Source organism: Halomonas chromatireducens, from assembly GCF_001545155.1.
GTDB lineage: Bacteria > Pseudomonadota > Gammaproteobacteria > Pseudomonadales > Halomonadaceae > Halomonas > Halomonas chromatireducens.
In genome coordinates this window covers 451,970-567,312 of the sequence record NZ_CP014226.1, presented here as the reverse complement: position 1 = coordinate 567,312, position 115,343 = coordinate 451,970, and the positions used below count along the sequence as shown (strand labels likewise).

Genomic DNA, 115,343 nt, shown 5'->3' with positions numbered 1-115,343 from the left:
CCGTACATCACCGGTTACCCAGGAAAAGCCGACCTCTCTGCCCCCGGCGATGACGTTATGGGCCAGCAGGTAGGCCATGTGCAGCAGCAGGATGAGAGCGACTAAACGAGACAGCAAGGACCAGCGCATCATGAGTGCCAGGAAGCCGACGCCCACCAGCAGAACGGCCAGCGCATTATCGGGCAACACCACGCTGCGCAGGGGGTAGTCGATGCCCAGCCAGAAGGTGAGCAGCCCCGTCCCCCCCATCAGGATGAAGACGGCGGTGGCCATGTAGAGCATGGTATCTCTGGCGATAGCTAGCGTCTTGTGAGGCATAAGGGGCCATGCACTCCTCTGGACTATCCGGATGCGAGACGACCCATCCACACTACTCGCGTATCACCATCAATTATCGGCAGGCGTGGCAAAAGCTTGAGCTGGTGCGCCAGCTCACATTCCGTCAGGACTCGCTGACTTTCGAGAGCCCCGCCTGGACCTCGACTCGGTTGCGCCCCTGGTGCTTGGCGCGGTAGCTGGCCCGGTCGGCACGCTTGACCAGCGGGCCACCGTCCCGATCATCGACACTCAGGTTCGACACGCCGATGCTCGCGGTCACACGGAACGTGTGGCCATCCACCTGAAATTCGAGCGTTTCAATACCCCGACGAATCCGCTCGGCGATTTCGGTGGCCCGCTCCAGCGGGCAGGAGGGCAGCAACAGGGCGAATTCGTCACCACCCAGCCTGGCCACGGCATCCTGCTGACGCACCGACTCCTCGAGCAGCTGTCCGATGAGGCGCAGCAGTTCGTCGCCGGCGGCGTGCCCTGCCGTATCGTTGACTGGCTTGAAATGGTCCAGATCCATCATGATCAGCGACAGCACTTTGTCGCTTTCCCGGCGGTGCAGGGCACAGGCCTCTTCCAGGCGGTTCTCGAAGCCACGCCGATTGAGACAGCCGGTCAGCGGGTCGTGCTCCGCCTCCCAGAGCTGGCGAGTCTCCCGCTCATGACGCTCGGTGATGTCCTGGATCATGCCGACGAACCCCAGCGCCGTGTCTCCCAGCTCCACCCGGCTCACCTGGGCTTCCAGCCAGAGCTGTTCGTCGTCACGCTGGAAGCGATACTGAAGGTGGTGATCATCGCCTCTCTCCAGCGTGGCACGCCACTGCTCGATGAAGGCCGGCCGGTCCTCGGGATGTATCCGGCGCACCCACTCGGAGGTGCGGGAAGCCGCTACGTTGAAGCCGGAGATGGCTTCGAGCGCCGGATTGACGTAGTTGATCCGCCCCTTCATATCGGCAAGGAACATGCCCACCGGGGACGAGGCAAGTACCGCCTGCAGGAAGGCCTCGCGCGCCTCCCGCGAGGCGAGCGCATCGCGCCGCTGATCCTCCAGGCGGTTGAAGGCATCGGCGACCTGATGCAGTTCACGCATGCTGGTGTGAAGCCTGAGCCGCCTGGCGTCGCCACGCCCTACCCGCTCTATCTGGCGTTCCAGCCGATGCAGCGGGGCCAGCCCCAGGCCGAGCAGCCACCAGAGCAGCGGCAGCATCAGGGCCACCGTGGCCAGGCCCACCCAGCGCAACTCGGTGGCATAGCGATTGACCGGCGCCTCGGCCTGGCTCAAGGGCAGAAAGACCCCGACCACCCAATCGGCCGACCAGACCTGGCGAAAGGCCATCAGCGCGGGCTGGCCATCCAGCTGCTCACCCATGCCGCTGCCCTCCCATCCATAGAGGGCCCGATCCAGCAGCGGCAGCCGATCGGCAGCAGGAACCGCCTGCATCAGATAGGCAGGGTCGGGATGGCTGATGATCTGCCCCTGTGCGGTCGTCAAGACAACGTGGCCATCTTCGCCGATCCGCTGCGAGCGCAGGTTGACGAAGGAGGTTCCATCGTGAAGGCTGGCGTTGCCGCCGAGGATTCCCAGGAAGCGCCCCTCGTCATCGAGCAGTGGCTCTATCACCATCACCTGAGGGATGCCGGTCTCGCCCCCCACGTAGGGCTCGCTGACATGGGGACGGCGAAATCCGCGGACATGATGGAAATAGTCGCGGGCGGCGATATTGGGTCCGCCATGCTCGAAGGGGGGCCAGGCGGCCACCGGCTCACCCTGGGCATCGAACACCATCAGCCGGTCGAAGAGTGCCAGCAGTCCTTCCTGACGCTGCAGCTGGGTGAAGAGGTCCTCATCCAATACCAGGGAGGGACGAAGGCGAGCGAGGGCCTGTTGCCGCACATGGATGGAGCGATCGAGCTGCTTGGCAATCAGCTGTGCCTCGTACTCCAGATGCGTGAGGTTCTCGCGCTGGGCCAACGCGCCCCCACTGAGATGGCTATAGGCCAACAGAGCGGCGACCAGCACCAGCCAGCCCAGGCTGACACCGAGCAGCAGGCGCGAACGCAGGGTCGACAACAGCCATCCGGTCAAGGGCGAACCACCGATTTTTGTACGAGCATGAGGCCATCATGGCATCCTGAGCCCATAAGCAAAAGCGGGAATACCCGTCACCCCCCCGAGTGGCGCCCCACCCCCTCTTCCGCCAGCGCCACCAGCGCCTCCATGTCATGGATGGTCAGCTCACGCCCCGCCACCGTGACCATGGCCTGCTGCTGGAAACGAGCGAGCACCCGGCTGACGGTTTCCAGCGCCAGCCCCAGGTAGCTGCCGATATCGGATCGTGACATGGAGAGATGAAAGCGATAGGGCGAGAAACCCCGCGCGCGGAATCGTTCGGAAAGCCCCAGCATGAAGCTTGCCAGGCGCTGGTCGGCGGTGCGTCCCGAAAGCAGGCACATCATGCGCTGGTCGTTGCGCAGCTCCCGACTCATGCAGCGATAGAGCTGGCCACGCAGCTCCGGCAACTGCTCGGCGAGATCCTCCAGGCGGTCGAAGGGCAGCTCGCAGACGAAGGTCGACTCCATGGCCACCACGCTGCCATAGCAGCTGGTCTCACCGATGCCGTCCAGCCCCACCACTTCACCGGGCAGATAGAAGTGGGTCACCTGGTCGCGCTGCCCCTCCTGGGCCACCGACTGCTTGAGGCTGCCCGAGCGCACCACGAACAGGCTCTCGAAGGTGCCCCCCTGTCGCACCAGCGCCTCGCCCCGCTTCAAAGGGCGTGGGTTCTGGACGATGGCCTCGAAGGATTCCAGCGCATCGAGCTCAAGGCCCAGGGGCAGGCAGCGCGCGTGCAGGGTGCAGCGCTCGCAGCGTGTCGCATTGGCCGGCTGGCGTCGTGAGGGCACGAGCGTCATGGGCACTCCTTGGTTGCATCTGTAACCGGAATTCTGAACTGCCTCACCTACGGTGTCCCGCGTGGATGGCGGGCCTTGCCCTAAAATGGACGCTTCCTTGATACGAATCAAGCCCAGTTCAGTTACACAAAGGTGCAGCGCACGGAAAGTCAGTGACACCGCGCAGTGGAAAAGCACAGTGAAAGGGTCCGGCGAAAAAGCGAAAAAAGACCGGTGCAACAAGAGGGGAAAAGCACAGCATAAAAAAACCGGCCCCTAAGGGCCGGTTCTGTCGTCGAGCGAGTCGACGTATCTTGCAATCAGCTTGGGCTCGACTTAGAAGTCGTAGCGCAGACCGACGGTGAACTCGAGGTCGTCGTTGACATCAGCGATAGCCTGGTCGGTATCGAAGTCGAAATCGACCACTTCGAAGTAGGCGAACATCGGCGTGCTGAAGCGGTAGGTCGCACCCAGCACCCAGTGGTTGCGGCTGCTCTGGTCTTCATCAACCATGCGAACGCGGTAGTAGTCAGCGTAGATGTTGCCCATACCGTAGTCGAAGGTGCCGCCCAGGCCCCAGAGGTTGTCGACGCGGCCATCAACTACGCCTTCTGGCAGATCCAAGTCTGCGTTAGTAGACCAGTCTTCGTACTTGATGCGGGCAGCAAATTCAGGGGTGAACTGGTAGGACGCAGTGGCACCCCACAGGTCTTCCTGGTTTAAGCGCTCACCGAAGTCAGCGCTGGCACCACGCTCGGACAGATCCTTGGACTGAACGTAGCCCAGGCCCAGGTAGAGGTTTTCCCAAGTGTAGTTGACCGCACCGATCCACGAGGTGGTGGAGGAGTTATCTTCTACACCGATCGGCGCATTATTTCCGCTGTAGTGCTGAGCCTGCACGTGCGCCTGGAAGCCTTCCAGGTTCGGCGTGGAGTATGCAATGGAGTCGGCCTGGGAGTTGACCGCACCGAAGCCGTCCATCATGACAGCGGCATTCGGGCCCTGGGGCACGTCGAACACGGAGCCAACGGCGGTGTAGTAGACGCTCAGGAAGTTACCCACGGTGACGCGACCCATGCTGTCGCTGTCCAGGCCAACGAAGGTGGAGCGGGTCTGCAGGGTCTGGTCCGCGCGGGTGTCGGCGGCGAAGCGGAACTCGGCGTTGGCGAACACGCTCAGGTCGCTGGAGACCTCGTTGCGGGCACGGAAGCCGAAGCGCGAACCGTTGTTGATGATCTCGGAGCCGCTCGCCTTGCTGCCGCCAGTCTCGGGACCGCCAGTCTGGGCAGCAATGTTGATACGGCCGTAGACGTCAACCTGGGTGCCGTCCTGGTCATAAACGGTGGCGGCCTGAGCGGCAGTAGCGCCGTAGACCATGGCACCGGCAATGGCAGTCGCTAACAGTGTCTTTTTCATCTCTATAGTTCCTTTCACTAGCTTACTGTTTCGATCGTTACTGCACGAATCCGAATGACACGTGCAGGTAGCTTGCCGGGCATGGCCCCCGCCGCACTTGGCTCGGTTCCTTCTCAGGAAGTGGCCAGGGCCGGGCATGTCCGCAGCGAAGCCTTGTTATAGTCCAATGCTCGCAGGTAGAACTCTATACCGGGAGATGAGGGAACGCAATAAGAAAAAACACTGTTTTCCTACGCTGTGCCCCTTCACCTTGGAACTTTCTCCTGAAATTGCGGTCCGCGCGCCTCCCGCCCGTGGGCCGCAGCCGCAGGCCTGTCGAAACAGTTGCCTGGCAGCGATGAGCCTGCACATGATGCCCCGCTGATACAAGGCTGGCAAGGGGAGACCATCAACCCTTCCAGTGACGCACCTTTCTACCCCTTCTGTCAGCGCCCCTCATCCCGGCCATTATGCTTGGCCAGCAGGGCCGAGAGCTTGGCTTCCAGGCGTGCCTCGGGGTCGGCCCGGGTAACGGAATCAGAGGGAGCGTTAGAAGCCTGTGACGGCGGCTGCGCTGCCGCAGCGGGCCGACCACTGGGAGCCTCGCCCCCGGGAGTGCCGCGCTTGCTAGTACGGTTTCCCTTCGCGGTTCTGGCGACTTTCTCACCGCGGCGGTGACCAGGCCCAGGAGCCTGGCCGCGCTTGCGCCGTTCGGCCTGGAGCCGCTCGAGCTTGCGGTGGGCGTGCTCGGCGGCCTGGGCATCGACGCTGCCATCCGGCTGGCCGGCCAGGTCGATGCGCTGCGCGCCTTCACGCACCGCTTTCAGATAGCGCGGCAGATTGACGTAGCCGGCCAGGGCGCGCCGCACCAGTTTCTCCGGCCAGGGCTCCCGGGCGGCCAGGTCCTGATGGATGCCCACTTTCAACGGTCGCGTGTGCCCCTTGAAGAAGGTATCTGGGTAGCGGCGGTACCACTCGGTCAGCAGCGCCTCCGCGGAGGGTGCCTGTTCGATGGGCAGCTGCGCCTGGCGCTCATCCGATACGTTCTTGGGCTGCTCCTCTTTGTTGGCCCGCACGTCGTCCCGCGTGCGCTCAGCCTGTTCCACCGCTCTCTTTTCTTCCTGCTGTTCTTCTTGCTGTTCTTCCTGCTTTTCTGCTCGCTTGTCTTGCTCCCCCAGCCGTGGTTCGCCTTGCCATTGCCGATCACCGTCCTGCGGTGCGGCCGACCCGCCAGGCGATTCAGGCTCATGCTGATGCACCGGGGCGCCCTGCTCGTCTGGGTTGGCGTCGCGTGGACGGTGCCCGATCAACGCGGCGAGCCCCTGGGCGCGACGGGACGGTCCCGGGAACATGGGTGAGGGTTCGCCCTTCCTCAGCCGTTCACGCAGGCGGACATTGTCCTCCTCCAGCTCACGATTCTGCTCGTCGAGCTCGCGATTTTCCTCTTCAAGCTCAAGGCGCGCCGCCTCGAGTTCGGATACACGCTCCTGCAGCTGGCGGATTTTCACGCGGCAGCCGTGCAGCTCGCCGAGGGTGGCATCGGCGCTGACTTCCAGGTCATTCAGCAGGCGGAGTGAACGCTCATCGATCAAACCGGTATCCTCCAGGCAGGCTCGTTATAGACTCGCCCTCTCTACACATTCACTATCGCGACAGGGTCGTGTATCAACTACAGAGGCATGTGGGTGGCACAGGGCTTCCCGCAAGTTTGTGCCAGAAGCCGGGCGCTGACAAATGTCGCCTGTCGGCGACTCGTGCCGTCAGCGGCGGCGATACTCCACGAAGCTGTAGTCGGGCTGGCCATCGGCGGGCTCACCGGGCACACGCTGCACCTCCTCCCACTGGCTGTCGTCCAGCTCGGGAAAGCGGGCATCACCCTCCACCTCGACATCCACTTCGGTGAGATAGAGCCGACTGGCAAAAGGCAGCGCCTGGGCATATATCTCGCCACCGCCCATCACCATGATCTCCTCGCTGCCGTCGATGGTCGCCTGCTGGTCTGCCAGCGCCAGGGCCGATGCCAGGTCATGGCAGACCCGTACGCCATCGTGGCGAAAGGTGCTGTCCCGGGTCACCACGATATTTATCCGACCCGGCAGGGGGCGCCCGATCGACTCGAAGGTCTTGCGCCCCATGACCAGGGGCTTGGCCTGGGTCATGCGCTTGAAGAAGCGAAGATCCTCCGGCAGGTACCAGGGCAGTTGGTTCTCCACGCCGATCACCCGGTTGCGGGAAAGCCCGGCGATCATCGCCACCGGCACCAGCGTCTCGTCGTTCATACCGCCACCTCGGCCTTGATATGGGGATGGGGGTCGTAGCCTTCGATGGCGATGTGCTCGAAGCGGAAGTCGAACAGGTCGTCGACGCCCGGCGACAGCACCAGCCGCGGGGCCGGGCGCGGTGTGCGCGAAAGCTGCAGTTCGGCCTGCTCCAGGTGATTGCGGTAGAGATGGGCGTCGCCCAGGGTGTGGACGAAGTCACCAGGTTCCAGGCCCGTGACCCGGGCGATCATCTGAGTCAGCAGCGCGTAGCTGGCGATATTGAAGGGCACCCCCAGGAAGATGTCCGCACTGCGCTGATAGAGCTGGCAGGAGAGGCGCCCGTTGGCCACATAGAACTGGAACAGGCAGTGGCACGGCGGCAGCGCCATCTCGTCGACCAGTGCCGGATTCCAGGCCGATACGATCAGCCGCCGGGAACCCGGGTTGGTGCGAATCTGGTTGAGCAGCGTGACGATCTGATCCACATGACCGCCACGCGGGTCGGGCCAGCTACGCCACTGATAGCCATAGACCGGGCCAAGGTCGCCGTTCTCGTCGGCCCACTCGTCCCAGATACGCACCCCGTTATCCCGCAGATAGGCGATGTTGGTGTCGCCGCGCAGGAACCACAGCAGCTCATGAATGATCGAGCGCAGGTGCAACTTCTTGGTAGTCACCAGGGGAAAGCCCCGCCCTGGCTCACTTCCTCAAGGTCGGCGTGTTGTGCAATNACCTGGGCAAGGGCAACGCGCTGGTTGTGTTGCAGCAGATTGTAATCGAGCAGCTGTTCGATAAGCCGCTGCAGCTCACGGCCACTGCTGTCGATGAGCGAGAGGATCTCGCGCTGGCGCGGGCTAAGCTCGCCCGCCACGCCATCGGAGAGAAGAGCGGATCCTTCGCGGACGCTGGCCAGAGGGGTCTTGAGTTCGTGGGACATATGGCGCAGGAACTGCTGCTTCTGTGCCTCCAGGTCGCTCAACCGGGTTGACAGCCAGTCGAGCCGATCACCCAGCTGGACCAGCTCTGCAGGCCCCTGTATATCCTCTACCAGAGGCCCCTCGACGCCGCTGCCGATGCTCAGGATACGCCGCTCGAGCTGGCGAACCGGACGAATGATCAGCCAGCTGAACAGCATCATCAGCAGCAGGCTGGCCGACACCAGCGCACCGGTCTGAAGCCAGAGCCGGGACTGAACGGCCTCGGCTTGATAACGAATCATCTCGATACGGTCATCGATGTGCTGGTTGGTTGCCTGGCGCATGGCGTTGGTGTGCTCGGCGAAAGGCACAAACAGGGAAAGCCAGACGTCCAGCGCCTCCGGCTCAAGAACCGGCAGCTGGGAAAGCAGCAGCATCTGCTCTTCCAGCGCCAGCACATCGCTGTTGCCGGGCAGCAGGCGGCGCTGCTGGGTCAACAGCTCAGCGAACTCGGCGTGACGTTCGGCATAGATGTCGAGCAGGCTCTCCTGCTCCACCACAGCGTACTGGCGCGCGCTGCGCTCCATCTCCAGGGCAAGGCTGCTGAGCTGGCGCGCGCGGCGCGATTCTTCGATGGCCTGCCGAGCGCTGACATCGGCCAGGCGAGACAGCTCTGAGAGTGCCTGACCGGCCTGAAACATCAGGATACCCAGCGGCAGCATCACTACAAGAAATGCCAACATCACCAACTGAGGCAAGGAGCGCGGGCGCCAACGGCGCGAGACCCGTTTGGTCATGACCAGTGTTCTATTCAGTAGAGAGGGGACCGTCATTGGTTCATGCCTGCAGGATAACAGATTCCACGCTCCAACCGCGCCTGGCCAGTCCTCAGTACGTATCAGGTCAAAGAAAAAAAGAGGCCGGCATAGCCGGCCCAAGTACGCAGGGAACTGAAGGTTTTGAAAAATATAGGCATCGATCGCCTGGTCGAACCATGTCCATACTTTCCATGGGCCTGGGGGCCCCGAAGCACCGTACCGACCCTTGGCTACCAGGAGCGTTTGGCACGGGTGGGCGGCGAACCGTCCGACTTCGTTTACCGTGTCGTCACCGCCGTGATTCGTACCGCTGGCGATGCCGTTCTGTTCGATCCCCCGAAGGGGATGAGGCTTCCTTGCCGGGGCATCCTTGCCCTTTTGGTACCCTTCCTTGCCTGCTGGCGGTACCCGTCTCATCGCAACCTAAGTTACACATCGCGGAGCAGACGCCGATCATCGTTGGCCCGGATGCACAGGGCATGGGGGGGGGTACCCGAGCTTCCCGATGATCAAAAGTGGTTCGAGCCGTTTGAACCACTTCCGTTGCTCACCCTGTAAATTGCCAGAGTCGTGCCAGAAATCTTGCTAGTCATGCAAAAACAATTGCTTGCAATGAAGAAAGAGCGTGCGAATGCCCAGCGAATCGAAATATCGGTCGAAAAACGAGGTCTTCACCCGCAAAGGTGTCACCATTTGACGACACCAAAACTGGATCCATATAGAATATTTATAGAAATCAATTACTTGCTTCGTACCCTTTTTGAGACAACTTTTACCGCGACGTAGCTACGCAGCGACAGGCCGCTACCGACAGGAAATGCCGGCGCGGCTATAGGGGCAATCAAGGGAGGGATTTGACGAGAATCTTGGACTTGCGGGCGTGATTGTAAGTATCGCGCTTCAGCGGGGGCAGCGCCTCAATATCCGAGGGGCGGAACCCATGCTCGACGAACCAGTGGGCGGTGTGGGTGGTAAGTACGAACAGCGATGTGAGCCCTAGCCTGCGCGCACGACGCTCCAGGCCGGACAGCAGCAGCGCGCCGCGGGCACCGCCACGGTAGTCCACATGGATTGCCACGCAGGCCAGTTCGCCCATCTCGGCCTCGCCGAAGCAGTGCAGTGCGGCACAGCCGATGACCATGCCGTCGCGTTCGATCACCAGATAGTCGTCGATTTCGTGCTCCAGGCGCTCGCGGGAGCGAGGCACCAGCATGCCACGGTGCTCCAGCGGCTCGAGCAGTTCCAGCAGGCCGCCGATATCGCTCAGTTCAGCGGGCCGCAGCTGCTCGTAGCGATGCTGGGTGATCATGGTGCCTACGCCATCCCGGGTGAATAGCTCTCCCAGCAGGGCATCGTGGTTATGCCATGACAGCAGGTGGGTGCGTGCCACGCCGTGGCGGGCTGCAGCACAGGCTGCCGCCAGGTGGCGTGCCGATTCGCTGCCGGGCACGGCCTGCGCCAGTAAGGGCTCGGCTTCCCCGGGGGTAAGCTGGCGCTGAAGCGCGCCGCTCTCGTCGTAGAGGCCGTCGGCTTCGCCCAGCAGGATCAGCTTGTCGGCGCCCAGCGCCATGGCCGCATGCTGCGCCACTTCGGAGGCATCCAGGTCGAATACCTCCCCGGTGCTGGAGAAGCCCAGCGGCGGCAATAGCACCAGGGAGTTGCGATCCAGCAACCCCTGGACGGCGGAGGTACGCACCCGGCGCACCTCGCCACTGTGGTCGAAGTCGATGCCTTCCCGAACGCCCAGCGGCTTGGCCATGACGAGATTGCCCGACACCACGGTCAGCTCGACACCGTGCAGCGGCGTATTGGGCAGCCCCAACGAGAGCCGCGCCTCCAGCCACAGCCGCTGCTCGGCGGCGACACGCTGGACGCACTGCATGATGTCTGCATCCGCCACCCAGCGGCCGTCGTGCCGCAGCGGTTCGATGCCGGCCTCATCCAGGGCCAGCTGTACCTGGGGGCGAATGCCGAAGACAACGACCAGACGAACGCCGAGCGTATGCAGTAGCGCCAGGTCCTGGATCAGCTGCTCGCCTCGCCCGCGCGCCATGGCTTCGCCCTCGATGAGAATCACGAAGGTTCGCCCACGGTGTGCGTTGATATAGGGCGATGAGTTGCGGAACCAGTCGACGAACGGGAAACGAGTATCCAAGGCCGCTCTCCGGCAGCAGGTGAAAGGGAGGGTGTATTCGCCTTCGACTATATCAGAGGCGTGAAAACGGCGGCCCTCTGCCGCCGTCTTGCCGGGCCGTTGTCCGGGGTCAACCGCCGAAGATCGCCTTGAACAGGAAGAAGAACATGATCGCAAGGCCGGCGCCGGCCGGCAGCGTGATNTCGCCTCGAGCCCCGCCTGTTCGGCAACCGAGCCCTCGAGAATGGCATGAATTTCGACACCGGATTCATGGGGCGTGGTGTAGACGCCCAGCTGCATAGGAGGGCTTGCCTCATGGCGGCTCTCGTCGAGAGTGAAGACAGCCCGGGCCAGGCCGTCCGGCGGTGGTCCACACGCCTCCCCGCCCACGGCCCAGGGCAATAGCGTCGCTTGGTTTTCAATGCCAAGGGCCGTCAACTGATGGGGCACACCATGTTCGAACTGCAGATGGCCCTGGCCAATCAGACCGACGACCATCTCCGCACCCTCTACGGCTTCTGCCAGGCCGTAAGCCATGGCCCGATCCCAAACCAGCTGTGCATTGATGAAGCGCTCGAGCCCCGCCTCGTCGCCACGAGACGGATGCTGCGCATATACCTCCGCCAGGCGCTCGCGATAGGCAGCCGGCGGCTCGGCCGGTGCGGTGATACCGAAGCGCTCGGCTTCCGGCACCGCCTCCCAGCCCTCCTCGACCAGCCGTCCACGCAGCTCCGGGGTCACATTGACCGCCTTGAGTGGCACCCGATGCAGACGGGCAAAATGCAGGATGGGCAGGTAGAGGGCCGGATCAAAGCCCCAGGCGGTGTTCCAGCGACTCTCATCAATAAACGCCTGTTCACTGAGTTCGCCCGCTACCCAGGCATCGAGCGCCGGCTGTGCCTCTCGCGGCAGCATCTCCAGGGCGATGACCATATTGGGCCGACGCCCATGCAAGCCCGCCAGGGTATGCAGCTGCCAGCGATGATGATCCATGTTGTCGTGCTGCTCACCAAGCAGCACAACATCGCGCTCGGCCAGCTCGGCAAAGAGGTCATTCGCCGCCAGGCCCGCCCCCTCGGGTTGCAACCACTGCCCGGGCGCGGGACAGGAGCCGGCCTGAACGGCAATGGGGTTCGACAGGAGTGCGCAAACCAGACACACAAGCGTCAGGCGCCCCTTGAGTAAGAAAGGTGGAAATGGCATCGGTGGCTCCTGCACGGTTACACTCACACCATCATGGCGCATTCAGTGCGTCTTGGCAGCCATCACATATCGACCGCAGGCCATCGCCGTTGAAGTCAGGCGCCCTCTGGGCGACCGAGCCAGACCTTGTCGTTCGTCACGTGTCGAGAAGGAGGGCTATTTTTTCAGGTTGTTCGGGAACTGAGGTTTGGATATTCTTCAGAATTGCGGCGATTCCAACTGCGAATGCGTGGTGCCCTGCCGCTGTTTATTCGAGTCCAGGCGAACGACTCATAACCTGGGTTATTGAACAGGCCAGACTATCAAGCAAGATTCACTGCAGCAGCACCCAAGCAGGCAACAGAGGGCTCACTCTAAGGGCGACGAGAGATAGCAGCGCAACGTCGACCTTGGTTCGCCAGATCCCTGCCACTTCGAGACTTACCTCGCCACTTTGCCCTGGTCTGGCCGGGACATTACTGGATGACACTGCGGCCCAACCGCTATATGTGATGCAACACAATTACCAACTTCGATTAGTGAAACTGATACTCACTAACGCCACCTTGAGCTTGATTACCTTACCGACGTTAAAGAGAGCCAATGAAGACAGAGCTACAGGAATTTGAAGAGTCAATGCGGCGTGAAATCAACGCCTTTCAAAATCCCAAGCAGGAGAGCAAGCGACAGCCCCGCCCAGCGCCCGACAAGGAAGCCAGGTCACCAGGGCAATCGGCCAGCTCCTACAAGACGGGACATCTTGTCAGGCTAGCGGTACGCACGCGGTCTCTCGAGCAGGACAGCGTCTTCGAACACCACTCCACCAGCATTTCCAAGCTCGAGGCACAGCTCGAAGCCGAAAAGGCCGCCAAGAAAGCCGGCTACCCCATTATCGGTCACCTTATCGAAATCAAGAGCCTGTAAAACCTGTCAACGGCTCAAAACGCGACTTGATAGTTGACGACCACCGCCGTGTCAGAGCGGGCAGAACGATCATGTTCCGGCTCCAGTGTGTGGCTCAGGTTCAACTACAGGAGACCGTGCCGGCTCGATCGGAAACGGTAGCCCAGCTCGATATCCTGCTGCCGCCCGGAGGGGGCCAGGTCGGCTGTGCGCTCATTGTGTATCACCCGGCCGTCCAGCGTGCGAGACGGGAAGGGCGCATGGCTGTCGCAGCGAGTGCTGCAACTCCTCCTTGCCTCTCGGCATGGCAGTGTGACTGGCCGGTATCAGCCTGATCACGCCAAGCTTGCCCGCTGCACCTGCCGCCCGATCAGTCGATAAACGGGGAATAAACGGTATATCCCGCTATCCCAGCATCAGCTTCACTGCCGTAAGCAGCTGTCTTCCTACCGCATTCTGGTTACACTTGGTGAGCCATCTATCCCACTGGGGGCACTATGCCCAACCGTTCCGGCAGATGCCTCCTGACTGTGTGTGTCACGCTACTGCTGGCACTTGGCCTGCTCGCCTCACCGCGGCCACTGCTTGCCAACGAAGCGCCTCTGACACCGGTCAGCCTGCAGCTGCTTTGGTATCACCAGTTCCAGTATGCCGGCTACTACGCGGCCAAGGCGCAGGGGTACTTCCAGGAAGCCGGCCTGGACGTCGAAATTCGCGATGGTGGGTACCATACCGCTGGCCGGGCGGCGGATCCTGTGCGGGAGGTGGTCACCGGACGGGCTGACTTCGGCGTGTCCCGCTCGGACCTGCTCCTGCATCGTGCCCGCGGTGAGCCGGTCATGGTGGTGGCCAATATCATGCAGCGCTCGCCGCTGGTGTTCCTGACCCTGGAGCGCTTCGGCTTTTCTCGACTTGAGGAGGTCGGTGATCGTCCGATCAGCGTCACGCTGCCGGGAGTGGATGAGCGAATCAGTGCCGAAACGCTGGCTACCTTTCTCGCCGCCGGGGTCAATCTCGAGTCGCTGAACAACGCCGCACCGAGCTGGAACCTGCAGGACCTTTACGCGGGCCGGACACAGCTGGTGCCGGCCTACTCGACCGATGGCCTCTATGCCGTCAGACGGCATGGCGAGGTGCCGGTGATCATCCGACCCGCCGACTACGGGATCGATTTCTATGGGGACCTGCTGTTCACGCGCCAGGCCCTGGTGGAACAGCACCCAGAACGCGTCGCGGCCTTCCGCAAAGCCACCATCAGAGGCTGGGTGTATGCCTTTGAAAATCTCGAGGAGACCGTCGACCTGATCCTGGAGGCCTACCCCAGGCGCCATGGCGATATCGATCGCGACCTGCTGCTGCATGAGGCCGAACAGGTTCGCGAGCTGATGCAACCGAGTCTCATCGAGATCGGTTACAGCAACCCACAGCGCTGGAAGAGTATCGGTGACCAGTACCTGGCCATGGGCATGATCGACGGCTATGAGCTGGAGGGCTTCCTGTTCCAGCCTGCTCCTCCGCCCCTCACCACCCTGCTGCTCACCCTCTGGCGCTGGTTACTGCCCTTCATGAGCGTAGTTGTCGTGGCGGCAGGACTTGCCGGGTATCTGTTGTTCACCAACCGACGCCTCAAGGAGGAGATCCAGCGGCGTCGCGAGGCCGAGGCGGCCCTGCAGCAATTGGCCGACCGGGATGGGCTGACCGGGGCGGGGAATCGACGACTCTTCGAGCAGCAGCTCCAGCAGGAGTTTCAGCGCTCACGGCGCTCGCGCCATGCGCTGTCCATCATCCTGATGGATGTGGATAACTTCAAGCGGATCAATGATGAATACGGCCACCTGGTCGGCGACCAGGTGCTCAAGGAGATCGTCCAGGTGACCCGCAGCATGCTTCGCATCCAGGACCATCTTGCCCGCTATGGCGGTGAGGAGTTCGTGGTGGTGCTGCCCGAAACAGGTCCGGAAGAGGCCTGCCTGGTGGCAAAACGCATCCTGGAGGTCAACCGTACGCATCCCGTGCAGACAGAGGCCGGCGTGATCCGCTATACGCTGAGCCTGGGGCTCAGCGAGCTCCGCGACAGTGACCGTGACCCGTGGCAGATCATCCAGCGTGCCGACGCCAGCCTCTATGAAGCCAAGCATCAGGGCCGTGATCGCCTTTGCATCGATGCTGCGCCAACCCTCCCTTAATCGGATTAACCCCGGATCACGACCCGGGTACCGATGTTGAGCCAGGGATCCAGCGCGCGGATCTGATAGTTATCGACGGCGACACACCCTTCCGTCCAGTCGAAGCTTCGATGCACATCGGGATCGCCTCTGCCCAACCCATGCAGGCCGATCAGCCCCCCGAGGGCCGTGGTATGCGGTGCCCTGCCATGGCGCGCCCGGTAGGAGGCGATATAGTGGTACTCCTCGGGAGTGATCTTGCCGACCCTAAGCGCTTCGGAGGCCACCTGGGCATTGGGGTAATCGATACCGAAGAAGAGACCGAAGCGCGAGGCTCGATTGATCCGATCCACACGGAACTCGCCCAGCGGCGTCATGGAGCTACCCTTTGCTCGCAGCGGAGCCGCCCCTCCCGCCCCATAGGCCAGGTGCTCGATCCGCTTCATCACGTATTCACCGCGATAGACCATGACCAGGCGGCTCTTCAGGTCCACGCTGATCCAGATCTCATCCGGCGTCAGGCCGGCCGGCATCGCCATGGCATCGAGCGCGTGAAGGAACCCGGCCTGGGAAAAGGCCGGCTCGATGCGATCGTCGAGTGTCGTGGAAAAGTCGAAATTGGCCTGTGCCGCACCACTGCTCATCATGACCAGCGACGCAGCGAAAGCGGTCAACCAGTGTGTTGTCCTGTTCATGCTCCCCCTGCCCAGAGCGGTATCGTTTTTTTGATTACCGGCAGAGATTTTACCCATCTTTAATGTGTAACGTCTCGAACTTATTTCAAGTCTTTTCGCGCTTCTAATAATTTAAATATCCTGGCTAACAAGGAGCCACCGTGACGTTGTGCAACCCACAGGGCTCCCACCAAGTTCCAATCCTCGGACGGCTACCGGTCGAAGACCACGGTACGGCTGGCGTGCAGGAAAACGCGACGCTCCACGTGCAGGGCCACCGCACGAGCCAGGGTCAGACACTCGATGTCACGCCCCTTGGCGACAAGGTCTTCCGGGTAATCGGCGTGTCCGACCGGCTCCACCCCCTGGGTGATGATCGGCCCCTCGTCCAGGTCGTCGTTGATGTAGTGGGCGGTGGCGCCAACCAGCTTTACTCCCTTCTCATACGCCTGGTGGTAGGGCTTGGCACCCTTGAAGCCGGGCAGCAGGGAGTGGTGGATGTTGATCGCCCGGCCCGAGAGCCTGGTACACATCTCGCTGGAGAGCACCTGCATGTAGCGGGCCAGGATCACCAGTTCCGCACCGCTCGCCTCGATCTCCTCCCGAACCTGCGCCTCCTGTTCGGGCTTGGTTTCCGGCGTGATCGGGAAGTGGCGGTAGGGTATCCCGTGCCACTCCGCCAGAGATGCCAGGTCGGGGTGGTTCGAGACAATAGAGCGAATATCGATCGGCAACTGACCGGTGCGATAGCGATAGAGCAGGTCGTTGAGGCAATGATCGGCCTTGGAGACCATGATTACCACCGGCATTCGCGTGCCCGGTGCGGTCAGCTCGAAAGTCATTTCGAACTCGGCGGCACGTTCGGCAAAACCAGCCTGGAACGCCTCTGCACCAAACCCCTCCGCCTCCGGTCTGAACTCCGTGCGGATAAAGAAGTGGCCGCTCAGGTGATCGTCGAAGGATTGCTGCTCGGTGATGTAGCAGCGCTGCTCCTTGAGAAACCTTGTCACCACGTCCACCGTACCAAGCCGACTCGGGCACTGGGCGGTCAGGATCCAGCGGTTGTTCTTGTCTTGCATTTTCCGTTTCTCCGAATGGGGCCGGTGACGCACCGGCCCCAGCATCTCAAGCCTCGACGCCGATAGCGTACTCCTCGCCAGCATCCAGCAGCCAGCGATAGCAGTAGTCGGCGAAGCTGCGGCGCAATACCAGCTCCCAGCGATCCTCCGTCGGCCGGCGCAGGATCAGGCTGCTCTTGGCGAACACCGTGGTGACGCCCTTGCCCACCGGGAAGGCGTCGGGGTGGACGTCGTAGGGTGTCGACTTCATCAGCAGTTCGCAGGCTTTTTCGCCTGTCAGTTCAAGCAGCGTCTGGCCACCGCTGACATTGACGATAGCGTAGTGGGCGTCGCCCAGAGCCTGGCGCAGCTTGCCCTCCAGGACAAACTCCTCGCCACCGGGAACGATCAGCAGCCACTCGTCCGGCGAGAGCCACTGGACCGAACGCTCCCCGCTCTCATCATGGCTCAAGGTGTTGGGTCGCCCCGGCAGGCCGAAGCCGAGTACCCGACGGACGGCCTCATCCAGCACGATGGCGCCGCCACGCAGGATCAAATGGCCCAGCATGGCCCGCTCATGCAGCACTGCACGGCTTTTCTCACTGGCCTTCGGGCGGCCAGTATTGTGGTAGGACCAGGCCAGCGGGGACTCCGCCGGGACCTCGACCGAAGGCCGAGCGTCATAGAGGTTGAACCAGTTTGCGGTTTGTTCAGACATGCTGGCGCTCTCCCTTGGGGTCGTAGAAGACCGGACCGACGATTTCTGCGGCGTGAGCCTTGCCGTCGGCCGTGGGCAGGTAGACGGTCTCGCCCATTCGTTGATGACCACCCTTGACCACCGCCAGGGCGAAGCCGCTTTCGAGTGTCGGGCTGTAATAGCTCGACGTCACGTGACCTACCATAGGCATGGGGATGGCATGATCCGGGTCGAAGACGATCTGCGCGCCCTCTTCCAGCACCACCTTCGGATCCTTCGGCTTCAGACCCACCAGCTGCTTGCGGTCGGTGCGGCGGGTATCGGAGCGCGACAGGGCCCGCTTGCCCACCCAGGAGAAAGGCTTGTCGTAGCCGACGGCCCACTGCATGCCCAGGTCCTCCGGGGTCACCGAACCATCGCTGTCCTGGCCGGCGATGATAAAGCCTTTCTCCGCCCGCAGGACGTGCATGGTCTCGGTACCGTAGGGCGTCAGGCCGTACTTCTCGCCGTGCTGGAAGAGGGTCTGCCAGACGTGCAAAGCGTAGTTGGCCTGGACGTTGATCTCGTAGGCGAGCTCCCCGGTGAAGGAGATGCGGAAGACCCGCGCCGGCACCTCGGCCACCTTGCCTTCACGCCAGTCCATGAACTTGAACCGCTCGCGGTCGAGATCGATGTCGGTGATCTCGGCCAGCAGGTGGCGCGCCTCCGGCCCGGTGATGGTCATGGTCGCCCAGTGGTCGGTCACCGAAGTGAAGGTGACGTTCAGCTCCGGCCACTCGGTCTGGTGCCACAGCTCCAGCCACTCCATGACCCCGGCGGCACCGCCGGTGGTGGTGGTCATCAGGAAATGATTCTCGCCCAGGCAACTGGTGGTGCCATCGTCCATCAGCATGCCGTCGTCCCGGCACATCAGGCCGTAGCGGGCACGTCCGACCTCAAGCTTGGCCCACTTGTTGGTGTAGATGCGGTTGAGGAACTCGCGGGCGTCCGGCCCCTGGATATCGATCTTGCCCAGGGTCGAAGCGTCGAGTATGCCGACCTTCTCACGCACCGCCAGGCACTCGCGGGCCACCGCTTCCGCCATGCTCTCGCGTTCGCCGTTGGCGGCGTCAGGGCGTACTTGTGGAAAGTACCAGGGACGCTTCCACTGGCCGACGTCCTCGAACTCGGCGCCATTTTCCACATGCCACTGGTGCATGGCGGTATAGCGCTCGGGATCGAACAGCTCACGGCAATGGCGCCCGGCGATGGCACCAAAGGTCACCGGCGTATAGTTGGGCCGGAAGACCGTGGTGCCGACCTCGGGGATCGTCTTGTTCAGGCAACGCGCCGCGATGGCCATGCCGTTGATGTTGCCAAGCTTACCCTGATCGGTGCCGAAGCCCATGGCGGTGTAGCGCTTGACGTGCTCGATGGACTCGAAGCCCTCGCGGGTGGCAATCTCGATGGCCCCCGCGGTGACATCGTTCTGCAGGTCGACGAACTGCTTGGGCGCACGCAGGGTCGGCTTCTCATGGGGTACCTGGTAGAGCGCACAGGCAGCGCCTTCGCGGATGGCATCGACCTGGGGCAACTCGATATTGCCGGCCGAGTGGCCAAGCGTCTCGAGGGCCTGCGTAGCCATGGCGACGCCGTCGGCCAGCCCTCCCGCCAGGTTGTGGATCCCACGGGCGCTGCCGGCGGCATATACGCCTTTCACCAGGCCGGGCACGAAGCCCAGTACGTCGTCACTCCAGGACGGCCGCGCGCCGGTGTGGGAAGCCAGGTGGATCACCGGGCTGTAGCCGCCGGAGCTGGCGATGGTGTCGCAGGCCAGGGTCTCGGCCTGGCCGGAGACCTTGAAGGCCTCGGCGTCGATGGCGGCAACACGCACACCGCTGACCCGGGTGCTACCCTTGGCCTCCAGTACGGCCGAGCCCGTGATGACGCGAATACCACGAGCGCGGGCCTGTTCCACCAGCTCGCCGTCCGGCGCCGGGCGCGCATCGACGATGGCCACCACCTCACGGCCTGCCCCTTTTCCAAAGTCATGCCAGTCCAGGGCGGCGCGGTAGGCGTGGTCGTTAGTGGTTGAGAGCACCAGCTTGGTGCCCGGCACCACGCCATAGCGCCGAATGTAGGTAGAGACGGCACCGGCAACCAGGTTGCCCGGCACGTCATTGTTGGCGTAAACCAGCGGGCGCTCGTGGGCGCCGGTGGCCAGCAGCACCTGGCCGGCGCGCACGCGATGCATCCGCGAGCGCGAGGAACGAACGCCGTCGACAACCGGGGAGGTCTCGCCGAGATGCTCGGTGCGCCGCTCATGCAGCGTCACGAAATGGTGATCGTGGTAGCCATTGGCGGTGGTACGTGGCAAGAGGGTGACGTTAGCCCGCCCGGCAAGCTCAGCCAGCACTTGCTCCGCCCACTGAGCGGCGGGCTGGCTATCCAGCAGCTCACGGCTTTCGAGCAGCGAGCCGCCCATCTCCTCCTGCTCGTCGCAGAGGATCACCCGGGCGCCGCTGCGGGCTGCGGTCAGTGCCGCGGCCAGGCCGGCAGGGCCGGCGCCAACCACCAACAGGTCGCAGTGCTGGTTCAGATGATCGTAGACATCGGGGTCCGGCACCATGGGGCTCCGGCCCAGGCCCGCGCCCTTGCGGATGTATTTTTCATAGGTCATCCACATGGAAGCCGGGGCCATGAAGGTCTTGTAGTAGAAGCCCGGCGGCATGAAGCTCCCGCCCAGCTTGCCCACCAGACCCATGACATCGCGCTGGACGTTGGGCCAGCCGTTGGTGCTCTGTGCCGTAAGCCCATCGAACAACGCCTGCTGGGTGGCCCGCACATTGGGCACCTGGGCTGCCTCGGTGCTGCCCAGCTGGATCAGGGCATTGGGCTCCTCGGGGCCGGCGGCAACGATGCCGCGGGGGCGCGAATACTTGAAGCTGCGGTTGACGATATCCACGCCGTTGGCCAGCAGTGCCGAGGCCAGGGTGTCACCGGCATGGCCCTGGTAGCGCTTGCCGTTGAAGGTAAAGCTCAACGTGCGGGCTCGATCGATACGCCCGCCTTCACGAAGACGGTTCGGCTGTTTCAAGGACTTGCTCATGCCTTCTCTCCCTTGGCCGATGCCACTGCGGCGTTACTGGCGCCCACGGTCTGTAGGCCGCCATCGGCGACCTGGACGTTGCCCTGCATTTCCCGGCTAGCCAGACTTTCGGCAGTGATCGTCGGCTGTTCACCCATCTTGTAGGTCTCGAGGATCTCGTAGGACACGGTGTTGCNGGTCGGTCAACAGCCGATGATTGGCCCAGGGCAGACCTTTCGCTATACCAGTCGCGCTATCCTGGATGGGCCGGTAGGCGTCATGGAGGGGGCCTATACCTGTGTCGATACTGCCAGCCAGCGGCCCTTCGAGGTGGAAATCCCCCCCTTCCGACTGGCCACTCCCAACCAGATACACTGAAGCGACGAGAACGGCAGGGGGGGGCATATGACGACCGGACGACGGTGCGTATGCTCGCCCAGGAGATGGGCATCAAGTCCGGCAGTCTGTTCCACCACTTTCGCGACAAGCAGGAGATCCTCGCCGCAGTGATCGAGGAGGGGACCCAGAACGCCCTCTCGTTGGCGCGACATGCGCTCGAGCAGTGTGGCGCCTCGCCCGAGGAGCGGCTGCATGCCATGGCGCGAGCACATCTGGAAACCCTCTTGACCGATCGCAACGCCCATGTAGTGGCGCTCTACGAGTGGCGTCGCCTGGATAGCCAGGCCCGGGCACATCTCAGCCATCTTCGCGACGCCTATGAGGCGCTGTGGGAAGCGGTCATCGATGAGGCGCTGAATGCCGGCTTGATTCATGGTGATCGCTTTCTGGTTTCGCGGTTCGTCATGGGGGCGCTGAACTGGACGGTACGCTGGTACGATCCCGAGGGCCCCCGCAAGCCCGAGGACCTGGCCCATGAATTGATCGCCATGATCGCTCCTTCCACCCACGCCGTCCCGGCGGGGTCGACCAAGGTATAGGCTCACAGAACCGTCACGGGGGTTGCCCTGCGCGCGCTTTGCTTCTAGCTTGTACCTAGCGCTTGCTAGGTTGACGCTTACGTTAACTGAATCTATCAAGAAGTAGTCAGTCTTCTACAGCGCAGGTGTCCTCGAGGTCACCTGTACAGCAGCGAAACGTTTCGCCATTGCCAACAACAAGCACAAAGGAGCAGACGGTTCACGTCGCACGTCATACGGTCACTTCCGGCCAGTGTGAGAGTGCCGCGCCGAATCGGGTTCCGAGCACAAGAGGGCAGTAAATGAGCACCCATTCCCTTCCCGAGTATTCCACCTTTCTCGAGCGCTTTTCTATCGAGGAGGTCATTGCCCGGCTCGACGACCATCGGGACGGCAAGTTCAACGCCTTTGAATCCTGCTGTGGCACGCATCTGCGTACGGGGCGTGGTGATGTGCTCGCCCTGGTGCATGAGGATGCCAGCGGTAACGTGAACCAGATGACCTATGCCGAGCTGGAGGCAGAAAGTGCCAAGCTGGCCGGCTGGCTGTCTGAGCGGGGCCTGGGGGTGGGCGACCGGATCGCCTGCATGTTGCCGCGCTCGCCGCAACTCCTGGTGGCGGTGCTGGCGACCTGGCGCATCGGTGCCGTCTACCAGCCGCTATTTACGGCCTTCGGTCCGGATGCCGTGGATTACCGCCTGGGGCGTGCCGACACCAAGCTGGTGATTACCGATCATGCCAATCGATTCAAGTTCGAGGGGCTCACCCTGTGCCCGCCGGTACTCGCCGTGGGCGGGCCGAGCGCCGGGCATGGTGATGACCTGGACTGGAGCGATGCCCTCGCGCATTCACCCATCGAGACTCAGCCGCCACGTCTGTCACCGGAGGCCCCGTTCCTGCAGATGTTCACCTCCGGTACCGTGGGCAAGCCCAAGGGAGTGGCGGTGCCTCTCTCCGGCATGCCGGCCTTCGCGCTTTACATGGAGCTGGCCATTGACCTGCGCGAGGACGACCGCTTCTGGAACATGGCCGACCCAGGCTGGGCCTATGGCCTCTATTACGCCATTGCCGGGCCGCTGCTGTTGGGCGTCACCACCCATTTCTGCGAGGCTGGCTTCAGTGCCGAGGGCGCCATGGCCTTCATGAAACGCCATCGCATCACCAACTTTGCCGCCGCCCCCACCGCCTACCGGCTGATGAAAGCCTCGGGGCTGTTCGATAGTGCCCATGAGGTACTCGATCTTCGGGTGGCCAGCTCCGCCGGTGAGCCGCTCAACACCGAGGTGGTCACCTGGGTCGAGCGTTCACTGGGCTGTCCGGTCATGGACCACTACGGCCAGACCGAAACCGGCATGACCTGCTGCAACCACCACGCCCTGGCGCATCCCAAGCATATCGGCGCCATGGGTGTGCCGATGCCCGGCTACCGGCTGGCGATACTGGATGCCGAGTACAACGAGTTGCCGCCAGGCGAGCCGGGCGTACTGGCGGTGGATGTCGAGGGTTCTCCCGCTCACTTCTTTGCCGGCTACACCTGGCAGGAGAAGCACCCTTTCGCCAAGGGCTACTACCTGACCGGCGACGTTGTGATCCGCAACGAAGACGGCACCTTCCAGTTTGCCGGCCGCGATGACGACATCATCACCACCGCCGGGTACCGGGTCGGGCCTACCGATGTAGAGAACACGGTAATGACCCATCCAGCGGTGGCGGAGTCCGCGGCCGTGGGGCAGCCTGACGAGATTCGAGGCGAGATCATCAAGTCCTATGTCGTGCTGCGCGACGGCTACGAGGCAAGCGATGCGCTGGCCGACGAGATCCGTCAGCAGGTGCGTGAGCGACTCTCCACCCACGCGTTTCCCCGGGTGATCGAATTTGTCGATACACTGCCCAAGACGCCCAGCGGCAAGATACAGCGCTTCAAGCTGCGCGCCGATGCCGCTGAGAAGGCCGAGACAGAAGCCGCCAAATGAACACTGTGGAGACACGCTAGATGCAACTGAAGGACAACACCTTTCTGATTACCGGCGCCGCCTCCGGCCTGGGGGCGGCCACCGCGGAGCGCATCGTCGCCGCCGGCGGGCGCGTGATGGTGTGCGATCTCAATGACAGCGTGGTGGCGCATGCGGAAAGCCTGGGGGAGAGCGCCCGGGCCTGTCGTGGCGATGTGACATCGGCTGTGGACATGCAGGCCGCGGTCGATGCTGCCGTGGCGCTGGGCGGCGAGAAGGGCATGGCGGGCGTGGTGCACTGTGCCGGCGTCGTCAGCGTTGCCAAGCTGGTCGACCGTGAGGGCAACCCCGCGGACCTCGACGCCTATGCCCGTACCGTGCAGATCAACCTGGTGGGCACCTTCAACGTCATGCGGCTGGCGGCTGCCGCCATGGCTGGCAACGCGCCGGGCGAGGACGGAGAGCGTGGGGTGATCATCAATACCGCCTCCGTTGCTGCCTTCGACGGCCAGGTGGGGCAGTGTGCCTACAGTGCTTCCAAGGCCGGAGTGGTGGGTATGAGCCTGCCGGCGGCCCGTGAGCTCTCGCGGCATGGCATTCGCGTCATGGCCATCGCTCCCGGGGTCTTCCAGACCCCGATGATGAGCGAGATCCCCGACGAAGCCGCCAAGGCCTTGGCTGCCTCGGTGCCGTTCCCCAAGCGACTCGGCAAGCCCGATGAGTTCGCTCGCCTGGCCGAACAGATCATCGGCAATCCGATGCTCAACGGTGAGGTGATCCGCCTCGACGGCGGGATTCGAATGCAGTAGTACCGTTTGAAAAGCGCTGAGGAGTGAGGGCTTGGCATCAATTGGCTGGCGCGCTAGATTGTGGTGCAAACCGTAATCCGGAGCGCCAGCCATGGCCCAGAATGACACCTGTTCTACATTACAGCTCGACGATCAGCTCTGCTTTGCCCTCTATTCTACCTCGCTCCTGATGACCAAGTTCTACAAGCCCCTGCTCCAGGCTCTGGGCCTCACCTATCCACAGTACCTGGTCATGATGACGCTGTGGGAAGAGGATGGTCTTACTGCGGGTACCATCAGTCGCCGACTAATGACCGATACCGGTTCTTTGACGCCCATTTTCAAGCGCCTGCAAGCCGACGGCTTGCTCAAGCGAGTACGTAGCACCACCGATGAGCGAGTCGTCGAACTTTTCCTGACCGGCGCCGGGCGGGAGCTACGCGAACGTGCCGAGGAGATCCCGGACTGCGTGGTGATGGCCAGCGGCGCGTCCTTCGACGATCTCAACTCCCTCAAGGCAAGGCTTGAAACACTGCGCGCGCGTCTACAGGAAGCCATGCCCTGAACCTGGGCCTGAACCTGGCCCAAGGCCGACGTCACCCGACATGCACACCGATAGAATTCCGCGTGCTTCGTTTGGCAAAAGGTTCAAACAAGCGCTTGACTCTCGATCTTTTGCAGGCTAGTTTCAAACACATGTTTGAAAGCGGCTGCTGCCGCCTTCACGCGCCCAACTTCAGGCGACCCTCAGCGGTGAGCCTTGGCAGCGACCCTTTGTGGCGACCTTTGTGGAGAGTAAGATGCCCGACTATCAGGCCCCCCTGCGCGATCTGCGCTTCGTAATGGACGAGATGCTGGAATTCCCCGCTCACTACGCTCGCCTGCCGGGCGGTGAGGAAGCCTCTCCCGATGTGGTAGCCGCTATCCTCGAGGAGGGCGCACGCTTCGCCCGCGAGGTATTGCTGCCGCTGAACCAGACGGGGGACCAGGAGGGTTGTCTGCTCGAGGGTGGCGAGGTCAAGGCCCCCAAGGGCTTCAAGGCTGCCTACGAGCAGTACGTGGAGGGTGGTTGGCCCAGCCTGGCTGCCTCGCCGGAACATGGGGGTCAAGGCCTGCCTCATTCGTTGGCCATGGTGCTCAACGAGATGGTGTGTTCCACCAACCTGGCCTGGGGCATGTACCCGGGGCTTTCCCATGGCGCCGCCGATGCCCTCCGTCATCACGGCACCGAAGAGCAGCAGTCCACCTACCTGACCAAGCTGGTGGAAGGTGTGTGGACCGGAACCATGTGTCTGACCGAGCCTCACTGCGGTACCGACCTGGGGCTGATCAAGACCCGTGCCGTGCCCACCGCAGACGGCGCCTTTGATATTACCGGCACCAAGATTTTCATCTCGGCCGGTGATCATGACATGGCCGAGAATATCGTCCATCTGGTGCTGGCGAAGTTGCCGGACGCCCCCGAGGGCTCCAAGGGCATCTCGCTGTTCGTGGTGCCAAAGTATCTGCCCGACGCTGAAGGCAATCCCGGTGAGCGCAACGGCGTCTCCTGTGGCTCCCTTGAGCACAAGATGGGCATCCACGGCAACGCCACGTGTGTGATGAACTTCGATGGTTCCCGTGGCTACCTGGTGGGTCCGCCCAACAAGGGACTGGCCTGCATGTTCACCATGATGAACGCGGCCCGGCTGGGCGTGGGCATCCAGGGTCTGGGTCTGGCCGAGGCGAGCTTCCAGAACGCCCTGGCCTATGCCCGTGACCGCCTGCAGATGCGGGCGCTCTCCGGCCCCCAGGCGCCAGATAAGCCTGCCGATCCCATCATCGTCCATCCGGACGTGCGCCGTATGCTACTCACCCAGAAGGCCTTCGCCGAAGGCGGGCGTATGCTGGTGCTCTATACCGCCCAGATGCTGGATATCGTCGAGCATGGGCAGGATGCCGCCGAGCGAGAGCAGGCGGAGGTGTTGCTGGGTCTGCTCACACCCATCGTCAAGGCGTTCCTTACCGAGGTGGGCTTCGAGGCCACCAATGAGGGCGTCCAGGTCTTCGGCGGCCACGGCTTCATCCAGGAATGGGGCATGGAGCAGCTGGTTCGTGATGCACGCATCACCCGGCTTTATGAGGGCACGACGGGGATCCAGGCTCTCGACCTGCTTGGCCGTAAGGTGCTGATGAGTCAGGGCGAGACGCTCAAGGTCTTCACCAAGCAGATCCACAAGTTCTGCCAGGCCGAAGCCGATAATGCCGAGCTGGCGCCATTCGACCGCCCACCGTACCGCAAGGCCAGGCGCGCCTGCGTATTACCCTCAGTGCGCGACATACCCACGACACCCTCGATGCCCTGCTGGAAGCCCTGGCCGGCCTTCAACAGACGGAGCGTGCTGCATGACGAAACTGGTACTGCTCTCCGGCTGGGGCATCGATGCCCGGATCTGGCAGCCTCTTGCCCCCTACTGGCCCGATGATGTCGAGGTGACGACACCCGACTGGCCGGGCTATGCCGGTCAGGCGCTCGATGAAATGCTGGCCCCCGATGACCTGGCCGGCCTTGGTCGCCGGATGGCGGCGGCGCTTCCTGCCGATGCAATCTGGGTCGGCTGGTCGCTGGGCGGGTTGCTTGCCTGCGCTCTGCTTGCGCACCTGTCTGCACCACGCACCCTGGTCATGCTGGGAACCGGCCCCCGATTCTGCAACATGGAGGGTGTCACTCCGCAGGAACTGGGCACCTTCCGAAGAGCCTTCGCACGCAGCCCGGAAGCGACCTGGCAGCACTTCCTGCGCTGGCAGCTTCAGGGCGAACCCGACCCACGCACAGCCCGCCGACGGCTGCTGGACCTGATCGGCAGAAAGCCCAGCGCATCCCACTCGACGCTGGCCACGGGACTCACCCAACTGGCCACGCTCGATGTTGCCCCTATACTGGCCGCCCCCCCCTGCAGCGTACTGCGCATGGCAGGTCAGCAGGACCCCCTGCTCTCGCCCGCTTCGCGACACGCCGCCGACGTCACACTCAGCGCAACAGGACACTGTCCGATGCTCACCCGTCCAGACCTGCTGGCAGACCATCTGGTAGATATCGCCCAGCACGCTGGCGATGGCCGGAACGAAACCGCCGGCAGCAGGGAGGAAATGTCATGACGGTGGCCGCTCACGTCGTCATCACCCCTGTCGAAGCCGACACTTGGCGCAGCCGGGTGGCTCACGCATTCTCCCGCGCCGCTTCCCGCTATGCCATCCTGGCCGGAGCGCAGCTATCCATGGGCGAGACGCTCTGGCGCCATCTGCCCTCGCGTGCTGCAGCCATCCTCGACCTCGGCTGCGGCCCAGGGCACTGGAGCGCGCGCCTGGCCTCTCGCTACGGGCAGAATGCCCGGGTAACCGGCCTCGACCTGGCCCCCGGCATGCTCGCAAAGGCTCGCGACGACCATGGCGAGTGCATTCGGTGGCTCCAGGCCGATGCCGGCGCGCTGCCGCTGGACAATGCGACGCAGGACCTCGTCTTCTCCAACCTGGCCATTCAGTGGTGCCCCGACCTGGATGTCGTGCTGTCGGAAATTCAACGCGTACTGCGCCCAGGCGGCCGGGCTCTGATCAACACCCTGGGGCCGGGCACCCTGGGCGAAGTGGCCCATGCCTGGTCCTCCTCCGCCCTGCTCGGCTTCCGCTCCCGCGAGCACCACCTGATCGCTGCGCAACTGGCGGGCTTCGACGGCGTCCGGCTGGAGGAGAAAGTCGAGCGTTTCTTCTATCCGGACCTGGCCGCGGTGACGGCATCCATCAAGGGCGTCGGGGCTCAGACTGCTCGCCCCGACGCCTGCCTCACCCGAGCCGACCTGGCCCGAGCCCAGCGCCGCTACGAGTCCCTGCGCGAGCCCCGGGGCCTGCCGGTGAGCTACACGCGCCTGACGCTGATTCTCGACAGGAAATGAGCACAATGCCTGCCTATTTCGTCACCGGAACCGACACCGACGCCGGCAAGACGCTGGCCACCGCCGGCCTGCTGGCCCTGGCTCGTCGCCAGGGCCTCACCACCCTGGGGCTGAAGCCCGTCGCCTCGGGCTGCCGGCGCACCTCAGCAGGGCTGCGCAACGACGATGCCCTTGCCCTGCAGTCGCGCAGCGAGCCAGCCGTGCCCTATGCCGTCGTCAACCCCTTCGCCTTCGCGCCCGCCATCGCCCCTCACCTGGCGGCAAGGCGGGACGGCCGCGTCGTCACCCTGACGGCCCTGGAAAGCCATGTCGAGCCGCTGCTGGAGGGCCTCCAGGAGCTGATCCTGATCGAAGGTGCCGGTGGGTGGCGGGTTCCGCTCAATGACAGCGAGGACCTCTCGGGACTGGCCCTGCGCCTCGAGCTACCGGTGATCCTCGTCGTCGGCCTGAAGCTTGGCTGCATCAGCCATGCGCGACTGACGGCGGAGGCGATCCAAGCCGATGGCCTGCGCCTCGCCGGCTGGATAGGCAACCTGCTCGACGCCGGCTTTGCCACCGATACGACCCTCTATGAAGAGAATCTGGACACCCTCGAGCGCACCCTCCCCGGGCCCTGTCTCGGCATACTGCCACGCCTGGACGCCGTCGATGAGCAGATACGCCCCGAGTCCGCCGCCACCTGCCTCGTGCTGCCCGATGACGATTGACTTGCCGGCGGGCGTCCGTACAATGTGGACGCCTGCCCAACCCTGCGGATGTGGTGGAATTGGTAGACACGCCAGATTTAGGTTCTGGTGCCTTCGGGCGTGGGAGTTCAAGTCTCCCCATCCGCACCATTTCAATACATTGATTTCCTTCATTTCTTTTTGCTTTGCAATGCGAGGCAAGCATTTCGCGTGCCTGGTAGCCTGGCACCGTACCGTCCTGAACCCGCGCCCCTGCCCTCACTCCCTTCCTGTCCGTCGCCACCCAACGGAGGCTATTTGATGTCCCACGTCTGGCACCCCTATGCCCATCTAAAGACACAGTCGCCGGCGCCAAGGGTAATCGGCGGCGAAGGACCTCGTTTCACTCTGGAGAGCGGGGAACGGCTGCTCGACGCCACCTGCTCCTGGTGGTGCATGATCCATGGCTACGGTCACCCCCGCCTGGTGGCGGCGATACGCGAACAGGCGGGCGAGCTGTGCCATGTCATGCTCGGCGGGCTGAGCCATGAGCCAGCCGATCGGCTGGCCGGGGAGCTCGTTCGCGTCACCCCCGAGGGTCTCAACCATGTCTTCTTCTCGGACAGCGGCTCGGTGGGCATGGAAGTGGCCATGAAGATGGCGGTGCAGTATCACCAGTTGAGAGGCAAGCCCGGCAAGCACCGGCTGCTCTCCCTGATGAAGGCCTATCACGGCGACACGGCGGGCTGCATGGCGGTCTGCGACCCCGAGGAGGGCATGCACTCACTGTTCGCCGGCTACCTGCCCCGGCACCACTTCGCCCCTGCCCCCACGGCACCCTTCGACGCCGATCCGGCCTCGGTCCAGGCCGATCTCGACCGCCTCGAAGCGGTGCTGGAGCGTCATCATCAGGAGATTGCGGCCCTGCTGATGGAGCCGCTGCTGCAGGCGGCGGGTGGCCTCAACATGACCTCCCCCCACTATCTCGTTGGCGCGCAGGCGCTATGCGAGGCGTACGACGTGCTGCTGGTCTTCGACGAGGTGGCGACCGGCTTCGGCCGCACGGGCACGCTGTTCGCCGCCGACCACGCCGGTATTACGCCGGACATCATGGTGCTCTCCAAGGGGCTGACCGGCGGCTACCTCGGCCATGCGGCGACGCTGGCCACGGACCGGGTGCATGACGCCTTCATCGGCGACAGCCCCGATCATGCTTTCATGCACGGCCCCACCTTCATGGGCAATCCGCTGGCCTGCCGGGTTGCGCTGGAGAGTCTCGCCATCTTCGAGGAGGAGCGCTACCTGGACCGGATCGCCGTCCTTCATCGGATCCTGCGCGAGGAGCTGGTGCTGGACACCCGCCTGCGCGCGCACCCCCTGGTTGCCGATGTCCGCGCCCTGGGTGCCACCGCCGTGATCGAAGTCCGGGATCCCGCCTCGTTGAAAGGCGTCGCGGAGTACGCCCGCCGCCAGGGCGTCTGGCTGCGATCCTTCGGACGCTGGCTCTATACCATGCCGGCCTATATCACCTCGGAAGAGGACATGCGCCATATCACCGCCGTGATGAAAGCCTGGTTCGCCTGATGCACAAGCGCCGCACTCCTCACGGAGCGCGGCGCTTGTGTGATGCCGGGCCTGAAGAGACTGCCGGCTGTCAGGCCATGGCGGGCTGGGCGTAGGAGATCGGCGACAGCTCGCGCTCGTTCTCGAAGGTCACGATCTCGTAGCAGTCGGGCTGAGCGAGCAGGGCACGGCAGAGCTGGTTGTTCAGCGCATGGCCCGACTTGATGCCGCGGAACTCACCGATAAGGCTATAGCCCAGCAGGTAGAGATCACCGATGGCATCAAGCACCTTGTGCTTGACGAACTCATCCTCGTAGCGCAGGCCACCCTCGTTGACGATGCGATAGTCGTCGACCACGATAGCGTTGTCGAGGCTTCCGCCCAGCGCCAGATTGTTCGCCCGCAGGTACTCGAGATCACGCATGAAGCCAAAGGTACGTGCCCGGGATACCTCCTTGACGAAGGAGGTGGTGGAGAAATCCACCACGGCAGTCTGCTTCTGGTCTTCGAAGACCGGGTGATCGAACTCGATGGCAAACGACACCTTGAAACCCTGATGGGGCAGGAAGCGCGCTTCCTTGCCCTCCTCCTGCACCAGCACTTCACGCTTGATGCGGATAAACTGCTTCGGCGCTTCCTGCTCGGCGATGCCCGCCGACTGGATCAGGAAAACAAAGGGGCCGGCACTGCCATCCATGATCGGGACTTCGGGAGCACTGACATCCACGTAGGCATTATCAATGCCCAGACCCGCCAGGGCCGACATCAGATGCTCAACCGTGGCGACCTTGACGCCGTCCCGTGACAACGCGGTACACAGCGTCGTATCGGTAACCAGCGAGGCGCTAGCCGGAACCTGAACCTCCGGGTCGAGGTCGGTGCGCACGAAAACGATACCGGTATTCACCGGTGCCGGGCGCAGCGTCAGATAGACCTTCTTGCCGGAATGGAGTCCGACGCCGGTGGCGCGGATGCTGTTTTGCAGGGTGCGTTGTCTGATCATGGGCAGTAGCCAGGCAGTTGTTAGTTATCAAACACCGTTCACTATAACACCGAACAAGTGTTTCAACAAAAAAACATCACCTGACCCTGCCAGATCGCGAAGCAAGCCGATCTCAATCGGCCTGACGGCGCAGGAAGGCCGGGATGTCGAGATAGTCATCCAGTTCCTGTGGCGTGCGGCGCTTCTCGGGCTGCGGCTTCGGGGCCTCTTGAGGCTCTGACTTGACCGCTGCACTTTGCTGACGCATGGCCGGCTGAGCGCGCTGACGATATTCGCTGCCCTCGGAGCGCTTGCTGCTCTCGCGACCGGCCATTTTCTGCTGACGCCCTTCCAACCCCGCCGCCACGACGGTGACGCGCAGTTCGTCGGTCATGTCCATATCGATCGAGGTACCCACCACGATGGTAGCATCCTGGGAGGCGAACTCCTGGACTGTAGCACCCACATCGTTGAATTCACCGATGGAGAGATCCGGGCCGGCCGTGATGTTGACCAGGATGCCGCGAGCGCCATGCAGGTCGATATCCTCGAGCAGCGGGCTGCGAATCGCCTTCTCGGCGGCCTCGCGGGCGCGATTCTCGCCGGTGGCACCGCCCGTACCCATCATAGCCATCCCCATCTCGGACATGACGGTGCGCACGTCCGCGAAGTCGACGTTGATGATACCGGGGCTGGTGATCAGCTCGGCAATGCCCTGCACCGCCCCCAGCAGCACATCGTTGGCAGCACTGAAGGCCGTCAGCAGGCTGGCGTTCTTGCCCAGCACCGACAGCAGCTTCTCGTTGGGGATGGTGATCAGGGAGTCGACATGCTCGGAGAGCTCCTTCATGCCCTCCTCGGCAACCCGCATGCGCTTGGGGCCTTCGAACGGGAAGGGGCGCGTCACCACGGCCACGGTGAGAATCCCCAGTTCCTTTGCCACCTGAGCAACCACCGGCGCACCGCCGGTGCCGGTGCCGCCACCCATGCCGGCCGTAATGAAGACCATATCGGCACCACGGATCAAGTCGGCGATGCGCTCCCGATCCTCCATGGCGGCCTGACGGCCGACCTCGGGATTGGCACCCGCGCCCAGGCCCTTGGTGATCTCGCCACCGAGCTGGAGCACGGTTTTCGCCGACACCCGCTTGAGCGCCTGGGCGTCAGTATTGGCGCAGATGAATTCCACACCTTCGATATTGCTTTCGACCATGTGGTTGACGGCATTACCACCACCACCGCCCACGCCGACTACCTTGATGACCGCACTGCTCGAGGGTGCGCTATCTACCAGTTCGAACATAAGCCCCGTCTCCTGGACCGCGCCGCGGCCCTAATCAGAAATTTCCTTTCAACCAGCCCTTGATTCTTGCCAGCGCCGGAATCCCTTCCATTACTCCACGCCGGGAGACGTCATCACGCCCAGGCTGTGCCGCGACCAATTTGCCTTCGCGCCCCCGCCCGTTCCGCACCTCCTGAAGGGCGTAATGTAACAAACCAACGCCCGTCGAATAAATCGGGTTGCGTACTACATCCGCCAGGCCTCGCACGTTCAGGGGGCAGGCAATGCGTACCGGCATATGGAATATCTCCTCGGCCAGCTCTACCACGCCCTCCATCCGCGACGTTCCGCCCGTCAATACCACGCCAGCCGCCACCAGATCCTCGAAGCCACTGCGGCGCAGCTCGTCACGAATCAGTGTGAACAGCTCCTCGTAGCGTGGCTCGACCACCTCTGCCAACGCCTGGCGGGAAAGATCCCTTGCCGGACGGTCGCCAACACTGGGCACCTTGATCATTTCGTCGCTGGAGGCCAGCTGCGTCAAGGCACAGGCGTACTTGACCTTGATTTCCTCAGCGTACTGGGTCGGCGTTCTCAGCGCCATGGCAATGTCGTTGGTAACCTGGTCGCCGGCAATGGGTATCACCGCCGTATGGCGTATGGCGCCCTCGGTGAAGACGGCTATATCGGTGGTGCCACCGCCGATGTCCACCATGCAGACGCCCAGCTCACGCTCATCCTCGGTAAGCACCGCCATGCTGGAGGCGAGCTGTTCGAGAATGATGGCATCCACCTCGAGCCCACAGCGACGAACGCACTTGTCGATATTCTGAACCGCGTTGAGTGCCGCGGTCACCAAATGGACGCGCGCCTCGAGTCGAACACCGGACATGCCCAGCGGCTCGCGAATACCACCCTGGGTGTCGATGGAAAATTCCTGGGGCAATACGTGCAGGACTCGCTGCCCTTCCGATATTGCCCTTGCCCTTGCCGAATCAATAACGCGGTCGATATCGGTCGACATGACTTCGCGATCTTTTATCGCGACCACGCCATCGGAATTCATCGAGCTGATATGACTGCCGGCGACCCCCACATAGACCGAATGGATATCGCAGCCGGCCATCAATTCGGCCTCTTCCACGGCACGCTGAATTGACTGCACCGTAGATTCGATATTGATCACGACGCCCTTCTTCATGCCCCGAGAGGGATGAGAGCCGATGCCTGCGATCTCGATACCGCCATCATCGGTTGGCTGTCCGACAATCGCCACCACCTTGGATGTTCCGATATCCAGTCCGACTACCATGCTAGATGAATTGGAAGTGACTGCCATGCGCCGGGGTATCTCCTAAAACTTGACCCGCTGAGAATTCCACTATTCTGTTTTAAATGGTCATTGCGCCCATTATAGGAACAACTAGCGTTAAACCACCAGTCCAATACGTAAAACTGCACTCACGATACGGGTTATTTCTCGCAAAAGGAACACCGGTTTCGTTCGAATCCTGTAGCCAAGCATTCAAAAAAGGCCTCAACCTGCATCATCACTTTCCGCTGCCTCGATATCCGTTTCACCGTGCCATGCCACTGCAACACCATTGGGATAACGCAGGTCGATATAGCGTATATGCTCGGCCTGCTGACCCAACTGCCGCTGCCAGGCGGCTCCCAGACGGGCCAGGCGTGCTTCACGATCGCTGCGACCCAGCATGACCCAGACCCCATCGTCGAGCTGCAGTCGCCAGGCGCCGCGTGGCTCGAGCCTGAGCTGGCTGATGTTAAGTCCCAGCGCGTCGAAGCGCGGAACCAGCCGGTCATGATACGCCAGCACTTCAGCCCCGCTACCGACGGGACCCGCGAGGTCGGGCAGGCCGGAAGGAGGAACCACCGGCGCAAAGGCGAAGGGCTCGCCCTCCGGGTTGAGCAGGTAGTCGTCGTTCCAGCGGGCCACCGGCACCTGCTCGACCAGCTCGAAGGCCAGCGCATAGGGCCACTCTCGAGCCACACGGACCTCCGCCAGCCAATCCACCGCCCTTGCTCGCCGGCGCAGTGCCGGAAGGTCCGCCGATAGCCAGGTCTCCCCCTGAACCAGGGGCGCCAGCTGCGAGCGCAGGTAATCGGCGTTGACATGGCTGAGGTCGCCACGAATTGAAACCCGCTCGATCGGACGGTCGAGCCAGGTCCAGAGCGCGCGGCCGCCGGCCCCTAGCAGAATCAGCAACAACAGCAATCCGGTCAGCGAGCCGCGCTTGTTCATGTTCGCCCGTTCGTCAGCGTAGCAGCCAGGATCCGACACACCAGGGTATCGAAATCGATGCCAGCGTGGGCCGCCGCCTGCGGCACCAGGCTGTGGTCGGTCATGCCCGGCGAAGTGTTGACCTCGATCAGCCAGAAGCGACCGTCTGCATCGCGCATGACATCGACCCGCCCCCAGCCTTCCCCGCCTATGGCATCGAAGGCCTGGCGACAGAGCTCACCCAGCTCAGCCTCCTCATGGGCGGCCAGTCCGCAGGGCAGATGATAGAGCGTGTCGTTGGAGATGTACTTGGCGTCATAGTCGTAAAAGCCGCCGGGTACCTCGACGCGAATGGCCGGGAGTACCGTCTCATTCAGCAACGAGACCGTATACTCCTCCCCGGCGATAAAGCGCTCGGCCATTACCCGTGCGTCGTAGCGGGCGGCATCCCGATAGGCGGCCACCAGGGCCTCTCGGCTGTCAACGATTCCAATACCCAGCGTCGACCCTTCATGGACAGGCTTGACGATCAGCGGCAGGCCCAGCCGTGCGATCACATCGTCCCAGTCGGCGTCCGGCTCGAGCATCAGCGACTCCGGCGTCGGCAGGCCCACGGACTGCCAGACCTGCTTGGTCAACCGCTTGTCCAAGCCCAGGGCAGAGGCCAGCACGCCGCTGCCGGTATAGGGAATGCCCAGCAGTTCCAGCGCGCCCTGGAGCGTGCCATCCTCGCCGCCACGACCATGCAAGGCAATGAAGACGCGATCGGGAGCCAGCGCCTCGAGCCCGACCAGCCCGCCATCCGCGGGATCGTAACCGATGACATCGACGCCGCTTCGCTCCAGAGCCCCCAGCACCGCCGCGCCGCTCCTGAGCGACACTTCGCGCTCGGCGGACTCTCCACCGTAGAGCACCGCCACACGCCCAAAATCGCTTACCGAGATCATAGCGACACCTCATCGAGCTTGAGCCCACTCGTTGCCAGGCCCAGGGCGATGCCGCCCACGTCCCCGGCCCCCTGGGTGATCAGGATATCCCCGGGGCGGAGCCCCCGCGCCAGCAGCTCGGGCAGCTCCGACTTGTGCTGCACGAAGATCGGGTCGAGGCCCCCTCGCTGACGAAGCGATCCCGCCAGTGTTCGACCATCGGCCCCGGGAATCGGGGCTTCTCCAGCACTGTAGACATCCAGCAGCAGCAGCGTGTCGACACCACTGAGCACCTTGACGAAATCCTCGTACAGATCACGGGTGCGGGTATAACGGTGGGGCTGGTAGACCATTACCAGGCGGCGCTTGGGCCAACCTGCGCGAACCGCACGTATGACCATCTCCACTTCCCGCGGATGATGCCCATAGTCATCCACCAGCATGACCTCTCCCTCACCGCAGGGCGGGGCAAAGTGGCCATGAACCTGGAAGCGACGCCCCACGCCGGCAAAGCCGGCCAGCCCCCGCAGGATGGCGCCGTCGTCGACGCCGGCATCGGTGGCCACCACAATGGCAGCCAGGGCATTGAGCGCATTGTGACGACCCGGCATCGCCAGGCGAACCGCCAACGGGGCCAGTCCATCGGGGCGCAGTGCCGTGAAACGCACCTCGCCACCCTCCTGAGCGAAGTCGACGATACGGTAGTCGGCCTCCTCGCTGAAGCCATAGGTGACAAACTGGCGGTGGACCCGATCAAGCATCCCGCGCACATGCTCATCATCGATACACAGGATGGCCAGCCCATAGAAGGGCAGGTTGTGCAGGAATTCGATGAACGTGCTCTTCAGACGCTCGAAGTCGCCACCATAGGTACTCATATGGTCAGCATCGATATTGGTGACGATCGACACCATCGGCTGAAGATGAAGAAATGAGGCATCGGATTCGTCTGCCTCGGCCACCAGATAGTCCCCCTCCCCCAGTCGGGCATTGGTTCCGGCGCTGGTCAGCCGTCCGCCGATTACGAAGGTCGGGTCCAGCCCTCCTTCGCCAAGCAGCGTTGCCGTGAGGCTGGTGGTCGTGGTCTTGCCATGGGTCCCGGCAACCGCGATGCCGTGTCGAAAGCGCATCAGCTCGGCCAGCATCTCGGCACGCCGTACCACGGGAAGACGGTGCTCATGGGCCCACAGGATCTCGGGGTTGGACTCGTCCACCGCGGTGGAGACCACCACCACGTCGGCGCTCATCACGTTCTCGGCGGCGTGACCAATGGCGACCTGGATGCCCAGCTCCCGCAGCCTTTCCACCACCGGCGAGGCCTTGAGATCGCTGCCGCTGACCTGGTAGCCCTGGTTGGCAAGCACTTCGGCAATGCCGCACATGCCGGCACCACCAATGCCCACGAAATGGATGCGTCGGATACGGCGCATGCCAAGGCCTCGCCCATGGCGTGGCAGCGTTGCCTGACCGGGTACCGGCCTCAGGGTGCTATCGCTCAAGTGCTGTCTCCATGCAACCGGCCACCAGTCGCTCGACGGCATCGAGATATGCACATGCCCGGGAGCGATGCGCCATGGTGGCCAGGATATCGGGTTGCAGCAGTGTCATCAGGCGCTCGGCGAGAGACACTGCCGTCATGTCGTGTTGCGGCAACAGTTCGGCCGCCCCTGCTGCGACCAGGGCACGAGCATTGGCGGTCTGATGGTCATCGACCGCATGAGGCAATGGCACGAACAGCGCCGGCTTGGCGGCGGCCGCCAGCTCGGATACGGTCAAAGCCCCTGCACGACATACCACCAGATCGGCCCAGTCGTAGGCCGCCGCCATGTCATCGATGAAGTCGCTCACCTCGGCCTCCACTCCCTGCCTGGCATACGCCTCCCGGGTGGCCGTCACCTTGTCGCGGCCGGCCTGGTGTCGCACCACGGGTCGCTGGGCCTCAGGCAGTCGGGCCAGGCCCTCGGGTACCCGCTGGTTCAGCGCCAGCGCTCCCAGCGAACCGCCGACCACCAGCAGCCGCAGGGGCCGCCCAGTCATCGTATCGGCACCCCGTGGGGCCGCGCCCAGGGCGGCGATGTCCGCACGCACCGGGTTTCCGATTACCTCGGCACGACCGGGGAATGCCGCATCGAAGGCGGAATAAACCCGTTTCGACAACCGTGCCAAGGCTCTATTGGTCAATCCCGCCACGGCATTCTGCTCATGGATGATCAACGGTCGTCGCGTCAGCCAGGCGGCTAAACCGCCAGGGCCGCTGGCAAAACCACCGAGTCCTACCACCAGTTGCGGATCGAGCCGACTCAGGATACGGCCAGCCTGCCATATGGAACGGGTGAGGTTGAAGGGGGCCAGCAGCCAGCCGACCACACCATTGCCGCGCAGCCCGGCCACCGAAATCCGGTTCAGAGGGATATCGGCTGCAGGCACCAGACGGTTCTCGATTCCGCGAGGGCTACCCAGCCAGTGGACCTCCACGCCCTTCTCCTGCAGCCCTTTTGCCAGTGACAGGGCGGGTATGACGTGCCCTCCGGTGCCCCCTGCCATGATCAAAACTCGCCTTGGCTTCGTCATGCTCACTTGCCGACCCCCTCTGCTTCCAGCGCCCGGCGCCTGACCGTTGCCTCACGATGTACCACGGGCTGCGCCCTTCGCTGCGCCAATCGCGTCTCGATATCGGCACGCAGCAGCAGCGCCACCATCATTGCGCTGATCAGCAGGCTCGAGCCGCCGTAGCTCAACAGGGGCAATGTCAAGCCCTTGGTGGGCAGCATGCCGGTGCTGACGGCAATATTGATAAAGGCCTGGGCGCCTACCACCAGCGCTATGCCGTAGCTGAGGTAGGCCGCAAACGCCATGCCGGCGAGTTCGGCACGCCGCCCCACGGCCATGGCGCGGTAGATCAACAGGGCAAAAAGCCCAACCACGCCGAGCGCACCGAACAGCCCCAGCTCCTCGGCCAGCACGGCGAATACGAAATCGGTGTGGGCCTCGGGCAGGTAGAAGAGCTTCTGTACGCTGTTGCCCAGCCCCATACCCAGCCAGTGCCCGCGGCCGTAGGCGATGAGTGCCTGGGTCAACTGGTAACCGCTGGCGAACTGGTCCGCCCAGGGATCGGAAAAACTGGTAAGGCGAGCCAGGCGATAGGGCTCGGCGATGGCGACGTAGAAGCCCAGCACCCCGACGGCGCCGAGGATCAGCACGAAACGGACCCAAGGGGCTCCGGCCATCAGCAGCATACCCATGACGCAGGCGGTCATGACCACTACGGCACCATAGTCAGGCTCGAGAATCAGCAGCACGGCAATGATGCCCATTACCAGCAGCGGCCGCAGGAAGGCACCCCAGTAACGTCGAACCTGAGGCAGGAATCGCTCCAGGTAGCCGGCCATGTAGGCAATCAGGCACAGCTTGGCGACTTCCGACACCTGCAGGTTGAAGGGTATTCCCGGGATAGAGAGCCAGCGCCGGCTGCCGTTGACCTCGCGGCCGACGAAGAGCACCAGCACCAGCAGTACAATACTGACCAGCAGCAGAAAGGGACCGTTGGCACGCCACCAGGCCAGCGGCGAGCGCAGCGTAAAGCCGGCTGCCACCAGAGCCAGAACCACGAACAGCGCATGGCGCTGACTGAAGTACCACGGGTTTCCGGTCAACCCGGCGGCCACCTCCGTGGAGGCCGACGTCACCATCACCCAGCCAATCAGCATCAGTGCAATGGCGGCAAACGCCAGCCAGCCATCGAAGGGCTGGTCCTGAGTGGAAAGTTGCTGGCGAAGTCTGGCGAACCGGGTCACAGGGAAGCCTCCGCGGCAAGGCGACAGACCCAGCGACGAAAGACTTCTCCGCGCTCCTGATAGTTGGCGAACTGATCGAGACTGGCGCAGGCCGGCGACAGCAGTACGCAGTCTCCCGGCTCGGCGATTGCCTGCGCCCGGGCCATGGCCGCCTCAAGGTCGTCGACCAGGGTGAGACTCACGCTGCCCCGCAGCGCCTTTTCGAGACGCTCGGCATCCAGGCCGAAGAGCATCGCTTCGCGGCCGTACCGGGCAAGGGGTTCAGCCAGCGGGCCAAAGTCGGCCCCTTTCCCCATGCCTCCTGCCAGCAGGATCAGCTTGCCCTCCAGGGTCGGTCCCAGGCCCGCTATGGCAGCAAGGGCGGCACCGACATTGGTGCCCTTGGAGTCGTTGATCCAGCGCACGCCATCAACCTCGGCGATCACCTCCCCGCGGTGCGGCAGACCGGAAAAGCGGCGCAGCACTCGGCACATGGCCGCCATCGGGAACTCCAGGCGATGCCCCATGGCCAGGGCAGCCAGCGCATTGGCGTGATTGTGCCGGCCTGCCAGGCGCATCTCGCGCACCGGCATGAGCGGCGTCTCGCCGTGCATCAGCCAGTCGCCGCCCTCATGAATGGCGATGCCCCATTCACCGTCCTGGGGCGCCTGGGTGGTAAAGCTGTCCTGTGCCGGCAGACGCTCCAGCGGTCGGGTCATGGGGTCGTCGGCATTGATCACGCCGTGCCGGGCACCCCGGAAGATACCCAGCTTGGCGTCACGATAGCCCGCCATGTCGCCATGCCGGTCAAGATGATCCTCGGAGAGATTGAGAAAGGCAGCGGTCTCGGCCCCCAGGCGCGGCGTGGTCTCCAGTTGGAAGCTGGAAAGCTCCAGTACATAGCAGTCGGCATTCGGCTCGTCATCGAGCAGGTCCAGTGCCGGCGTACCCAGGTTGCCGCCCACCGCCACGCGCCGGCCCGACTCCAGGGCCATCTCGCCGAGCAGGGTGGTGACGGTGGACTTGGCATTGGAGCCGGTGATGGCGGCGATCGGCGCACGACAGGCGCGCACGAAGAGTGCAATCTCGCCGACCACCAGGGGTTCCCCGGTAGCATCGCGCACTCGGGCGGCAAGTTCGGCGAGCCCAGGCGTGCGCGGATCCACCCCCGGGCTGAGCACCACTTCTTCCACCTCACTCAGGTCCAGCGATGTCAACGGACCGCAGTGAATCTCCACCCCGGGATGGGCCGCATGAAAATCGTCGACACTCGGAGGGACGGCACGGGTGTCGGCAACCATGTAGGGCACGCCCTGCCGCGACAGGTGTCGGCATATAGCGCGACCGGACACACCGAGTCCGACCACCAGGGTCATGCCCTTCGGCACCTTCAGCATGCTCGCCTCCTGTGCGTTGCGCAGGGTTAGAAATAAAACCTGTCCTGGCGCCTCAGCGAATCTTCAGGGTGGCCAGGCCAATCAACACCAGCACTACGGTGATGATCCAGAAGCGTACGATGACACGAGGCTCCGGCCACCCCTTGAGTTCGTAGTGATGATGAAGCGGTGCCATACGGAATATTCGACGCCCAGTCAGCTTGTACGACGCCACCTGGAGGATCACCGATACCGTTTCCATGACGAAGATGCCACCCATGATGAACAGCACGATTTCCTGGCGCACGATAACTGCCACCACCCCGAGGGCCGCCCCCAGCGCCAGCGCGCCGACGTCTCCCATGAAGACCTGGGCCGGATAGGTGTTGAACCACAGGAAGCCCAGGCCGGCACCCGAAATGGTGGCGCAGAAGACCGCCAACTCGCCGGCCCCGACGATATTGGGAATCTGCAGGTAGTTGGCGAACACCGCGTTGCCGCTGGCGTAGGCAAAAACCGCCAGGCCCATGGCCACCATGACGGTGGGCATGATTGCCAGACCATCCAGGCCATCGGTGAGGTTGACCGCATTGGAGCTGCCGACGATCACCAGATAGGTCAGCACGATGTAGAAGACCCCCAGCGGGATCACGATATCCTTGAACAGCGGTACGATCAGGCTGGTTTCCACCGGATTGCCGGCGGTATAAAAGAGCACCAGTGCGGCAATCAGGCCGATGACCGACTGCCACAGATACTTCCAGCGAGCCGGCAGCCCCCTGGGATTCTTCTCGACTACCTTACGGTAATCGTCAACCCAGCCAATGGCACCGAAGCCCAGGGTCACCACCAGCACGATCCAGACATAATGCACGGTCAGGTCCGACCACAGCAGCGTACTGACGGCGATGGCCATCAGAATCATGGCGCCGCCCATGGTCGGCGTGCCGGCCTTGGACAGGTGAGACTGGGGGCCATCATCGCGCACCGCCTGTCCGATCTGACGCTCGACCAGTCGACGTATCATCCAGGGCCCCAGCCAGAGACAGAGCAGCAGGGCCGTCATGGTCCCCAGGATCATCCGTAGGGTGAGATAACTGAAAACATTGAAGGCGCTCTGGTATTGCGCCAGGAAATTAGCCAGAAAAAGCAGCATGTGTAGCGTTCACCTTGATGCGTCAGCGCGAAGTGCGGCCACGACCCGTTCCATACCGGCACTGCGCGATCCCTTGATCAGTACGCTTGCCCCGGGGGGGAGTTGACTCAGGACGTAGCGCGTCAGCGCGTCGCGGTCGTTGAAATGGCACCCACCCTCTCCGAAGGCGCTGCTGGCTGGCTGTGCCAGCGCTCCGCAGGTGCCGAGCACGTCGATTCCCAGTTCCCGCGCATAGCGGCCGACTTCGGCATGCAGTCGGTCCGACGCCGCCCCCAGCTCACCCATGGCGCCCAGCAGACACCATCGCGGCCCCGGCAACTCGGCCAGCAGCGACAGGGCTGCCTTCACCGCGCCTGGATTGGCATTATAAGTATCGTCGAGCAGCCGGCATCCGTTGATGCCGGGTTCCGCGCTCAGGCGCCCCGGCATGGGCATGACGGCCTCCAGCCTGGCCAGCAGCGGCTCGGGGTCGTGCCCCAGCGCGATGGCACCTGCCAAGGCCGCCAGTACATTGGCCACGCCATGACGCCCCAGCAGGGCGAGCTGGACCCGTCCGCATCGACGCCCATCCACGACAAGCGTGAAAGCATAGCGCCCCATGGCGTCACAGGCCAGCTCGACGGCATGCACCCGCGCCAATTGGCTGAAGCCGAAGTCCAGTATCGTCCGTGGAGCGGCAAGCCGAGACCAAAGCGGGTAGTAGCGATCATCACGGTTGAGTACCGCGATGCCCTCGTCGCCCAGACCGGCGAGAATCTCCGCCTTGGCCTGGGCGATCTGCCCCATGCCGCCGAACTCGCCCACATGGGCGCCGGTGACGTTGGTGATGATCGCCACCTGGGGCTGAGCGAGCATCGTGGTCCAGGCGATTTCGCCCAGATGATTCGCACCGAGCTCCACCACCGCTTGGCGATGCGAGGCACGCAGCGCAAGCAGCGTGAGCGGCGCACCGATATCGTTGTTGAGGTTGCCACGGGTAGCCAGGGTCTCGCCGGGGTGGCCCAGCAGCTGAGAGAGAATCTCCTTGACGCTGGTCTTGCCGCTGTTACCTGTCACTGCCACCAGCGGGCCACCCCAGGCCCGGCGCCGAGCCCGCCCCAGCAACCCCAGAGCCAGGCGGGTATCCGGCACCACCAGCTGCGGCAGCGGATCGTTCACCGACGCCTCGACCAGCGCCGCCGCCGCCCCGGCTTCCCGCGCCTGGGCGAGGAAGTCATGGGCGTCGAAGCGTTCGCCGCGAAGCGCCACGAACAGGGCACCGGGAACCGGACTGCGCGAGTCGGTCACGATGTCATCCAGCCGCCGATCCTCCCCGGGAGGGGCCACTCCGAGCGCTCCGGCCACCTCCGCCAGTGTCGCCAGACCGGGCCTAGGCATCGCTGTCGCCCCCACGCCGCCGCAGCGCCGTCTCGGCCCGCCGCGTATCGCAGAAGTCGTGGCGAATGCCGTCGATCTCCTGATACTTTTCATGGCCCTTGCCGGCTATCAATATCACATCTTCGATGCCGGCCTCGGCCAGCGCCCGGTCGATGGCTTCGCCACGCCCGGCGATGGACCAGGCCTGTCGGCGAGTATCGGCCGACAGGCCCTCCAGCACCTGGTCGCGAATGGCAGCAGAGTCCTCGCTGCGGGGGTTGTCGTCGGTTACCACCAGCCGATCCGCATGGCGCTCGGCGGCCTTTGCCATCAGCGGCCGCTTGCCACCGTCCCGATCGCCGCCACAGCCGAACAGGCACCAGAGTTGCCCCTCGCCGGGGAGGTGGTGGCGCAGGGCAATCAGAGCATTTTCCAGGGCATCCGGCGTGTGTGCGTAGTCGACGATCACCGTGGGGCAGCCGGGCCGACGCACCGCCTGCATTCGCCCCGGCACCGGCACCAGTCGTGTCGCCGCTTCGAACAGCGCTGGCAGCGACTCGCCCAGACCGTAGAGCGTGGCAATGGCCAGCAGCACGTTGTCCATGTTGAAGCGACCCATCAGCGGCAGCTCCAGGGCCATCTCCCCCTCGGGCGTGGCCACCAGCGCCAGCTGACCATGCCCGGAGGGCTTCCAGTCCAGCACCCGCAGCGTCGCTGCGGTATCGTCGCCCACGGCCAGGACCCGCACTCCCGGCGCCACGCCGGCCAGCATCAGGCGTGCCAGGGGGTCGTCGGCATTGACCACGGCAAGCGACAGCTCGGGGCGCCGGAACAGCCGTGCCTTGGCTGCCGCGTAGGCCGCCATGCTGCCGTGATAGTCGAGATGATCACGACTCAGGTTGGTAAAGACCGCCGCCGCCAGTTGGCTCCCATCCAGCCGCCCCTGCTCCAGGGCATGGGAGGAGACCTCCATGGCGATGCGGTTGATGCCGTCCCGTGCCATGCTCCCCAGCGATTCCTGCAGGTCCAGTGGCCCGGGGGTGGTCAGCTCGGCCTCTACCAGCGCGGCAGGTCGGCCGTGACCCAGAGTGCCCACGACCCCGGCATCCCGCCCCACCGCAGCACTCAGCTCGGCCAGATAGTGTGTTACCGAGCTCTTGCCGTTGGTACCAGTGACACCAATCAGCTCGAGTCCTTCCGGGACCGCGAAGAGCTCATGGCCCAGCTCGCCCAGGCGCTGCCTCAGGAAGGGCAAGGCCAGCACGCGCTGCTCCTGGGCAGAGTCGGGCAAGGCCTCTTCTGGCTCGGTATGGTAGAGCACCCAGCCGGCGCCGGCGGCCAGAGCGTCGGCAAGGAAGGCGCGTCCATCCACGCTGACGCCCGGCACGGCAACGAAGATATCTCCCTGTGACAGGCGGCGGCTGTCGAGCACCAGCCGAACCGGTTCGCCCGGTACAACGTCGGGGATCGGCAGGCCGGGCCAGCATCGCTTGAGCGCAGCCTGAAAACGGGAACCACTCACCTCCATGGAAATACCTCTGACGGGAAGCATGAAAGTCTCATCGTATGCGCTGGTCAGGCGGCACATCGAGCAGCCTCAGCGCACCGCCGGTGACACGAGAGAATACCGGAGCCGCTACGGCACCGCCAAAGAAGTCGCCGCCACGCGGGTGGTCGATCATGACGATGGTGACGATTCGCGGGTCGGAAACCGGTGCAACGCCGGCGAACAGGCTGCGGTAGGCATCCTGCTCGTACCCGCTGGCCGAGGTCTTGCGCACCGTGCCCGTCTTGCCGGCCACCCGATAGCCCGGCACTGCCGCCCGGCGCCCACCGGTGCCCGGCTGCACGGATTCCTCCATGATGCGCAACAGGTCATGAGCTATCCCCGGATCGATGGCCGGGGTGCCGGCAGGACTCTCATGCAGCTTGAGAATGGAGGGGGGCATGCGCACCCCACCATTGGCCAGTGCCGTATAAGCGCTGGCCAGCTGTAGGGCGGAGACCGACAGGCCATAGCCATAGGAGAGCGCGGCCCACTGGCTGCGAGACCAGCGCACCGGTGCCGGCATGTGGCCGACGGCCTCGCCGGGAAAGCCCGTATCGGTACTCTGGCCGAAGCCCAGGCGACGATACACTTCGGGGACAAGGGGCTCGTCGAGCTCGAGCACCAATTTCGACATGCCGATATTCGAAGACTTCTCGAGGATACCGGCCAGGTCCAATCGGCCATAATTACGAATATCGCGAATGGTGAAGCGGTCCAGCATCATCCAGCCAGGCGAGGTATCAACCTCGATGTCCAGATCGAACTGCCCACTCTCCATGATCGCCGCCATGGCCAGCGGCTTCACCACCGAGCCTGGCTCGAAGACATCGACAATGGCCTGGTTACGCAGCCCACGCGGGTCGAGGCCAGCGCGGTTGTTAGGGTTATAGGAGGGCTGATTGGCCATGGCCAGCACCTCCCCGGTGCGGGCATCCATCATGACCACGACGCCGCCATCGGCCTCGTGCTCGGCCACCGCGGCCTTGAGTTCACGATAAGCCATGTATTGCAGTCGCTGGTCGATGGAGAGCACCAGCTCGCCCCCGGGCTGTGCCTCGCGCAGGATGGCCAGGTCGCGCACCAGCCGGCCACGGCGGTCCTTGATCACCCGCCGCTGCCCCGGCGTACCGGCCAGAAATGGCTGATAGGCGAGCTCCACACCCTCCTGCCCAAAGTCGTCGACATTGGTAACGCCCAGCAGTTGAGCGGTCACCTCGCCAGCCGGGTAGTAGCGCTTGTACTCATGCTGGGCATAGACCCCGGCCATACGAAGGCCTAATACGCGCTGGGCTGCCTCCGGGGTCAGCTGTCGCCGCAGGTACATGAACTCACGCTCACTGAACCGCTCGAGACGTGCATCGAGGTCGTCCGGGGACATGTTGAGCGCCTGGGCAAGCATCAGCCGCTGGATACGATCCTCGGGCACCTCCTGAGGGTTGGCCCACAGGGTCACAACCGGCGTCGAGATGGCCAGCGGCTCGCCGTTACGGTCGCTGATCATGCCCCGATGGGCACTCAGAGATTCGGTGCGCAGCGTCCTGGCATCTCCCTGCCCTTGAAGGAAAGAACGATCAATGACGTGCAACGTCACGATACGCCCCGCCAGAAGCAGCATGCCCACCAGGATCAGGAAGAGAATCAGATAATAGCGTGCGCCACCCATGGGCGCTGAAGGCGGGCGACGACGCGGCGACACGCCGCCACGGGCATCAGCACTCATGGCCGTATGACCTCGACTTCATTGACGTGTGGCAGGCGCATGTCCAGCCTTTCGGTGGCCAGGCGCTCGATTCTTGCCGGCGACGACCAGGCACTCTCTTCCAGCAATAGCTGCCCCCACTCGGTCTGCAGCTGGTCGCGTTCACGCTCGAGCTGCTGCAGACGACCATACTGCTCCCGCGTCAGGTGGCTGACGTTGATCACTACGGTTGCGGTGATCAGACAGGCCACAACCAGCCCTGTCACCAGTAACAGTCCGGCGCTTGGCATGCCGGTCGAGGCCCAACGGGTCAGGGCCAAGCGTGAGGGTCGCAATCCTTGCTTCATGCCGTTCCTCAAACCAGCTTGCGCGCTGCCCGCATGACCGCACTGCGAGCCCGGGGATTGGAATCGACTTCTTCGCGTGTCGGTCGCCGAGCCTTGCCCAGCGGGGCCAGGCGCCTGGCAAGCTGGTCGTCACGGATCGGGACGCCACGGGGGAGGTCTGTGTCCCCACGCACGTGCTCACGAATGAAGCGCTTTATCCGACGATCCTCAAGCGAGTGAAAGCTGATCACCACCAGGTGGCCACCGGGGGCCAAGGCCTCCAGCGCGGCCTCGAGCGCCGAATCGAGCTGCTCCAGCTCACCATTGATATGGATACGCAGCGCCTGAAAGGCCCGGGTCGCGGGATGCTTGCCCTTCTCCCAGGCCGGGTGAGCGACCTTCAGCACCTCGGCCAGGTCCGCCGTACGGCTGAAGGGACGCTCGGCACGGCGCGTCACCACGGCCCTGGCCAGCCGCTTAGCAAAGCGCTCCTCGCCGTAGGTCTTGAAGACCCGGGCGATATCGGCCTCGCCGGCACGGGCCAGCCAGGCCGCCGCACTCTCGCCCCGGGTCGGATCCATGCGCATGTCCAGCGGGCCGTCGCGCAGGAAGCTGAAGCCACGTTCGGGATCATCCAGCTGTGGCGAGGAGACGCCGACGTCGAGCAACACACCGGCCAGCTTGCCATGCAGGCCATGGCGCTCGGCCAGCTCACCCAGTCGCGCAAACTCCCCCTGCTCGATGGTGAAGCGGGCATCATGGATGTCCGCCGCTTCGGCAATGGCGTGGGGGTCACGATCGATGGCCAACAGGCGCCCCTCGGGAGCCAGCCGGGCAAGAATGGCCCGGGAATGGCCGCCCCGGCCGAAAGTGCCGTCCAGGTAGGCGCCGCCGGGATCGTGAACGAGCGCCTCAACGGCGCCGTCCAGCAGTACGCTGGCATGACGAAAGCCGCGGTGGGCCGGTTCAGGTGCGGTTGACGACATGCGCTTCTCTGGATTGTCGATAGCTGAGTATACCGACCGGCCTGGGGAAACACTGCATAAATGTCTGCGCTTCCCTGGGACCGGTAACGGAAGATTGAAATCAGGGGGAGTCGGCCGATAAGCCGGGTTCTGTCGAGGACAGCCATTCATCTAGGGGCCGCGTCACCACGGCCCTCGAGCAACCTACCCGAACCCGACGCGGGCCACGCCATTGGGTTCCTATTTGGTCTTGCTCCGGGTGGGGTTTACCATGCCACGCACTGTTACCAGGCGCGCGGTGCGCTCTTACCGCACCCTTTCACCCTTACCGGCCTCCCGAAGGAGACGTAGGCGGTCTGCTCTCTGCTGCACTTTCCGTCGGCTCACGCCGCCCAGGCGTTACCTGGCACCCTGCCCTATGGAGCCCGGACTTTCCTCCCCCGGCCGACCGCGAGGGCCGGCACGGCGGCGACTGTCTGGCCGACTCCGAGCGCAAGAATAACAGCGCGCTGGAGCCCCCTCAATGTCTTTCCTCGTCATCGGACGCAGAGCCCAGTACATCAGCGCGCATCCTTGAGCGCCAGGGCCCGGCCATACCAGACCTTCTTCGCCCCCCCCAGCAGGCGTGCCGTCACGGCTGCCGCCTGCTTGACACCGACATCCTCGGCCAGCAGCGCACCCAGCAAGGCATCGGCTTCGACATCGCCAGCCTCGGGGGCGTCGCGCGGCTCGGCACCGGCTATCATGATCACGAACTCACCCCGAGCCTGGTCCGGGTCCTGCTCCATCCGCACCAGGAGCGCCTCCGCACTGCCGTCGAGAAAGGTCTCGAAGGCCTTGGTCAGCTCTCGCGCCAATACCACTCGGCGTCCGCCCAGCACATCGGCGATATCCGCCAGGGTGTCGCGGATACGGTGCGGCGATTCGTAGAAGACCAGCGTTTCCTCGCGGGGGGCAAGCCCTTCAAGACGCAGGCGGCGGGCACCGCCCTTTGCCGGCAGGAAACCCTGGAAGAGGAACCGATCCGTGGGCAGCCCGGCGGCTGAAAGCGCCGCCACCAGCGCGCAGGCGCCCGGCACCGGCACGATACGGCGACCACGGGCACGCAGCTCCCGCACCAGAACGAATCCGGGGTCACTGATCAAGGGCGTGCCGGCATCAGATACCAGGGCGATATTCTCGCCAGCGACCAACCGCACGTCGAGTTGAGCGACGCGCGCCGCCTCGTTATGCTCATGGAGAGAGAGCATCGGCAACGCAAGCCCCAGGTGGCGCAGCAGCCGTGCGGTGTGGCGTGTATCCTCGGCAGCAATTACCGCCACCTCGCTCAGCACCCTGGCAGCGCGTGGCGAGAGATCTTCCAGATTCCCAATTGGTGTGGCGACCACGTACAATGTTCCCTGATTCACGTCAGTCATGTCGGCTCCTGGCAAGCTACCCGGACAAGGAAGAATCATGCTGAAAATGCCCCGCGGCCTGCTGGCCACTGCGCTTCTGGCCATACTGCTGGTCGGCTGTGCGCCCCCCGGCATCGTCGATCGTGTTCCCGACGACGACCCCACCTACCTGCTCGAGCAGGCACGTCAGCAGGAACCCGAGCAGGCAGCAATAAGTCGCCTGGAAGCGGCCGATATCCTAGCACGCCAGGGTCAGCGCACCCAGGCGCTCGAAGTCGCTACCGATATCGATGATCAGCGGCTACCCGTCGAGTATCGCCTTCAATGGGCCATGCTGCTCTCCGAGCTCGGCGAGTCCGAGGGTGAGCCCTGGGCCGTCATCCAGGCCGCACAGCTGCTCGATGAAATCGAGGTGCCGCGAGACGCCGGCCTGATACTGCGCGAGCGGCATGGCCGGGCCCTGGCCCAGGTCGATGAGCATCGCGCTGCCGCGCTGATCCTGATCGGCGTACAGGCTGACACAGACCGTGAGGCACTGAACGACCCCATCTGGGCCTCGCTCTCGCGTCTCGAGGGACCCGAGCTTGCGTCCATGCGCGACGAGACCGATGACCTGGGTCGGGGCTGGCTGGCGCTCGCCAACCTGGTGCGAGAGAGTGGTGGCGATATAGAGCGACTCTTCATGCGCCTCGATGAGTGGCGCGAACGCAATGCCCGGCACCCCGCCGCGCGAAGCGTTCCTGAAGACCTGATAGCCCTGCGCGAGCTGCGCGGCCAGGAAGTCCGGCATATTGCCGTATTCCTGCCTGAGTCGGGCCCGCTGGCCGGCGTGGCCGAAGCGATTCGGGATGGCATCCGCGCCCACCACCAGAGTGCGGCAGAACGCAACGGCGGCGTTCAGCTGTCATTCCTGGATACCAGTCGGAGCAGTATCGATGCCCTCTACGAGGAAGCACGCAACCGTGGCGCCCAGGTCGTCATCGGCCCGCTGGACAAGGACCTGGTAACGGAACTCGAGAACCGCGACCAGTTGCCGTTGCCGACCCTGGGTCTCAATTATGGCCATGGCGAGTCCAACCGGGCCCAGGGCTTCTTCCAGTACGGCCTGTCGGCCGAGGACGAAGCTCGCCAGGTGGCGAGACGGGGCCGTGACGATGGCCATCGTCGCAGCGCCATGCTGGTTCCGGACAACGAATGGGGACGGCGGGTCGGTCGCGCCTTCGAGGAGGAGTGGCGCCGCCTGGACGGCACCATCACAAATGCGGTGGCCTACGACCCCCGCGGCTCCGCCACCGAGAGTACTCGCCGCGTCCTCTCCGGAGGCCGGCCGGACATGCTGTTCCTGCTGGCACTGCCAAGCTATGCACGTCAGGTCCCCCCGACCCTGGACTACTATAACGCCTCCACCCTGCCGATCTATGCCACCTCGCATCTCTTCGAGGGACGCCCACAGCCGTTGCTCGACCATGATCTGGATGACGTGAACTTCATCGACATCCCCTGGCAGATTCCCGATGCCGCCGTCGGCGGGGTGGAAGCCCTTCCTTACCTCAGCAGCTATCAGCAATTGCACGCAGACGCTGACCCCTCCGTCTTCCGCCTGATGGCCATGGGCGTAGACGCCTATGAGCTTGCACGCCGTCTGCCGCAGTTCCAGCTGATGCCGGAGAGTGAGCTCAACGGCGCCACGGGAAGACTGACCCGCGCCGCCGACGGACGCATTGAGCGGCACCTCCCCTGGGCACGGTTCCAGCGCGGCGTGCCGCAGCCGATCCTGGCCATCGACCTGCTCGGCACCGACCTGATGGAAAACGGGCTTCCTGACAGCGAGCCGTCCGCCAATGGCCAGCGGAACTGATGCAAGAGCACGAGGCGCTCATATCGAGCGCCTCGCTGCCGACTGGCTCGCTGGGCGCGGCCTGGCCCTGATCGCCAGCAACCACCAGGTGAAAGGCGGGGAGCTCGACCTGATCATGCGCGATGGTGAGACACTCGTCTTCGTCGAGGTCCGCCACCGTGCCGATACCCGACATGGTCATCCGCTGGAAACCATCACCGTCACCAAACAGCGCCGCCTGATACGCGCAGCGCGTTTTTATCTTGCACGCAACCGGCTATCATGTCCGTGCCGCTTTGACGCGCTGGCCGTGACTGGCACCCCTCCCGCTCTCGACTTCGAATGGGTGCAAGGCGCCTTCGAAGCGTTCTGACCGGCTTGCTCCAGCCCCCAGGACCAGGACCTCATAGAATGGATTTTCAGCAACGCATACTCGGCCACTTCAATGCCAGCATCGACACCAAGACCTATGCCAGCGAGGTATTGCCGCCTTTCATCGAGGTAGCCAGCCAGATGATGGTCCAGTGCCTGGTCAACGAGGGCAAGATTCTTGCCTGCGGCAATGGCGGCAGCGCCGGCGACAGTCAGCACTTCTCCTCGGAACTCCTCAACCGCTTCGAGCGGGAGCGCCCCAGCCTGCCGGCTCTGGCCCTGACTACCGACACCTCTACACTGACGTCCATTGCCAACGACTACAGCTACAACGAGGTATTCTCCAAGCAGATTCGCGCCCTGGGCCAGCCCGGCGACATCCTCCTCGCCATTTCCACCAGCGGCAACTCCGGCAACGTCATACAGGCAATACAGGCGGCCCATGACCGCGACATGACGGTCGTCGCCCTGACCGGCCGCGACGGCGGCGACATGGCATCCCTTCTCGGCCAGGACGACTGCGAGATTCGCGTCCCGGCCACCTCGACAGCACGCATTCAGGAGGTTCACCTGTTGGTGATCCACTGCCTGTGCGACCTCATCGATGAACAACTCTTCGGCAGCAGCGAGTAAACGACATGGCCCTTACGAGACTGATCCCCCTCTTCCTGACCGCCTTCCTGCTGACATTGGCGGGCTGCACCACGGTTACCGGTGTCGCCAACCCCGGCACCATCGACGAGAACTATGGCAAGCGCACCCTTGGCGCCCAGGTCGAGGACGAGAGCATCGAGACCAAGATCGCCCATAACCTGCGGCGCAACGATGCCCGCCTGGGCGATGCCCGCATCAATGTCGACAGCTACAACGCTATCGTACTGCTTACCGGCCAGGTACCCAGCGAGGAGCTCAAGCAGAAGGCCACCGAGATCGCTCGCGACGTACGCAACGTGCGCGACGTCCACAACGAACTCTCCGTTGCCGCCAACCTACCGGCAAGCCAGCGCATGTCGGATACCTGGATCAATACCCGCATTCGCACCAGCCTGGCCACCGACGAGACCATCGACACCAGCCGACTGCGCTTCGTTACCGAGAACGCCAGCGTCTATGTCATGGGCATCGTCACCCGAGCCGAGGCAGACCGCATCGTCAACGCCATTTCACGTATCGGCGGCGTGCAGCGCATCGTCAAGGTGTTTGATTACATGGACTGACCGTCGCGACGTGTACACGAAAACGGCAGGCCCATGGGCCTGCCGTTTTCGTGTTGGCATGCTTCAACCGCCTGAATACCTTCACCTTCAAGCAGGCGGCTTGATTCAGAGTGATAGTCGCAGGCGTATCACTACCATCTACTTGATAACCCGGAGCGACGGGCGCCCCTTGGACTTAGACTTGGCCTCTTCCTGGCCTTCCGACTCATGGCTTTCGCTGTCGACGGCAGTCAGCTCAGGCCGCTCCTTGCCCTCTCCTTCGCCATTTTCTTCGAGTGCCTGCGGGATCACCGGCTCATGACCGAATACCATGCCCACCCCATTCTCACGCGCGTAGATGGCGATCAGAGCCGGCATGGGCACGACCACTTGCATGGGCTGCCCGCCGAAGCGGGCACTGAAGGTGATCGCATCATTCTCGATATGCAGGTCGCGCACGGCGGTTGGGCCAACATTAAGGACAATCTGGCCGTTCTGCACGAACTGCCGCGGCACAATGACACCGGCCTGCTCGGCATCCACGACCACGTAGGGAGTGTGTTCGTTGTCCAGAAGCCATTCGTAGAGACCTCTGGCAAGATAGGGACGGCTCGATAGCATCTCTGCTGCCCTCCTCCGTTTGAAGACGCCGGGCTAGCCCGGCGGCATAGTCAGTTGCGCATTTCTCGCTCGGTCTCACTCAGCGAAGCGACGAAAGCATCGCGCTCGAACAACCTCTCCATGTAAGTCACCAGCGGCTGCACCTGCTTCTCCGGCAGCTCGATGCCAAGCACCGGCAGGCGCCAGAGGATCGGAGCGATACAGCAGTCGACCAGCGAGAATTCCTCGCTCATGAAGAACGGTACGTCTTCGAAGATCGGCGAGATGCCTACCAGGCTTTCGCGCAGCTCCTTGCGGGCCTTCTCGACTTCCTTCTTAGGCCCTTGCTCGATCTGCTCGACCAGCGGACACCACTCACGCTCGATACGATGCATCCAAAGTCGGCTCTGAGCTCGTGCAACCGGGTAGACCGGGAGCAGCGGAGGGTGCGGAAAACGCTCATCCAGGTACTCCATCATGACCTTGGACTCGTACAGCACCAGATCGCGATCGAGTAGCGTGGGCACACTGTTGTAGGGGTTGAGATCGGCGAGTTCTTCAGGACGCTGTTCGCCACCGACTTCGACAATATCCACCGCCACGCCCTTCTCGGCGAGTACGATGCGCACGCGATGACTGAAGTGATCATCGCTTCCGGAATAGAAGATCATCGACGACCGCTTGGCCACTACACCCATGAAACAATCCTCGCATCAATTCGAACCGGGATGATAACACGCACACGCATCGTCGTGCGTGCGCGTTGCAACACAAGACGCAGGGGGCGTATGGCACACCGCCATACGCCCCCTGCCTCATAGACTGACCCGCACGGGATCAGTGAATGTCGCGCCAGTACTCGCGCTTGAGCAGATAGGCCAGCACACCGAAGATGAAGATGAAGAGCAGCACCTTCGGGCCGAGGACCTGAGCCTGCAGCTTGGAAGGCTCACCCACATAGGCCAGGAAGTTGGTCAGGTCATAGACCGCTTCCTCGAACTCGTCCGGCTCCATGGAGCCCGGCCGGGTGACCTGCAGCACATCGCAGGACTGATACTTCCCGGTCAACGGGTCGAGTTCAGCGCCCTCGACAGGACGATCTGTTTCGGCACAGACCTTCTCCTGCACCCCTTGCAGGGGCTCGAGCACGTTGGGCATGGCCACCATGTCGAAGACCTCATTGTTCACCCCGTTAGGGCGACTCGGGTCCTTGTAGAAGGTCAGCAGATAGGAGTAGATCCAATCTGCACCACGCAGCCGACCATGGAGTGTCAGGTCCGGCGCTGGCGCTCCGAACCAGTTGGCTGCGTCTTCGCGTGTCATGGCGATATGCATCTGGTCATTGTAGGCCAGGTCGGAAGAGAAAATCAGATGCTCTTCCACCAGGTCCTGGGGCATGCCGAAATCCTCGGCGGCCCGGGCGAAACGCTGGTGCTCCAGGCTATGGCAGCCCATGCAGTAGTTGACGTAGAGCTGCATGCCCCGCTGCAACGACGCCTCGTCATTGAGATCCGGCGTCATCGAATAGGGAGTGTCAGGCATCGGCGCTGCCACTACCGCGAAGGGCACCAGCGCGAAGAGCAGTGCGAACAGTTGCTTTTTCATTAGCCAGTCACCCTTTCCGGTACGGGTTTGGTCTTCTCCAGTCGCGTATAGAACGGCATCAGCAGGAAGAAGGCGAAGTACAGCACCGTGCATAGCTGGGCCACCGCCGTACGCAGCGGTGTCGCCGGCAGCGCACCGAGGATACCAAGGATCACGAAGCTGATGGCAAAGAGCGCCAGCATCGACTTGGACATCCAACCCTTGTAACGCATCGAGTTCACCGGACTGCGGTCCAGCCAGGGCAGCACGAAGAGCACCGCGATGGCACCACCCATGAAGACCACACCCAGGAACTCGGCCTGCAGGCCCAGGAAGCCGATGTCGAAGGTGATCGCGCGCAGGATCGCGTAGAAGGGCGTGAAATACCACACCGGGGCAATATGATCCGGCGTCACCATCGGGTTGGCAGGCTCGAAGTTGGGCCGCTCGATGAAGTAACCACCCCCTTCGGGGAAGTAGAAGATCACCGTCGCAAAGACGAACAGGAACACCGAGACCCCGAAGATGTCCTTGACGGTGTAATAGGGGTGAAACGGTATGCCGTCCAGCGGCTTGCCTGTCTCATCCGTCTTGGCCTTGATGTCGATGCCGTCCGGGTTGTTGGAACCTACCTCATGCAGGGCGATGATATGCAGCACCACCAGCGCCAGGATCACGATGGGAAGCGCCACGACGTGCAGGGCGAAGAAACGGTTCAGGGTGATGCCGGAGATCAGGAAGTCGCCGCGAATCCACTGCGCCAGATCCGGTCCGATGAACGGGATGGTGGCAAACAGAGAGATGATCACCTGGGCACCCCAGTAGGACATCTGGCCCCAGGGCAGCAGGTAGCCCATGAAGGCCTCGGCCATCAGCAGCAGGTAGATGGCCATGCCGAAGATCCACACCAGCTCACGCGGCGCCTTGTAGGAGCCGTAGAGCAGAGCCCGGAACATGTGCAGGTAGATGACCACGAAGAAGGCGGAGGCGCCGGTGGAGTGCATGTAGCGGATCAGCCAGCCGTATTCCACGTCCCGCATGATGTACTCGACCGATGCAAACGCACCCTCGCCGGTGGGGTTGTAGCTCATGGTCAGCCACACCCCGGTGAGGATCTGGTTGACAAGTACCAGTAGCGCCAGCGAGCCGAAGAAGTACCAGAAGTTGAAGTTTCTCGGCGCGTAGTACTTGGACAGGTGGTCCTGCCACATCTGCGTGGCGGGGAAGCGATCATCCACCCAGCGCATGATACCGCTTTCCGCCTTGACACGATTTGGATTACCCATCACACAGCCTCCTCGTCTTCACCGACGATGATGATGTCATCGGTCTCAAAACGGTACGGCGGAACCTCCAGGTTGGACGGTGCCGGCACATTGCGGAATACGCGTCCCGAGAGATCGAAGTAGGAGCCGTGACAAGGACAGAAATAGCCGCCCGGCCAGGCGGTCATATCGACGTCGTCCGGTTCGGGGCGATAGAGCGGTGAGCAGCCAAGATGGGTACAGATCCCGATCAGCACCGAGATGTCCGGCCGGATCGAGCGCAGCGGACCGGTGATGTAGTCCGGCTGCTGGGGGGCTTGGGAATCGGGGTCGACCAGGCGAGCGGGATCGAAATTCTCGGTACGCTCGATCATGTCGTCGGTACGCTTGACGATCCAAACGGGACGCCCGCGCCACTCAACGGTCATGCGCTGCCCCGGCTCCAGCTTGGAAATATCCGCCTGAATCGGCGCCCCCGCCGCTCGTGCCCTGGCACTCGGCTGCCAGGAAGCCACAAAGGGAACCGCCACCCCCACTGCACCCACCGCACCCACTACGGTGGTGGCACCCAGGAGGAGACGGCGCCGCCCTTTGTTCACGCCGTTATCTGCCATGTTATGGTTTCTCCCATCAGCTTACCCGTCGATCCAGCACGGAAGTGGTATCCCGCGACCACGGATATAAAAATCCGTCGTATCTTAAGGAATCCTGCCGCTTGGCACAAGCCAAAGCACGCCTGACCAAGGTGGTATTTTCTATGCAAAATTCTGTTTTCACAAAAGAAAAAACCCAGGCAATTGCCTGGGTTTTTCTGTCTTGCAAGGCCGTGATCAGCGCTTGGAGAACTGCGGGCGACGACGCGCCTTGCGCAAACCGACCTTCTTCCGCTCGACCTGACGGGCGTCACGAGTGACATAGCCGGCCGCACGCAGTGCCGGACGGAAGTCCTCGTTGTACTCCATCAGGGCACGAGTGATGCCGTGGCGAATGGCATGCTCGATGGTGGCGGCGGCACCGGCACGGTTGGAGGTGTCGAGTGCTCTGTCCAGGCGCTCGCGCCAGTCGCCGCCAGGCGCTGTGCCGGTCACCTGTCGACGCGCATCGGCCTTGCTGCCCTCGAGCTTCAGCGCCTTGTACATCCCCACCATGATCGCGAAGATCACCAGCGAGAAGGGCAGGGCGGTGATCACCACCGCGCTCTGCAGCGCCGCCAGGCCACCCGCCATCAGCAGAGCCACCGTCACCAGGCCGATCATCATCGACCAGAAAATGCGCAGCTTGATCGGCGCGTCGTGGTTCACGTCGGACAGGATCGAGGTGAAGTTGGCCAGTACCAGGGCCCCGGAGTCCGCCGAGGTAATGAAGAAGACGATGCCGAGCACGGTGACCACGGCGGCGGTCAGGCCGATATAGGGGTAGTGCTCCAACAGGGTGTACATGGTGGTCTGCGGCGTGTTCAGGGCCTGCTCCCCGAGCTCGACGATTCCCTGGTTGGCCACCAGTTCGATCCCGCTGTTACCGAACACCGACATCCACACCATCATGAAGGCCAGTGGAATGCCCAGCGCGCCGGCAACGAATTCGCGAATGGTGCGCCCACGCGAGATGCGGGCCAGGAAGAGGCCGACGAAGGGCGTCCAGGCGATCCACCAGCCCCAGAAGAAGATCGTCCACCACATCTTCCACTCGTTGGCCGCGTCGCCGGCAAAGGCGTAGGTATCGAAGCTCTTGGCGATAAAGGTGGAAAAGTAGTCGCCGGCGTTGTTCACCGCCATGTCGAGCAGCTGCAGGGTGTGGCCCTGGAACAGCACGAACAGCAGCAGTGCCAACGCCAGCAGCATGTTGAACTCCGACAGACGCCGGATGCCCTTCTCCACGCCGCTGACTACCGAGATGGTGGCCAGGACCACCACCAGGGCGATCAGGATGATCTGCACCGAGAGGCTTTCGGGCACGTCGAACATGTAGGCCAGCCCGTAGTTGAGCTGCATGACGCCGATGCCAAGGCTGGTGGCGATGCCGAATACGGTGGAGATCACCGCGGTGATGTCCACGGCATTGCCGATGGGGCCATGGATGCGCTTGCCGAGCAGCGGGTAGAGCGCGCTGCGGATGGCCAGCGGTAGCCGGTGACGGTAGCTGAAATAGGCCAGTGCCATGCCCATCAGCACATAGAGTCCCCACCCGGATAGCCCCCAGTGCATGAAGGTCTGGACAACGGCGGCGCGCATCGCCTCCTGGCTCTCCGGCGTCATGTCCGGTGGCGCCAGGTAGTGGGCGACCGGTTCGGCGACGCTGAAGAACAGCAGGTCGATCCCGATGCCGGCGGCGAACAGCATCGCCGACCAGGAGAGCAGCGAGAACTCCGGCCGCGAATGGTCGGGGCCGAGCCGGATGCTGCCGAAGCGTGACAGGCCGATGGCGATCACAAAGATCAGGTAGGCGAGCACCGCCAGCATGTAGTACCAGCCGAAGGTCTGGCTGACCCAGGCCAGGCCGGCATCAAAGAAGGCGCCGGCTTCCTCGGTGAAGGTCATGGTCAAGACGAGGAAGACCAGGATGCCGGCGACGGAGCCGTGGAAGACCACGGGATTCAGTCGATCACGTCGTTCGGGAAGCGGATTATCAAGCGCCATGTGGAGCCTACTCCTGTCGGTTGGATAGTCCCCCGCCGGTTTCCGACACCGAGACGCGCTGTAGATTGTTCTTCACAATCGATAGCACGCCTGCTTTCGCCACGCTTTTATCAATGCTCATTGTCAGCGGCTGGCTCGACGACTGTATGGCGGGAGCGTTTTTTAAATGAACGTTCAAATAAAATACGCACATCCTGTCGTAGCTTCAACCCTGTGTTTATGGGAGGTCAGGAAGTATCAGTAAAGACAGTAAGGACAGTGATGCTTTCCGTCGGCTGAAGGGCCGGACGTGCTCTACAACTAGCAGGCGTTTACCCATAGCGGATGAGCGCCCATGAAAAGGCCCGACAGACAGGTCGGGCCAGGGTATACAGGCGTTGAGCCAAGAATCAGCGGTCGTGCTTCTGTCCATGCGCCTTGCCATGGCCCTTGTGGCCTTGTGGCTGCATCATGGCCTTCATCGCTTCGATCTGCTCTTCGCTCAGTACTTCGCCGAGGGCTTCCTGATGCTCGTCGCGCAGCGCCTGCCAGGCTTCACGCCGCTCTTCACGGGAATCGAACGACTGCTCGCGCAGCTCCCGCATATCAGCATAGAGGGACTGGCGAAGTTCGGTGAGTTCTTCACGCTCCTCGTCGGAGAGATCCCAGCTGTCGACCAGGGTGCTCAGGCGCTGTGGGAAACCCTGGCGGCCATAGCCCTGGCGTTCGCCATGATGCTCCTGGCGCATCTCGCGCTTGGCCTCGCGTAGCGCCTCACGTTCGTCTTCGTCGAGAATCTCATCCATGCGCTCGCGATGCTGCTGGTGCAGCTCGCGCAGGGCCTGGCGGTGCTCGTCATGTGCCTCTTCCAGGGCCGCTCGGGTCTCCTCGTCGAGGCCGGCGCGCTCGAACAGCGCCTGGCGCTGCTCGCTCCAGCCCTTGTCGCCCTGGCCGGCAGTTGCTGCCAGGGAGAGTGGTGCAATGGCGACGGCGAGCAGGGCAGGCATCAACAGCGTGCGGGACATTGAACGTTTCATATCAAGCAACTCCTCGGTGCTGGGGTGATGGTGTCAGTATCCGGAAGTGGCGTGCAGCGGGCGTGCAGGGAGTGTGCAAACCCTGTGGAGCCTACTCCTCGGGCTGATACTTGTAGCCTACCCCGTAGACCGAGCGAATGATCTCGCGTTCAGGCCAGGTGTCCGAAATCTTCTTGCGAAGCTTCTTGACGTGGCTGTCAACGGTGCGCTCGGAGACGATGCGGTGGTCGCGGTACATACGGTCCATCAGCTGGTCGCGCGAAAAGATCCGCCCAGGCGACTGCATCATCACCTTCAGTAGCTGGTATTCGACGGCGGTCAGGCCCAGGTCCTGGCCATCGGCCAGGGCGCGCCAGCCGTCGTCATCCAGCACCAGGTTGCTGCCGTCGCTGGCCGCAGGGTCACTGGCGGCCCGGCTGCGGCGCAGTACGGCCTTGACCCGGGCGACCACTTCCCGCGGGCTGAACGGCTTGCAGATGTAGTCGTCGGCGCCCAGCTCCAGGCCCAGCAGGCGGTCCACTTCCTCGACCCTGGCCGTGAGCATGATGATGGCGAGCTTCGGCCAGCGCTGGCGAATCTCACGGCACAGGGTCAGGCCGTCGGTACCCGGCAGCATCAGGTCGAGCAGCACCAGCGACGGGGCGCCCTCGCCAGCCATGTTCTCCTGCAGCCAGGGCAGTACCGCGTCGCCATGGTCGATAGGGTGCGTGGCGAAGCCGCTACCCTCAAGGTAGTCGGCCACCAGGCGGGCGATCTTGGGCTCGTCTTCGACAATCAGCAGGGTGTCTCGCGGGGCGTCGGCGTCGTGCATGGGGTCCTTTCCTTATCGGCTGGGTAAGTCGTCTTCCAGGGCGGGAAACTCGATGGTCCAGCATAACCCACCCAGCGAGGCGGCAGAGGCATGCATGGCGCCACCGTGGCTCTTGACCAGCGCGCTGGCGATGGAGAGACCCAGCCCGCTGCCGCCGCTGGCCCGGTTACGTGAGTCCTCCACCCGGTAGAGGCGCTCGGTGAGACGGCCGAGAGCGTCTTCTGGTACGCCAGGTAGGCTATCCTGCCAGGTGATCCGGACGCGATCGCCCTCGTGGCTCAGGCTAACTTCCAGCCGGCCGGGCGGCGCGGTATAGGCGCGGCTGTTATCGAGCAGGTTGCTCCAGAGCTGGCGCAGTCGGCGGGCATCGCCACGAACCCAGGCCGGTTTCTGGATGTCTGTGGCGAGTTCCAGACCGCTGTCTTCGAGCCAGCCGTCGGCCTCCTCGAGCCATGCGGCGAGGCTTTCGGCCAGGTCCAGGGGCGCGAGCTGCACCTCCAGGGCGCCGGCATCGCTCTGCGACAGTAGCCGCAGGTCGGTAACCAGACGCTCCAGCTGGCCGACCTCCTGGGAGAGAGAATAGAGGTTGTCCTCATTGAAGGGCCGGATACCATCCTGCATCGCCTCGATCTCGCCGCGCAGTATCGACAGGGGCGTACGCAGCTCGTGGGCGATGTCCGAGACCCAGCGGGCCCGGGCCTCACGGCTGGCTTCCAGGGTGGCCGCCAGCACATTGAAATCGTGGGCCAGGCGCGAGAGTTCGTCACGCCCCTGCTCAGGCAGGCGCGCGCTGTAGTCGCCCTCGGTGAGACGTCGGGTGGCCAGGGCCATGCTGCGGGTGCGGCGACCCAGCCACCAGGCGAGCCCGCCGGCCAGCAGCAGCGAGGCCACGCCCAGCGCGGCGATGATGATGCCCAGGTTGCGCTGCTGGCGGGATAGGAAGATGCGGTCCATGCGGGCCATCAGCTGCTGGGGAGGGCGGTAGCCCAAGGTGCCGACCTGCTCGCCCTCGTGCTCGATGGGCAGCCAGTGCAGCTCCGAGGCGGTTTCACTGTCATCCGGGGCAAGCCCTATCACCGGCAGGCCATCGGCATCATGCAGCACAAAGTCCCGGGCGTCGCCCAGGCGGCGCTCGATGCCGTGGGCGGGGGGGCCTTCGCCGGGCCAAAGCTGCTGGCGAACCAGGCCCTGCCAGGCCGGCGGAGAGTCGCGCAGCCACTGCCATCCGCCACGTCTTGCCCACTCCTGGCCGAGCCCTTCCGCCAGGGTCTCGGCACGGCTGGCCTGGGTGGTTTCCAGGTAATCGATGAAGCCGCGATCCAGGCTACGCGACACCGCCAGGAAGACCAGCCCGGCAATACCCACGTTGACCACCAGGATGATCACGAACAGCTTGATCCCCAAGCGTGAAATGGCGGGGCGGGGAAGACGAAGGCTCATCGGGTGGACTCCAATGACTCGGTGGTGAGTTGGCGGCCGTGGATGCGTTCGCGCAGGCGCTCCAGCATCAGGTAGAGGCAGGGTACCAGTACCAGCAGGATCACGGTGGCGAAGAGCATGCCGAAGCCGAGCGAAATGGCCATCGGGATCATGAAACGAGCCTGACGCGATGTCTCGAAGATCATCGGGGCAAGCCCGAGGAAGGTGGTCATGGTCGTCATCATGATGGGTCTCAGACGACGTGTCGCGGCGGCGACGATGGCTTCACGCGCACCCAGGCCTTCCCGGCGGCGCCGGTTGGCATAGTCGATCAGGACGAGGGCATCGTTGATGACCACGCCGGAGAGCGCCAGCATGCCCATCAGGCTGATCACCGACAGCCCGTAACCCATGATCATGTGACCGGCCACGGCCCCGATCACACCGAAGGGGATCGCGGCCAACACCAGCAGCGGCTGCAGATAGCTGCGGAAGGGAATCGCCAGCAGGGCGTAGAGGGCGATCAGCGTCAGCCAGGTGGCCTGGGAGAGCACCGAGACGTTGTCAGCGGTCTCCTGCTGGCGGCCGCCAGGAGCGATCTCGAGCCCCGGCCAGCCGACCTGGAGGGCGGGAAAGACGTCGGCCTGCAGTGTGCCCAGCACCTGATTGACCTGGGTTTCACTGGCCACCTCGGCGGTGACGTTGATGATCCGCCGGCCGTCGATACGCTGAAGCGTTGTGGCAGCACGGCCCAGGTGGATATCGGCTACCCGATGGAGCGGCGCCGTCACGCCATCGGGGGTGCGGATCGGTAGCTGGTAGAGGTCGCTCAGGCTGTTCCTTTCGCTGCTGGGTAGCCTCACCACCACGCTGATCTCGTGACGACCGATGAACTGCTCGATGGCGGTGGCGCCCTGAAGCGGGCCGCGTAGCTGCCCGGCCAGATCTGCGCCGGTCAGGCCCATCGCTCTTCCTTCGGGAGACAGCCGGATTTCCAACTGGGGCTTGCCGTCGGCCAGGCCGCTGTCGATATCGGTGAGGCCATCGAGTTGGGCCAATTCATCGGCCAGACGGGTTGCAGCGGCCTCCAGGGCCCCGCTGTCGGGGTGGGAGAGGCGCAGGGTCAGGTCGGCTCCCTGGCCGGGGCCACCGAAATCAGATTCGAAGCGCACGGCCTGGACCCCGGTGAAATCGCCGGCTTCTTCCCGCCAGGCCCGTGCCACCCGGGAGGGAGGCCAGTCGTCGAGGCTGTCACGCGCCAGGGTGAGGCGTACGTTCAGACGATCACCGTCGATCTGGGCGCGGGTGGCGGAAAAGCGCGGACCACCTTCCTGTTGGCTCAATACCAGGGCACTCTCCAGCAGCTGGTCACGGACTCGGCGATCCTCGCTGATGGGGCTGCCGACGGGCAGGGTTACCGTGGCCTGAACCCGGTCTGACTCGGCCCGCGGCATCAGCGAAAAGCCGAGTCGGCCGCTCATGGCCCAGGCGATGGCGACGACCAGCAGGGCAATGGCCAGGCAGACGGTCAGCAGCCGCTGATCCAGGGCGCGCTGCAGGAAAGGGGCGAATTGGTGCTGGGTGAAATGCGACAGTCCGCCCTGCAGGGTCCGACGCAGGCGGTCCAGAGGCTTGAGCCAGGCCGAGCCTTCTCGGCCACCGGCACGGTGGGCCAGGTGGCCGGGCAGAATGAACAGCGCTTCCAGCCAGGAGACCAGGAATACCGTGATCACCACCACCGGAACCACGGCGAAGATCATGCCCAGAAAGCCCGGCAGGAACAGTAGCGGAAGGAAGGCGACAATATTGGAGAGGATGGCGAAACTGATCGGCACGGCCATCTCCCTGGCGCCGCGTACCGCGGCCTCGCGCAGGGAGTGGCCCTGCTCGCGATAGCTGTGGATGTTCTCGCCGACCATGATGGCATCGTCGACCACGATGCCCAGCGCAATGATGAAAGCGAACATCGACATCATGTTGATGGACACGCCCAGCCAGGGCAGGAAGAGCATGGCGCCGAGGAAGGCCGTGGGGATGCCCAGGGTGACCCAGAACGCCAGGCGTGCCTCGAGGAACAGCGCCATCAGCACCAGCACCAGTGCCAGCCCCAGCCAGGCGTTCTTCAGCAGCAGAGAGAGGCGGTCGCGGTAGACCTCGGATGTGTCCCGCGACACGCTCAGACTGACTCCTTCGGGCAGTCCGGCGCGCAGCCGCTCGAGCTGTGCCGTGACGGCGTCACTGATGCCGATCGGCGTCTGGTTGCCAATCTGGTACACATCCAGGCTGATACCCGGGTCGCCGTTGAACAGTACCTCGCTATCGGTTTCGGCGAAGCCGTCCACGACCTGTGCGATATCGCCAAGCCGCAGCTGTGCACCGTCAGGGGAGCCGATGATCGGCAGGTCGGCGAAGCCCAGGAGGTCGTCGCGACGCCCCTGGTAGCGGACCAGCCACTCCCCTTCGCCGGTGGCCAGTCGGCCACCGGCGAGGTCCATGGCTTCGTCGCCGATCCGGCTTGCCAGTTGACGGTGTTCGATGCCGTGTCGCCGCATGGCCTCTTCGTCGAGGAGCACCTGGATTTCGCGGTCACGACTACCCGAGAGCTCGACCCGTGAAATGCCGGGAGCCGCCTGCAGTTCAGCACGGATGTCCTCGGCGACCTCATGCAGCAGCCGTTCATCCACCCAGCCATGCAGCTGCAGGCTCATGACGCTGCGTGAGCGACCTGCCAGGCTGAAGCGTGCCGGGTCGGCCGCGGCAGGCAGCGTGGTGATCGCATTGATGGCCTGCTGTATTTCCTGGTAGACCCGCATCACCTCGACGCCTTCGACCAGGGTGGCCGACACCCGTCCGGCCCCCTCACTGGCGGTGGCGGTCAGCTCGTCGATACCATCCACGTCGGCCAGTGCCGCCTCCATGGGCAGCAGCAGGCTGCGCTCCACCTCTCCGGGAGTGGCACCGGGATAGCCGATGGCGACATGAATGATCTCCAGCTCGAAATCGGGGAAGACCTCTTTCTTGATCGTGGTCGATGCGGCCAGGCCCCCGACGATCAGCAGCAGCATCAGCAGGTTGGGAGCGACGCCGTGATGGACCATCCAGGCGATGGGGCCGCGGCGCATCATGAGTCATGCCCCCTGTTGGCTCCGGCGGGGCGTTCGCTGTCGGCGACCCGAGCACGAAGGCGCATGCCCTCCCGGGGCTGGCCGAGCTGGGAGATCACGATGCGCTGGTCCTCCTCGAGGCCCTCTTCGATCAGTACACGCTCGTCGCCCCGGTGCAGGACCGTGACCTGGCGGCGGCGAAGGCGGTCCTCATCGTCCAGCACCCAGATCTCATCGCCGGGGCGCAGCGCCGCTACCGGCAGCACGAAGAGCCCCTCACGGGGGCGGGCGGCGAAGTCGAGCCGCGCCATGTCGCCGAGACGCAGGGCGGGGGAGCCCAGCTCGAGGCCGAGAGGATCGTCCACCGCCACCAGCAGCTGGGCCTGAAGGCCGTTCTCCTCCAGCGTCGGCAGCACGGCGATCAGTTCGCCCAGCCGTTCGTGGCCGGCGGGCCAGCTGCGGCTGCTGATGGTGACCTGGCTGCCGGGAGCGTCGTCCGTTGCGGTGTCCAGCCAGCCCAGTGCCTCGCCGGGCAGCGAGACCCGGACCCAGAAGCGCGTGACATCGACCAGATGCAGCAGCTCGGTGCCGTTGGATACCTCGCTGCCGGCGCCCAGCAGCCGAGACTGCACCATGCCGCGCCAGGGCGCGGTGAGAGTGGTGCGCTGCAGGTCGAGTCGGGCCCGGTCCCGGGCCGTCGTGGCGCGTTCGACTTCCGCTTCGGCCACGCGCAGCTGTGGCTCACGCAGCACCAGGGCTCGCCTGTCGGCGGGCAGGTCGCGACCGAAGCTTTGATACTCCGACTGGGCGCGCTGCTGTTCGCCCCGCTCCATGGCCAGTTGGGCCTGGGCCTGGGCCAATCCCGCTTCGGCGTCGCGCAGCGCCAGACGCAAGTCGGTGTCGTCCATGAGGGCCAGGGGAGTGCCGGCCTCCACCACCATGCCGGGCAGGGTGTTCGGGGCGAACTCGAGCAGCTGGCCGGCAATCCGGCTGGAAAGATGCGCCTCGCGCTCGGCCTGAACGCGACCGAAGCCATGCAGTGAGGGTGCCGCAGCGCGCTGGTGGGCGGTGACGACGTCCACCAGCGGGGGCGGTGCCTCGGCAGGGGCTCGGCGCTCCACCCTTGGGGGCTGGCTGATCAGCCACCAGGCCAGAAACAGGCCGCCCGCCAGTACCAGCAGCGCCAGCAGGGGGCCAAGCGTGAGGCGACCCCGTTGTCGAGCATGGAAACAGGAGCGATGCGGCGCGCGGGGAGCGGCGGCGTGACGAGGCATAGGGTGACTCACGACGGGGGGACGGCCCCGTCATCATCCACCCGTGCGATGCAGCCAATGGTCAGGAATCGTGCAAGCAATATGCAAGCAGAGGGCAGGTGCCGTGGTCAGGGACAGGTGTCACCGACCAGGAGTTCGGTATGCAGCATCTTGGCATGGGGTTCATCGAGCCCCAGGATCATGCGGGCTGCCAGGCGTCCCTTGGCATGGCTCTCCTGACACACGGTGGTGAGCCTTGGCGCCCGGTACTGCCCCTCGGCGATACCGTCGAAGCCGGTCAGCCGTAGATCCTCGGGAACGCGAATGCCACGCTGCTCGGCCAGGGTCAGGGCGGTCAGAGCGAGACGGTCCGACATGCAGAACAGCAGGTCCGGCCGCTCCTCGTCCGGCAGGTCGAGAATCGACTCGATCACCGGGGCGCAGACGTCGTAGGTATTCTCTTCCACGTTCCATTTCGGCACCCGGTCGGTCTCGAAGCCATGCTCGGCCAGGGCGCGGTCAAAGCCCATCAGTCGAGCACGGGTAATGGTGCGGTCGGCCGGCAGCAGGGCATGGTCGGGCGTGATATAGCCGTTGCATGGCTCGACGGTCAGGCGCAGGTTGACGATCGCGGGTCGCCTGGGCCTTCTTGCCTTCAGCGCATACTGGGCGATGGCATAGCAGGCCGGCTCGTTGTCGATATGTACCGATGGATAGCCCGTCACATCGAAATCCACTGCCACCAGCGAAGCCTGAACGGGAAGCGAGTCGAGTAGCTCCGAGGTGGGGATCAGGCCATAGACGATAAAGCCGTCCGCCATGCTTGCCGAGCCCGGGATCGGGCTCTGGGCCTGGCGCGCGGAGAGCAGCAGCAGGGTATGGCCCTGGGCGTCGAGAACCTCGGCAACCCCCGAGAGGAATTCGCTCGATACGGCGTCGTTGAGACTGTAGGTGAGGCTCTCGGCGAGCAGCACCGCAATGATGCGCGAGCGGCCGGTGCGCAGGCTGCGGGCCTTGGCGTCGGGTCCGCGATAGCCGAGCCGCTTGGCTTCGTCGAGGATGCGCTCCCGCAGCGCCGGTGAGAGCTGGTCCGGCCGATTGAAGGCATTGGAGATGGTGGCGGTGGAAACGCCCATCTCCCGTGCCAGGTCCTTCAGGGTCATGCGGCGCGACGGTTTTGACACTTTTTCTTTTCCTGCTAATGAGTGCATGCCAAGCATACCGCCCCGGTCGTGGCCGCGACAGTCCCGCTCATGCCACGGCGCTTACGGTCTTGACCGGGAGCGCCCGGCCTTCGCCGTCGAACAGATGGACATGCGCCGGGTCCGGGGCCAGAGCGACACGCTGCCCGACCGACCAGTGGGTGGGCGCCTCGCTGCGCTGGATCAGCAGGGTGTCGCCCTCCTTGGGGTCGAGGTAGACATAGACCTCGTTGCCCAGGTACTCGACGTTGACGATCTCGAAGCTGTTGACGCCCCCCTGGGCCTCGGTCAGGCGCAGGTGCTCGGGGCGTACGCCGATCGTCAGGCCGGCGCCCTTGGCCTGGCCGACAGCATTCTGGGGCAGGTCGAGTTGGGCCATGCCGCTGGCGCTGACACGACAGCCCGATGCGTCGGCTTCGAGTAGTTTTGCCGGCATGAAATTCATGGTCGGTGAGCCGATGAAGCCGGCCACGAATCGGGTCGCCGGGCGCTGGTAGAGCTCATGGGGGCTGCCTACCTGTTCGATACGGCCACCATTGAGTACCACGATCTTGTCGGCCAGGGTCATGGCTTCCACCTGATCGTGGGTGACGTAGATCATGGTGGACTCGAGACGCTGGTGCAGGCGGGCGATCTCGTTGCGCATCTGGACCCGCAGCGAAGCGTCCAGGTTCGAGAGTGGCTCGTCGAACAGCAGGATGCGGGGTTCGCGCGCCATGGCCCGGCCCATCGCGACGCGCTGGCGCTGGCCGCCGGAGAGCGCCTTGGGCTTGCGCTCCAGCAGTTCCTCCAGCTGCAGGATGCGGGCGGTGGCCATGACCCGTTCATGAACGGTTTCCTGGGATGCCTTGGCCAGCTTGAGCCCGAAGGCCATGTTCTCGTAGACCGTCATATGCGGATAGAGGGCATAGGACTGGAACACCATGCCGACACCGCGCTCCCGAGGCGGCAGATCGTTGACCACGGTGTTGCCGATGGAGAGCTCGCCGTCGCTGATCGATTCCAGCCCGGCGATCAGCCGCAGCAGGGTGGACTTGCCGCAGCCGGAGGGGCCGACGAAGACCACGAATTCGCCGTCACCGATGGCCAGGTCCACATCCTTGATGATATGGGTGCTGCCGAAGACCTTGTTGACCTTGTCGAGTTTGACGCTTGCCATGGAGTATCTCCTTGCCGGCCCGCTGATGGGTTGCCTCGTGACGGACCGGCAGTGTTGTTATGAGCACTGTTATGAGCGTTGTTATGAGCGTGTCTCAGACGGCGAAAAATGCGGCCTGATAGGGCGGCAGGCACAGTATCTCGCCGTCGCGCTCATGGGTGAAGCCATGCCCTTCCAGAGACCTGCCCACCGCAAGCGGCAGTCGAGCCTCATGGGCCTGGCCGGTGAGGTTGAAGACACAGAGGATGCGCTCGTTGCCCTTCTCGCGGATGAAGCCCAGCAGCGCTTCCTCCACATCGACCAGTGTCAGATCGCCATCGAACAGCGCCGGATGGGCGGTGCGCAGGGTGAGCAGGCGGCGGGTGGCGCTGAGTACCGACTCCGCGTCGTCCTGCTGTTCGGCGACGGCGAGCGGCAGCTGGCGAGCCTCCACCGGTAGCCAGGGCGTAACGCCCCCGGCGGTAAAGCCGCCTTCCTTGGCGTTCTCCCAGGGCATGGGGGTGCGACAGCCGTCGCGGCCCTTGAACGCCGGCCACAGCACCTTGCCGTAGGGGTCCTGGATGCGTTCGAAGGGCACCTCGGCCTCGGGCAGGCCCAGCTCCTCGCCCTGGTAGAGGCAGACGCTGCCGCGCAGCGAGAAGAGCATGGCGAGCGCCACCTTGGGGTAGGCGATGGGGTCCTCGCCGTCGCCCCAGCGGGAGGCGCTTCTCACCACGTCGTGATTGGACAGCGCCCAGCAGGGCCAGGCGTCACCGGCCAGGCGCTGGAAGCGTTCCAGCACCTCGCGGATATAGGCCGCCGAGTGGGGGGCGTTTAGCAGGTCGAAGGTATAGGCCATGTGCAGCTTGTCACCATCGGCGGTGTACTCGGCCATGCGCTCGAGGGGGTTGTCGTCGCCGATCTCGCCCACCGTGGTGGTGCCGGGGAACTCGTCCATCAGTGCACGCAGCTCCCTGAGGAAGCCGAGGTTCTCCGGGCGGCTCAGGTCATAGACGTGGCGCTGCCAGGTGTAGGGGTTGGCATCCGGCGCTCCGAGGGTCTTGGCGGCGCCTGCCGGCACCGGTGGATTGTCGCGCAGTTCGGCGTCGTGGAAATAGAAGTTGACGGTGTCCAGGCGGAAGCCGTCGACGCCAAGCTCCAGCCAGAAGCGCATATTGTCCAGCTGCGCCTGACGCACTTCCGGGTGGTGAAAGTTGAGGTCCGGCTGGCTCGACAGGAAGTTGTGCAGGTAGTACTGGCGGCGCCGCGGGTCGAAGGTCCAGGCCGGCCCGCCGAAGATCGACAGCCAGTTGTTGGGCGGGGTGCCGTCCGGCTTGGGGTCGGCCCAGACGTACCAGTCCGCCTTCGGGGTGGTGCGGTCGGCGCGGCTCTCCTGGAACCAGGGGTGCGCCTCGGCGGTGTGGCTGATGACCTGGTCGATCATCACCTTGAGGCCAAGCGTATGGGCCCGGGCCAGCAGCGCCTTGAAGTCATCCAGGGTGCCGAACATCGGGTCCACGTCGCGGTAGTCGCTGACGTCGTAGCCGAAGTCGAGCATCGGCGAGGTGAAGAAGGGCGACAGCCAGATCCCGTCCACGCCCAGCGAGGCCACGTAGTCGAGCTTCTCGGTGATGCCGGCCAGGTCACCGATGCCATCGCCATTGGCATCCATGAAGCTGCGCGGGTAGATCTGGTAGATGACGCCGCCGCGCCACCAGAGGGTGTTGTCTTGCATCGGATTTCCTTGAAACATGGCGTTGTACAGCCTTCTCGGGTAACCGTGTCGAGGCCCAGGACTACCCTGGTGACAGGCGCTCTGCGAAGACGCTGTGAACCCTTCCTTGGGCGCTCCATTCTTCATCCCTGAAGAATGAGCTTCGCGTCGACCTGTCCCCAGCGTCCCTCAGCAACTCAACTGCGATGATCTGGCATCATGGGATTAGCCCTTGACCGCACCGGCGGTAAGGCCGGAGACAATGCGCCGCTGGAAGATGATCACCAGCACCACCAGCGGCACCGTGACCACCACCGAGGCTGCCATGATCGGCCCCCAGGGCAGCTCGTAGGCGCTGCCGCCGGAGAGCAGGGCGATGGCGACCGGCACGGTGCGCTGGCTGTCGGTGAGGGTGAAGGTCAGGGCGAAGAGGAACTCGTTCCACGCAGCGATGAAGGCGAGCAGGCCTGTCGTCGCCATGGCCGGCCACATCAGCGGCAGGAACACCTTGGTGATGATGACCCAGGGGGTGGCGCCATCCATGATGGCGGCCTCCTCGAGTTCCATGGGCAGCTGGCGCATGAAGGTGGTCAGCACCCAGACGGTGAAGGGCAGGGTGAAGATGGTATAGCTGAGAATCAGCGCGCCCGGGTTGTTGTAGAGGTTGAGCGCACGGATGTCCTCGAACAGGCCGGAGAGCACTGCCACCTGGGGGAACATCGAAACACCCAGGATCACCAGCAGCACGGTGCTGCGCCCGCGAAAGCGCACTCGCCCCAGGGCATAGGAGGCCGTGATACCGAGTAGCAGGGCGATGAACACCACGCTGGTGGCAACCAGGATCGAGTTGAAGATCGCCTGCAGGAAGCTGCGCTGGCTGAAGATCTGCACGTAGTTGGTGAAATCCAGGCGAGAGGGCCATAGCTCGACCCGGAAAAGCTCGCTGGAGGGGGTGAAGGAGGTCTTTACCGCATAGTAGAACGGAAAGACCGCGATCACGACGATCAGGGCTACCAGTACCCAGAAACCGATGCGGGTGGCGTGTTTGGAGAGCTGGCGCGAGGTCATCAGTCGCCTCCCAGTTTCAGTTGATTGCGACCGAGGTAGAGGTAGGCGATGGTTGCAAGGGCGATGATCAGGAACAGCAGGGTGGAGGCGGCGCTACCGTAGCCCACGTCCTGGAACTCGACCAGCTGCTGGCGTGCGTAGATCGACATTGACATGGTGCTGGTGGAGTTGGAGGTCAGCACGTAGATGACGTCGAACACGCGCAGGGCGTCGAGCAGGCGGAAGATCACCGCCACCATCAGCGCCGGGGTGATCAGCGGCAGGGTGACCCTGAAGAAGACCTTTACCGGATGGATGCCGTCGACCTCGGCGGCCTCATAGCAGTCCTTGGGCAGCATCTGCAGGGCGGCCAGCACCAGCAGGGCGACGAAGGGGGTGGTCTTCCACACGTCGACCATGATCACCGCCCACATGGAATAGTCGGCATCCGCCGTCCAGGCGATCGGCTCGCCGATGATCCCGATCACCATCAGCAGGTGGTTGATGATCCCGAACTGGTCGTTGAGCATCCAGGCCCACATCTGCGCCGAGACGATGGTGGGGATCGCCCAGGGGATCAGCACCGCGGCACGCACCAGCGTGCGACCCTTGAACTCGGCGTTGAGCACCAGCGCCACGATGATGCCGAACACCACCTCCAGCGAGACCGAGACCACCGAGAAGTAGACGGTGTTCCAGACGGCGCGCCACCAGATGGGGTCGGCCAGCACGCCGTACCAGCGACCATCTTCATATATCAGATAGTTCTCCAGTCCAATGAACAGGGTATCGCTCAGGTCGGACAGGGAGGCATCGGTAAAACTGAAGTAGAAGGTGCGCAGCAGCGGCCAGCCCGCAACCAGGACAAGGACGACCAGCATCGGGGCCAGAAAGATCCAGGCGGCACGCACCCTCTGGCGACGCACCTTGGTGCTGCGCTTGTGCCTTGCCAGGTGGCGCGCTGCGATCGGCGCGCTTTCGGTTACGGGAGTCGACATTTCGGGCTCCAGGAGGTTACCAGTTGCGACGCTTGACGCGGGAGAGTTCACGATCGAGATCGCTGACTGCCTGCTCACCGGTCTTGTTGCCGGACAGCACGTCATGGGCGGCACTGAAGAAAGCATTGCTGACGCGGCCGTAGGCATCTCCGGTGGGAGCGGAGGGACGCGCCACGGCATTGATGAAGGTCTCGTAGAGATCGCCGAAGAAGGGCACCGCCTCGAGCACCTCCTCATCCTTGTAGAGCGACTCCAGGGTGGGGTTGTAGGCGCCGGCAATGGCACGACGCTTCTGCTCCTCTTCGCCGGCGAGGAAGGCCACCAGGTCGACGGCGAGCTCGGGATTCTCGCTGTAGCGGGAGACGGCCAGGTTCCAGCCGCCGAGGCCGGCGGCACTCTGACCGTCGCCGCTGTAGGGCAACTGGGTCACACCGACCTTGCCACGTACCTCGCTGTCCTCGCTCTGGGCCAGGGCCCAGGCGTAAGGCCAGTTGCGCATGAACACGGCGTTGCCGCCCTGGAACACGCCTCGGGCTTCTTCCTCGGTGTAGTTGAGGACGCCGTTGGGTGAGATATCACCGATCCAGGTCGCCGCGCGATCGAGTGCGGCAGCGGCCTGGGGGTTGTCGATGGTGATCTCACCTTCACTGTCGACGATGGTGCCGCCGCCGTGGCTTGCCACCCACTCCAGGGCGTTGACGGTCAGGCCTTCGTAGGCGCGGCCCTGGAAGACGAAGCCCTGCATCCGCTCGCTACCCTCGGCGCGCTCGGCATTGCGGATGTCCCGGGCGGTCTCTGTGAGCTGCTCCCAGGTTTTGGGCACCTCATGGCCGTGCTTCTCGAGCAGGTCTTGACGGTAGTAGAGCACACCGGCATCGGTGAACCAGGGCATGGCGACCAGTCGGCCGTCTATGGTGTTGTTCTCGATGATGGTCTCGAAATGACCCTCACCGGCCTCGTCGCCGAGTACCTCGCGCAGGTCCAGCAGATGGTTGGCGAGCAGGCCAGGCCAGACCACGTCGATCTGCATGATGTCGATGTCGGTGGAGTTGGCGGAGAGAATCTGCTGGTAGAGGGAGAGGCGCTCGGTGGAGGAGTTCGGCGTCGAGACCACATCGACGCTGTGGCCGGTCTTTTCCTCCCAGGCTCTGACACCCTCCTGGCAGAGGGTCAGCTCGGCGCCGACGGCGCCACAGGAGATGGTCAGGTCTGCGGCCTGGGCGTGGCTGATACCGGCGGCTCCAGCCATGATGAGCGTGGGAAACAGTGTCTTCTTGAGCATGGCAGTTTTCCTTGTCGGCTTGTTCTTATGGGGCTGGCTGTTTGAGGACTTAAACGATTAAGTTTGTCGGCGCTCAGTTAGCCGCTTATTGGCACGGAGATCAACCTAGACTTTTGGCTAAGTGTAGCGGAGGCGCGCATTCTGCCGCTGTGACAGCGTCGTCGCCTCGCGGCTCAGAGCGACAGGAAGAAGAGGATCAAGGGCGGCGACAACAGCGAAAGAATGAATCCGCTGACCACGGCGATCGGCACACAGGCCACCCCGCCGTGCTGCTGGATGACCGGCAGGGTGAAGTCCATGGAGGTCGCACCACCGTAGCCGATGGCCAGTGGCGCGTGGCGGTGGATCAGCAGCGGGATGAGGATGAAGGCCAACAGTTCACGGGCCAGGTCGTTGAAGAAGGCCACGCCGCCAAGCAGTGGCCCCAACTGGTCCCCGATGAGAATGGCGGAGAGCGAATACCAGCCGAAGCCGGACGCCAGCGCCAGTCCTTCGTTCCAGTTCAGGCCGAGGAGCGGGGCGGCGATCAGGCCGCCAACCAGGGAACTGGCGGCCAGGGTCGTGGCGATGGCCAGGCCGTGCCGGTTGAGGAATATCTGGCGCAGCGGCATGCCCGAATTGCGCAGCTGGCAGCCGATCAGTGCCAGCAGGGCATAGAGCGCCCACTCGGCCAGCCGTTCAGCGGTGGGGAAGATGGTCTGGCCGCCCAGCCAGCTCAGGGCGAGCCCGATCAGCACACCGAAGACCACCACCGCGACCAGCGCCAGGGAGCCGATCAGGGCGGCCAGCTTGGTGGTCGGTGCATTGGCGACGACCGGTGAGGTGTCGAAGCGTAGCCCGAGCCGGCGAGACAGCCACCAGAGGGCCGCCAGGTTGACGGCAGTAATGACGCTGAACAGCAGCAGTGCCTGGCCGCCCATGCGCGACAGCTCGCGCATCAGGTCCTCTAGGCCGGCCAGGCTCACCCCCATCAGCAGCAGAATGAGATAGACCGAGGCGTTGACGCCGCGGTTGATCAGGTTCATCAGGCCGGCATGGCGAACCGGCACCAGGTAGCCCAGCAGCAGCGGCAAAAGGACGATCAACAGCCCGCTCAACATCGAGACCTCTTCCCTTGTCGTGGCCGCCGGGCGGCACAAAGCGCCACACTCTAGCAGCCTTTTGCGGCGAGTGCTGCCGTCGGCTCGACCGGCCTCGATCGAGCCGACGGGGCACTCACCGGGAAGAAGCGATCATGCAGCGTGTCAGGGGGCTTGGGTGTCGAGGGGTGTATCGAGAGAGGTGAGCCGCAGCCGGCTCTTGCGCTTGCCGTCGCGGCGATAGTCCACGGCCAGCAACAAGCCGGGAAGCTCGGAGTGGAAGTGGAAGGTCATCGTCCGGTCAGGCGTTTCCGGGTCCATCACCTCGACCTTGACCGCCTCGAACTCGCCGGCCGGGAGGCTCAGCGTCTCTCGGTCGTGCACCCGGTAGTCGAGGGACTCCTCACGGCCACGATGATCCTGATAGACCAGGCGACAGCCGGCCTCCTCCTGGCAACTGCCATTCAGGGCGCTCAGGGAGAGGTCGAACAGGGCGGCCTGACGATCGGGCAGCTCGCTCAGCTCGTCGCTGCCGAGCCGGTAGTCGCCGCCGATGCCGAGCAACGAATAACCGCTGGCGTAGTTCACCGAGCGAACGCCTTCCGGGGTCAGGAAGAAGCGGCTGCGTTCATTGCCGCGAGCCACGGCGATGGAGGCATTCATTCGGCTCTGCCAGTGATGGTTGTCCCGGATCAAGCGGTGCTCGATGGAGGCGTTGGGCCAGCCGCTCACCTCCAGCCGGTATCGCGCGTCGAAGGGCTGGGGAGTGACCCGGCGTTCGGTATCGCTGACCGACGCGGGCTTGGCAGCCGTCGGGGCCGCCATGGCCTGGGCGCTGCCCAGCGACAGCAGTAGCAGCGGCAAGGCCAGCAGGGTGAGAGGGCGCAACAGTCGGTTCATGGGACTCAACATGGGGTGGTGAGGAAAGGAGTGACGAAGTGACAAGGAGTCTGAGCACGGGAAGGCACCCTGGGTTCCCCGATGCACGCTTGTTGCATGTTCTCCGGGACGCCATCACCGCTGCTGCAGGCGCTTCAACTGCTCGCTGAGCTTCACCGGGTAGTTGCTCTCGCCCGGTGCGAGCCGGGTCAGCGCCTCGGGCATCTCCGCGAGAGAGTTTCGGACCCGTTCACGGGCATCGGCGGCCATGGCCATGACCGACTCGTCCAGCTTGCCGCCCTGTACCAGGGGCACCAGCAGCGGTTCGCCATCGACGATCGCTTCGTCGCGGCTGGCGATGATGTCGCCGGCATAGCGGCCCTGGGCGTCCCGTCGCCGGTAGAGCTGCTTGCGCCCGGGCAGGTTGACCTTGCCCGTCGAGTGCTTGACCCGGGGTATGCCCGCATACTCCACCAGCTTGTAGGAGAGGTCGATGACCGGCGCGTCGGCCGAGACCCCCATCTGCGTGCCCACGCCGAAGGCGTCGATGGGCGCCCCGTCCTCGACAAGCTCCTGGATCCTGTATTCATCGAGGCCACTGCTGGCGATGATCTTGATCTCTTCGAAGCCGGCCTCGTCAAGCAGGGTGCGGGAGCGGTGAGCGAGTTCGCCCAGGTCGCCGGAGTCGAGTCGAATCGCACTGACGCGCAGGTCGGGCTCCTCCGCCATCAGCTCGATGACCATGCGGACACCCTCCAGGGTGTCGTGGGTATCCACCAGCAGGGTGGTGTCCGGATAGTGGCGGGCGAAGGCACGGAAGGCCTCGCGCTCGCTGTCATGGGCCAGGATGTAGCTGTGCGCCATGGTGCCGTTGATTTCCAGGTCGTGGCGCAGCCCGCCCAGCACGTTGCTGGTGGCGGCTAGGCCCGCGGTACGGTAGGCGCGCACCCCGCGTACCGCCGCGTCGACACCGTGCATGCGGCGCATGCCGAAGTCGACCACCGGCCGGCCCTGGGCGGCCATGACGAGGCGCACGGCCTTGGAGGCCAGCACCGTTTCCAGCTGCACCAGGTTCATGATCAGGCTCTCGAGCAGCTGTGCCTCGGCAATCGGTGCATCCACTTCCAGGAAGGGCTCGTTCGGGAACACCGGCGTCCCTTCCGGCAGGGTCCAGATATCGCCGGTGAAGCGCCAGCCGGCCAGCCAGTCGAGGAAGGCATCGTCGAGCTTCCCGGTGCCGGCCAGTCGGCTCAGGGCGGATGACGAGAAGCGCAGCCGACTGGCCAGTGCGGCGGCATGCTGCTGGCCGCAGGCGAGCATGAAGCGCCGGGTGGGCGGCAGCTTGCGAAAGTAGAGGCTGAAGGTGGCCCGCTCCTGCATCGACTCCTTCCAGTAGGCCTGGAGCATGGTCAACTGGTAGAGGTCGGTGAGCAGGGCCAGGTCGCCGTCATCCACCTGTACGGAGATGGGCTGACTCATTGGCGAACCTCGATGCCTTCGGCTTCCAGCTCACGAATGCAGCGGCCCCGGGCCTCGGGGTCGACGGGCGCCGTCAGCCCGGCCAGCAGCACGACCTCGAAGCCTTCCTGGCGTGCTTCCTTGGCGGTGGCCAGCACGCAGACGTCCATGGCCAGGCCGCACACCACCACGCGACTGATGCCTCGGTCGCGCAGGTAGCCGCCCAGGCCGGTGCCGTCGAAGGCGGAGTAGGCATCGGCATCGAAGGCCGTGGCCTTGCTGACACGGATGGTGTCGTCGGTGAAGTCGAGGTCCGGGTGGAAGGCGGCGCCGGGGGTGTCCTGTACGCAATGCACCGGCCAGGCGCCGCCGCGATGTTCGAAGCTGACATGGTCGATGGGGTGCCAGTCGCGGGAAGCGACCACCAGCGCACCGGCGGCACGGGCGGCCTCTATCTCGGCATTGATGCCTGGAACCATTGCCTTGCCACCCTCCACCGGCAGGGCGCCGTTTTCGCAGAAGTCGTTCTGCATGTCCACGACCAGCAGGGTGTCTTGCTTACGGTAGTCCAGTTGCGTCGTCATCATGCACCTCCAGGGAGGGCGATGGGTATGGCTTTCAGACTATCTCCTATCTCGCCGTACTTGTAGGGATGAGGTCGGGGCCGTGGCGATTCAATAGCCGGCGCTGGGGTTCACGGTCTCGAGCGTTTCGCCCGCTTCGAAGGCCTCGATCAGTTCAGCGACCTGTCCCACGGCTTCCTTCAGCGGGGTAGGGCCAGCCATGTGCGGCGTTATCCATACCCTCGGGTGCGACCAGAGCGGGTTTTCCCGGGGCAGCGGCTCCTCGGGAAAGGCATCGAGCAAGGCGCCGCGAATCCGGCCCTCGGTTTCACCTTCCCCCAGCGCCTCCAGCAGTGCCACTTCATCGATCAGGGTGCCGCGCCCGGGATTGATCAGGCTGGCACCTTCCGGCAGGGCGGCCAGTGTCTTGGCATCGATGATATGCCGGGTCTCTGGGGTTCCGGGTAGCAGCAGCACCAGGGTGCGTACTCGACCGAGCAGTTCGGGCAAGCCGTCGTCACCGTGGTGGCAGGTGATGCCGTCGAGCCGCTTGGGAGAGCGACTCCAGCCGTGGACCGGAAAGCCGTCGGCGGCGACCATCCTGGCTACCTTGGCGCCGATGGCGCCGAGGCCCAGCACGCCCACCGGCCAGTCACCCTTGTCGTCAACGGCATGCTCCCGCCATTCACGGTGGGCCTGCTGACGACGATAGCGGTCGAAGTCGCGCTGGAAATGCAACACGCCGTAACGCACGTAGTCACCGATCAGCTCGGCCATGCCGGCATCGCGCAGCTTGACGATGGGCACGCCCTCGGGCAGGCCAGGGTTGTTGAGCAGGGCGTCGACACCGGCGCCCAGGTTGATGATCCCCTTCAGATCGGCGTGCTCCCGCAGCAGCGACTCGGGCGGCTTCCAGGCGGCCAGGTAGTCGATATCCCGGCGTTGGTGGGCGGGTGCATCGCTGGTGACGATCTCGGCGCCAGGCAGATGCTCGGCCAGGGCGTCGCGCCAGCTGGCCGCCTCGTCGATATGGATCAAGATACGCATCAGTATGTCCTTCTCCTTGTTGAGTGAAGGTCAGTAGATAATCTGCATCATCGGTGGGGGAGACTCATCGAGCAAGATTGCCAGTCGCTTCAGACCCTCCTCCAGACGCTGCAGGTCCTGTTCTGCCCCCAGGCTCACTCGGATGCGACGCGGGGGCGGCGTCTGCTCCACCATGAACGGTACCGCGGTGGTAATGGCCAGGCCCTCCTGTTCGGCCTGCTGCTGCATCTCCTCCGCTCGCCAGGCATCGGGGAGTGTCACCCAGACATGCAGGCTGGTGGGGCGGGATGTAAAGGCGTGATGGCCCAAGAGTCGGGAGACAAGTTTCTGGCGCTCGCCCAGCAGCTCCCGCTGTTCGGCGGCCATGGTCTCGATGCTGCCGTCGGCGATCCAGCGGTCGGCTAGCTCGAAGATCAGCGGCGTGGCCATCCAGGTGGTGGCCCGCATCCGCGGCAGCACGTGGTGCAGTTGGCCGCGGGGCACGGTCAGGTAGCCAGCGCGCAGTCCCGGCACGGTGATCTTGGTCATGCTGGTGACATGAAAGCCGAGCTGGGGAATCCGGGCGGTCAGGGATGTCAGGCTAGGGGCCTCGAGCAGGGCATGCACATCGTCCTCGATCAGCCACACCCGATGACGCGCAAGTACCTCGGCCACGGCGTCACGGCGGGCCTCGCTCCTGGTCGCGCCGGTTGGATTCAACTGGGTCGGCGTCAGGTACACCGCTCTCGGCTTGAAACGATGACACGCCGATTCCAGCGCCTCAGGAATAATGCCTTCGCTGTCGATGGCCACGCCGCGGAGCTGGAAGCCCAGGGTGCGCGACAGGGCGACCAGGCCATGGTCGGTGAGGGCCTCGGTGAGGACCAGGTCGCCATGCTGCACCACGCTTGCGATGGCCAGCATCAGACCATGGGCCGCGCCGTTGCAGAGAATCCTGTCGTCCATCTCGCCGGGCACACCGAGTCGGGACTGCAGCCAGGCGCTGGCCCGCTCGCGCTGGTGAGGTAGTCCGGCGATGGGGCGACAGGCGGTGATTACGTCGGGGCTGGCATGGTCCGCCAGTTCCATCAGCGCCTGGCGAAAGCGCAGGTGGTGCCCGGGCGGACAGACCGGATGGGCGATGGAGAGGTCGATCAGGGCGCTCTCATGACGTGGCTCATGACCGCGTAGATAAGCGGACTCCCGGGCATCATCCAGGGCATTCACCCAGGTGCCGCTGCCGACTCGCGCCTGTACCAGGCCCATCTTCTCGGCCTGGGCGTAGGCCCGTGAAACGGTTTGCACGCTGACGGCGAGGTTTTCGGCCAGCTGTCGATGAGGTGGCAGGCGGGTGCCCGGGGTGAGCTCCCCCAGGCGAATTGCCTCCGACAAGGCGCGGGCAATGGCCAGGTACTTGGGACCGGTGTCGGTCAAGTAGGGAGTCAGATCAATTGTCATGATGCAATAAAGCCTTTGACCGCCAGCAGAGGTGTGGTGCTAGTATCAGCTTAGCGACATTGACCGGAAATTGTCATGATTTTCCTCGTGAATAATCATGACAATAATCGCTCTTCGACCGGTGTCGACAACCCCTGGTCCGGCCCTCTCCCCATGGAGACGGCCGGTTATTGGTGATGCTATGGCGAACGCTTCATGAATCAGGTCTCTCTGCCCTTCACTCGTCAGGAATATGCCACCCGGCTGTGGAAGGTCCGGGCCGAGATGGCCAGCCGAGGCATCGACGTGTTGATCATCAGCGACCCGTCCAACATGGCCTGGCTGACCGGCTATGATGGCTGGTCCTTCTATGTGCACCAGTGCGTGCTGGTGGGGCTGGAAGGAGAGCCGGTATGGTATGGCCGCCGCATGGACGCCAATGGCGCATTGCGGACCTGCTGGATCGATCCGGACAACATCACCTACTACCCCGATTACTATGTCCAGAATCCCGACATGCATCCCATGGATTACCTGGCCCAGTCGATCATGCCCGATCGCGGCTGGCACCAGGGTGTTGTGGGCATGGAAATGGACAATTACTACTTCTCGGCCAAGGCGTACCAGTGCCTGCTGCGCGAACTGCCCCATGCCCGCTTCCTGGATGCCAATGCGCTGGTCAACTGGTGTCGGGCGATCAAGTCACCCCAGGAAATCGCCTACATGCGCATCGCCGGCAAGATCGTCGAGGGCATGCATACGCGTATCCTCGAAGTGATCGAGCCCGGCCTGCCCAAGAGCAAGCTGGTTTCCGAGATCTACCGGGTCGGTATCGAGGGCTGGGTGGATGATACCGGTAAGGTCTTTGGCGGCGACTATCCCGCCATCGTGCCCATGCTGCCCACCGGCAAGGATGCGGCAGCGCCTCACCTGACCTGGGACGACACGCCATTTCGCGAAGGCGAAGGCACGTTCTTCGAGATTGCCGGTGTGTTCAAGCGTTACCATGCGCCGCTGTCGCGCACCGTGTTCCTGGGGCGGCCGCCCCAGGATTTCATTCGTGCCGAATCGGCGCTGCTGGAGGGCATCGAGCGCGGCCTGGCCGTGGCCAAGCCCGGCAATCGCACCGCCGATATCGCCATGGCGCTGGGCTCGGCAATGGACAAGTACGGCTTCGACCGGGGTGGGGCGCGCTGCGGCTATCCTATCGGTATCTCCTATCCACCCGACTGGGGTGAGCGCACCATGAGCCTTCGCCCCTCCGACGAGACCATCCTGCAGCCGGGCATGACTTTCCACTTCATGCCTGGCCTGTGGCAGGACGAGTGGGGCCTGGAGATCACCGAGAGCATTCTGATCACCGAGACCGGCTGCGAAGCCTTGGCGAACTTCCCCCGCCAGCTGTTTGTGCGCTGAACTCGCATACCGTCAACGAAGGGGCGCTGGGGGCAAGCCGAAGAGGAGGTCTTTTGCCATGGAAGGCAAAAGTAGCGTACAGGGAGGTATTCACAGCGCCTCCTCGCTGGCTTGCCGCCAGAATAGCCCCGAGCAGTAGCCTGCTGCCACCGAACAAGGAGTTCCAGACAATGACCAAGCGCCCAAGCCCGATCAGTGCCACCGTCGACTTCGATGCCGACGGCGTCCAGCACGGCTTCCTCAAGCTGCCCATCTCCGTGGACGAGTCCGCCTGGGGAGCGGTGATGATCCCGGGGACCGTGGTCAGGAACGGTGAGGGTCCCACGGCCCTGCTGACAGGCGGCAACCACGGCGATGAGTACGAGGGCATTACCTCGCTGCTCAAGCTGTCGAACACCCTGCGCGACGAGGACGTCAGCGGCCGGGTCATCATCGTGCCCTGCATGAACACCCCGGCGGTGATGGCCGGCAAGCGCACCTCGGGGCTGGACGGCGGCAACCTCAATCGCAGCTTTCCCGGCGACCCCAACGGCAGCGTGACCGAGAAGATCGCCGACTACTTCGCCCGGGTGATGGTGCCGATGTGCGACGTGGTGCTCGATCTCCACTCCGGTGGGCGCACCCTGGACATCATCCCCTTCGGGGCTTCCCATGTGCTGGAGAATCCCGACCAGCAGCGCCAGGCCCTAGAGGGTGCCAAGGCCTTCGGCGCGCCCTACGCCATGATGATGTTCGAGCTCGATGCCGCCTCGCTGTTCGACACCGTGGTAGAGGAGCAGGGCAAGATATTCGTGGCCACCGAGCTGGGCGGCGGCGGCACCTCGACGCCGGAGAGCCTGGCCATCACCGAGCGCGGCATCCGCAACTTCCTGATTCATTTCGGGCTGATCGAGGGCGAGGTGGAAATGCCCGCCGAGCCGCAGATCTATCTCGATATGCCCGATGCCAGCTGCTATGTGCAGAGCGAGCACTCGGGGCTGCTCGAGCTGACCCTGACGCTGGGCGACGTGGTCCGGAAGGGCGATGTGATCGCCCGGGTCTACGATCCGGCCCGCAGCGGCACGCCACCGGTAGAGTATCGTGCCGGCCGCAGCGGCGTGCTCGCGGCCCGACGCTTTCCTGCCCAGGTCAACATGGGCGATACCATTGCCGTGATTGCCGAAGTCGTGGAGTCGCTGGGGTGATGAAGCTCGATCGCTATGATCTGAAGATCCTCGAGATCCTCTCCCGGGACGGGCGCATTACCAAGTCGAAGCTGGCCGAGGCGATCAACCTCTCGGTCAGTCCCTGCTGGGAGCGTGTGCGTCGCCTGGAGAAGGCCGGCATCATCGAAGGCTACAGTGCGCGTATCACCCCCGAGGCCCTGGTGCGCCGCACGCCGGTCTGGGTTCAGATCGAGCTGAAGCAACACAACGCGGCAAGCTTCGCCCGCTTCGAGGCACTGGTCCACGCCACACCGGAGGTGACCGAATGCGTGGCGGTGGGAGGCGGGGTGGACTACCTGATGAAGGTGGAAGCCGACTCCGTCGATGCCTATCAGCGCCTGATCGATGCCTGGTTGACCTCAGAGACCGGCATCGAGCGCTACTTCACCTACATCGTCACCAAGAGCGTCAAGCAGAAGCGCGCTCACACGCTTCCCGACGGCCTGGCCTGAATCATCGGCTGGGCTACGGCGACACTTGAGAAAGCATCGTTGATTACATGTTGATGGATTTGGCTTAAGCTTGAGGCGAGCCTTTGCTCACCTGTGCCGGGCGATCCCGCTGACGCTTCCTTGATGACGTTGACCGCACAAGACAGCGCCCCGGATGTACCGAGATCGCCTACGGAGACGAACGACAATGTCCTATTTCACCATTGCCGGTGTGCAGATGCATGCGCTGCACCACGGCGACAATACCGAAGCGATGCGACACCGTGTCGACGTGTTGATGAGTCGCTTTCCCCAGGTCCAGATGGTGCTGTTCAGTGAGCTGATGCCCCTGGGGGCGTCACCGCACCATGCCCAGGCGATGCCCAGCGCTGCCGAGGCGATGTTCTGCCAACTGGCCGAACAGCACCGCATCTGGTTGATTCCCGGCTCCATGTTCGAACGGGTCGGCGAGAGCGTCTATAACACCCTGTCGGTGATCAATCCACATGGCCATGTCGTGGCCCGCTATCGCAAGCAGTTCCCCTTCCTTCCCTACGAGGCGGGCGTGGAGAGCGGCAGCGAGTTCGTGACCTTCGATGTGCCCAACGTGGGCCGCTTCGGGGTGTCGATCTGCTACGACATGTGGTTCCCCGAGACCACCCGCACTCTGGCCGCCATGGGGGCGGAGGTGATCCTTCATCCCACCATGACCGATACCATCGACCGCGATATCGAACTCTCCATTGCGCGAACCAATGCGGCGGTCAACCAGTGCTATTTCTTCGATATCAACGGTGCCGGTGCCCTCGGTAACGGTCGTTCCATCGTGGTGGGCCCCTCCGGTGACGTCATTCACCAGGCAGGCACTGGCGAGGAGGTCATGCCCATCGAAGTGGATATGAACCGGGTGCGCCGCGAGCGCGAAACCGGCCTGCGCGGCCTTGGGCAGCCGTTGAAAAGCTTTCGCGACCGCCGCGTCGACTTCTCGGTGTACCGCAGCGAGAACGGCTCCGCGGCGTTTCTGGATACTCTGGGCCCGTTAGCCAAGCCTCTGCGAGCCGACATCGAGGAGTACTGAACCGCCTGCAACGGCACCAGGCGCGATGGGAGAGTGCCAAGCTGGAGAACCTGATTCGTGGCCTGTGTCGATTGTTCGGCCAGGCTCCGGTGGCGGGCTTTATTCCGCCGCTGTCTACCGGACCCACCCAGGAGGCGGGTTCCTCTACTGATGGAGCGACAAATATGCGCAAGATAACAACAATTGCCGACGTTCGCCGCCATTTTCTCAGCAACAAGGAGCCGATCTACTTCATCGCGGCCTGGTTGAAACACTGCGCGCCCACCTCAAGAAATTCGCGCCGTTCTACAAGTCGGAACTCAGGGTGCGCGACGACCTTGCCCTTGTAGGGCTTATCGGCAAGGAGGCCAAGGCCCTGGCGGAGGTTCGATTCGACCTGGTGCCGCCGGCCATCTGGCACCAGTCCGGTGACGAGAACGTTCAGTTGCTGGCGCATCCCGGGACCCAGCCCCGTGTGTTGGCTTGCCTGCCTATCGATATGGCAGTCGAGATCGTCTCCCGGCTGACCCCGCAGGCGAGCCTGGTCGGCAACGCCGTCTGGTGTCTCCACGACATTCAGGCCGGACTCGCCTGGCTCACCCCGCATCATGAAGACGCCCTGCTGCCACAGATGATCAACTGGGAGGCCCTGGGCGGCATCAGCTTCAAGAAGGGGTGCTATACCGGGCAGGAGGTGGTGGCACGGGCCCACTTCCGCGGGCAGGTGAAGAAGCGGCTGGCAAGGGCCCAACTCGAGGGAGACAGGGTGCCGGCACTCGGCACCCCCCTTCTCGACGAAAACGGCAAGTCACACGGTGAGGTGCTGGCCGCCGAAATGGACGCCTACGGTCAGCCCGAGATACTGGCTGTGACCAGTACCCGAGAGGAGATCGGCCCACTGAGCGTCGACGATCAGCCGGTCAAGCTGATGAAGCTGCCCTACCCCATTGAACGGCTGGATCCGGAAAGCCTGGCCTTGGCAAGCGCGTAACACGATGAATCAGGGCTTACGACAGCCCGAATACCCGCTTGGCGGTTGCCGTACTCTGTGCGGCAATCGCCTCCGGCGTCTCGCCGCGCAGATTCGCCACCATCTCGCAAACCTGGCCGATGCGTGCCGGCTCGTTACGCTGACCCTGGTGGCCACATAGCGGCATATCGGGGCTATCGGTCTCCAGCACGAAGCCATCCTCAGGCAGGCTCTTCACCGCCCGCCATAGACGCTGGGCTCGCTCATACGTCACGGCACCGCCCAGGCCGACCACGAAGCCGAGATCGAGGAATTTCCAGGCCTGATCCGGCGAACCGGCGAAGGCATGGATCAGGCCCCCGGCAGGCAGGTCGAGCTGGCGCAAGCGCTGGGAAACCTTGTCGTTGGCATGCACGCAGTGGATCACCACCGGCAGCTGGCGCGACTTGGCCAGCCGAAGCTGGGCGTTGAACAGCGCCCACTGATCGGCCAGGCTCTCATCGAAGCGGGCGTCGATCCCGCACTCGCCCAGTGCTTTCACCTCTGGGTGCTCATCCAGGGCCTGGGCCAGCGCCTCGACATCCTCCTCCCGGTGCTCGTCCATGAAATAGGGATGCAGCCCCAGGCTGATACTGACGTCATCTCTCTTTTCGCCCAGCGCCAGCACGCCAGGCCAGCGCTCCCGCGTGGTGCCCGGCACCATGAAGTGTCCGACCCCGACCGCCCTGGCCCGCTCGAACATGGCGTCACGGTCGTCGTCGAATTCGGCGAAATCGAGATGGCAGTGGGCGTCGATGAGCATCGGCGATACCTCTGTTGCTGGCCTCGAGTCGCAGCTACCCCAGGGACAGCCCTACGCGGAGGCGCTGTAAATCCCTCCCTGGACGCTACCGATGCCATCCCTGGCATCGGACCTCCGCTTCGGGCTGTCCCCGGCGCTGCTCGGATTCGCGCTTTCTCTGCGTGGAAACTCGATCAAGAGCTAAGTCGCTCGAAGCACGTGGCTTGCAGCCTGTCGCGCTCAATGCTCGCGTGTGGCGGCGAACCGAATATCCGGCCAGCGCTCCTGAGTCATCTGCAGATTGACCCGCGTAGGGGCAATGTAGGTCAGATAGCCGCCACCATCTATCGCCAGGTTGGCACTCGCCTTACGCTTGAATTCGTCGAGCATCTTGGCATCGTCGCAGTAGACCCAGCGGGCGGTCTGCACGTTGACCGGCTGATAGACGCAGTCGACCTTGTATTCCTCCTTGAGCCGATGGGCCACCACGTCGAACTGCAGGGTACCCACGGCGCCGAGGATGAGGTCGTTGTTGTCCAGCGGCTGGAACAGCTGGGTGGCGCCCTCCTCCGACAGCTGCTGCAGCCCCTTCTGCAGTGCCTTGAGCTTGAGCGGGTCCTTGAGCTGCACGCGCTTGAACAGCTCCGGGGCGAAGTGGGGAATCCCGGTGAAGCGCATGTCCTCCCCCACGGTGAAGGTATCGCCGATCTGGATGGTGCCATGATTGTGCAGGCCGATGATGTCGCCGGGCCAGGCCTCTTCGACATGGGTGCGATCGGAGGCCATGAAGGTCAGCGCATCGGCGATCTTGACGTCCTTCTTGATGCGCACGTGACGCATCTTCATGTTCTTGTCGTACTTGCCGGAACAGACCCGCAGGAAGGCGATACGGTCACGATGGTTGGGATCCATGTTGGCCTGGATCTTGAACACGAAGCCGGTGAATCTCGGGTCGGCGGCTTCCACGTTGCGGGTATCGGTCTCCCGGGGCTGGGGCGGCGGCGCGTACTCGACGAAGCCATCCATCATCTCCCGCACGCCAAAGTTGCCCATGGCGGTACCGAAGTAAACCGGGGTCAGCTCACCGCGCAGGTAGGCATCATGGTCGAACGCGTGCGATGCCCCACGCACCAGTTCGACCTCCATGCGCAGCTCCTCGGCCAGGTCCTCGCCGAGCACCGTATCGACCTCGGGGTTATCGAGCCCTTCGATGCGCCGGTCCTCGGGGATCCGGCTGCCCTGACCCTGGGTGTAGAGATGGATCACATCGTTGTAGAGGTGATAGACACCCTTGAAGTTGCGACCCATGCCGATCGGCCAGGTCATGGGCGCACACTGGATATCGAGCACCTCCTCCACCTCGTCCATCACCTCGACGGGGTCGCGAATCTCCCGGTCCATCTTGTTGACGAAGGTAAGGATCGGCGTGGTGCGCAGGCGACACACCTCCATCAACTTGATAGTGCGGGCCTCGACGCCCTTGGCCCCGTCGATCACCATCAGCGCCGAATCAACGGCTGTAAGAGTGCGATAGGTATCTTCGGAAAAGTCCTCGTGGCCCGGGGTATCGAGCAGGTTGACGATACGTCCACCGTAGGGAAACTGCATGACCGAGGTGGTAACAGAGATGCCACGCTCCTGCTCCATCTTCATCCAGTCAGACGTGGCATGGCGGTCGTTGCGCTTGCTTTTCACCGAACCGGCCAGCTGGATGGCGTTGCCGAACAGCAGCATCTTCTCGGTGATGGTGGTCTTCCCCGCATCGGGGTGCGAGATGATCGCGAACGTCCTGCGCAGCCCGACTTCACGGGCCAGAGTGGCTTCTGACATCAGTTTTCGATTTCGCCGTCATGGCACCGGCTGAGGGTGCGTGAATGGAATGCCACGCATTCTACGGCTTTGCCGGCGGCAGTTGTAGGTCAGTGTCGGAAGTTGTAGGTCGGCACGGGAGATTGCGGCTACCCGTATTCAGGTGGCTCCCCGGCAAACGTCCGCAAAGAGGTCGTATGAGCAATGTGCGAGCGTCGCCGTCAGACATGCGCGCCCCTACCACAGGAGTACATTGCAGCGTGACGTTCTGAACGCCGGGTGTTGCCCAATGGCGCCAGGACCGTCGTGCTCCGCCCTGAGGTGGCCCTCCAACCCACTGCCACTCTCATCCACTTGCCCCTCGCCCTGCGCGCGGCCCGTTGGCGACAGTTTCGCCACGTCTGCTTTTGCGTGGGCGAGAACAATAACAAGCGGGAGAAGCCCTGATGAAGAAACCCGAAAACCGTTCCCCATCCGGCAAGCCAGCGGCCGGCGCCGAGGGGGTGCCACCCCCGGAAGGCCCCAGTGACCTGATCGAAACCGATTACGTGATCGGTCAGGACAATCTCACCGGTCATGTAAAGATCGATCTCGATATCCACGGCAAGGTCTTCGGCATTTCCGCCCTGGTCACCCTGCTATTCGTCCTCCTCACTCTCGCCCTGCAGAGCGAAGTGGAGCCCCTGTTTACGGGGCTGCGCAACTGGCTGACCGGTCACCTGTCATGGTTCTTCCTGCTCTCGGCCAATGTCTTCGTGGTGCTGTGCCTGGCACTGGTGGTCTCGCCGCTGGGCAAGGTGCGTATCGGCGGCCTCGATGCCAGCCCCGACTTTTCCTATCTCTCCTGGTTCTCCATGCTGTTCGCAGCGGGCATGGGTATCGGCCTCATGTTCTATGGTGTCTCGGAACCCATGTCGCACTTTTCCAGTGCCATGGGTGGTACCGCCATGGAGAATGGCGTTCGCAACGACTGGGCACCGCTAGGAGCGGCTGCCGGCAACGCACAGGAATCGGCTCGCCTGAGCATGGCGGCCACCATCTTCCACTGGGGCCTTCACCCCTGGGCGATCTACGCCATCGTGGCGTTGGCGCTGGCCATCTTCGCCTTCAACAAGGGATTGCCGTTGACGATGCGCTCGATATTCTACCCGATCCTGGGTGAGCGCATCTGGGGATGGCCGGGCCATGTCATCGATATCCTGGCGGTATTTGCCACCCTTTTCGGTCTGGCAACCTCACTGGGTCTCGGCGCATCGCAGGCCGCCGCCGGACTCGGCTACCTGTTCGGCATCCCGGACGGCAACTTGACCATGATGCTGTTGATCGTCGGTATCACGTTTATCGCCATCCTTTCCATCGTTGCCGGCGTGGACAAGGGCGTGAAACGGCTTTCCCAGCTCAACATGGTGCTGGCCTTCCTGTTACTCGCCTTCGTCATCGTCGTCGGACCCACGCTGGTCATCATGAACGGATTCTTCGACAGCCTGCTGGCCTATGCCACCTACCTGCCGGCGCTATCCAATCCGTTCGGTCGCGAAGACGCCAACTTCAGCCAGGGCTGGACCGCCTTCTACTGGGCCTGGTGGATCTCCTGGTCTCCGTTCGTCGGCATGTTCATCGCCCGGATCAGTCGTGGCCGCACGGTGCGCGAGTTCCTGATCGCCGTGCTGCTGGTGCCATCGCTGGTTTCTGTATTGTGGATGTCCGCCTTCGGCGGTACCGGTATCCACCAGTTGGTATCGGCGGGGTTCGAAGGGGTCCAGGATGCTGCGCTCGAACTGCAGCTGTTCGTGATGCTGGCCGAGCTGCCGCTGGCAGCCATAACGTCCTTCATCGGCATCGTGCTGGTCGTGGTGTTCTTCATCACCTCGTCGGACTCCGGCTCACTGGTCATCGATACCATCACTGCCGGGGGCAAGGTCAACGCCCCCAAGCCCCAGCGAGTTTTCTGGGCAACTGTCGAGGGATTGATTGCCATCGCCCTGCTGCTAGGCGGTGGGCTCGCGGCCCTTCAGGCCATGGCGGTCTCTACCGGCCTGCCCTTCACCCTGGTGCTGCTGGTAGGCTGCTACACCATCGTCAAGGGACTGATGAGCGAACCCCGCAGCAAGCCAGTACTCAAGACAAACCTCGGCTGACCCTGGCGACACAGGGAGGCCTAAGGGCCTCCCTGAAACGGGGAGCATGGAACAGAAAGAGAAAGCGTCAACGAGAAGAGCCCCGCATGTGCGGGGCTCTTCTTGTGGCCGACCAAGGAGTGACTGGCCTAGGAGTGTCGTTGGGCAGCCTAGAAATCGACGACCACATTACCCTTGGGCGTACTACAACATGAAAGGATATACCCCTCGGCAACATCCTCATCGGTAATGCCACCGTTGTGCTCCATTTCCACCTCGCCGGAAGCCAACGGGACACGACAGGTGCCACAGATGCCCATACCGCAGGCCTTGGGGATGTGGAGCCCGAGCTTCGCGGCAGCGGAATGCACCGTCTCGCCCGGCTGGATGCGCACGCTCTTGCCTGAGGTGCTGAATTCCACACTGAGCATGTCGGCGACATCGACCTCCTCGGCCTCTGCCTCGGCCTGTTCAGCCAGTTCCAGTACGTCCTCTCGCACATCCAGCGGCGTGGCGCCGAAGGACTCCTCATGATAGTGGCTCATGTCGAAGCCGTTATCGTGCAGGATGCGCTTGATTGCGTTCATGTAGGGCGTGGGGCCGCAGCAGAAGATCTCACGATCCAAAAAGTCGGGTGCCATCAACTCCAGCATCGGCTGGGTCAGATACCCGCGGTAGCCGGCCCAGGCCTCGCCAACGTCATCCTTTTTCTCACACACGATATGCAGCTTGAACTCGGGAATTCTCGAGAACATATGCACCAGTTCGCGATGGTAGATGACGTCACGCGGGGCACGCGCACTATGAATGAACTCCACATCGACACTGGCGTTGGTGTCGAAGAACCAGCGGGTCATCGACATCAGCGGCGTAATGCCAACGCCACCGGAGAGGAACAGTACCTTGTCGGCGGGAAAGTCAATCGAGTTGAAGTTGCCCACCGGACCATGCACCGGCAGCTCGTCGCCGACCTTCATGTTGTCATGCAGCCAGTTGGACACCCGGCCACCCGGCACCCGCTTGACGGTGATCGAGATGCTGTAGGGAATCGATGGCGAACTGGAGATGGTGTAGGAGCGCATGATCGCCTCGCCATCGATCTCCAGCTCCAGAGTCACGAACTGCCCCGGCTTGAAGAAGAACAGCACCGGCTGCTCCGCCATGAAGCAGAAGGTACGCACATCCCAGGTCTCCTGAATCACCTTGACGCAGCGCACCATATGGCGGCCGTTGGTCCATGTCTGGGTAGTGACAGGATTGAGGAAGTTCATTGTCATATCTCGTCTCGCCAAGGGTAAGCCAGAAGGTTGGGGGCCAGCCGTTCATGGCTAGATCGTTGTTTAAGGACATTTTGAGGGTTGGGAGACTCCCCCCATTGTTCTGCCAGCGACATCGACTTGCCTGAAGAGGCCAGCCGCCCATGACATCGACATAACCCAGGTCGTAACCACACCTGTCGGCGTCGCTGCAAGGCATGGACCCATCTCGACGCTGGACCACACTCTGCTTGCCTCCGATGGTTCCGCAAGGTCCCGGATGACGCGAACCTAATTCACCAGCCCGTCAAAAAGGATGCCCTTGATGTCCACTGCTACACCCTCGCCGCTCGACGACCCACTCTATGCCACTCGTCATGATGTGGCTTCCCGTCTCGACAACCGCCAGCCTGGCTTCTCGCTGGCTCAGCCGTTCTACAACGATGGCCGATTCTTCGCCCTCGACATGGAGACGATCTTCGAGAAGGAGTGGCTGTTTGCCGGCATGAGCTGCGAGATACCGGCCAAGGGGAACTACCTTACTCTCGACGTGGGCGATAACCCCATCATCATCGTCCGTGGTGCCGAGGGTGCCATTCACGCGTTCCACAATGTCTGCCGCCATCGCGGGTCGCGGCTCTGCACCCAGTCACGCGGCAAGGTGGCCAAGCTGGTCTGCCCCTATCATCAGTGGACCTATGAGCTCGACGGCCGGCTATTGTTCGCTGGCAGCGATATGGGCAGCGACTTCGATCTCGCCGAGTATGGATTGCGCCCCATCGCCGTAGAGATTGCCGGCGGCTTCATCTTCATCTGCCTGTCCGACACGCCTCCCTCCATCGATGACTTCCTGGCGAGCGTATCGCGCTATCTGGCCCCACATGACCTGGAGAACGCCAAGGTCGCCGTGGAGTCCACCATCGTCGAGCAGGCCAACTGGAAGCTCGTCATCGAGAACAATCGCGAATGCTATCACTGTAACGGCGCTCACCCGGAGCTGCTCAATTCGCTACAGGAATTCGACGATACCGACGATCCTCGTGCCACCGATGCCTACAAGGCCCTGGTGGCAAAAAAGCAAAGCGACTGGGATTCGCTCGATATCCCCTGGGCGTTGCAGCGCCACGGCCGCCGGAATCGCCTGACCCGCACCCCCCTGCTCGAAGGGCGCGTTTCCATGACCATGGACGGCACACAGGGCTGCAAGCGACTGCTCGGCAAACTGACCGACCCCGACATGGGTTCGCTGCGCATCCTGCACCTGCCCAACTCCTGGAACCATGTCATGGGCGATCACGCGGTGGTCTTTCGCGTCATGCCGCTGGGACCACAGCAGACCGTGGTGACAACCAAGTGGCTGGTACACAAGGACGCGGTGGAAGGCGTCGACTACGATCCGACGGCACTACGACGCGTGTGGGACGCCACCAACGACCAGGACCGTCGGCTGGCCGAAGAGAACCAGCGCGGCATCAACTCGAAGGCCTACTCGCCAGGCCCCTACTCACCCACCTATGAGTTCGGCGTCATCGACTTCATCGACTGGTACTGCGAGCGACTGCAGGAACATATCGGCCAGGTCACACCCAGTCTTCAAGTCGTACGCGGCTGATCGCTGCCCCCCCTACCTGACGGGACCCGCCTCTGCGCGGGTCCCGTCATTTCAGCTCGCGTTGTTTCGACCACGTCATGACCAGGTCAACAGGGATGACCAAGCCAACAGCGATCAGGCCGACGATGTGGCACCCTGACATGGGCCTGGCACACCGAAAAACGCCCCCAACTCTCTCGAGTCAGGGGCGTCGTCCAGTATTACGCTACGTTGATTCGACCCTGCTATTGGAGGGCAGGCAACAGGACCTCATGCAGTGCCGCCCTCACCGAGGGCAGCATGATGTCGGTCCGCTCGCCAAGCGCCTGCACCAGCTCCTGAAGACCGGGCACGCCCTCCTCGTCATGCTGAAGCCGTGCCAGGCGGGCGCTGGTTTCCGGACTGGCTCCCTCGGGGATACGGATACCGAGCGCCACCAAGCGGTCACGGAAATCATCGTCATCGATCAGGTCGACGATCATCATCGGTCTGCTCTCCTCCTTATACGCTCTCCACCGGCGCCGATGCCTTTGCGGCACTCAAGCGACAGGCGGCATACTTGAACTCCGGAATCTTGCCGAAGGGATCCAGCGCCGGGTTGGTCAGGATGTTGGCGGCAGCCTCGGCGTAGCAGAACGGCACGAAAACCATACCCTCGGGCATGCCCGGGTCGGTACGTACCGACAGGGTAATGCTCCCCCTGCGCGTGGTGATGGTAAGGGCAGAGCCGGGTTCCACCCCCAGCCGGCGCATCTCAGCCGGTGCCAGGGTAGCCACCGCTTCCGGCTCCAGGTCGTCGAGCACCTGGGCACGCCGGGTCATGGAGCCGGTATGCCAGTGCTCCAACTGGCGCCCGGTCGTGAGCACGACCGGGTACTCGGCATCGATCGGCTCGTCCGGTGGCAGCGGCAGGGTCGGCGAGAAGGATGCGCGGCCGCTCTCGGTGTGGAAGGCATCGCTGAATACCACATCGGCTCCCGGCTCGTCGTCTGCCGGGCAGGGATAGGTCACCGACGCCTCCCGCTCCAGGCGCTCCCAGCTGATGTGATCCAGCGAAGGCATGCCCTGCTTCATTTCCGCGAAGACGTCGCGGGGGTGATCGTAGTGCCAATCGAGGTCGAAGCGCCGGGCGATCTCCTGGATGATCCACCAGTCCGTCCGGGCTTCCCCGGGCATGGGCACAGCGGCGCGGCCAAGCTGTACCTGTCGGTTGGTATTGGTAACGGTGCCATCCTTCTCCGGCCAGGCGGAAGCCGGCAGTATCACATCGGCGAACTGGGCGGTCTCGGTCACGAACAGATCCTGCACCACCAGATGTTCCAGTTGCGCCAGGGCACTGCGGGCATGAGCCAGGTCCGGATCGGACATGGCGGGGTTCTCGCCCTGGATATACATGCCCTTGATCGTACCGTCATGAATGGCGTGCATGATCTCCACCACGGTCAACCCCGGCTGGTCGTCCAGCGGCGTATTCCACAGCTCTTCGAAAGCGGCACGAACCTGGGCATCAGCGACCGGTTGGTAGTCGGGCAGCACCATGGGAATCAGGCCCGCATCGGAGGCTCCCTGGACGTTGTTCTGCCCACGCAGCGGATGCAGGCCCGTGCCCGGACGGCCGATCTGGCCGCAGGCCAGCGCCAGCGAGATGAGGCAACGGGCGTTGTCCGTGCCGTGGGTGTGCTGGGAAATACCCATGCCCCAGAAGATCATCGCCCTCTCCGCGGTGGCATAGACACGCGCCACTTCACGGATGGTTGCCGGATCCACGCCACATGCCCCGGACATCGCTTCGGGGGTCATGGGCGCCACATGGGCCTTGAGCGCTTCGAACCCCTCGGTGTGTTGGGCGACATACGCCTCATCAAAGAGGCCCTCGGTGACGATGACATTGAGCAGGGCATTGAACAGCGATACGTCGGACCCTGGCGTGAACCGCACGCTGAGGTGTGCATAGGCATCCAGCGACTGGCCACGGGGATCGATGATGATGAACCTGGTGCCGCGCTTGGCCGCCTGCTTGAAGAAGGTCGCTGCCACCGGGTGGTTGATGGCCGGATTACAGCCGGTGAGGATGACCACGTCGGCCTTTTCCGCCTGCATGAACGAGGCCGTGACCGCCCCCGAGCCGATGCACTCCATCAGCGCCGCCACCGAGCTGGCATGGCACAGCCGAGTACAGTGGTCGACGTTGTTGGTGCCGAAACCGGTACGTACCAGCTTCTGGAACAGCCACGCTTCCTCGTTGGTACACTTGGCGCTACCGAAGCCGGCCAGCGCAGCGGGGCCATGCTCTACCTTGAGCCGCTTCAGGCCATCGGCGGCCATATCCAGTGCCTCATCCCAGCTCGCCTCACGAAAATGGGTCAACGGCGCGGCAGGGTCAAAGGCGGGATCGAGCCCCTTGGGCACCCCGGCCTTGCGGATCAAGGGCCGGGTGATTCGTGCGGGATGATTGGGGTAATCGAAACCGAAGCGGCCCTTCACGCAGAGACGATTCTGGTTCGACGGGCCGTCGCGTCCTTCGACAAACAGGATCCGGTCATCCTTGACGTGATAAGTCAGCTGGCAGCCTACGCCGCAATAGGGGCAGACCGAGTCGACCTTGCGATCGGCCGCACGGGAGTCGCCATGGCCGGCCGCATCGACCAGGGTGGCCGGCATCAGCGCGCCGGTAGGACAAGCCTGCACGCACTCGCCGCAGGCCACACAGGTGCTATCCCCCATGGGGTCGTCGAAGTCGAAGACGATCTTCGACGCCGCGCCCCGATGAGCCATGCCGATGACGTCATTGACCTGGACTTCACGGCAGGCTCGTACGCAGAGATTGCACTCGATACAGGCATCGAGGTCGACGGCCATCGCCGAGTGGGAGCGGTCCTGCGTCAACGAGGACTCGCGGTCGGCCACATGATGCACCGTCGGCTGGCTGCGCTCGCCCTGCTCAGGCAGCCACTGGCGCACCGCATCGGCATCGACGGCGAGCTGGTCGGCCATGGCCCAGAAGTGGCTGGAGCGATCCGGGCTCGCATGGCGAGCAGGCTGGTCGACGGCAAGCAGCTCCAGGACGCCCTCACGCGCCACCCGGGCACGATCGGAGGTAGCACTCCTGACCACCATGCCGGCAGCGGCCTGGCGCAAGCAGCTCGCCGCCAGGATCCGCTCGCCTTCGATCTCGACCATGCAGGCACGGCAGTTGCCGTCACTGCGATAGCCCGGCGCATCCTTGAAGCAGAGATGGGGGATGGTCTCGCCGGCGCGCTTGGCGACCTGCCACAGGGTTTCCCCCGGCGTGGCGCTAATCTCATGCCCATCCAGGGTCAGGGTAAAGGTTTCCTGATTCATGGTTTCATCCCCTGACAATCACGTTCTGATCGGCCAATTCGGTCCGAAAATCCTTGAGCAGACCGAGTACCGGATTCGGCGCAGCCTGGCCCAGCCCGCAGATCGAGGCGTCCATCATTACCTGGGACAGGCGATCCAGCGCCGCTGCATCCCACTCCGGGCGCTCCAGCAGGGTCAGCATCTTTTCACTGCCGACACGGCACGGCGTGCACTGGCCGCAGGATTCATCGGCGAAAAAGGCCAGCAGGTTGGTGGCCACCCCGCGCAAGTCATCCTGGTCGGAGAGTACGATGATAGCGGCGGAACCAATGAAGCAGCCGTGCTCCTGAAGGGTGTCGAAGTCCAGAGGAACGTCAGACTTGCTCGCCGGCAGGATACCGCCTGAGGCACCGCCCGGGAGATACCCCAGCAGACGGTGCCCGTCTGCCATGCCACCGCAGTACTCATCGACCAGTTCGCGCAAGGTGATGCCGGCCGGCGCCAGATGCACGCCGGGATAACGAACCCGGCCGGATACCGAGAAGCTGCGCAGCCCCTTGCGACCATGCCGCCCTTGGCTTGCGAACCACTCGGCGCCACGCTTGTGTATGACGGGGATCCAGTAGACCGTTTCCACATTGTTGACCAGGGTCGGCCGGTCGAAGAGCCCCTTCTGGGCCACGAAGGGAGGACGATGACGCGGCTTGCCCGGCTTGCCCTCCAGCGATTCGATCAACGCCGACTCCTCGCCGCAGATGTAGGCCCCGGCACCGCGACGCAGCACCACGTAGCCGGGGTCGACCAGACCGGCCTGCTCCAGCTCTTCAGTCGCCTCGCGTAGTACCCGATGAAGGCCCGGGTACTCATCGCGCAGGTAGATATAGAGCGCCTCGGCCTCCACGGCCCAGGCACTCACCAGGGCGCCTTCCAGGAAGCGATGCGGTTCGCGCTCCAGGTAGTAGCGATCCTTGAAGGTGCCAGGCTCACCTTCGTCGGCATTGATGACGCAGTATCTAGGCCCGGGTTCGGCCCGCACGAAGTGCCACTTGCGGAAGGTGGGAAAGCCGGCACCGCCCAGGCCACGCAGGCCCGCCTTTTCCATCTCCTGCATCAAGGTTTCGACCGACACGCGCCCTTCACGGCAGTCTGCCAGAAGCGTGTAGCCGCCAACGGCCCGGTAGTCGGCTAGACTGGGCCAGTCGATGGAATCGGGATGCAGCTCCCCTGCTTCCAGGGCCGCCGTCACGCTCTCGGGGGTGGCATGACCCAGGTGGCGATGGCCCACTTCCACCACCGGCGCGGTCTCGCAGCGTCCCATGCAGGGCGCCCGCAGCACGCGCACCTCAGCGGGATCGGCACCCTCCTCCAGCCGGGCCCGGAGCGCCTCGGCACCGGCCAACTGGCAGGAGAGTGAATCACAGACCCGCAGCGTGATCGCGGGCGGGGCCTGCTGATCGTCGTGGGTCACATCGAAATGCGCATAGAAGGTCGCCGTCTCATAGACCGCAGCCATGGGAAGATTCATGTAGCTGGCAAGGGCGCGAAGCGCTGCCAGGGGGAGATGCCCGCGACTATCCTGAATCGCATGGAGATGCTCGATCAACAGGTCCCGCCGGCGCATCTCGGGCTGCTCTCGCTCATCACCAATCAGCAGGCGCAGCGCCGCAAGCTCATCGGTGTCGAGTTCGCGGCCGCGGGGCTTACCACGGAAACGGCGCTTGGGATTCACGGTCTGGACGGTCATGGGGACTCGTTATTCGGTCTTGTTGGTAGTGGCGGATTCATGGTGACACTCCCCCCTATACTAGGACAATGGCCGGCACGCCAGGCAATACACTGTCCTCGCTGGGGGCATGATGGGATGGGCCTCGATTAGAGCCGAGGCCCATCGCCTATCACGACGCTATACCTGCCATCATCCGGTCTCAGGCAGCCACGCTGCCGTGGGGGTCAATGACGAATTTCTTCGCCGCACCGCCATCGAAATCGGCGTAGCCCTGCGGGGCTTCGTCCAGGGTGATCATCTGGACATTGACCGCATCGGCGATCTTGACCTTGCCGAACAGGATCGCCTGCATCAGCGGGCGGTGGTACTTCATCACCGGGCACTGGCCCGTGTGGAAGCTGTGGGACTTGGCCCAGCCGAGGCCGAAGCGCATGCTCAGGGCGCCCTGCTTGGCGGCTTCGTCGGCCGCACCCGGATCTTCGGTCACGTAGAGGCCCGGGATACCGATCTGGCCACCGGCGCGGGTCAGCGACATTGCTGAGTTGAGCACGGTGGCGGGCGCCTCCTTGCCGTGGTTGCAGCCGCAGGCGTGGGCCTCGAAGCCGACGCAGTCGACGAAGGCGTCGACCTCGCGCTCGCCGAGGATGACCTCGATCTTGTCGGCCATGTCACCATCCTGGGTCAGGTCGATGGTCTCGCAACCGAAGCTCCTCGCCTGGGCCAGGCGCTCTTCGATCATGTCACCGACGATCACGCAGGCCGCGCCAAGCAGCTGGGCGGAAACCGCCGCCGCCAGACCCACAGGGCCGGCTCCGGCGATATAGACGGTGCTGCCGGGCCCGACACCGGCGGTCACGCAGCCGTGGAAGCCGGTGGGGAAGATATCCGAGAGCAGGGTCAGGTCGCGGATCTTCTCCATGGCTTGGTCGGTGTCCGGGAACTTCAGCAGGTTAAAGTCGGCGTAGGGCACCATGACGTACTCGGTCTGGCCGCCGACCCAGCCGCCCATGTCGACGTAGCCGTAGGCCGCGCCCGGGCGCGCCGGGTTGACGTTGAGGCAGATCCCCGTCCGGCCTTCCTTGCAGTTTCGGCAGCGTCCGCAGGCGATGTTGAAGGGCACCGAGACCAGGTCACCTGGCTGAATGAATTCGACATCGCGTCCGCACTCTACCACCAGGCCAGTAATCTCGTGGCCAAGCACCAGGCCGGAGGGCGCGGTGGTACGTCCACGTACCATATGCTGGTCGCTGCCACAGATGTTGGTGGTAACGACCTTGAGGATCACACCGTGGTCGCATTTGCGATTGCCGAGGGCAAGCTCCGGATAGGGGATGGACTCGACGTCGACCTTACCCGGGCCCTTGTAGACGACGCCGCGGTTGGCTTGGCTCATGGCTGACTCCTGTACTTGTTGTCAGGGTATTGCTGAGGGGTGAAAGACGACCTTTCTGGTCGTGCTGCTCCAGCCTATGCCTTCCCGGGCACGCCACTTGCCCAAAAGAGGCATCGGCATGCCTGTGCGAGACAAGGGCCGGCCTGGCCTATCGCAGCACCCCTTCTGCCTCGAGCAACTTGAGGATCGCCTCGGCCCCCTGCTCCGCCGACACGCCCTCCAGCACCTGGCCGCTGCCGCCCTCCGCCTTGGCGGCGGCGGCCTTGAAACGATCCCTTGCCGAAGCGGCCTTGACGATCTTCAACCGCTTGGGGCGCTTGCGAGCCGGGGCCAACTGCCACTGGGCAAGTTCCCGGTCGGGTTCGGCGGCCACCGGGGTGGCATCAAGCTCGGCCCGTCGAGCCGGGCCGAACGCGCTCTGGCGCGCCGCCGGCGCCGCCCCATCCACGCTGACGATGGCCGGCAGGCGCACCTTGAGGCGCCGTCGTTGGCCCCGCGGGAGGGCCTGCAGCACCGTCGCCACGCCATTCTCGACCTTCTCCACCGCGGCCAGCCCATTGACCAGGGGCCAGCCCAGGCGCTCGGCCAGGGCATAGGGCAGGAGCCCCGAGCCCTCGCCTCGCTCCGCCCGGGCCCCGGTGATCACCAGCTGCGGCGGTGCTTCGGCCAGGTGCCGGACCAGCGCCGGGATGGCATCGCTCTCCTCGGCCTGCTCCAGCAGGGTCAGGGTGTCCAGCCCCGTGCCAGCGCCTGCGGCGATGCCTAGATAGCCGCGCAGCGCCGCTTCGCTTTCTTCGCTGCGCGGGCCGGCATGCAGCAGTCTCACCCGGCTGCCGGACAACTGGCGTTCCAGGCCCAGGGCCAGCTCCAGCCCCCGGGCATCCTGATCGGCGCGACGGGACCGCCCGGTAATGGGGTGGCGGCCCACCGAGACCAGTACCGCCACCTCGATTCCCTTCTGCTCAGGCCGCATCGCTCTGCCCTCCTCGCTGTTGCTCCACCATAGCTACCAAGGCGGCAAGGATCTCGGTGCTATCACCGATCACTGCCAGGTCAGCGCGCTTGATCATGTCGCATCCAGGATCGAGATTGATGGCCACCACCTTGTCGCAGCTCTGGATGCCCTGTAGATGCTGGATAGCCCCACTGATGCCCACCGCCAGATAGACCCGGGCGGTAACCCAGGTGCCGGTGGCCCCCACCTGGCGGTCGCGTGCCATGAAACCGTCGTCCACGGCCACCCGGGAGGCCCCTTCCGTGGCCCCCAGCACCTTGGCAGCGTGGTGGAAACCCTCCCAATTCTTGACCCCATTGCCAGCGGACATAATGAACTCGGCTTCGGCCAGGGCCACGCCGGCCGGGTCGACGGCGACCTGCCCCAGGTCCTCGATCCGCGACAGGGTCGCAGGCGGCTCGATGCTGAGCGCCAGCCGCTCGGCGCCATGCCGGGTCTCGTCCACCGGTTCGGCACACTCGGCCAGCGCCAGCGTGACCCGCGGCAGCGGGCGCTGGATATCCAGGCTCCCCGCCGCACCACGAGCGGTACAGCGCCAGCCAAGGGGGGCGGCGCCATCGGCCTCGATCTGCCAGACGCCGGTGGCGGCACGCTCGCCACTCCCCTCACTCAGGCGCAGCGCCAGGCGCCGCCCCAGATCGGCCCCGCCCAGGGGGGAGTCGGGCAGCAGCCAGTGACGCGGCGCCAGCTCCCGCTCCACGGCACAGAGCGCCGCCAGCCGCGCCTCTGGGGCGAAACCGGCGTAGGCGTCACCATTGACGTGAAGCAGTCGATCGATGCCCGCCTCGCCAAAGGCATCTTCCTTATGCTCGCCAAATACCACGGCCAACACGGCGCCGGGACGGTCGGCGTCGGCATCCGCCAATTGCCGGGCCAGGCCCAGCAGGTCCTTGTCATGGCCGGATAGCCGCCCGCCTGGCATATCCGGCACCACCGTCACCAGGAAGGCGGGATCCTCGATGATGACATCACGACGGCTATCCTGGGCTGCCTGGCGGGCCGCGCCCGTCGCCTGGTTACCCTGCTGGGCACCGCTGCGGTCGATGCGCTTGACGCCATTGGGGCCGATAAAGCCGATGGCACGAGGATTCTTGCGTATCACTCCGTTGGGGCCCAGCCACTCGCTGATGGCGCCCCCCTCCTGCTCGGCCAGTGCTGCGGCGTGCTCGGGATGCAGACGATTGCGGGCGATCCACTCGCGACGTGGATCGCGGCGACGAATCTCGCTCATCAGGTCACCTCCTCGGCGGTCGTCTTGTTGGCGGCGGCATCGACCACTTTGACGGCAGGACGCGCCACCAGGGCATCGGCCACCAGCTCGGCGATATCACGCACTTCCGCCGAGGCATCCACCACACCCTCCAGCATGGCGGTACACTGGGGGCAGCCCACCGCCACCAGCTCGGCACCGGTCTGCTTGACGTCGTTCATGCGCATATCGGGAATCCGCCGCTCGCCGGGTATATCGGTGATGGGGGCGCCACCGCCACCGCCGCAGCAGCGCGACCGGTAGCCGGAGCGCTCCATCTCCTTGACCTCTATGCCCAACGCCTTTAGCACGTTGCGCGGTGCTTCGTACTCGCCGTTGTAGCGGCCCAGATAGCAGGGGTCATGGTAGGTGACCTTGCCGCCCTTCCAGGGTGCGAAGTGCAGGCGCCCCGCCTCGAACAGTTCGGCGATATAGGTACTGTGGTGGCGTACCTCATAGCGGTCCGGCGATCCGGGGCCGCCCAGCTCGCCGTACTCGTTACCCAGCACATGGAAACTGTGGGGATCACAGGTGACGATGCGCTGGAAGCGGTACTTCGCGAGGGTGGCGATATTGCGCCTGGCCAGGGACTGGAAGGTCGCCTCGTCGCCCAGGCGACGCGCCACGTCGCCGCTGTCGCGCTCTTCAACGCCGAGCACCGCGAACTCCACCTCAGCGGCCCGCAGCACCTTGACCAGGGCTCGCAGGGTGCGTTGGTTACGCATATCGAAGGCGCCGTCGCCCAACCACAGCAGCACATCGGCCTGCTTGACGTCCGCCATCAGCGGCAGGTTGAGATCCGCCGCCCAGTGCAGCCGCGAGCCGGGGTCGAAGCCGCCAGGGTTATCGGTGGCGATCAGGTTATCGAGCACCTCGGCACCCTTGTTGGGCGTATTGCCGTGCTCCAGGGTCAGGAAGCGACGCATGTCGACGACGGCATCCACGTGCTCGATCATCATCGGGCACTCCTCGACGCAGGCACGGCAGGTGGTGCAGGACCACAGGGTCTCGGCGTCCACCAGGGCCTTGCCACTCTTCATCGAGTCAGGCGCCACGATGGGCCCATGGGGAGAACCAAAATGCTCGCCCACCGGCTTGCCCCCAGGCCCTTGCGAAGGGTGGGGAGAGCCGGCATAGGCCGCGTCGCTTCCCCCGGCCAGGCCGACGACCATGTCCTGGATCAGCTTCTTGGGATTGAGCGGCTGGCCGGCGGCAAATGCCGGGCAAACCGCCTCGCAGCGCCCGCACTGAACGCAGGCATCGAAGCCGAGCAGCTGGTTCCAGGTGAAGTCGCTGGGCGTCTCGACCCCCAGCTTGGCGCCGGGATCGTCCAGGTTCAGCGCCTTGAGGCCGGTTGAGCGCCCCTCTCCTCCCGACTTGGTGGAGAAGCGCTCCGGGCGGCGATGGAAGGCTAGGTGCAGGGCGCCGGCGAAGGCGTGCTTCATGGGCCCGCCCCAGGTCATGCCGAAGAACATCTCGCCCAGGCCCCAGACCAACACCGCGCTCAGTACCAGCGCCAGGAACCAGCTGCCAGCGTCTTGCGGTAGCACGCCAACCGTCGGCAGGGTGATCAGGAAGACGCTTACCGAGAACGCCATCAGGCTCTTCGGCAGCCGCATCCAAGGCCCCTTGGAGAGCCGTGCGGGCGGATTACGCCGCCGCTTGGCGACGAACAGGCTGCCAACGAACATCACCGCACTGGCGGCCAGCAGCAGCCCGCCCAGCACCGGGTTGGCGAGTCCGAAGCCATGCACCAGGATCATCAGCACGGCGGCGGCCACGAAGCCACCGGCGGTGGCCACGTGGGTATTGGACATCACTTTATCGCGCCCGACCACATGGTGGAGGTCCACCAGGTAGCGGCGCGGCATGGCAGCAAGCCCGCGGAGCAGGTCGACCTCGGCGGGCCGCCCCTGACGCCACAGGCGGATACGCCGCCAGGCGCCGACCACCGCCAGCGCCAGGGCGGCGAAGATCAGAATCGGCAGGAGCGTCTCGAGCATGGTGCTCACCTCATCGATAGTGGTATAGCCAGGGTTAACGTCCGACATAACGGCTATTCACCGCCTTCGCATGCGCCGGCATTGCCGTCCGAGGGCCATCCTCAAGCGCGCCACGCATTCGCTGTGCCGAGTCTCGACTGGCAACCTGCGGTCACGGCGTGGAAGGGCCATCCCTGGCCCCCACGCCTCTGCCGAATCCCTTCGGCAGAACCGCGTTGCGGCGTCTCGACTCGGGCGAATTGCTGAAGGCGCAGCTTGCGCATGCCCTCGGCCTGGAGCGGACCTCTGGCGGTTAAAAATCCTTGCAGATCCGCAGGGCGTCGTAGATGGCCGCATGGGTATTACGCGGCGCCGTGCAGTCGCCCAGGCGGAACAGCAGGAAGCCGTCCCCCGCCTCGCTCAGGCAGGGCTGGGGCTGGATGGCGTAGAGCGCCTCCAGGTCCACCTGGCCCTTGTTGCGGGACTGGTCCTTGAGGGCGTAGTACAGCGCCTCATCGGGACGCACGCCGTTCTCCACCACCACCTGGTCGACCACCCGCTCCTCCAGGGCCCCGGTGTACTCGTTCTCGAGCACCGCCACCAGGCCGTCGCCCTCACGGTAGACCTTGTGCAGCATCAGGTCGGAGGTCATAATCACCTCCTTCTCGTAGAGGCTGCGGTAGTAGGTCGGGAAGGTGGTGCCGCCCACCGCCGCGCCCGGCTTGATATCGTCGGTGACGATCTCCACCTTGGCGCCCTTGTCGGCAAGAAAATCCGCCACCGAAACCCCCGAGAACTCACAGATCGCGTCATACACCAGCACGTTCTTGCCCGGGGCCACCTTGCCCGAAAGGATGTCCCAGCTACTCACCACCAAGCTCTCCTCGGGGTTTTCGGCGTAGCCCCACTCGGGATACTGATCCATGAACGGCTGACCGCCGGTGGCCAGCACCACGATATCGGGTCGCAGATCCTGGATCGTGGCCTCATCGGCACGGGTGCCAAGGCGCAGGTCGACCTTGAGCCGCGCAAGCTCCAGCTGGTACCAGCGGGTAATGCCGGCAATCTGATCGCGCTGCGGGGCCTGGGCGGCGATGGTGATCTGCCCGCCCAGGGCCTCGGCGGCCTCGAAGAGAGTGACGTCGTGGCCGCGCTCGGCCGCCACCTTGGCCGCCTCCATGCCCCCGGGGCCGCCGCCCACCACCACCACGCGGCGCTTGGGGCCTTCGCTCTTCTCGATGATATGCGGCAGGCCCATGTATTCGCGGGACGTCGCGGCGTTCTGGATGCACAGCACGTCCAGGCCCTGGTATTGGCGGTCGATGCAGTAGTTGGCGCCCACGCACTGCTTGATCTGGTCGACCTGGCCCATCTTGATCTTGGCGATCAGGTGCGGGTCGGCGATATGCGCCCGGGTCATGCCCACCAGGTCCACATAGCCACCCTCGAGGATACGCTGTGCCTGGTTAGGGTCCTTGATGTTCTGGGCGTGGATCACCGGCACGCTGACCACTTCCTTGATGCCCGCCGCCAGGTGCAGGAAGGGCTCAGGCGGGTAGGACATGTTGGGAATGACGTTGGCCAGGGTGTTGTGGGTGTCGCAGCCGGAGCCGATCACGCCGAAGAAGTCCACCATGCCGGTAGCATCGTAGTAGGCGGCGATCTGCTTCATGTCGTCATGGGAGAGGCCGTCCGGGTGGAATTCGTCGCCGCAGATGCGCATGCCGACAACGAAGTCGTCGCCGACCTCGGCGCGCACCGCCTTGAGCACTTCCATGCCGAAGCGCATGCGGTTCTCGAAGCTGCCGCCCCACTGGTCCTCGCGCTTGTTGACCCGCGGGCTCCAGAACTGGTCGATCAGGTGCTGGTGTACGGCAGAGAGCTCGACGCCGTCGAGGCCCCCTTCCTTGGCCCGGCGCGCAGCCTGGGCGAAATCACCGATGATGCGCCGGATCTCCTCCTCCTCGATGGTCTTGCAGGTGGAGCGGTGTACAGGCTCGCGAATACCCGAAGGCGATACCAGTGTCGGCCAGTCGAAACCGTCCCAGCGTGAGCGGCGTCCCATGTGGGTAATCTGGATCATGATCTTGCCGCCGTGATGATGCACGGCATCGGCGAGGTTCTGGAAGTGAGGAATGATCCGGTCGGTGGAGAGATTCACCGAGCTCCACCAACCCTGGGGGCTATCGATGGAGACCACCGAGGAGCCGCCGCAGATGCTCAGGCCGCAGCCGCCCTTGGCCTTCTCCTCGTAGTACTTGACGTAGCGGTCGGTGGTCATGCCGCCGTCGGTGGCATGCACCTCGGCGTGTGCAGTGCTGACGACCCGGTTACGGATGGTGAGCTTGCCGATCTGGATCGGCTCGAAGAGTGCCTCGAATGCCATGGATATCTCTCCTCGTCGCCGGGATTAGTGGGCGGCGCCGGTCAGCGGTTTGGTCTCGAAATAGCCCACGTCGCAGCCTTCCTCGGCCGCACTCTGGGTCTGCTCGGCGACGGTGCGCAGGCTGTTGCCGCGTGCCGCCAGGATCTGGTCCATGGCGCCAGCGAACCAGCCGGTGAACATGTACTCAACCTTGCGCCCCACCTTGCCCAACTGGTAGACGAAGGCGCTGTGCTCCAGGCGCACCCGGCAGGTTCCCGCCTCGAGGTCGATCGCCTCGGTGATGAACTTGCCCCAGCCACGCTGCGAAAGCCGCGTCATATAGTGATCGAACACCGCCTCGCCCTCGAGGCCATGGCATTCGGCCTCCTTCTCGCACCAGTGCCAGGCACTCTTGTAGCCGGCGTGGTATAGGATCTCGGCGTACGTCTCTGCACCCAGGGCCTTCTCGACGGCGACATGGTTGTTGATGAAGAAGTGGCGCGGCACATAGAGCATCGGCAGGGCATCGCTGGTCCAGACGCCGGTCTCGCTATCCACTTCGATGGGCAGTTCGGGGGCCATCTTGGTCACGGTCTTGTTCCTCGAAATCGTTGTTATGCAAGGTGAGCGGCGCCGGGGATAGGTCGTAGAGGGGGTCTTTTGCCATGGATGGCAAAAGTAGCGCCCAGGGAAGGGTTTACAGCGCCCCCTCATAGACCTATCGCCGGTTAAGCCGCGTCTTCGGGCCGGCGCTCCTTGCTATAGGGCTATCTCAGCCGCCCCAGACATCCTTCAGTACACGCACCCAGTTTTCGCCCATGATCTTGCGCGTCTGGGACTCGCTGAAGCCGCGGCGCAGCAGCGCTTCGGTGAGGTTGGGGAACTCACCGATGGTACGGATGCCCTCTGGGTTGACGATCTTGCCAAAGCGGGTCAGACGGCGGGCATAGCCCTTGTCGTGGGTCAGCCACTCGAAGAAGTCCTGGCCGTGGCCCTGGGTGAAGTCGGTGCCAATGCCGATGGCATCCTCGCCGACGATGTTCATGACGTACTCGATGGCCTCGACGTAGTCATCGACAGTGGCATCGACGCCGGCGCGCAGAAAGGGGGTGAACATGGTCACGCCAACGAAGCCGCCGTGATCGGCAATGAAGCGCAGCTCCTCGTCGGACTTGTTGCGGGGGTGTTCCTTGAGGCCCGAGGGCAGGCAGTGGGAGTAGCAGACCGGCTTCTGCGACTCGAGGATCACCTCCTCGGAGGTCGTCGAACCAACGTGGGAGAGGTCGCACATGATGCCGACCCGATTCATCTCGGCGACGATCTCGCGACCGAAGCCGGAGAGTCCGCCATCACGCTCGTAGCAGCCGGTGCCCACCAGATTCTGGGTGTTGTAGCACATCTGCACGATCCCCACGCCGAGCTGCTTGAAGATCTCCACGTAGCCGATCTGATCCTCGAAGGCATGGGCGTTCTGGAAACCGTAGATGATGCCGGTCTTGCCCTCCTCCTTGGCGCGACTGATGTCGACGGTAGTGCGCACCGGGCGCACCAGGTCACTGCAATCCGCCATCAGTTGGTTGGACTTGACGATGTTGTCGACGGTGGCCTGGAAGCCCTCCCACACCGAGACGGTACAGTTGGCCGCCGTCAGGCCACCGCGGCGCATGTCCTCGAACAGCTCACGGTTCCATTTGGCGATGATGAGGCCATCGATGACGATGGCGTCCTGGTGCAGCTCGTGGGGGCTCATGACCGAATCTCCGTGTTGTCGTTGCCTGCCGGCAGCATAGCGCCGGCAAGCTATCTACACGGAGGCTGGAAGCGACGGGGAGAATTCCAATTGCGTCACGCCTGTCGTAAAGGCGACATCTCCCCGGCTATTTGGTGACCGTTACGCTGGCATAGGTGGGCTCCCCCCGTGCCTGGTCAAGCGCGACCAGGGCGCTGGAAACCGGCTCACCGGATATCACCTCGAAGGCAGCATCCTTGAAAAGGGCGTCGACCTGCAGGCGCGCAACCGGCTGGAGGTTGCCAATGCGCTCATCCCTGGGAGGAAAACCGAAGAACTCGCGGTAGCACTTCGAGAAGTGGGGGGTCGAGACGAAGCCACAGGCCGATGCCACCTCGATGATCGACATCGATGTCTGCTTGAGCAACTGACGGGCACGGGTCAGGCGAAGCTTGAGGTAATAGCGGGAAGGCGAACAGTCAAGGTTCTTCTGGAACAGCCGCTCGAGCTGACGCCGGGAGATACCGACATAGCAGGCCAGTTCGTCGAGCCCTATGGGCTCTTCCAGATTGGCCTCCATCAGTGCCACGCTCTCGAGCAGCTTGGGTTGCGTGGTACCCAGCACATGAAGCAGGGGGATGCGCTGCTGATCCTGCTCGTTGCGCACGCGCTCGCAGATGAACATCTCGGAGATACCGGCAGACAGCTCCCGGCCATGATCCTTGGCGATCAGGTTGAGCATCATGTCCAGTGGCGCGGTGCCTCCGGAGGAGGTGGCACGGTCACGGTCGATACAGAACAGCCGTGTGGTCAGCTCGACACGGGGAAAGGCCTCACGCATCGCGGCCATGCATTCCCAGTGGGTACTGACGTCGTAGCCATCGAGCAGGCCGGCCTTGGCCAATGCCCAACTGCCGGTACAGATTGCGCCGAGACGACGGGATAGTCGGGCCTGGCCCTGCAGCCAGGCGACATGCTCCCGCTGCACGCTACGATGGGGACCGACGCCGCCACAGACCACCACCATATCCAGCGTCAGCGGAGTCCGCAGGGAGACGTCAGGCGTCACCTTGAGTCCATCGCTGGCGCTGACGGGTTTGCCATCGGCGGTGAGTGTGTACCAGCGATAGAGTTCATGACCGGCCAACTGGTTGGCCATGCGCAGGGGTTCGATGGCAGAGGCCAGCGAGATCAAGGTGAAATTATCCAACAGCAGAAACCCGATGGCCTGGGTCTTGATCCCGTTGCCCTTGGTCTGCAGGCTCCTGAATCCGTCAGGATCCTTGCGTGATGCGTTCGTCATGGTAACTCTCCCCAGCGGCTCAGGTGTGACACTTATGGCCACCCCACAGTCCGATTCCTATTTGCAGTGCTTGTCCACGCGCGACATCCTGTCGCATATCGGCATGTTTTTCACTTTATCGAATCACGAGCTTGATCGCTTATCGTATTTTTCTCTATGTGCGCACCTTTCCCATTGAGTGACACAATCGAGGAGAGCACTGGCTCCCACACCAACGCCACGGGTTATGATAGGGAGAAGGTTCTACAATGGAGCACCCATGCCCTCCGCACTGCCCCTGCCGCTTTCAACACCCAGCCGCAACCTGGTCCGACTGACCATCGTACGCGGTATCACCTGGACCGGTTTCCTGGCCGCGGTGATCATCGGCGTTGAGCTGCTTCACTTCGAACTGAAGGTGGTTGCAGTCATCGGGGTTATTGTTGCCATGGGGCTCATCAACCTCTTCACTTGGTGGCGACTCGGCCGTCAATGGGTCGTCAGTCACTCTGAATATGTACTGCACCTACTCGCTGATGTCCTGGGCCTGACGTTGCTGTTCTACCTCACCGGTGGCTCCACCAACCCCTTCATCAATTACTACCTGATCCCAGTAACCATCGCCGCCGCCACGCTGCCCTGGCGCTATGCCTGGCTAATCGCCTCTGCGGCCATGGCCTCCTACACGATGCTGATGTTCGATTACTATCCCGTGCCACAGCTGACCCATCACTATGATGACGAAGCCATCGACCTCCACGTGCTGGGAATGTGGCTGAATTTTGCCCTTTCCGCCGGTCTCGTCACCTTCTTCATCTACAAGATGGCCCACGCCCTGCGGAGCCGAGAACAGGCGCTATCACGCACGCGGGAAGCAGCCCTGCGCAACGAGCAGGTCGTGGCGGTGGCCACCCAGGCCGCGGGAACCGCTCATGAACTGGGCACACCACTATCGACCATGGCCGTTCTATTGAGCGAGATGCGCGAAGAAGTCCGTGGCGACAGGGGGCTGGAAAAGGATGTCGACCTGCTGCGTCAGCAGGTCGATATCTGCAAGGAAAGACTGCGCCACCTGGTGCAGAGTGCTGACCGAGGCCGGATGGCAAAACCCCAGGTGTGCGATGCGCGCGAGTGGCTGGCCAGCGTCGTACAACGCTGGCTGGTGTTGCGACCCGACGTCAGCCATCGGCTGGACATTGGCAGCCAGAGCAACACGCCCTGGCTCAAGGTGGACGCCACGCTTGAACAGGCCATCACCAACCTGCTCAACAATGCCGCGGATGCCAATCCGGACAACATCAGCATCCGGCTCGACTGGTCCGCCAAAGAGGTGGTAATCGATATCCGCGACCATGGCCCCGGGGTCGCCCTGGAAATTGCCGACCAGCTCGGCGAGACCTTCGTCTCGACCAAGAGCAAGGGCCTTGGAATCGGCCTCTTTCTCACCCACGCGACCATCAACCGATTCGGCGGCGGCGTTAGCCTGTATAATCATCCTGACGGGGGAACGCTGACCGAAGTGACCCTGCCGCCCAGTGAGCCCTGACCGGGCGGTATCCCTTACGAACGAAGCGCCGAGGTTGCCATGCAAGACGCCGACACACGCCTGCTGATCATCGACGACGACGAAATGTTCTGCCATGTCCTATCGCGCGCCATGACCCGGCGTGGTTTCGACGTCATCGTGGCACACGATGCAGAACAAGCGATTACCCTGGCTCGGCGCCACCGCCCGGCTTTCGCCACGCTGGATCTCAAGTTGGAACAGAGTTCTGGCCTCAAGCTGCTCCCGGAGCTGCTCGACGTGCTGCCCAGTTGTCGTATCGTGGTATTGACCGGCTACTCCAGCATCGCCACCGCCGTCGAAGCGATCAAGCTCGGTGCCGTCAACTACCTGTGCAAGCCGGCGGATGCCGAGGAGATCCTCATCGCCCTTGGCCGCGAGCAGGGCGACCCAGACGCGGAATTGGCCGTCACCCCTCCCTCAATCAACCGCATCGCCTGGGAACACATTCAAAAAGTACTGCAGGAACATGACGGCAACATATCCGCAACTGCCAGAGCCCTGGGCATGCACCGTCGAACCCTGCAGCGCAAGCTGCAGAAACGGCCGGTGCGGCGGTAAATCCCGCAGAAAGCGTGCTTACGTCTCGCCGTCGACGCTCATCACCTTGTCCATCATTCGCTGTGCCAGCCGACTCGCCTCCTGCAGAGAGTCGAGGTCCGAAAGGTCGTCCATGAGTTCGCAGCGCCACAACCAGAGCGTCTGACCCAGCCGCTCCGCCACAAAAGGATAACGCCCCGACGGCAATGCGAACTGACGACGGGTTCCTGGCTCGGGCGATGGGGCGTTTTCTTCGGCCGGTACCAGCGCCAGCGAAAGCGACACCGGTGTGACCAGAGCACCAGCCAGAAAGTGCTCTTCTCCGTCGCCTGGAGAATCCTTCGATAGCGCCTGGAAACACAACGCATCTACAGTCAGCCGCGGATTGTATTGGGGCGATGCCTTCAGGCTTCGGCCCTGCTGCTGCTGCCAAGCGGCAGCCAAATCGCGAAGACGCTCGTACTGCTCGGGGGTCAGGGCCTGCATTGGCGCTCCTTCTCAGCTAGTTGATCGTGCCATTCGGCTCGGCAGGAAATTACAACGGCTGCTATTCTGGCAGTTCCAACTGCGACGAGGAATGCTCATGCTTCCCCAGGACCGCCTCGAGCTGGCAGTGTCGATCGCAACCCAGGCCGGAGAGCACATCATCGCGGCTCGCCAGGGCCAAGCATTCAACCAGCGCTACAAGAAGGGACAGGAACTCGTCACGAATGTCGATCTTGAGGTCGACACACTGATCAGCGAGCGGCTGGAGGCCGCATTGCCGGACGAGTCACGGCTCAGCGAAGAACTGGCGCCGGATCACAAGGTAATGGCCACGGCAGAAGCCCTCTGGGTCGTGGACCCCATCGACGGAACGGTGAATTTCGCCCATGGTCTTCATCATGTCGGCGTCTCCATCGCCTGGGTCAGCGAGGGCAGGACCCGGCTCGGCGTGGTCCACGCCCCCTTCCTGGGAGAAACCTACACCGCCCTGTATGGCCAGGGTGCCTGGTGCAACGGCAAGCCCATCCATGCCAGTCGTCGCTCCAACCTGGAGCACTGCCTGGTCGCCACCGGCTTTCCCTATCGGCGCGATAGTCGCCCTCCCCTGATGCGCCGTCTGATGGCAATTCTTCAGCACTGTCAGGACGTGCGCCGCAACGGCTCGGCGGCACTGGACCTCTGCGACGTCGCCTGCGGCCGGCTTGACGCCTACTACGAAAGCGTCTCGCCCTGGGACTTCGCCGCCGGTCTGCTGATCGCCCGCGAGGCCGGCGCCAGGGGCGGTCATCTCTACCCTTGCCCGAAGGGTATCCCCGAAGACCTCTACGGCGAAAACCTGCTGGTCAGCGCACCGGAGATCCATGCGGAACTCGCCGACCTGCTTCGCGCCGCCGATGACAATGAGCTGATGCAATACTGAGGCTGTCCGACGCCCAGCAACACCATTGGCAAAAGGCTACCTGATTACGACTCAGCTGACGCCTGGCGGGGGCCGCGACGTCGGTGGTTATCGCAGACATCGGCAACACCACCGGGAGGCCTTCGGCCTCCAGTCGTGAGCTGAAGCTACTCTTACAGCGGCGTGGCAACGTTGGCGGAGAACATCGCCAAGGATAGGCAACAGCAATAGTCCTGGGCAATGCCTTGGCTAGCGGGTCGCTATTGGCGCCCAAAGAGGTCATCGGTCACAATAGCGCCAACATTATTCAGGAGTGCTCCTATGTTCGTCGTGATTTTCGGCCGTCCCGGCTGCCCCTTCTGCGTTCGTGCCCAGGCGCTTGCCGAGCGGCTGGAAGCGTCCGGTGCCATCGAGGGCCACCGCTACGTCGATATCCTGGTAGAAGGCATCAGCAAGGCCGACATGGAGAAGACCATCGGCAAGCCGGTCACGACCGTGCCGCAGATATTCGTCGACCAGTCCCACGTGGGTGGCTTTACTGAGTTCGACCAGTATGTGCGTGAGCACGACCTCTTGTCGCAAACCAGTAACGGCTGACAGCCAATCCTCGGGGAGCAGACTGCTCAGCTCCCCATAGCGTCCTTACTTCGTTGAGCGCTCTTTCTGCGTTGAAAGCCAATTGCCGGCAGCACCTATACTGACGCCAAGCGTACTGTGACAGGCGCCTCAGGAGACAAGGAACGGCAACGATGCAGCGGGAAGAGTTCTTGCAACAGCTTTGGCTGGACTATATCCACCAGAATACGGAGGTAGGGGCCCTGCGCCTGTGGCCCACCAGCACCTCAGCCGAATACCTGGCGATACTGACGCTGAATCAAGCGCCCTTTGCTTCTGCCGATCTCTTGCCCACCCTTGGACATCTCGGCTTTCGTCCCATCCAACGCTATGCCATGGCGGACCGTGGCCTGTTGGTCACCCTGCTGGCCCCGCCCGATGACGGTCCATGGCTGATACTGGCTGAGCTGCAGATGGGAACACTATCGCGTGAACCCAGGGCCCGACTCGCCGATCTCGTCGCCAATACGCATCCTCAGGATACCCGCGGGCAGAACCTTTTGACGCGCGGTCGTCCCTGGGCGATGCCCGACTGGTCCAGTTATCGCATGCTTTGTGATGCCCATCCGCTGGCCGGCTGGCTATCTGTCATGGGTCCATGCATGCACCATGCTGGATACGACTGCGAGCATATCGGGCGAGAAATCGACAGCCTCGACGAAGCCCTCAAGGAGGCCGGGCTGAACGGTAGCGAGGATCGACAACATGGTCTCTTCCCTATCTCGCCACTGCTCAATTATCGCTTCTATCCCACCTGTTCACGACGAATCGCTTTCGCCGACGGCGATGAACACCGTATTCCCCAGGGGGGCCTGGCCCTGATGCAAAAGCGTCTGAGCGGCGACCATGAACGAGCCGTCGAGCTTTTGCTACCGCACCATACCCGCTGCGAAATTTCTTGAAGCTCACGCTTATCCACAAAAACTGTGGATAACACTGTGAAAGACAAGGTTGCAAGACCTTGCTACCCAGAAACCAGAAGGGCTCATACGAACTGGTCACAAAACCATCATCTCTTGTAACCTTGCCGGATGGCTCCCAGAAAAAAGCCCGGGCATCACGGCCCAGGCTTCATCAAGGTAGCGCTTGACAGGAATCAGTCGTCAAACGTCATCTCAGGTACGTGTTCAGGCACCACCAGCTTGCCCGCTGTCTTCTCGACGATCTCTTCCACGCTGACGCCCGGCGCCCGTTCCTTGAGGATAAAGGCCCCGTTCTCGATCTCCATATAGGCCAAGTCGGTCAATACCCGGTTGATGCAGCCTGCACCGGTCAATGGCAGGGTGCACTTCTCCAGCAGCTTGGACTCACCGTGCTTGGACGCATGTGTCATGGTACAGATGATATTCTCTGCACCAGCAACCAGATCCATGGCGCCACCCATGCCCTTGATCAGCTTGCCAGGAACCATCCAGGAGGCGATATTGCCCTCCTGATCGACCTCGAATGCACCGAGAACGGTCAGGTCCACATGGCCGCCGCGGATCATTGCAAAGGACTCCGCGGAAGAGAAGATCGCGGCGCCAGGGCGTGCCGTCACGGTCTGCTTGCCGGCATTGATCATGTCCGGGTCGACTTCCTGCTCGGTTGGGAAGCGGCCCATGCCCAGCAGCCCATTCTCGGACTGGAGCATGACGTCGATACCATCGGGAATGTAATTGGCCACCAGCGTGGGAATGCCAATGCCCAGGTTGACATAAAAGCCGTCCTGGAGTTCGCGTGCCACGCGCTGTGCCATCTGTTCGCGAGTCAGTGCCATCTTCTTGCCTCTTGTCGTTGTGAGCCACTTCGGTCAGGCCGGAAGGCTCGAATCGAATCCATGGAAAGTCGCGGTTCAGTCGCGAACGGTGCGCTTCTCGATGCGCTTCTCGAATGAGCCCTGGATGATCCGGTCGACGTAAATCCCGGGCGTGTGGATCTGACTGGGCTCCAGCTCCCCCGGCTCGACGATCTCTTCCACTTCAACCACGGTGATCTTGCCGGCAGTGGCGGCCATGGGATTGAAGTTCTGAGCCGTATGACGGTAGACCACATTGCCGTAGCGGTCGGCCTTCCAGCCCTTGACGATGGCGAAGTCGCCGACAATTCCCTCTTCAAGAATATAGTGGCGGCCGTTGAACTCGCGCACCTCCTTGCCCTCGCCGATTGGCGTCCCATAGCCCGTGGCGGTGTAGAAGGCGGGAATGCCAGCGCCACCGGCGCGCATGCGCTCGGCCAGGGTGCCCTGGGGCGTCAGCACGACCTCAATTTCGTTCTTGAGCATCTGCTGCTCGAACATGGCATTCTCGCCCACGTA

95 protein-coding genes, 1 tRNA gene, 1 other RNA gene and 3 pseudogenes (1 of these 100 cut by a window edge) are annotated in these 115,343 nt (G+C 63.7%); 29 read left to right on the top strand and 71 right to left on the bottom strand.

Features of this window, described 5'->3' with window-relative positions:
- Positions 1-442: 442 nt before the first annotated feature.
- The 9 genes and pseudogenes from LOKO_RS02675 to LOKO_RS20030 all read right to left on the bottom strand — a co-directional run.
- Positions 443-2,413: a sensor domain-containing diguanylate cyclase gene (locus tag LOKO_RS02675; RefSeq protein WP_083517396.1), complete on the bottom strand. Its 1,971-nt coding sequence runs from the start codon at positions 2,411-2,413 to the stop codon at positions 443-445.
- A 77-nt stretch (positions 2,414-2,490) separates the two neighbouring features.
- Positions 2,491-3,240, bottom strand: a complete 750-nt coding sequence (gene fnr / locus LOKO_RS02670) for a fumarate/nitrate reduction transcriptional regulator Fnr (protein WP_066444724.1) — start codon at positions 3,238-3,240, stop codon at positions 2,491-2,493.
- 315 nt (positions 3,241-3,555) lie between these two features.
- Positions 3,556-4,635, bottom strand: coding sequence for a porin (locus tag LOKO_RS02665; RefSeq protein ID WP_066444722.1), 1,080 nt, complete (start codon positions 4,633-4,635; stop codon positions 3,556-3,558).
- Positions 4,636-5,060: 425 nt separating this feature from the next.
- Positions 5,061-6,206, bottom strand: a complete 1,146-nt coding sequence (locus LOKO_RS18535) for a ProQ/FINO family protein (RefSeq protein WP_235588927.1) — start codon at positions 6,204-6,206, stop codon at positions 5,061-5,063.
- A 168-nt stretch (positions 6,207-6,374) separates the two neighbouring features.
- A complete protein-coding gene (locus tag LOKO_RS02655; RefSeq protein WP_066444720.1) occupies positions 6,375-6,893 on the bottom strand; it encodes a dihydrofolate reductase in 519 nt (172 codons plus the stop codon).
- A pseudogene (locus LOKO_RS02650) lies at positions 6,890-7,567 on the bottom strand (thymidylate synthase); the annotation flags it as partial. The pseudogene LOKO_RS02650 and the gene LOKO_RS02655, both read right to left, overlap by 4 nt.
- Positions 7,549-8,010 (bottom strand): sensor histidine kinase, encoded by a 462-nt coding sequence (locus LOKO_RS20470; RefSeq protein WP_335339223.1) that lies wholly within the window; start codon positions 8,008-8,010, stop codon positions 7,549-7,551. The gene LOKO_RS20470 and the pseudogene LOKO_RS02650, both read right to left, overlap by 19 nt.
- A 1,441-nt stretch (positions 8,011-9,451) precedes the next feature.
- Positions 9,452-10,765 carry an amino-acid N-acetyltransferase gene (argA, locus tag LOKO_RS02640; protein ID WP_066452183.1) on the bottom strand — a complete coding sequence of 438 codons (1,314 nt, stop codon included), beginning with the start codon at positions 10,763-10,765 and terminating at the stop codon, positions 9,452-9,454.
- A gap of 426 nt (positions 10,766-11,191) precedes the next feature.
- Positions 11,192-11,947, bottom strand: a pseudogene (locus LOKO_RS20030) (ChaN family lipoprotein); the annotation flags it as partial.
- Positions 11,948-12,529: 582 nt separating this feature from the next.
- Here LOKO_RS20030 and LOKO_RS02635 point away from each other — a divergent pair.
- Positions 12,530-12,850 (top strand): hypothetical protein, encoded by a 321-nt coding sequence (locus LOKO_RS02635; protein ID WP_066444718.1) that lies wholly within the window; start codon positions 12,530-12,532, stop codon positions 12,848-12,850.
- A 476-nt stretch (positions 12,851-13,326) separates the two neighbouring features.
- On the top strand, positions 13,327-15,015 hold the full coding sequence (locus LOKO_RS02630) for a GGDEF domain-containing protein (RefSeq protein ID WP_066444716.1): 1,689 nt from the start codon (positions 13,327-13,329) through the stop codon (positions 15,013-15,015).
- Between the two features lie 5 nt (positions 15,016-15,020).
- Here LOKO_RS02630 and LOKO_RS02625 read toward each other — a convergent pair whose 3' ends face one another.
- From LOKO_RS02625 to LOKO_RS02605, 5 genes are all read right to left on the bottom strand, one after another.
- Positions 15,021-15,689, bottom strand: a complete 669-nt coding sequence (locus LOKO_RS02625) for a L,D-transpeptidase (protein WP_158509920.1) — start codon at positions 15,687-15,689, stop codon at positions 15,021-15,023.
- A gap of 191 nt (positions 15,690-15,880) precedes the next feature.
- Positions 15,881-16,747 carry a formyltetrahydrofolate deformylase gene (gene purU, locus LOKO_RS02620; protein ID WP_066452182.1) on the bottom strand — a complete coding sequence of 289 codons (867 nt, stop codon included), beginning with the start codon at positions 16,745-16,747 and terminating at the stop codon, positions 15,881-15,883.
- Between the two features lie 46 nt (positions 16,748-16,793).
- Positions 16,794-17,444 carry a sarcosine oxidase subunit gamma gene (locus LOKO_RS02615; protein ID WP_066444710.1) on the bottom strand — a complete coding sequence of 217 codons (651 nt, stop codon included), beginning with the start codon at positions 17,442-17,444 and terminating at the stop codon, positions 16,794-16,796.
- Positions 17,437-20,511, bottom strand: coding sequence for a sarcosine oxidase subunit alpha family protein (locus LOKO_RS02610; RefSeq protein ID WP_083517393.1), 3,075 nt, complete (start codon positions 20,509-20,511; stop codon positions 17,437-17,439). Before LOKO_RS02610 ends, LOKO_RS02615 begins: the two co-directional genes overlap by 8 nt.
- Entirely contained in the window at positions 20,508-20,678 is a 171-nt protein-coding gene (locus LOKO_RS02605) for a hypothetical protein (RefSeq protein WP_335339201.1), read from the bottom strand. Before LOKO_RS02605 ends, LOKO_RS02610 begins: the two co-directional genes overlap by 4 nt.
- A gap of 10 nt (positions 20,679-20,688) precedes the next feature.
- Between LOKO_RS02605 and LOKO_RS02600 the strand changes: the two are divergent.
- The 11 genes and pseudogenes from LOKO_RS02600 to bioA form a co-directional block, all read left to right on the top strand.
- A pseudogene (locus LOKO_RS02600) lies at positions 20,689-20,868 on the top strand (ApaG domain-containing protein); the annotation flags it as partial.
- Entirely contained in the window at positions 20,865-21,428 is a 564-nt protein-coding gene (locus LOKO_RS02595; RefSeq protein ID WP_066444709.1) for a TetR/AcrR family transcriptional regulator, read from the top strand. The pseudogene LOKO_RS02600 and the gene LOKO_RS02595, both read left to right, overlap by 4 nt.
- 281 nt (positions 21,429-21,709) lie before the next feature.
- A complete protein-coding gene (locus LOKO_RS02590; RefSeq protein ID WP_066444705.1) occupies positions 21,710-23,380 on the top strand; it encodes an AMP-binding protein in 1,671 nt (556 codons plus the stop codon).
- Positions 23,381-23,400: 20 nt separating this feature from the next.
- The gene (locus tag LOKO_RS02585) at positions 23,401-24,168 is read left to right on the top strand and encodes an SDR family NAD(P)-dependent oxidoreductase (RefSeq protein WP_066444703.1); all 768 of its coding nucleotides are present in this window, start codon (positions 23,401-23,403) and stop codon (positions 24,166-24,168) included.
- A gap of 91 nt (positions 24,169-24,259) precedes the next feature.
- Entirely contained in the window at positions 24,260-24,712 is a 453-nt protein-coding gene (locus tag LOKO_RS02580; protein ID WP_066444700.1) for a MarR family winged helix-turn-helix transcriptional regulator, read from the top strand.
- A gap of 235 nt (positions 24,713-24,947) precedes the next feature.
- Positions 24,948-26,612, top strand: coding sequence for an acyl-CoA dehydrogenase family protein (locus LOKO_RS02575; RefSeq protein ID WP_269465396.1), 1,665 nt, complete (start codon positions 24,948-24,950; stop codon positions 26,610-26,612).
- A complete protein-coding gene (locus LOKO_RS02570; RefSeq protein ID WP_066444697.1) occupies positions 26,533-27,285 on the top strand; it encodes an alpha/beta fold hydrolase in 753 nt (250 codons plus the stop codon). The genes LOKO_RS02575 and LOKO_RS02570 overlap by 80 nt, the downstream gene beginning before the upstream one ends.
- Positions 27,282-28,076 (top strand): methyltransferase domain-containing protein, encoded by a 795-nt coding sequence (locus LOKO_RS02565; protein ID WP_066444691.1) that lies wholly within the window; start codon positions 27,282-27,284, stop codon positions 28,074-28,076. Before LOKO_RS02570 ends, LOKO_RS02565 begins: the two co-directional genes overlap by 4 nt.
- A gap of 5 nt (positions 28,077-28,081) precedes the next feature.
- Positions 28,082-28,783 (top strand): dethiobiotin synthase, encoded by a 702-nt coding sequence (bioD, locus tag LOKO_RS02560; RefSeq protein WP_066444688.1) that lies wholly within the window; start codon positions 28,082-28,084, stop codon positions 28,781-28,783.
- Positions 28,784-28,827: 44 nt separating this feature from the next.
- A tRNA-Leu gene (locus LOKO_RS02555) sits at positions 28,828-28,912 on the top strand.
- 147 nt (positions 28,913-29,059) lie between these two features.
- Positions 29,060-30,325 carry an adenosylmethionine--8-amino-7-oxononanoate transaminase gene (gene bioA, locus LOKO_RS02550; RefSeq protein ID WP_066444686.1) on the top strand — a complete coding sequence of 422 codons (1,266 nt, stop codon included), beginning with the start codon at positions 29,060-29,062 and terminating at the stop codon, positions 30,323-30,325.
- A gap of 70 nt (positions 30,326-30,395) precedes the next feature.
- On the opposite strand, the gene lpxC is transcribed toward bioA, so the two are convergent.
- The 17 genes from lpxC to rsmI form a co-directional block, all read right to left on the bottom strand.
- The gene (lpxC, locus tag LOKO_RS02545) at positions 30,396-31,307 is read right to left on the bottom strand and encodes a UDP-3-O-acyl-N-acetylglucosamine deacetylase (RefSeq protein ID WP_066444683.1); all 912 of its coding nucleotides are present in this window, start codon (positions 31,305-31,307) and stop codon (positions 30,396-30,398) included.
- Positions 31,308-31,419: 112 nt separating this feature from the next.
- On the bottom strand, positions 31,420-32,589 hold the full coding sequence (gene ftsZ / locus LOKO_RS02540; RefSeq protein ID WP_066444681.1) for a cell division protein FtsZ: 1,170 nt from the start codon (positions 32,587-32,589) through the stop codon (positions 31,420-31,422).
- Positions 32,590-32,623: 34 nt separating this feature from the next.
- Positions 32,624-33,907, bottom strand: coding sequence for a cell division protein FtsA (gene ftsA, locus LOKO_RS02535; protein ID WP_066444670.1), 1,284 nt, complete (start codon positions 33,905-33,907; stop codon positions 32,624-32,626).
- Between the two features lie 198 nt (positions 33,908-34,105).
- Positions 34,106-34,831 (bottom strand): cell division protein FtsQ/DivIB, encoded by a 726-nt coding sequence (locus LOKO_RS02530; protein WP_066444666.1) that lies wholly within the window; start codon positions 34,829-34,831, stop codon positions 34,106-34,108.
- Positions 34,828-35,757: a D-alanine--D-alanine ligase gene (locus LOKO_RS02525; RefSeq protein WP_066444663.1), complete on the bottom strand. Its 930-nt coding sequence runs from the start codon at positions 35,755-35,757 to the stop codon at positions 34,828-34,830. The genes LOKO_RS02530 and LOKO_RS02525 overlap by 4 nt, the downstream gene beginning before the upstream one ends.
- Positions 35,754-37,166, bottom strand: a complete 1,413-nt coding sequence (gene murC, locus LOKO_RS02520; RefSeq protein ID WP_066452180.1) for a UDP-N-acetylmuramate--L-alanine ligase — start codon at positions 37,164-37,166, stop codon at positions 35,754-35,756. Before murC ends, LOKO_RS02525 begins: the two co-directional genes overlap by 4 nt.
- A gap of 58 nt (positions 37,167-37,224) precedes the next feature.
- A complete protein-coding gene (murG, locus tag LOKO_RS02515; protein ID WP_083517390.1) occupies positions 37,225-38,307 on the bottom strand; it encodes an undecaprenyldiphospho-muramoylpentapeptide beta-N-acetylglucosaminyltransferase in 1,083 nt (360 codons plus the stop codon).
- A gap of 2 nt (positions 38,308-38,309) precedes the next feature.
- Positions 38,310-39,530 carry a putative lipid II flippase FtsW gene (ftsW, locus tag LOKO_RS02510; RefSeq protein ID WP_066444657.1) on the bottom strand — a complete coding sequence of 407 codons (1,221 nt, stop codon included), beginning with the start codon at positions 39,528-39,530 and terminating at the stop codon, positions 38,310-38,312.
- Entirely contained in the window at positions 39,527-40,906 is a 1,380-nt protein-coding gene (murD, locus tag LOKO_RS02505) for a UDP-N-acetylmuramoyl-L-alanine--D-glutamate ligase (protein ID WP_066444654.1), read from the bottom strand. Before murD ends, ftsW begins: the two co-directional genes overlap by 4 nt.
- Positions 40,907-40,958: 52 nt before the next feature.
- Positions 40,959-42,041, bottom strand: a complete 1,083-nt coding sequence (gene mraY, locus LOKO_RS02500) for a phospho-N-acetylmuramoyl-pentapeptide-transferase (RefSeq protein ID WP_066444653.1) — start codon at positions 42,039-42,041, stop codon at positions 40,959-40,961.
- A gap of 9 nt (positions 42,042-42,050) precedes the next feature.
- A complete protein-coding gene (locus LOKO_RS02495) occupies positions 42,051-43,418 on the bottom strand; it encodes a UDP-N-acetylmuramoyl-tripeptide--D-alanyl-D-alanine ligase (RefSeq protein WP_066444649.1) in 1,368 nt (455 codons plus the stop codon).
- The gene (locus tag LOKO_RS02490; RefSeq protein WP_066452179.1) at positions 43,411-44,925 is read right to left on the bottom strand and encodes a UDP-N-acetylmuramoyl-L-alanyl-D-glutamate--2,6-diaminopimelate ligase; all 1,515 of its coding nucleotides are present in this window, start codon (positions 44,923-44,925) and stop codon (positions 43,411-43,413) included. Before LOKO_RS02490 ends, LOKO_RS02495 begins: the two co-directional genes overlap by 8 nt.
- 31 nt (positions 44,926-44,956) lie before the next feature.
- Complete coding sequence (locus LOKO_RS02485; protein WP_066444646.1) at positions 44,957-46,666, bottom strand: peptidoglycan D,D-transpeptidase FtsI family protein; 1,710 nt, start codon at positions 46,664-46,666, stop codon at positions 44,957-44,959.
- Positions 46,663-46,992, bottom strand: a complete 330-nt coding sequence (gene ftsL, locus LOKO_RS02480) for a cell division protein FtsL (protein WP_083517389.1) — start codon at positions 46,990-46,992, stop codon at positions 46,663-46,665. The genes LOKO_RS02485 and ftsL overlap by 4 nt, the downstream gene beginning before the upstream one ends.
- 8 nt (positions 46,993-47,000) lie before the next feature.
- Positions 47,001-47,957, bottom strand: coding sequence for a 16S rRNA (cytosine(1402)-N(4))-methyltransferase RsmH (rsmH, locus tag LOKO_RS02475; protein WP_066444645.1), 957 nt, complete (start codon positions 47,955-47,957; stop codon positions 47,001-47,003).
- A 102-nt stretch (positions 47,958-48,059) separates the two neighbouring features.
- An RNA gene (rnpB, locus tag LOKO_RS02470) (RNase P RNA component class A) lies at positions 48,060-48,424 on the bottom strand.
- Positions 48,425-48,496: 72 nt separating this feature from the next.
- The gene (gene rsmI / locus LOKO_RS02465) at positions 48,497-49,354 is read right to left on the bottom strand and encodes a 16S rRNA (cytidine(1402)-2'-O)-methyltransferase (protein ID WP_066444642.1); all 858 of its coding nucleotides are present in this window, start codon (positions 49,352-49,354) and stop codon (positions 48,497-48,499) included.
- Between the two features lie 37 nt (positions 49,355-49,391).
- On the opposite strand from rsmI, the gene LOKO_RS02460 reads away from it, so the two are divergent.
- From LOKO_RS02460 to LOKO_RS02445, 4 genes are read left to right on the top strand one after another with little or no spacing between them, the layout of a single operon-like run.
- A complete protein-coding gene (locus LOKO_RS02460; RefSeq protein WP_066444639.1) occupies positions 49,392-51,191 on the top strand; it encodes a penicillin-binding protein activator in 1,800 nt (599 codons plus the stop codon).
- A complete protein-coding gene (locus LOKO_RS02455; RefSeq protein WP_066444636.1) occupies positions 51,175-51,543 on the top strand; it encodes a YraN family protein in 369 nt (122 codons plus the stop codon). The genes LOKO_RS02460 and LOKO_RS02455 overlap by 17 nt, the downstream gene beginning before the upstream one ends.
- A 38-nt stretch (positions 51,544-51,581) precedes the next feature.
- Positions 51,582-52,175, top strand: a complete 594-nt coding sequence (locus LOKO_RS02450; protein ID WP_043517869.1) for a phosphoheptose isomerase — start codon at positions 51,582-51,584, stop codon at positions 52,173-52,175.
- A gap of 5 nt (positions 52,176-52,180) precedes the next feature.
- On the top strand, positions 52,181-52,759 hold the full coding sequence (locus LOKO_RS02445; RefSeq protein ID WP_066444633.1) for a BON domain-containing protein: 579 nt from the start codon (positions 52,181-52,183) through the stop codon (positions 52,757-52,759).
- 138 nt (positions 52,760-52,897) lie between these two features.
- On the opposite strand, the gene LOKO_RS02440 is transcribed toward LOKO_RS02445, so the two are convergent.
- From LOKO_RS02440 to ehuR, 23 genes are all read right to left on the bottom strand, one after another.
- Positions 52,898-53,359, bottom strand: coding sequence for a ClpXP protease specificity-enhancing factor (locus tag LOKO_RS02440; RefSeq protein ID WP_066444626.1), 462 nt, complete (start codon positions 53,357-53,359; stop codon positions 52,898-52,900).
- 50 nt (positions 53,360-53,409) lie between these two features.
- A complete protein-coding gene (gene sspA, locus LOKO_RS02435; protein ID WP_066444624.1) occupies positions 53,410-54,036 on the bottom strand; it encodes a stringent starvation protein SspA in 627 nt (208 codons plus the stop codon).
- Between the two features lie 139 nt (positions 54,037-54,175).
- Entirely contained in the window at positions 54,176-54,943 is a 768-nt protein-coding gene (locus LOKO_RS02430) for a cytochrome c1 (RefSeq protein WP_066444622.1), read from the bottom strand.
- Positions 54,943-56,208, bottom strand: a complete 1,266-nt coding sequence (locus LOKO_RS02425) for a cytochrome b (protein WP_066444620.1) — start codon at positions 56,206-56,208, stop codon at positions 54,943-54,945. Before LOKO_RS02425 ends, LOKO_RS02430 begins: the two co-directional genes overlap by 1 nt.
- A complete protein-coding gene (gene petA, locus LOKO_RS02420) occupies positions 56,208-56,801 on the bottom strand; it encodes a ubiquinol-cytochrome c reductase iron-sulfur subunit (RefSeq protein WP_066444618.1) in 594 nt (197 codons plus the stop codon). The genes LOKO_RS02425 and petA overlap by 1 nt, the downstream gene beginning before the upstream one ends.
- A gap of 216 nt (positions 56,802-57,017) precedes the next feature.
- A complete protein-coding gene (gene rpsI, locus LOKO_RS02415; protein WP_066444615.1) occupies positions 57,018-58,823 on the bottom strand; it encodes a 30S ribosomal protein S9 in 1,806 nt (601 codons plus the stop codon).
- Positions 58,824-59,212: 389 nt separating this feature from the next.
- Complete coding sequence (locus tag LOKO_RS19740) at positions 59,213-59,839, bottom strand: periplasmic heavy metal sensor (RefSeq protein ID WP_066444612.1); 627 nt, start codon at positions 59,837-59,839, stop codon at positions 59,213-59,215.
- Positions 59,840-59,930: 91 nt separating this feature from the next.
- Positions 59,931-60,650 (bottom strand): response regulator, encoded by a 720-nt coding sequence (locus LOKO_RS02405; RefSeq protein WP_066444610.1) that lies wholly within the window; start codon positions 60,648-60,650, stop codon positions 59,931-59,933.
- A gap of 12 nt (positions 60,651-60,662) precedes the next feature.
- Entirely contained in the window at positions 60,663-62,090 is a 1,428-nt protein-coding gene (locus LOKO_RS02400; protein ID WP_066444609.1) for an ATP-binding protein, read from the bottom strand.
- Entirely contained in the window at positions 62,087-65,194 is a 3,108-nt protein-coding gene (locus LOKO_RS02395) for an efflux RND transporter permease subunit (protein WP_066444606.1), read from the bottom strand. Before LOKO_RS02395 ends, LOKO_RS02400 begins: the two co-directional genes overlap by 4 nt.
- Positions 65,191-66,447 carry an efflux RND transporter periplasmic adaptor subunit gene (locus LOKO_RS02390; protein WP_066444602.1) on the bottom strand — a complete coding sequence of 419 codons (1,257 nt, stop codon included), beginning with the start codon at positions 66,445-66,447 and terminating at the stop codon, positions 65,191-65,193. Before LOKO_RS02390 ends, LOKO_RS02395 begins: the two co-directional genes overlap by 4 nt.
- A 107-nt stretch (positions 66,448-66,554) precedes the next feature.
- On the bottom strand, positions 66,555-67,610 hold the full coding sequence (locus LOKO_RS02385) for a LacI family DNA-binding transcriptional regulator (protein ID WP_235588926.1): 1,056 nt from the start codon (positions 67,608-67,610) through the stop codon (positions 66,555-66,557).
- 67 nt (positions 67,611-67,677) lie between these two features.
- Complete coding sequence (locus LOKO_RS02380; RefSeq protein ID WP_066444596.1) at positions 67,678-68,787, bottom strand: ABC transporter ATP-binding protein; 1,110 nt, start codon at positions 68,785-68,787, stop codon at positions 67,678-67,680.
- Positions 68,788-68,881: 94 nt separating this feature from the next.
- Positions 68,882-70,501 carry an alpha-glucosidase family protein gene (locus LOKO_RS02375; protein WP_066444593.1) on the bottom strand — a complete coding sequence of 540 codons (1,620 nt, stop codon included), beginning with the start codon at positions 70,499-70,501 and terminating at the stop codon, positions 68,882-68,884.
- Between the two features lie 204 nt (positions 70,502-70,705).
- Positions 70,706-71,548, bottom strand: a complete 843-nt coding sequence (locus tag LOKO_RS02370) for a carbohydrate ABC transporter permease (protein ID WP_066444590.1) — start codon at positions 71,546-71,548, stop codon at positions 70,706-70,708.
- A complete protein-coding gene (locus tag LOKO_RS02365) occupies positions 71,548-72,525 on the bottom strand; it encodes a carbohydrate ABC transporter permease (RefSeq protein WP_066444587.1) in 978 nt (325 codons plus the stop codon). The genes LOKO_RS02370 and LOKO_RS02365 overlap by 1 nt, the downstream gene beginning before the upstream one ends.
- A gap of 16 nt (positions 72,526-72,541) precedes the next feature.
- Complete coding sequence (locus LOKO_RS02360; protein ID WP_066444584.1) at positions 72,542-73,807, bottom strand: ABC transporter substrate-binding protein; 1,266 nt, start codon at positions 73,805-73,807, stop codon at positions 72,542-72,544.
- Between the two features lie 173 nt (positions 73,808-73,980).
- Positions 73,981-74,907, bottom strand: a complete 927-nt coding sequence (locus tag LOKO_RS02355) for a LysO family transporter (protein ID WP_066444581.1) — start codon at positions 74,905-74,907, stop codon at positions 73,981-73,983.
- A 144-nt stretch (positions 74,908-75,051) separates the two neighbouring features.
- Positions 75,052-75,786, bottom strand: coding sequence for a hypothetical protein (locus tag LOKO_RS02350; RefSeq protein ID WP_066444580.1), 735 nt, complete (start codon positions 75,784-75,786; stop codon positions 75,052-75,054).
- A gap of 114 nt (positions 75,787-75,900) precedes the next feature.
- A complete protein-coding gene (locus LOKO_RS02345; protein WP_066444577.1) occupies positions 75,901-77,244 on the bottom strand; it encodes a nicotinate phosphoribosyltransferase in 1,344 nt (447 codons plus the stop codon).
- On the bottom strand, positions 77,241-77,807 hold the full coding sequence (locus LOKO_RS02340) for a nicotinamidase (protein WP_066444574.1): 567 nt from the start codon (positions 77,805-77,807) through the stop codon (positions 77,241-77,243). The genes LOKO_RS02345 and LOKO_RS02340 overlap by 4 nt, the downstream gene beginning before the upstream one ends.
- 90 nt (positions 77,808-77,897) lie before the next feature.
- A complete protein-coding gene (locus tag LOKO_RS02335; protein ID WP_066444572.1) occupies positions 77,898-78,833 on the bottom strand; it encodes a 2-hydroxyacid dehydrogenase in 936 nt (311 codons plus the stop codon).
- Between the two features lie 30 nt (positions 78,834-78,863).
- Positions 78,864-80,270 (bottom strand): MocR-like ectoine utilization transcription factor EhuR, encoded by a 1,407-nt coding sequence (gene ehuR, locus LOKO_RS02330; RefSeq protein ID WP_066444570.1) that lies wholly within the window; start codon positions 80,268-80,270, stop codon positions 78,864-78,866.
- Positions 80,271-80,465: 195 nt separating this feature from the next.
- Between ehuR and doeA the strand changes: the two genes are divergently transcribed.
- The 5 genes from doeA (at position 80,466) to ygfZ (ending at position 85,349) form a co-directional block, all read left to right on the top strand.
- Positions 80,466-81,665, top strand: coding sequence for an ectoine hydrolase DoeA (doeA, locus tag LOKO_RS02325; protein ID WP_066444567.1), 1,200 nt, complete (start codon positions 80,466-80,468; stop codon positions 81,663-81,665).
- A gap of 170 nt (positions 81,666-81,835) precedes the next feature.
- Entirely contained in the window at positions 81,836-82,849 is a 1,014-nt protein-coding gene (gene doeB, locus LOKO_RS02320; RefSeq protein WP_066444560.1) for a N(2)-acetyl-L-2,4-diaminobutanoate deacetylase DoeB, read from the top strand.
- A complete protein-coding gene (locus LOKO_RS02315; RefSeq protein WP_066444558.1) occupies positions 82,849-83,322 on the top strand; it encodes an Lrp/AsnC family transcriptional regulator in 474 nt (157 codons plus the stop codon). Before doeB ends, LOKO_RS02315 begins: the two co-directional genes overlap by 1 nt.
- A 187-nt stretch (positions 83,323-83,509) precedes the next feature.
- On the top strand, positions 83,510-84,379 hold the full coding sequence (locus LOKO_RS02310; protein WP_066444555.1) for a carbon-nitrogen hydrolase family protein: 870 nt from the start codon (positions 83,510-83,512) through the stop codon (positions 84,377-84,379).
- Positions 84,380-84,683: 304 nt separating this feature from the next.
- Positions 84,684-85,349, top strand: a complete 666-nt coding sequence (gene ygfZ / locus LOKO_RS02305) for a CAF17-like 4Fe-4S cluster assembly/insertion protein YgfZ (RefSeq protein WP_066444552.1) — start codon at positions 84,684-84,686, stop codon at positions 85,347-85,349.
- Positions 85,350-85,365: 16 nt separating this feature from the next.
- Here the strand turns inward: ygfZ and LOKO_RS02300 are convergent, their stop codons facing one another.
- Both LOKO_RS02300 and LOKO_RS02295 read right to left on the bottom strand, forming a co-directional pair.
- Positions 85,366-86,130, bottom strand: a complete 765-nt coding sequence (locus tag LOKO_RS02300) for a TatD family hydrolase (protein WP_066444550.1) — start codon at positions 86,128-86,130, stop codon at positions 85,366-85,368.
- A 219-nt stretch (positions 86,131-86,349) separates the two neighbouring features.
- Positions 86,350-87,939, bottom strand: a complete 1,590-nt coding sequence (locus LOKO_RS02295; protein ID WP_066444544.1) for a peptide chain release factor 3 — start codon at positions 87,937-87,939, stop codon at positions 86,350-86,352.
- A gap of 425 nt (positions 87,940-88,364) precedes the next feature.
- Here LOKO_RS02295 and LOKO_RS02290 point away from each other — a divergent pair, with 425 nt between their 5' ends.
- Positions 88,365-90,056: a BCCT family transporter gene (locus LOKO_RS02290; protein WP_066444542.1), complete on the top strand. Its 1,692-nt coding sequence runs from the start codon at positions 88,365-88,367 to the stop codon at positions 90,054-90,056.
- A 149-nt stretch (positions 90,057-90,205) separates the two neighbouring features.
- Here LOKO_RS02290 and LOKO_RS02285 read toward each other — a convergent pair whose 3' ends face one another.
- A complete protein-coding gene (locus LOKO_RS02285; protein WP_066444537.1) occupies positions 90,206-91,312 on the bottom strand; it encodes an FAD-binding oxidoreductase in 1,107 nt (368 codons plus the stop codon).
- Positions 91,313-91,616: 304 nt separating this feature from the next.
- Between LOKO_RS02285 and LOKO_RS02280 the strand changes: the two genes are divergently transcribed.
- On the top strand, positions 91,617-92,903 hold the full coding sequence (locus LOKO_RS02280; protein ID WP_066444535.1) for an aromatic ring-hydroxylating oxygenase subunit alpha: 1,287 nt from the start codon (positions 91,617-91,619) through the stop codon (positions 92,901-92,903).
- A gap of 224 nt (positions 92,904-93,127) precedes the next feature.
- Here the strand turns inward: LOKO_RS02280 and LOKO_RS02275 are convergent, their stop codons facing one another.
- From LOKO_RS02275 to gbdR, 11 genes are all read right to left on the bottom strand, one after another.
- The gene (locus LOKO_RS02275) at positions 93,128-93,367 is read right to left on the bottom strand and encodes a hypothetical protein (protein ID WP_066444533.1); all 240 of its coding nucleotides are present in this window, start codon (positions 93,365-93,367) and stop codon (positions 93,128-93,130) included.
- Positions 93,368-93,383: 16 nt separating this feature from the next.
- Positions 93,384-96,224 (bottom strand): formate dehydrogenase subunit alpha, encoded by a 2,841-nt coding sequence (gene fdhF / locus LOKO_RS02270; protein WP_066444531.1) that lies wholly within the window; start codon positions 96,222-96,224, stop codon positions 93,384-93,386.
- A 4-nt stretch (positions 96,225-96,228) separates the two neighbouring features.
- The gene (locus LOKO_RS02265) at positions 96,229-97,947 is read right to left on the bottom strand and encodes an NAD(P)H-dependent oxidoreductase subunit E (RefSeq protein WP_066444523.1); all 1,719 of its coding nucleotides are present in this window, start codon (positions 97,945-97,947) and stop codon (positions 96,229-96,231) included.
- A 181-nt stretch (positions 97,948-98,128) separates the two neighbouring features.
- A complete protein-coding gene (gene fdhA / locus LOKO_RS02260) occupies positions 98,129-99,322 on the bottom strand; it encodes a formaldehyde dehydrogenase, glutathione-independent (RefSeq protein ID WP_066444520.1) in 1,194 nt (397 codons plus the stop codon).
- Between the two features lie 148 nt (positions 99,323-99,470).
- Entirely contained in the window at positions 99,471-100,295 is an 825-nt protein-coding gene (gene etfB, locus LOKO_RS02255) for an electron transfer flavoprotein subunit beta (RefSeq protein WP_066444516.1), read from the bottom strand.
- Positions 100,285-101,568: an electron transfer flavoprotein subunit alpha gene (gene etfA, locus LOKO_RS02250; protein WP_066444514.1), complete on the bottom strand. Its 1,284-nt coding sequence runs from the start codon at positions 101,566-101,568 to the stop codon at positions 100,285-100,287. The genes etfB and etfA overlap by 11 nt, the downstream gene beginning before the upstream one ends.
- Positions 101,568-103,589, bottom strand: a complete 2,022-nt coding sequence (locus tag LOKO_RS02245; RefSeq protein WP_066452177.1) for a (Fe-S)-binding protein — start codon at positions 103,587-103,589, stop codon at positions 101,568-101,570. The genes etfA and LOKO_RS02245 overlap by 1 nt, the downstream gene beginning before the upstream one ends.
- 292 nt (positions 103,590-103,881) lie before the next feature.
- Positions 103,882-105,954 (bottom strand): dimethylglycine demethylation protein DgcA, encoded by a 2,073-nt coding sequence (gene dgcA, locus LOKO_RS02240; RefSeq protein WP_066444511.1) that lies wholly within the window; start codon positions 105,952-105,954, stop codon positions 103,882-103,884.
- Between the two features lie 24 nt (positions 105,955-105,978).
- Positions 105,979-106,524, bottom strand: a complete 546-nt coding sequence (locus LOKO_RS02235; RefSeq protein ID WP_066444505.1) for a DUF5943 domain-containing protein — start codon at positions 106,522-106,524, stop codon at positions 105,979-105,981.
- 181 nt (positions 106,525-106,705) lie between these two features.
- Positions 106,706-107,683, bottom strand: coding sequence for a dipeptidase (locus LOKO_RS02230; protein ID WP_066444503.1), 978 nt, complete (start codon positions 107,681-107,683; stop codon positions 106,706-106,708).
- Positions 107,684-107,810: 127 nt separating this feature from the next.
- Positions 107,811-108,965, bottom strand: a complete 1,155-nt coding sequence (gene gbdR, locus LOKO_RS02225; protein ID WP_083517387.1) for a choline metabolism transcriptional regulator GbdR — start codon at positions 108,963-108,965, stop codon at positions 107,811-107,813.
- 259 nt (positions 108,966-109,224) lie between these two features.
- Here gbdR and LOKO_RS02220 point away from each other — a divergent pair, with 259 nt between their 5' ends.
- The gene (locus LOKO_RS02220) at positions 109,225-110,490 is read left to right on the top strand and encodes an ATP-binding protein (protein ID WP_066444501.1); all 1,266 of its coding nucleotides are present in this window, start codon (positions 109,225-109,227) and stop codon (positions 110,488-110,490) included.
- Between the two features lie 39 nt (positions 110,491-110,529).
- The gene (locus tag LOKO_RS02215) at positions 110,530-111,069 is read left to right on the top strand and encodes a response regulator transcription factor (protein ID WP_066444499.1); all 540 of its coding nucleotides are present in this window, start codon (positions 110,530-110,532) and stop codon (positions 111,067-111,069) included.
- Between the two features lie 18 nt (positions 111,070-111,087).
- Here the strand turns inward: LOKO_RS02215 and hybE are convergent, their stop codons facing one another.
- Positions 111,088-111,534, bottom strand: a complete 447-nt coding sequence (hybE, locus tag LOKO_RS02210) for a [NiFe]-hydrogenase assembly chaperone HybE (RefSeq protein WP_066444497.1) — start codon at positions 111,532-111,534, stop codon at positions 111,088-111,090.
- 97 nt (positions 111,535-111,631) lie between these two features.
- Between hybE and LOKO_RS02205 the strand changes: the two genes are divergently transcribed.
- The 3 genes from LOKO_RS02205 to LOKO_RS02195 all read left to right on the top strand — a co-directional run bounded on the left by LOKO_RS02205 (position 111,632) and on the right by LOKO_RS02195 (position 113,949).
- Positions 111,632-112,453 carry an inositol monophosphatase family protein gene (locus LOKO_RS02205; RefSeq protein ID WP_066444495.1) on the top strand — a complete coding sequence of 274 codons (822 nt, stop codon included), beginning with the start codon at positions 111,632-111,634 and terminating at the stop codon, positions 112,451-112,453.
- 300 nt (positions 112,454-112,753) lie between these two features.
- Positions 112,754-113,029 (top strand): GrxA family glutaredoxin, encoded by a 276-nt coding sequence (locus LOKO_RS02200; protein ID WP_066444494.1) that lies wholly within the window; start codon positions 112,754-112,756, stop codon positions 113,027-113,029.
- A gap of 170 nt (positions 113,030-113,199) precedes the next feature.
- Complete coding sequence (locus tag LOKO_RS02195; protein WP_335339200.1) at positions 113,200-113,949, top strand: VOC family protein; 750 nt, start codon at positions 113,200-113,202, stop codon at positions 113,947-113,949.
- Positions 113,950-114,143: 194 nt separating this feature from the next.
- Here the strand turns inward: LOKO_RS02195 and LOKO_RS02190 are convergent, their stop codons facing one another.
- A complete protein-coding gene (locus LOKO_RS02190; RefSeq protein WP_066444491.1) occupies positions 114,144-114,806 on the bottom strand; it encodes a CoA transferase subunit B in 663 nt (220 codons plus the stop codon).
- Positions 114,807-114,881: 75 nt separating this feature from the next.
- Positions 114,882-115,343, bottom strand: the 3' portion of a protein-coding gene (locus LOKO_RS02185) for a CoA transferase subunit A (RefSeq protein WP_066444489.1). Its footprint extends 237 nt past the window's final position; the window shows 462 of its 699 coding nt (coding positions 238-699); the start codon falls outside the window, past its right edge; the stop codon is at positions 114,882-114,884.

Coding starts and splice junctions, on each gene's coding strand:
- fnr (WP_066444724.1), bottom strand. CDS start 3,240: ATGACGCTCGTGCCCTCACGACGCCAGCCGGCCAATGCGACACGCTGC.
- LOKO_RS02665 (WP_066444722.1), bottom strand. CDS start 4,635: ATGAAAAAGACACTGTTAGCGACTGCCATTGCCGGTGCCATGGTCTAC.
- LOKO_RS02655 (WP_066444720.1), bottom strand. CDS start 6,893: ATGAACGACGAGACGCTGGTGCCGGTGGCGATGATCGCCGGGCTTTCC.
- LOKO_RS02635 (WP_066444718.1), top strand. CDS start 12,530: ATGAAGACAGAGCTACAGGAATTTGAAGAGTCAATGCGGCGTGAAATC.
- LOKO_RS02630 (WP_066444716.1), top strand. CDS start 13,327: ATGCCCAACCGTTCCGGCAGATGCCTCCTGACTGTGTGTGTCACGCTA.
- LOKO_RS02625 (WP_158509920.1), bottom strand. CDS start 15,689: ATGAACAGGACAACACACTGGTTGACCGCTTTCGCTGCGTCGCTGGTC.
- purU (WP_066452182.1), bottom strand. CDS start 16,747: ATGCAAGACAAGAACAACCGCTGGATCCTGACCGCCCAGTGCCCGAGT.
- LOKO_RS02615 (WP_066444710.1), bottom strand. CDS start 17,444: ATGTCTGAACAAACCGCAAACTGGTTCAACCTCTATGACGCTCGGCCT.
- LOKO_RS02610 (WP_083517393.1), bottom strand. CDS start 20,511: ATGAGCAAGTCCTTGAAACAGCCGAACCGTCTTCGTGAAGGCGGGCGT.
- LOKO_RS02590 (WP_066444705.1), top strand. CDS start 21,710: ATGAGCACCCATTCCCTTCCCGAGTATTCCACCTTTCTCGAGCGCTTT.
- LOKO_RS02585 (WP_066444703.1), top strand. CDS start 23,401: ATGCAACTGAAGGACAACACCTTTCTGATTACCGGCGCCGCCTCCGGC.
- LOKO_RS02580 (WP_066444700.1), top strand. CDS start 24,260: ATGGCCCAGAATGACACCTGTTCTACATTACAGCTCGACGATCAGCTC.
- LOKO_RS02575 (WP_269465396.1), top strand. CDS start 24,948: ATGCCCGACTATCAGGCCCCCCTGCGCGATCTGCGCTTCGTAATGGAC.
- LOKO_RS02570 (WP_066444697.1), top strand. CDS start 26,533: ATGACGAAACTGGTACTGCTCTCCGGCTGGGGCATCGATGCCCGGATC.
- LOKO_RS02565 (WP_066444691.1), top strand. CDS start 27,282: ATGACGGTGGCCGCTCACGTCGTCATCACCCCTGTCGAAGCCGACACT.
- bioD (WP_066444688.1), top strand. CDS start 28,082: ATGCCTGCCTATTTCGTCACCGGAACCGACACCGACGCCGGCAAGACG.
- lpxC (WP_066444683.1), bottom strand. CDS start 31,307: ATGATCAGACAACGCACCCTGCAAAACAGCATCCGCGCCACCGGCGTC.
- ftsZ (WP_066444681.1), bottom strand. CDS start 32,589: ATGTTCGAACTGGTAGATAGCGCACCCTCGAGCAGTGCGGTCATCAAG.
- ftsA (WP_066444670.1), bottom strand. CDS start 33,907: ATGGCAGTCACTTCCAATTCATCTAGCATGGTAGTCGGACTGGATATC.
- LOKO_RS02530 (WP_066444666.1), bottom strand. CDS start 34,831: ATGAACAAGCGCGGCTCGCTGACCGGATTGCTGTTGTTGCTGATTCTG.
- LOKO_RS02525 (WP_066444663.1), bottom strand. CDS start 35,757: ATGATCTCGGTAAGCGATTTTGGGCGTGTGGCGGTGCTCTACGGTGGA.
- murC (WP_066452180.1), bottom strand. CDS start 37,166: ATGCGCCGTATCCGACGCATCCATTTCGTGGGCATTGGTGGTGCCGGC.
- murG (WP_083517390.1), bottom strand. CDS start 38,307: ATGACGAAGCCAAGGCGAGTTTTGATCATGGCAGGGGGCACCGGAGGG.
- murD (WP_066444654.1), bottom strand. CDS start 40,906: ATGCTGAAGGTGCCGAAGGGCATGACCCTGGTGGTCGGACTCGGTGTG.
- mraY (WP_066444653.1), bottom strand. CDS start 42,041: ATGCTGCTTTTTCTGGCTAATTTCCTGGCGCAATACCAGAGCGCCTTC.
- LOKO_RS02495 (WP_066444649.1), bottom strand. CDS start 43,418: ATGCCTAGGCCCGGTCTGGCGACACTGGCGGAGGTGGCCGGAGCGCTC.
- LOKO_RS02490 (WP_066452179.1), bottom strand. CDS start 44,925: ATGGAGGTGAGTGGTTCCCGTTTTCAGGCTGCGCTCAAGCGATGCTGG.
- LOKO_RS02485 (WP_066444646.1), bottom strand. CDS start 46,666: ATGAGTGCTGATGCCCGTGGCGGCGTGTCGCCGCGTCGTCGCCCGCCT.
- ftsL (WP_083517389.1), bottom strand. CDS start 46,992: ATGAAGCAAGGATTGCGACCCTCACGCTTGGCCCTGACCCGTTGGGCC.
- rsmH (WP_066444645.1), bottom strand. CDS start 47,957: ATGTCGTCAACCGCACCTGAACCGGCCCACCGCGGCTTTCGTCATGCC.
- rsmI (WP_066444642.1), bottom strand. CDS start 49,354: ATGACTGACGTGAATCAGGGAACATTGTACGTGGTCGCCACACCAATT.
- LOKO_RS02460 (WP_066444639.1), top strand. CDS start 49,392: ATGCTGAAAATGCCCCGCGGCCTGCTGGCCACTGCGCTTCTGGCCATA.
- LOKO_RS02455 (WP_066444636.1), top strand. CDS start 51,175: ATGGCCAGCGGAACTGATGCAAGAGCACGAGGCGCTCATATCGAGCGC.
- LOKO_RS02450 (WP_043517869.1), top strand. CDS start 51,582: ATGGATTTTCAGCAACGCATACTCGGCCACTTCAATGCCAGCATCGAC.
- LOKO_RS02445 (WP_066444633.1), top strand. CDS start 52,181: ATGGCCCTTACGAGACTGATCCCCCTCTTCCTGACCGCCTTCCTGCTG.
- LOKO_RS02440 (WP_066444626.1), bottom strand. CDS start 53,359: ATGCTATCGAGCCGTCCCTATCTTGCCAGAGGTCTCTACGAATGGCTT.
- sspA (WP_066444624.1), bottom strand. CDS start 54,036: ATGGGTGTAGTGGCCAAGCGGTCGTCGATGATCTTCTATTCCGGAAGC.
- LOKO_RS02430 (WP_066444622.1), bottom strand. CDS start 54,943: ATGAAAAAGCAACTGTTCGCACTGCTCTTCGCGCTGGTGCCCTTCGCG.
- LOKO_RS02425 (WP_066444620.1), bottom strand. CDS start 56,208: ATGGGTAATCCAAATCGTGTCAAGGCGGAAAGCGGTATCATGCGCTGG.
- petA (WP_066444618.1), bottom strand. CDS start 56,801: ATGGCAGATAACGGCGTGAACAAAGGGCGGCGCCGTCTCCTCCTGGGT.
- rpsI (WP_066444615.1), bottom strand. CDS start 58,823: ATGGCGCTTGATAATCCGCTTCCCGAACGACGTGATCGACTGAATCCC.
- LOKO_RS19740 (WP_066444612.1), bottom strand. CDS start 59,839: ATGAAACGTTCAATGTCCCGCACGCTGTTGATGCCTGCCCTGCTCGCC.
- LOKO_RS02405 (WP_066444610.1), bottom strand. CDS start 60,650: ATGCACGACGCCGACGCCCCGCGAGACACCCTGCTGATTGTCGAAGAC.
- LOKO_RS02400 (WP_066444609.1), bottom strand. CDS start 62,090: ATGAGCCTTCGTCTTCCCCGCCCCGCCATTTCACGCTTGGGGATCAAG.
- LOKO_RS02395 (WP_066444606.1), bottom strand. CDS start 65,194: ATGATGCGCCGCGGCCCCATCGCCTGGATGGTCCATCACGGCGTCGCT.
- LOKO_RS02390 (WP_066444602.1), bottom strand. CDS start 66,447: ATGCCTCGTCACGCCGCCGCTCCCCGCGCGCCGCATCGCTCCTGTTTC.
- LOKO_RS02380 (WP_066444596.1), bottom strand. CDS start 68,787: ATGGCAAGCGTCAAACTCGACAAGGTCAACAAGGTCTTCGGCAGCACC.
- LOKO_RS02375 (WP_066444593.1), bottom strand. CDS start 70,501: ATGCAAGACAACACCCTCTGGTGGCGCGGCGGCGTCATCTACCAGATC.
- LOKO_RS02370 (WP_066444590.1), bottom strand. CDS start 71,548: ATGACCTCGCGCCAGCTCTCCAAACACGCCACCCGCATCGGTTTCTGG.
- LOKO_RS02365 (WP_066444587.1), bottom strand. CDS start 72,525: ATGTCGACTCCCGTAACCGAAAGCGCGCCGATCGCAGCGCGCCACCTG.
- LOKO_RS02360 (WP_066444584.1), bottom strand. CDS start 73,807: ATGCTCAAGAAGACACTGTTTCCCACGCTCATCATGGCTGGAGCCGCC.
- LOKO_RS02355 (WP_066444581.1), bottom strand. CDS start 74,907: ATGTTGAGCGGGCTGTTGATCGTCCTTTTGCCGCTGCTGCTGGGCTAC.
- LOKO_RS02350 (WP_066444580.1), bottom strand. CDS start 75,786: ATGAACCGACTGTTGCGCCCTCTCACCCTGCTGGCCTTGCCGCTGCTA.
- LOKO_RS02345 (WP_066444577.1), bottom strand. CDS start 77,244: ATGAGTCAGCCCATCTCCGTACAGGTGGATGACGGCGACCTGGCCCTG.
- LOKO_RS02340 (WP_066444574.1), bottom strand. CDS start 77,807: ATGACGACGCAACTGGACTACCGTAAGCAAGACACCCTGCTGGTCGTG.
- LOKO_RS02335 (WP_066444572.1), bottom strand. CDS start 78,833: ATGCGTATCTTGATCCATATCGACGAGGCGGCCAGCTGGCGCGACGCC.
- ehuR (WP_066444570.1), bottom strand. CDS start 80,270: ATGACAATTGATCTGACTCCCTACTTGACCGACACCGGTCCCAAGTAC.
- doeA (WP_066444567.1), top strand. CDS start 80,466: ATGAATCAGGTCTCTCTGCCCTTCACTCGTCAGGAATATGCCACCCGG.
- doeB (WP_066444560.1), top strand. CDS start 81,836: ATGACCAAGCGCCCAAGCCCGATCAGTGCCACCGTCGACTTCGATGCC.
- LOKO_RS02315 (WP_066444558.1), top strand. CDS start 82,849: ATGAAGCTCGATCGCTATGATCTGAAGATCCTCGAGATCCTCTCCCGG.
- LOKO_RS02310 (WP_066444555.1), top strand. CDS start 83,510: ATGTCCTATTTCACCATTGCCGGTGTGCAGATGCATGCGCTGCACCAC.
- LOKO_RS02300 (WP_066444550.1), bottom strand. CDS start 86,130: ATGCTCATCGACGCCCACTGCCATCTCGATTTCGCCGAATTCGACGAC.
- LOKO_RS02295 (WP_066444544.1), bottom strand. CDS start 87,939: ATGTCAGAAGCCACTCTGGCCCGTGAAGTCGGGCTGCGCAGGACGTTC.
- LOKO_RS02290 (WP_066444542.1), top strand. CDS start 88,365: ATGAAGAAACCCGAAAACCGTTCCCCATCCGGCAAGCCAGCGGCCGGC.
- LOKO_RS02285 (WP_066444537.1), bottom strand. CDS start 91,312: ATGACAATGAACTTCCTCAATCCTGTCACTACCCAGACATGGACCAAC.
- LOKO_RS02280 (WP_066444535.1), top strand. CDS start 91,617: ATGTCCACTGCTACACCCTCGCCGCTCGACGACCCACTCTATGCCACT.
- LOKO_RS02275 (WP_066444533.1), bottom strand. CDS start 93,367: ATGATGATCGTCGACCTGATCGATGACGATGATTTCCGTGACCGCTTG.
- fdhF (WP_066444531.1), bottom strand. CDS start 96,224: ATGAATCAGGAAACCTTTACCCTGACCCTGGATGGGCATGAGATTAGC.
- LOKO_RS02265 (WP_066444523.1), bottom strand. CDS start 97,947: ATGACCGTCCAGACCGTGAATCCCAAGCGCCGTTTCCGTGGTAAGCCC.
- fdhA (WP_066444520.1), bottom strand. CDS start 99,322: ATGAGCCAAGCCAACCGCGGCGTCGTCTACAAGGGCCCGGGTAAGGTC.
- etfB (WP_066444516.1), bottom strand. CDS start 100,295: ATGCGGCCTGAGCAGAAGGGAATCGAGGTGGCGGTACTGGTCTCGGTG.
- etfA (WP_066444514.1), bottom strand. CDS start 101,568: ATGAGCGAGATTCGTCGCCGCGATCCACGTCGCGAGTGGATCGCCCGC.
- LOKO_RS02245 (WP_066452177.1), bottom strand. CDS start 103,589: ATGCTCGAGACGCTCCTGCCGATTCTGATCTTCGCCGCCCTGGCGCTG.
- dgcA (WP_066444511.1), bottom strand. CDS start 105,954: ATGGCATTCGAGGCACTCTTCGAGCCGATCCAGATCGGCAAGCTCACC.
- LOKO_RS02230 (WP_066444503.1), bottom strand. CDS start 107,683: ATGAGCCCCCACGAGCTGCACCAGGACGCCATCGTCATCGATGGCCTC.
- gbdR (WP_083517387.1), bottom strand. CDS start 108,965: ATGACGAACGCATCACGCAAGGATCCTGACGGATTCAGGAGCCTGCAG.
- LOKO_RS02220 (WP_066444501.1), top strand. CDS start 109,225: ATGCCCTCCGCACTGCCCCTGCCGCTTTCAACACCCAGCCGCAACCTG.
- LOKO_RS02215 (WP_066444499.1), top strand. CDS start 110,530: ATGCAAGACGCCGACACACGCCTGCTGATCATCGACGACGACGAAATG.
- hybE (WP_066444497.1), bottom strand. CDS start 111,534: ATGCAGGCCCTGACCCCCGAGCAGTACGAGCGTCTTCGCGATTTGGCT.
- LOKO_RS02205 (WP_066444495.1), top strand. CDS start 111,632: ATGCTTCCCCAGGACCGCCTCGAGCTGGCAGTGTCGATCGCAACCCAG.
- LOKO_RS02200 (WP_066444494.1), top strand. CDS start 112,754: ATGTTCGTCGTGATTTTCGGCCGTCCCGGCTGCCCCTTCTGCGTTCGT.
- LOKO_RS02190 (WP_066444491.1), bottom strand. CDS start 114,806: ATGGCACTGACTCGCGAACAGATGGCACAGCGCGTGGCACGCGAACTC.